Below are 115,343 nucleotides of genomic sequence, written 5' to 3'. Positions count from 1 at the left end.
GGCTGGGTAGAGTCCTGGGCTCGTGGACCCACGCACCGGTTTCCCCGTGGTCGGGATGGTCGGCGGCGGGCAGCTGGCGCGGATGACGCACCAGGCCGCCGTCGCGCTCGGCCAGTCGCTGCACGTGCTCGCGGTGTCGGCGGACGAGCCCGCGCCGCTGGTGGCCCCCGAGGTCAGCCTCGGCCACCACACCGACCTCGACGCCCTGCGCGCCTTCGCCGAGGGCGTCGACGTGGTCACCTTCGACCACGAGCACGTCCCCACCGAGCACCTGCGCGCCCTGGAGGCCGAGGGGGTCACGGTGCGGCCGGGGTCCGAGGCCCTGGTGCACGCCCAGGACAAGCTGGTGATGCGCAGGCGGCTCGGCGCCCTCGGGCTGCCCGTGCCCGCCTACGCCGAGGTCACCTCCGCCGACGACCTCGTGCGCTTCGGCGACGAGCACGGCTGGCCCAGCGTGCTCAAGGCCGCGCGCGGCGGCTACGACGGCCGCGGGGTGTGGGTGGTCGGCTCCGCCGACGAGGCCCGCGCGCTGGTGCCCGACCTGCTCGCCGCAGGCACGCCGCTGCTGGTGGAGGCCATGGTCGACATGCGCCGCGAGCTGGCGGTGATGGTGGCCCGCTCCCCGTTCGGCCAGGGCGGGTGCTGGCCGGTGGTGGAGACGGTGCAGGTCGACGGCATCTGCGTGGAGACCATCGCCCCCGCCCCGGGGCTGTCCGAGGACGAGGCCGAGGCCGCGCAGGACATGGCCCTGCGCATCGCCCACGAGCTCGGCGTGGTGGGCGTGATGGCCGTCGAGCTGTTCGACACCGGCGACGGCCTGGTCATCAACGAACTGGCGATGCGCCCGCACAACTCCGGGCACTGGACCATCGAGGGCTCGCGCACCTCGCAGTTCCAGCAGCACGTGCGCGCCGTCCTGGACTACCCGCTCGGCGCCACCGCCACGGTCGCCCGCTGGACGGTGATGGCGAACGTGCTCGGCGCCGACCAGGCGCCGGAGATGGGCGTCGACGAGCGCCTGCACCACCTGTTCGCCCGCTACCGCGACGCGAACCCCCACTTCTACGGCAAGGCCGAGCGCCCCGGCCGCAAGGTCGGCCACGTCACCTTCCTCGGCGACGACCTCGACGACCTGCGCCACCGCGCCCGCCTCGCCGCCCACTGGCTCTCCACGGCTGAGTGGACCGACGGCTACTCAATTCACTGAGACATTTCCTCCCGCCACCCGCCCCCACGTCCCCGCCCGGCACCGTCCCCGGCTGGTGCGGGGACGTGCGGCGGGGTGGGTGGGCTCGTTGGGACACTTGTCCAGCCCCCACGTCCCGCCCCGGCTCGGGCGGGGACGGGCGGGTCCGCACCCGTGCGACGCGAAGGAGCGAATCGTGGCACCGCAGGTAGGCCTCATCATGGGCAGCGACTCGGACTGGCCGGTCATGCGGCTGGCCGCCGAGGCGCTGGCGGAGTTCGGCGTCGAGCACGAGGTGAGCGTGGTGTCGGCGCACCGCACCCCGCGCCGGATGCTCGACTACGCGGCGACGGCGGAGTCGCGGGGCCTGCGGGTGGTCATCGCCGGGGCGGGCGGCGCCGCGCACCTGCCCGGCATGGTGGCCTCGGCGACCGTGCTGCCGGTGGTGGGCGTGCCGGTGCCGCTCAAGCACCTCGACGGGCTCGACTCGCTGCTGTCGATCGTGCAGATGCCCGCGGGCATCCCCGTCGCCACGGTGTCGGTGGGCGGCGCGCGCAACGCCGGGCTGCTCGCGGTGCGGATCCTGGCGGCCTCCGACGAGGGCCTGCGCGCCAAGCTCGCGGAGTTCGCCGCCGGGCTGGAGACGATGGTGCTCGAGAAGGACGCGGCCCTGCGCGCGTCGTTGTGACGCGGCTCTAGGGCGCCGGGGGGTACCGGCCGGTAACATGTCATCCGGTTCCTGGACAACCCTGGAGGTGGCGCGGTGGACGCGGGCTTCGACCTGTACCGGCTCGGCGACGAGCACAACGCACTGCGCGAGGCCGTCCGCGACCTCGCGGAGAAGGAGATCGCCCCGTACGCCACCGAGGTGGACGAGCAGGAGCGCTACCCGGACGAGGCGCTGGCCGCGCTGAACAAGGCGGGCTTCAACGCCCCGCACATCCCCGAGGCCTACGACGGCCAGGGCGCGGACTCGATCGCGGGCAACATCGTCATCGAGGAGATCGCCCGGGTCTGCGCGACCTCCTCGCTGATCCCGGCGGTCAACAAGCTGGGCACGATGAACCTGGTGCTCGGCGGCTCCGAGGAGCTGAAGAAGGAGGTGCTGCCCACCATCGCCGCGGGCGGCGAGATGGCCTCCTACGCCCTCTCCGAGCGCGAGGCGGGCTCGGACACCGCCTCGATGCGCACCAAGGCGCGCCGCGACGGCGACCACTGGGTGATCAACGGCACCAAGTGCTGGATCACCAACGCGGGCATCTCCAGCTGGTACACGGTCATGGCCGTGACCGACCCGGACGCGGCCAAGCCCGCCGACGGCATCTCGGCGTTCATCGTGCACAAGGACGACCCCGGCTTCTCCGTGGGCCCGAAGGAGCGCAAGCTCGGCATCAAGGGCTCCCCGACCCGGGAGATCTACTTCGAGAACTGCACCATCCCGGAGCACCGCATCATCGGCGAGCCCGGCCAGGGCCTGCGGCTGGCCTTCCGCACCCTCGACCACACCCGCCACTCCATCGGCGCCCAGGCCCTCGGCATCGCCCAGGGCGCCCTGGACGCGACCGTGGCCTACGTCAAGGACCGCAAGCAGTTCGGCAAGGCCATCGGCACCTTCCAGGGCGTGCAGTTCATGCTCGCGGACATGGCCATGAAGATCGAGGCCGCCCGCCACCTGGTCTACGCCGCCGCCGCCAAGGTCGAGCGCGGCGAACCCGACGCCTCCTTCGCCTCCTCGGCGGCCAAGACCTTCGCCTCCGACACCGCCATGCAGGTCACCACCGACGCCGTCCAGCTCTTCGGCGGCGCGGGCTACACCCGCGACTTCCCCGTCGAGCGCATGATGCGCGACGCCAAGATCACCCAGATCTACGAGGGCACCAACCAGATCCAGCGCATGGTCATGGCCCGCCAGCTGCTCCGCTAGGGCCTGTCATTCGGCCCCTGCGCGTCACCATCGTGCTTAGATCGGTGTGTGGTTGCGCAGGGGCCAATGGCTTCTGTGGTGCGATGGTCGTCCCGAAAAGCAATTCGTGTTGATTGCGCTTGTTGCGGCGCTAGGCACGTGCAGGTCTGCCAGGGCGGGGATGAATCAGCGGTGGTTCAGGGTGGACCGCGGTGCTGGCGCGGGCGCGGCTGAATGCGCGACAGCAAAGATGCTCGATTGCCGCAATGGTGTATCGAGCTAAGTCGACTGCAACCGTCGTTCTTCGGGGTGGTTGCTCCATCCCCGCCACAAGACGTGCTGTCCCTCCGTGAGGGCTAGTGTTCGCTCCGCCTCTTCCAGGGTGCACGACAGCGGCGCACCCGCGCGAACGCACCACAGAACGGCCTTCTCCAAGGTCATGCGAGGTGTGGGCCAGTGCTCCCTGTACGTGGGCGGCGTGTGCATGTGCGGCCCGCGCTCGTGACTGACCTTGCTGTCGGGGTGCCAGTGAAACCGCCACAGGTCTTTGCCGTCCGGACCTTCGAGGCAGTAGTTGTACTCTTTGGTCGTCACGCGCAGAGGAGCTTCGTGTCGCGCCGGATCGGCGTCGATGATCTCGAATTTCATGCTGGCGTAGAACACGCCGACGTCACCCAAGCGGGCGCCGCGGTCTTCATTGAGATGCCAGGCGAAGCGCACGCCCTTGCGATAGGGGCCTCGCGGCTGAACGAACAGTTGGGTGTAACCGTCGAGAACCGCTACCGCGTCACGCAGTGGTTCGAGGAAGTTCTCCACCGCCTCCTGCGGTGTGTGGCCTGGCATGGCCCGCTCCCCCTCGATGTCGTCAGTCTTGGTTGGGCAGATAGTACGCCCACACCTCAGCAAGCCCCTCGACCTCGTCGTACCCTCGGTCTTGCCATTCCCCGGACTCGACCCTCCGGGTGAACTCGGCACCACTGATGCCCATGTACTTGCGGGCTGCCCGGTCCAGCATCGCCGACGCCTGCTCGTCGGTCATCTGGACCACGCCGACGGAGTGTGCTGTCGCGTGCGCCATCGCTGCCTCCTCGGTCTCCATGTGGTCCATCGTGCCGGACCCCACCGACAATACATACCGCATGAACCGTCATCCGATCTGAACTACACCGTTGTAAGACTCGTTCGGTTCAGGTTTCGCCGCACAACGCGCACATCCAGTAGCGATGCGTTGCTCGAACGGGAGCCGCGTTGCACGTACGCCTCGACGTCGCTTGCCAGGTGGTCGACAACCTTGCTCAGTATCGGCTGCGCGCGGTGCGTTCAGAACTTTGCTGCGCCCACGGCGGCTGCGACGCGACGGCCCTGTCTCATCCCGGCGGGCCGGGGCGGTTGCCCGGGGACCCTACCAAGAGTAAGTTACGCGGGAGTAGATATCAGCTCTCGCGTGGAGGATGCGGTGAAGTCATTCGCTGGCAAGGTGGCCGTGGTGACCGGCGCGGGGTCCGGGATCGGGCGGGAGCTGGTGTTCGGCCTGCTCAAGGAGGGGGCCTCGGTTGCCGCGTCGGACATCGATGAGGCGGGGCTGAAGGAGACGGTGGACAAGGCCGGTGCCGGGGACCGGGTGCGGGCCTACAAGCTGGACGTGGCCGACCGGGACGCGATCTACGCGCACGCCGAGCAGGTGGTGGCCGACTTCGGCGGGGTGGACGTGGTGTTCAACAACGCCGGGGTGGCGATGAAGGGCAGCGTCCGGGAGATGTCGGACGAGGACCTGAAGTGGATCATGGACATCGACTTCTGGGGGGTCGTGCACGGGACCAGGGCGTTCCTGCCGCACCTCATCGCGCGCGGGGGCGGGCACGTGGTGAACACCTCCAGCGTGTTCGGGTTCATCGGGGTGCCGACGCAGAGCGCCTACAACGCCGCGAAGTTCGCCGTGCGGGGGTTCACCGAGGCGTTCCGGCAGGAGATGGTGGTCGAGCGCACCGGGGTCGAGGTGACGTGCGTGCACCCCGGCGGCATCAAGACGAACATCTCCAAGAACGGGCGGGTGTCCAACCCCGCCGACGCCAAGGCCTTCGCCAAGTCCATCGACCAGGTGGCGATGACCAGCCCGGAGAAGGCCGCGCAGGTCATCCTCAGCGGGGTCAAGAAGAACAAGGCCCGGGTGCTCGTCGGGCCGGACGCCTACCTGCTCGACGCGCTGCCCCGGCTGCTGGGCTCGCTCTACCAGCCGCTCGTGCTGCGCGGCACCAAGCGCACCCTCACCAGGGGCAAGTGACTCGCTCCCACGGGCACCCGGCCGTGAACGCGGCGGTCGGGTGCCGGTGGGAGGGTTCGGCGGGCGCCGCCTAGACCGGCGTGACGTGGACCGGTACGCCGTTGAGCACCGCGTTGCCGGACACCTCGTCGACCACCGCGGGGTCGGTGAGGTCGTTGGCGCTGGTGCCCCGGTAGCCGTGGGGCAGGCTGACCACGCCCGGCATGACGTCCTCGGACGCGGTGACCGGCACCCGCACCGAGCCCACCGCGGAGCGCACGAGCACGTCCGCGCCGTCCACCAACCCGTTGTCCGCCAAGTCCTTCGGGTGCATGAGCAGGTGGTGGCGGGGGCGGCCGCGGGTCAGGCGGGCGACGTCGTTCATCCACGAGTTGTTGGCGCGCAGGTGGCGCCGCCCGATGAGCAGCAGCCCGTCCTCGGCGGTCATGTCCCGCACGGCCGCCAGCGCGTCGAGCATCATCTCCGGCGCGATCTGCACGCGCTTGTCCTTGGTGCGCAGGCGGTGCGGGAACGACGGCGCGAGCGGGCCGAGGTCGACGCCGCTGGGGTTCTTGCGCAGCTTGCGCAGGGTCAGCTTGTGCGGGCCGACGCGCAGCAGCAGGTCGAGCAGCACCGTCGGGCGCAGCCGCAGGCGCAGCCTGGTGGCCAGCGGGGTCTTGACCCGCTTGGCGTAGCGCAGGCCCAGGTCGCGGAAGATCTCCCAGTCGTGGCGGGCGTCGGCGGGTTTGGCGATGGCGGGCGGGCTGTAGCGGGCGGTGTCGCGCACGGCGAGGGCGTGGAAGATCAGGTCGTAGTGGTCGCGCTCCAGCAGCGTCGTCGGTGGCAGGACGATGTCCGCGTGCTCGCTGGTCTCGGTCACCTTGATGTCGATCGCGACGAGGAAGTCCAGCTGCCCCAACGCCTTCGCCAGCCGCTTGCCGTCCGGTGTGGACAGCACGGGGTTGCCCGCGTGCACGACCGCGGCCTTGACCTGGCCCTCGCCGGGGGTCTCGATCTCCTCCGCGAGCACCGACACCGGCAGCTCACCGGCGAACTCCGGCAGCCCCCGCACCCGGCTGCGCCACACGCCGAAGTGCCCGGGGCCCACCATCTTCAGGATGTCCACCGCGGGCCGGGTCGCCAGCGCGCCGCCGGGCCGGTCCAGGTTGCCGGTGATGGCGTTGAGCACCTGCACCGCCCACTGGCACACCGCGCCGTGCCGCTGCATCGACACCCCGGTGCGGCCGTGCGCCACCGCGCGCTCGGCGGTGGCGAACTCCCGGGCCAACCGCTCGATCGTGCCCGCGTCGACGCCGGTGATCGGCGCCGCCCACTCGGGGGTGAACCCGGCGACGGCCTCGGTCAGCTCGGCCACCCCGTCCACGTACGGCGGCGGGGTCGCCAGCCCCTCGTGCAGCACCGTGCGCACCAGGGCGAGCAGCAGCGCCGCGTCGGTGCCCGGCCGCACGAAGTGGTGCTCGTCGGCCACCTTCGCCGTCTCCGTGCGGCGCGGGTCGAGCACGACGAACTTCCCGCCGCGTGCGCGCAGCTCCTTGCGCCGGTTCGCGAAGTCCGGGACGGTCATCAGGCTGCCGTTGGACACCAGCGGGTTGCCGCCGACGAGCAGGAAGTGGTCCGTGCGGTCGATGTCCGGGATGGGCAGCAGCAGCTGGTGGCCGTAGAGCAGGTAGGCGGCGAGGTGGTGCGGCAGCTGGTCGACGCTGGTGGCGGAGTACCGGTTGCGGGTGCGCAGCATCCCGAAGAACGCCGTGCCGTGGGTGAGCGCGCCCAGGCTGTGCGCGGTGGGGTTGCCCAGGTAGACGGCCACGGAGTTGCGCCCGTGCCGCTCGCGGGCGTCGGCGAGCCGGGTCGCCACCTCGTCCAGCGCGGCGTCCCAGCCGATCTCCTGCCAGCCGGTCGCGGTCTTGCGCACGGGGGTGCGCAAGCGCTTGCCGTCGGCGTGGACGTCGCCGATCGCCACGCCCTTCGGGCACAGGTGCCCCCGCGACAGGGGGTCGCGGGGGTCACCGGAGACCGAGGTGACCCGGTCCTGCTCGACCTCGACCTGGAGGCCGCAGCACGCTTCGCAGAGGTTGCAGGTGATCAACCGGGTGGACGCCATCCGCCCAGTGTCACCCCATCGTCTTCTGCCCGTCGAGCCCCTCGCGGATGATGTCGGCGTGCCCCGAGTGCTGCGAGGTCTCGGCCACGAGGTGCAGCACCACCCGGCGCACCGACCAGGACGCCCCCGCCTCGAACCACGGGGCGACCGGCAGCGGGTGCTCGGCGTCGAGGTCGAGGGTGGCGATCAGCTCGTCGGTGCGGGCCGCGACCTCGTCGTAGAAGGCCAGCACCCCCGCCAGGGTCTCGTCCGCCTTGAGCTGGAACTCGCCCTCCCAGTCGGCGGGCACGCTCTCCATCAGCTCCGCGCCGCCCGCCATGAACCGGGCCCAGCCCGCCTCGGTGTGCGCGACGTGCTTGACCAGCCCGCCCAGGGTCAGCTGGCTGGCGCCGCCGGTGCGCATCCTGGCCTGCTCGTCGGTGATGCCGCGCACGGTGTACCGCAGGAAGCCCCGGTGCTGGCGCAGGGTCTTGAGCAGGTCGCCGCGCTCGCCCGTGAGGGGGCTGTCGGGCTGGCCGCCGGTGCGCTCCTGGATGAGGTTCATCGTCCGTCCTTCGCTCGCTGATCCGCTGTCGACGACAGTAGGGGGCCTTGCGGACAACTCCGGTCCTAAAGCGGCGGCTTACCGCGACGAGTTCGGGTGAACCCCGGTCAGCGGACGACGCGGTAGCGGTAGTAGACGACCTGGGGGCCGATGGTGCGGTTCTCCAGCAGGTCGAGCCGGACCCGCCTGCCGTGCTGGGCGAAGTACGGGCGACCACCCCCGACGAGCACGGGGTAGACCCGGACCCGGTACTCGTCGATCAGCCCCGCCTCGGCCACCGCCGCCGCCAGCTCCGCCCCGCCGATGGCGATGTCGCCCTCACCCGGCTCGGCCCGCAGCCGCTCGACCTCCTCCACCACGCCGCCGGTGGCCAACCGGGCGTTGCCCCGCACCTCGGTGAGCGTGCTGGAGAAGACGACCTTGGGCAGCGGGTTCCACAGCTCCACCCACTCGCGGTCGAGCCCGTCGAGCCCGGGGTCCTCCGCGGCGGTCTCCCAGTACAGCATCGTCTCGTAGAGCCGCCGCCCCATCAGGTGCACGCCGACGCCGCGCACCTCGTCCATCGCCAGCCGGAAGACGTCGTCGTCCGGGGTGGACCAGTCGATGCCGCCCGACGGGTCGACGATGAAGCCGTCCAGCGACGTGGACAGCGAGTAGGTGACGCTGCGCATCGAGGGGTCCTCTCGGTGGTGGGTCGGCAGTATGGCCGTGGGGACCCCGCCGCCGGGCGCGGCTCGCCGGGCGGTCAGCCCAGGATGTCGTGCGTGGTGCGCTCGGTGGCCCGGTGCTTGTCGAGCGCGCCCGCGTCCGGGTTCGACACGTGCACCACGGAACCGCCCGCCTTCAGCGGCGAGACGAAGGCCCGCAGGACCCCGGCCGGGATCGTCCACTCCGCGGTGGACAGCGCCCGCACGCCCGCGGGCAGCTCGTCCGCCGCCGCCAGCACCTCCGCCACGGTCAACCCGGCCAGCGCGGGGGTGCCGTCCGGGACGGGCGCGCCGAAGTAGGCGTCGCCGAACAGCCGCACCTCCGCGACGAAGTCCGTGCCCGCCGCCTGCCTGCCGCGCAGGTCCATGCCCATCGGGTCCAGCGAGACCACCGCCGTGCGCGCGTCGGCCTCGGCGCCCTCCGGCACGACCACCACCGCCGCGCCTGCCGGGTCCGCCACCACGTGCGCCCCCGCCCACCAGGCGCCGAGCAGGATGCCCGCGGTCTGCCAGTGCCCCGGCATCCGCACGGCGACCTCGGTGCCCGGCTCGACGTCGTGCTCCTCCACCAGCCAGTTCGCCGTCTTGGCCGCCCAGTTCGCCACCGTGGCCACCGACAGCTCCATGCGGGTGCCGCGCGCGTCGTCGTAGTGGGTGATGAGGGGCTTGGCGGGGCTGAGGCCGCGCAACAGCTGCTCGGTGAGGCTCACGCGCCCAAGCTAGTCGATGCAGGGGGCCTGGGCCGCCGCGCGGGCGGGGGCCGGGGCGCCCAGGTCGAGCAGCTTGCGGCCGGTGAGGTTGTCCGGGACGCCGGTGGGCGCCGGGGGAGCGGGCGGGGGCGTGTCGGTGGCCAGGTCCGCCATGTACTTGCGCACCGCGGCCACGTCGACGGTGATGACGCTCTGGCCCTTGTCGTTGCGCGCCCCGACGCCGGTCACCGGGATCGTGGCGAACTGCACCTGCCCGGCCGCCATGGCCTGCGCCTGCTTGACCAGGTCGAGGAAGTGCAGGCCCGGGTCCATCACGACCGTCTGCGACACCGCCCGCTCCAGCGCGGACAGCTTGGCCGCGTCGGTGAGCGTGCCGCCGGAGAGCACCTTGTTCATCGCCGAGGCCAGGAACGTCTGCTGGCGCACGATGCGGTCGAGGTCCCCGCGCGGCAGGCCCTTGCGCTGGCGCACGAACGACACCGCGTCCCCGCCGCGCACGGTCTGCTGCCCGGCCCGGAAGTCGGCGCCGGAGTCGGGGTCGCTGGTCGAGCGCTTCAAGCACACGTCCACGCCGTCGATGGCCTCGGTGAGCAGGTAGAAGCCGTAGAGGGTGACCTCGGCGTAGTGGTCGACGCGCACCCCGGTGAGCCCCTGCACGGCCTGGATGAGCGCGGTGCGCCCCGCGGTGTCGGACTCGGTCTCCACCCGGGCGCGGTCGCCCACCCCGGACCCGACGAGCCGCTGCGCGGTCAGCGCCTTGGTGACCCCGAACGCGCCGTTGATCTTCTCCACCCCCAGGCCGGGCACCTCGACGGAGGTGTCGCGGGGGATCGACACCGCGTAGCCGCGGGCGCCGTTCTTCGGCAGCCGCAGCAGGATGAGGGTGTCGGTGTTGATCGTGTCGGTGGCCTCGGTGCGCAGCTCCCGCAGCACCCTGGCCGACAGCGGGTGGCCCTGCAGGTCGGTGCGGGTGTCGCTGCCCACCACCAGGATGTCGTCGGCGCCGTCCTCGGCGGGCGGGGCGGACGGCGAGTTCTGCGCCTCGCTCAGCGCGTCGGTGGTGGTGACGCTCTCCTGGAACCCGTCGACCCGCACGGTCACCAGCCCGGTGGCCGCCAGCACGGCGGCCGACACCAGGGCGACCAGCGAGCGCCCGGCGATCAACCACCCCGAGGCCCGCCGCCGCGGCGCGGGCCCGGCGGCGCCCGCCGCCTCCACGACCTCCGCCGCGGGTTCGTCGGCGGGCGCGGCACCTGGTCCGGCGGTGGGCTCGGTCGTCGCGGTGGGCTCGGCGTCCGGATCGGGCTCGGCCTTCGCCTCGGCGTCGGGCTCGGCGCCGACCTCCGGCTCGGCGGCGGCAGGCGTGGTGTCAGCAGCGGGTTCGGCCTGGGCCGCGGCAGCAGGCTCGGCGTCGACGGGGGCCGCAGGCCCGCCCTCGGCAGTGGGCTCCGCCTTCTCGGCGGCCTCGTCCTCGGCCGCGGGCTCGTCCTGGGGCTCGGCGGTCCCGGCGGGGGCGGTGTCGGTCGCGGCGGCCGGGGTGTCCTCGGCGGGGTCGGCCTCGACCGCCCTGGGCCGGGGCTCCTGGGGGGTGGCGGGATCGGGGTTCTCCTCCGCCGGGGGTGGCGTCGGCCGGTCCGTCACGTCTTCCTCCTCCGCGCGCGCCTGCCCCTCCAGGGTGGCAGCGCACCGTCCTCGTCCGCCGGTGAAAGCCGGACTCGATTACGGATCGTGATAGAGGAGGTTCTCGTTAGCCGCGCTCAGTTCACGCAGGTGACGCCACCGGCGTCGATCCGCGTGGGCGGGGTCGTCCCGGTGGTGCTCGTCGGGGCCGTGGGGGTGGGCTCCGGCACCCGCGGCTGCAAGGCGCTGAACAGCGGGTCGTCGCCGCCGGTGCTGCCCGGGGCGTAGCTGGTGCCGAGCACCACGCGCACCCGGTCGCTGACCAGCGCGGGGTTCTCCTCGAAGTCGAACCGCCCGCGCAGCGCCGCGCCCACCGCCTGCGCCTTGGCCAGGTCGCCGGGGGCGTACTCGATCACCGACGTCGACCGCACGCTGTCGTCGCCCACCGCACCGGCCGCGTACCCGGCCGCGACCAGGGTGTTCAGCGCGGTGGAGGCCAGGCCGCGGGTGGTGGAGCCGTTGCGCACGTCCACCGTCACCTCCTGCGGCGACCGCGGGGCGGTCGTGGTGGTGGTCGTGCTGGGGGTCGGCCGCTCGCCGGTGGGGGCGCCGCCGGTGGTGGTCGCCTCGTCGTCGAACTCCTCGATCTGCTCCTTGACGAAGGCGGCGACCTGCGCCGGGTCGACCCTGATCACGTCCGCGCCGCCGATCTTGGCGTCGCCCTGGGTGGGGATGGTGCGGAACTCGATGTTGCCGCTGCTGAGCCCCTGCATCTGCGCGGCGAAGGTGGTGAGGTTCCAGTTCGAGGACAGCACCACCGATTTCTGCACCGCCTGCACCAGCCCGCGCACCTGGGTCGGGTCGGCCAGCATGTCCGCGGACAGCACCTTGTTCGCCAGCGCGCCGAGGAACACCTGCTGGCGCACGATCCGGTCGAGGTCGCCGTTGGGCAGGTCGTAGCGCTGGCGGACGAACGACAGCGCCGCCGCCCCGGAGATCGTCTGCCTGCCCGCCGGGAACCGCGCCCCCGACTTCGGCTCGTCCACCGGGGCGTTCAGGCACACCTCGACCCCGCCGATGGCCTTGGTGACCTCGTAGAACGAGGCCAGGTTGACCTCGGCGTAGCGGTCGATGGTCACCGACCCGCCCACCAGCCGCTCGACGGTCGAGATGAGGTTCTTGCGGCCGATGACGGTGGCCTGCTTCTCCAGCTCCGGCTCGGCGACCCCCTGGGCCTGGAGGGTCTTGCGGGCGTCGTTGTAGGCGTAGACGAACGCCGAGTTGAGCTTGTGCTTGCCGAAGCCCTCGCCCACGTCGACCCAGGAGTCGCGGGGGAAGGAGAAGGCGACCGCGCGGCGGCCGTCGACCGGGATGTGCACCAGGATCATGGTGTCGGTGTTGCGCTCGCCGTCGGCCCGGCCGCCGTTGAGCATGGCCAGCACCTCCTTGGGCAGCGGGTTGCCGAAGGCGTCGGTGCGGCTGTCCATGCCGACGAGCAGGATGTCCACGGCGCCGTCGAGCGGCGGCGGGGCGTCCTCGGCCTCGGTCTCGGCGAAGACGTCGGTGGTCGCGGTGCCCGCGTCCAGGTCACCGACGGTGTACCAGCCGTAGCCGGTGCCCGCCAGGACGGCGGTGGAGACCACCGCGGCCAGCCCCTTGACCAGCCCGCCGCCGACGCGCGACCACCGCGGCGGACGAGCGGGCCCAGCCGCTACCGGCTCACCCTCGTCCACGCCACGCTCCTCCCCGTCCCCGAGTGTTCCCCTGAACAGGTTACCCAGCACCACCTGAGAGCTCGTCGGACGTCACTCGCTAGGACAATGAGTAGTCACCCGCGCGGTCCGTCGAGTCACCGAGCGGGGGCATGGAACACTCTCAGCCGTCAGCGAACCGAGGGACGGTGGGAAGCAGATGAGGGTGTTGGTGACCGGCGGTGCCGGGTTCATCGGGTCGCACTACGTGCGCCAGGCGGTCGGCGGGGCCTACCCGACCCTGGCCGACGCCGAGGTCGTCGTGCTCGACAAGCTGACCTACGCGGGCAACCGGGCCAACCTCGACCCGGTGGCGGGCAGCGACCGGCTGCGGTTCGTCGAGGGCGACATCTGCGACCCCGAGGCGGTGCGCGCGGTGATGGCGGGGGTCGACCTGGTGGTGCACTTCGCCGCCGAGTCGCACGTGGACCGCTCGATCATGGGCGCGGCCGACTTCGTGATCACCAACGTGGTCGGCACCCAGGTGCTGCTGCAGGCCGCGGTGGACGCGGGCGTGGCGAAGTTCGTGCACGTCTCCACCGACGAGGTGTACGGCTCGATCGAGCAGGGCTCCTGGCCGGAGACCCACCCGCTGGAGCCCAACTCGCCCTACTCGGCGTCCAAGGCGTCCTCGGACCTGCTGGCCCGCGCCTTCTACCGCACCCACGGCCTGCCGGTGTGCGTCACCCGCTGCTCGAACAACTACGGGCCCTACCAGTTCCCGGAGAAGGTGATCCCGCTGTTCACCACCAACCTGGTGGACGGCAAGAAGATCCCGCTCTACGGCGACGGCCTCAACGTGCGCGACTGGCTGCACGTCGACGACCACTGCCACGGCATCCAGCTCGTCGCCGACGGCGGCCGCCCCGGCGAGGTCTACAACATCGGCGGCGGTACCGAGCTGACCAACCGCGAGCTGACCACCCTGCTGCTCCAGGCCACCGGCCGCGACGAGTCGGCCATCGAGCCGGTGGAGGACCGCAAGGCCCACGACCGCCGCTACTCGGTCGACATCACCAAGATCTCCACCGAGCTGGGCTACGCCCCCCGCGTCCCGTTCGCCGACGGCCTGGCCGAGACGGTGAAGTGGTACCAGGACAACCGCGACTGGTGGGAGCCGCTCAAGCAGCGCGCCGCCCTGGGGGGCTGACGTGCCCCTCGCCCTGCTCGTCCCCGGCGGCACCGGCCAGCTCGGCCGCGAGCTGGCCGGTCTCGCCGGTCCCGACCTGGCGGTCACCGCCCCCGGCTCCGCCGAGCTGGACCTCACCGAGACCACCTCGGTCGTCGCCGCCGTCGCCGCCTTCGCCGACGCCGCCCGCGCCGCGGGCAGCACCCCGGTGGTCGTCAACGCCGCCGCCTACACCGCGGTCGACAAGGCCGAGTCCGACCAGGCCCGCGCCTATGCCGTCAACGCCGACGGCCCCCGGGTCCTGGCCGCGGTGTGCTCCTCCCGCAACCTCCCCCTGATCCACGTCTCCACCGACTACGTCTTCCCCGGCGACGCCACCGCCCCCTACGCCGAGGACGCCCCCACGGGCCCCAAGTCGGTGTACGGCGCGACCAAGCTCGCGGGCGAACGAGCCGTCCTCTCCTCCGGCGCCCGCGCCTGGGTCGTCCGCACCGCCTGGGTCTACGGCGCCCACGGCGCCAACTTCGTCAAGACCATGGCCCGCCTGGAGTCCCAGCGCGACTCCCTCTCGGTCGTCGACGACCAACTCGGCTCCCCCACCTGGACCTACGACCTCGCTGTCGGCCTGGTCGAACTGGCCCGGAAGGTCACGTCCGACTCCCCGCCCGCCGCCCACGTCCTGCACGCGGCCGGTGGCGGGGAGGTGACCTGGTGCGGGTTCGCCCGGGGCGTGTTCGAGGAGTTGGGCGCGGACCCCGGCCGGGTGAGCGCCTGCACCACGGCTGACTACCCGACCCCGGCGGCCCGGCCTGCCTACTCGGTGCTGTCGGGGAAGGCTTGGGCGGACGCCGGGCTCACGCCGCTTCGGCCGTGGCGGGAGGCGTTGGCCGCTGCTTTCGCCGCTGACCGGGCGGCTTACTTGCCGTCTGCGTGAGCTCTTGAAGAGCGCGGGATTTTTGTTGCGGGCTCGATGCGGTGGACCTGTTCGGGTGGGGCCCCTACGGCGATCATGAGCTGAGAGAGCGGGAAAAGCTGGGGCGAAAAGAGCCCCGCTCAACCCGGACAGGGTAGCTCATGATCGCCTACCCCACCCGAACAAGTCCACCGCATCGAGCGCGTCCGTAGCCGGGCTGCCGGACCCGCAAGTGGTTGCGCCGTGGGCAAAGAAGGAAGGGCAGGGCGTCGCGGTGTCCGGCGGCATGAGCTGGCCGCCCGAGTTGTCCACAGCCTTGTGGCGGGGGTCGAGTTTCGTCGTCCCCCGCCGGTAACGTTGAAAACAGGGGTCCCCTTGCCCGGGTTACCCCCGCGCCAGCATGGGTCGTGGTTGTAGGAGAGGGCGACCGCCCACCAACGCTGAACCCGGCGCGATGTCCTGCCCGGTTGGGTGGTTGTGCTTGGTCGGGGGTGACGATCATGTGCTACCCACACGGGACGGGCGGGCGTCTTTTCAGCCCGCCTTTTCCCGCCCGACAGCACATGATCGTCATAGGGGCCCCGACCAAGCACAACCACCCAACCGGGCCCACAACGCAACGCCCCTAACCCCGCGAGTCACCCCATCGCGGCCCGGTAAGCCCCCACAGTCGCCTCGGCGCACGCCCGCCACGTGAACCCGGCCGCGTACCGCCGCCGCTCGACGGCCACCGCGGGCGCCGCAGGTGATTCCAGCGCGCGCCGCAACGCCTCGCCCAACGCGGCCACGTCCCGGAACGGCACCAGTTCCGCGTGCCCGCCCGAGACCTCGCGCAGCGCGGGCACGTCCGTGCAGACCACCGGCACGTCGCACGCCATGGCCTCCAGCACCGGGAGCCCGAACCCCTCGTCCCGGGACGGCAGCACCAGGGCCGCTGCCCCCGCCACCACGGACCGCAAGTCCACTTCGGACAGGTACCCCGTGGTCAGCACGCGCTCGCCCGCCCCCGCGTGCCCCGAGCCCACCAGGACCAGCGGGGGCAGCGACGGGTCGGCGGCGTGCGCCTGCACCAGCCAGTCCACCGCCTTGCGCGGGCCCGCCGCGCCGACGAACAGCAGGTACTCGCCCGGCAGGCCCACGCGCCGGGCCAGATCCGCGGAGGGTGGGCGGGCGGTGAACCACGCCGCGTCCACGCCCAGGGGGGTCACGACCACCTTCGCCCGGTCCACCCCCAGCCGCGCGCAGACCTGCCCGGCCACCGCCTCCGACGGGGTCAGGACCACCCGGGCCCGCCGCACCGACAGGCGCACCAGCGTCGGCAGGTCCGCGTCGGAGGGGGCCAGGTCGTCCGGGTGGTCGAGGAAGGCCAGGTCGTGCACGGTCACCACGCCTGCGGCGCGCAGCGAGGGGGGGAGGACGAAGTTCGTGCCGTGCACCACGTCGGTCAGGCCCGCGAACAGCTCGACCGGGGGGAAGGTGCCGCGCAGCCAGAGCCCGCGCAGCAGGCGGGCAGGGGCGGGGATGCCGCGGGCGCGGGTGCCGTGGGGGAGGGTGGCCCGGAGCTTGCGCCAGCCGCGCAGGGTGAAGGCGACGGCCCGGACGTCGAGGCCGGGGGTGGCGGCCAGTTCCTCGGTCAGGGCCGCGGTGTAGCGGCCGATGCCGGTGCGGGCGCCCAGCAGGGGGGTGCCGTCGACCAGGACCCGGTCAGCCACGGCCGAGGCGTTCCTTGGCGAGCCTGCGCACCCGGCCCGCGGCCCGCTTGGCGAGCTCGGTGGGGCCGCCCAGGTCCAGGTACTCGCGGACGAGGGCCAGGTCGCGGCGGACGGTCTCGGCGCGCGAGAGCGGGGCCCGCTCCACCAGGGGCTCCGCGCCCGGGAGCCGGTCGGCGGCCGGGCGGGGGTCGCGGCAGTAGGCGGTGAGCGGGGCGAGGACGTTCTCCCAGGTGAAGCGCTCGGCGACGACGGCGATGCGCTCGCGGCAGGCGGCGGCGAACGCCTCGTCGTAGAGCACCCGCTCCAGGGCGGCGGCCAGGGCGGCGGTGTCCTCGGCGGGCACGACGACGCCCAGGCCCTCGGCGCGCACCAGGTCGGCGAAGGCGTCGCCGTCGGTGGTGACGATCGGCAGGCCCGCCCATAGGTAGTCCAGCACCCGGGTGCGGAAGGCGAAGGTGGTCTCGACGTGCTCGAAGTGGGTGGTCACGCCCGCGTCCGCGTCGAGCAGCCAGTCCTGGCGGCGGTCGTAGGGCACCCAGGTCTCGTTGAAGAACACGTGCGTGCCGGTGAGCCCGAGCTGCTGGGAGCGGGCGCGGACCCGGGCGCCGATGTCCATCTCCGGGACCTCGGGGTTCGGGTGCTTCATGCCCAGGAACACCAGCCGCACGTCCGGGCGCCTGCCCGCCAGCTCCCCGATGGCCGAGACCAGGGTCAGCGGGTCGAACCAGCTGTACACCCCGCCCGCCCACAGCACGACCTTGTCCCGGGCCCCGACCAGCTCGCCCTTGACCGGGTGCGCGGACTGCTGCGGGGGCTTGCCCGGCAGGCCGAAGGGCACCACGCCGAGGAACGAGCGCAGCGTCGGGTCGGTGTCGTAGACCTCGGGGGTGAGCCTGCCCAGCGACATCAGGTGCCCGAGCCAGAAGTGCCGCTGCCGCTCGGAGGCGCAGAGGAAGAAGTCGCCGCGCTCCAGCTGGGTGTTGAGCACCTTCGTCACCCCGACGAGGTCGAGCGCGCGCTGCTCGGCCACGGAGTCCTTGCCCTGCTCCAGCAGCTCCAGGTGCATCGGGTCGTAGACGTCGCAGACGACGAGCTTGGTGGAGCCCGCGGACTTGAGGGCGGGCACCATCTCCAGCGCGTGGCCCTGGAGCACCACCACGTCCGCCCAGTCCACGTGTGCGGTGAGCTCGCGCGGCTTGGACCCCAGCACCGGGAACGGCGCGGGCGGCGGCGCGCACAGCGGGTTCACCGTCACCAGCCGCACCTCGTGCTCGGCGCCGAGCACGTCGGCCATGTTCCAGGCGCGGATCGCCGGGCCCGCCATCCGGTCGGAGATCGCGTCGCCGGTGATGACCAGGACCTTGCGCCGGGCGCCGAACGCCTCCTCCAGGCCGAACGCCTCGACGAGGATGTCGTGCGCGGCCAGGTAGCGCGGCAGCGGGTAAGCGGGCTCCATGGCGCGGCGCATGAGCGGCACGATGTCGGCGTCACCGCGCACCCGGCTCGCCTGCTCGCGCGCCCGCGCCTCGACCAGCTGCGGCAGCAGCTCGACGAACTGGTCGACGGCGAGGATCCCGGCCAGCGCGGGCCCGCTCACCGGCTGGGTCGTCGGGCCGCCGCGGGTGATCTCCAGCGCGGTGGCGTCGAGGTCGCCGCGGGCGGTGGCGCGGCGCACGGCCAGCGCCAGCGCCGCGGGCAGCGCCTTGGCCAGCGTCTCGTCCGAGACGTTCTTGTACAGCGCCATCAACGCGTTGCGCTCCAGCAGGAACAGCTCGCGCGCGCCGTCGTCGCTGTCCACCTTGGACATGGAGGCGTGGTGGCGGTGGTAGGTCAGCGAGGTCGGCTCGAAGCGCACCCGCCAGCCGCGCAGGTTCAGCCGCCAGCCCAGGTCGACGTCCTCGTAGAACATGAAGAACCGCTCGTCGAACCCGCCCAGCTCGCGGTAGGCCCCGGCGCGGACGAACATCGCCGACCCGGTGGCGAACAGCACGTCGCGCGGGGCGTCGTGCTCGCCGGTGTCGGGCTGCCCGGCGTGGCGCTTGTAGCCCATGCCGAACCAGGTCAGCCCGGCGTCGACGAAGTCGACGGTGCCGCCCTCCCAGTCCAGCACCTTGCTGGCGACCGCGGCCACGTCCGGCTGCTCGGCGAGCACCCGCACCGCCGCGCGCACCCACTGCGGGTCGGGCCGGGCGTCGTTGTTGAGGAAGGCGAGCACGCTGCCCCTGGCGGACTCGACGCCGAGGTTGCACCCGCCCGCGAACCCGAGGTTCTCCGGCGAGACGACCAGGTCGACGCCCTCGACCCCGGCCAGCCGCTCGGCGTCGTGCGCGCCGTTGTCGACCACGATGACCTGCAACCGCTCGGCCGGGTAGTCCACCCCGTCGCGCAGCCCCCGCACGCAGGTGATCGTGTCCTCGGCGCCGCGGTAGTTCACCACGACCACCGAGACCACCGGCAGCACGTCCGCCCCCTCAGCCAAGCCCGCCTCCAGCCCTCGTCCTTGCGCTAAGCCTGCCCCATGGCCCCGCGGGCGCCCATCCCTCCCCCTCGCCGCTACCGGCCCGCCCACCGCGCCCACACCCGCCGCCGGGCCTCGGGGGTGCCCGCGCGTCGGGTGCCGGGCAGCGCCACCAGCACCTGCCCGAGCACCCGCAACCGCAGCGACGGGCTGAAGTTCGCGCCCTCCGGCCTGCGCAGCACCACCTTCGCGGTGATCGCGGCGAAGCGGGCCAGCTCCCTGGCGAACACCGGGCCGGGGGCGCAGCGCGCGAGCATGAGCAGCCGGTTGCGCTCGTTCCACAGGTGGAACTGCCGGGAGCCGAGCCGGGCGGTGGCGCCGTGCGCGTGGGCGGCGGTGGCCCGCGGGACGGCGACCACCTCGTGCCCGTGCAGCCGCAGCCGCCAGGACGTGTCGGTGTCCTCGTAGTAGCAGAAGAACGCCGCGGGCACCCCGCCCACCGCCCGCAGCTCGGCCACCCGCAGCAGGGCGGCGCCGCCGCAGAAGCCGAACACCTCGCCGTCGGTGCGGTCGTGGCCGTAGCCCAGCGCGGTGAGGCCGACGCCGATCGTCTGCGTCCCCCCGTCCGGCCTGGTCAGCCGGGCCCCGGCCGCCGCGGCGCCCGCGTCGAGCGCGTCCTCCAGGTGGGCCAGCCAGTCCGGGGCGGGCACGGCGTCGTCGTTGAGCCAGGCCACGAACTCGGTGTCGACGTCGTCGAGCACCGCGGCGATCCCGCCCGCGTACCCGGCGTTGCGCGCCAGCCGCACCACCGCCACCCCCTCCGCCCGCGCCAGCTCCCCGCTGCCGTCCTCGGAGGCGTTGTCCACCACCAGCACCCGGTGCGGGCGCGTCTGGGCGGCCAGGCCCCGCAGGCACGCCCGCACGTGCCCGGCGCCGCGCCAGGTCACCACCACCACGGTCGTCCGCACGACGGGCACCCTACGGGCGCCGGTGCGGTGCCGCGGCACCCCTGCCCGACCCGTTGACGGGCGTGGCAGGGTGTCGCGCGTGCCCGAGCTCGCACTGCTGACCGAGCAGCTCCTCGCCCCCGTGCCCGGTGGCACCGGCCGCTACACGCGCGAGCTCGCCGCCGCGCTCGCCGCCACCGCCCCGCCCGGCTGGCGGGTCACCGGCGTGGTGGCCAACCACCGGGACACCTCCGCCGCGCGGGTCGACGGCGTCGGGGGCCCGCGCGCGCTGCGCCTGCCGCGCCGCGCGCTCACCCTGGCCTGGGAGTACGGGCTGCCGCTGTGGCCGGGCGGCGACGTGGTGCACGCCCCGACCCCGCTGGCCCCCGCCGCCGCCCGCCGGGGCGCGGCGCTGGTGGTCACCGTGCACGACACGGTGCCGTTCACCCACCCCGAGACGCTGACCCCGCGCGGCGCCGCCTGGCACCGGGCGGTGATCCGGCGCGCCGCGCAGCGGGCCGACGCGCTGGTCGTGCCCACCGACACCGTCGCCGCCGAGCTGGCCGAGCACGCCCCCGGTCCGGCCCGCGTGCACGTGGTGGGCCACGGCGTGCCCGCCGTGCTGCGCACCCCGCCGCCGGAGGCGGTCGTCGCCGCCGTCGTCGCCGAGCACCGGCTGCCCCCGGCCTACGTCCTGGCCGTGGGCACCGTCGAACCCCGCAAGGGCCTCGACGTGCTGGTCGAGGCCATGGCCGGGCCCTCGGCGCCGGACCTGCCGCTGGTCGTGGTCGGCCCGACCGGCTGGGGCGGGGTGGACCTGCGCGCGCTGGCCGCCCAGCACGGCCTGCCGCCCGGTCGGCTGCGGGTGCTCGGCCCGCTCACCGACGAGCAGCTGGCGGTGGTGCTGCACCGGGCCACCGTGCTCGCCGCCCCCAGCCGGGCGGAGGGCTTCGGGCTGCCGGTGCTGGAGGCGATGGCCGTCGGCGTCCCGGTGGTGCACTCCGACGCCCCCGCGCTGGTGGAGGTGGCGGGCGGGGCCGGGGTGGCCGCGCTGCGCGAGGACGTCGCCGACCTCGCCCGCGCGCTGAGCAGCGTCGTCGACTCCCCCGAGCGGGCCGCTGAGCTGGTCGAACGCGGTCGGGCGCGGGCCGCGGCGTTCACCTGGGAGCACGCGGCGGAGTCGGTGTGGCGGCTGCACTCGCGGTTGCTCAGCGAGAAGGCCGGGACCTGATCCGGGCGGAAGTTCACGCGTTCGTGAAACCGCCCGGGAGGCGGCGTCGTACCCTGAGCCGCGTGCCCGACCCCCGCGTGCTGATCGACGCGACCGCCGTCCCGGCCGACCGCGGCGGGGTCGGCCGCTACGTGGACTCACTGGTGGCCGCCCTCGACGCCGACGGCGCGCGGGTCAGCGTCGTCTGCCAACCGCGCGACGCCGGGCTGTACTCGCTGCTCGCCCCGCACGCCCGCGTCGTGCCCACCTCGGAGTCGGTGTCCACCCGCACGGCCCGGCTGACCTGGGAGCAGACGACCCTGCCCCGGCTGGTGCGCAAGCTCGGCGTGGACGTGCTGCACTCCCCGCACTACACGCTGCCGCTGGCCGCGCAGGCCGCGTCGGTGGTGACCCTGCACGACGCCACGTTCTTCACCGACCCCGCCCTGCACCACTCGATCAAGGCCCGGTTCTTCCGCGGTTGGACGCGCACCTCGCTGCTGCGCGCGAGCTTGTGCGTGGTGCCCAGCCAGGCCACCGCCACCGAGCTGGCCAGGGTCGCCGGGGCCGACCCGGCGGCGCTGTCGGTCATCCAGCACGGCGTCGACGGCGACCGGTTCCACCCGCCCACCGCCGACGAGGTGGCCGCCGCCCGCGCCGAGGTGGGGCTGGGCGAGCGCGACGAGTACGTGGCCTTCCTGGGCGCGCTGGAGCCGCGCAAGAACGTCCCCGCCCTCATCCGCGGCTTCGCCGCCGCCTGCCGGGGCCGGGTGGACCCGCCGTCGCTGGTGCTGGCCGGGCAGCCGGGCTGGGACCGGCAGATCGAGCGCGCCCTCGACGCCGTCCCGCACCGGGTCCGGGTGATCCGCGCGGGCTACCTGCCGTTCGGGATGCTCGCGGGCTTCCTCGGCGGGGCGGCCCTGGTCGCCTACCCCAGCCTGGGCGAGGGCTTCGGCCTGCCGGTGCTGGAGGCGATGGCCTGCGGGGCGTGCGTGCTCACCACCCGCCGCCTGGCCCTGCCGGAGGTCGGCGGCGACGCGGTGGAGTACTGCGGCACCGGGGCGGGCGACATCGGCGCCGCGGTCGCCGCCCTGCTCGACGACCCCGAGCGCAGGCGCGAGCTGGCCGAGGCCGCCCAGCGCCGGGCCAAGGAGTTCACCTGGGGCCAGTGCGCCGAGGCCCACCGCGAGGCCTACGGGGTGGCCGCGACCCGCCACCGCCGCGGCCGCTGACCCCGGGCAGAATGCTCGGCCGTGACTGACGCGTATGGCGACGACCTGGCCGTGGTGACGGTGACCTACTCCCCCGGCGACACCCTGGAGCGCTTCATCACGACCCTGGCGGGCGCCACCACCCGCTCGCCCCTGGTCGTCCTGGCCGACAACGGCAGCACCGACGGCGCCCCCGAGGCCGCCGCGGCCCGCCACGACCACGTCCGCCTCCTGCCCACCGGCGGCAACCTCGGCTACGGCAGGGCCGCCAACCACGGCGTCGCCGACCTGCCCCCCGAGTACGGCTGGGTCGTCGTCGCCAACCCCGACCTGGAGTGGGGCGAGGGCTCCCTCGACACCCTGCTCGACGCGGCCACCCGCTGGCCCCGCGGCGGCGCCTTCGGCCCCCTGATCACCGAGCGGGACGGCACCGTCTACCCCTCCGCCCGCGAGGTCCCCTCCCTCGGCAAGGGCATCGGCCACGGCCTGCTGGGCAAGCTCTGGCCCGCCAACCCCTGGACCCGCGCCTACAAGCAGTCCGCCACCGACATCACCGAACGCCCCGCGGGCTGGCTCTCCGGCTCCTGCCTCCTGCTCCGCCGCACCGCCTTCGACTCCGTCACCGGCTTCGACCCCCGCTACTTCATGTACTTCGAGGACGTCGACCTCGGCGAACGCCTCGGCCAGGCAGGCTGGCAGAACGTCTACGTCCCCACCGCCACCGTCATGCACATCCAGGGCGTCTCCACCGCCAAGGTCTCCGACAAGATGCTCGCCGCCCACCACGCGTCGGCCTACCGCTACATCTCCGACCGCCACCCCGGCCCCGCCTGGGCCCCCCTCCGCGCCGCCGTCAAAGCAGGTCTGGCCCTCCGCCTGAAGATCTCCACCCGCTAGCCCCCCACCCCACCCCAAAGTCTTTCCCCAGCCCAACCCCCCAAGCAGCAGGCGGCCCGGCTACTCAGGTGCTCGATGGGGTGGTTGTGCTTGGTCGGGGGAGGCGATCATGTGCTACCCAAACGGGACGGGCGGGCGTCTTTTCAGCCCGCCTTTTCCCGCCCGACAGCACATGATCGCCGTAGGGGCCCCGACCAAGCACAACCACCGCATCGAGCCAGCAGGCGAAGCCCCGGCATCGGGCGAAGCCCGATGCTCAACACCGAAGCCGCAGGCGAGACGCCCCCTCAGAAATCCCCGTCCAACCGCTGCGTCATCGACTGCCGCGGCTGCTGCGGCTGCTTCACCGTCGGGATCAACCCGCCCACCTGCTCCGGCTCCCCACCACGCCCCTGCGCGCCAGACCCGGACCCAGGGCCAGCCACCGGCCGAGGCCGCGGCGGCGACGCCAGCGACTGCGTGGCCGCCTCCCGCGCGATGGCGGGCAGGTCGTCCTCCGGGTCCGCGAGCGCGGCGATGCCCGACACGGGGAACACCATCGTCACGTCCGGGTCGGCCGCGTCGATGGCGGCCATGACCGCGCGCGGGATCTGGAGCGTGGCGGCCGCGTCCATGGGGGAGGTGGCGCTGTCCGGGGTGACGACGAAGGCGCCGCGCGCGCGGGCCCTCGCCAGGATGGCGTCGGCCCGGTCACGGGGGTCCATGGTGCGGCCTCTCCCTGGGGACTGCGTGTTCCCCGACAGCGTATCCGGTCATCCCCCCGGCGTCAGCCGAGTGGGGGGAGGCGGTCACAGGCGGTCCAGTTCGCCCCGCTCGCGCAGGATCTCGGTGAGCCGCTTGATGTCCTGGGCGCGGGAGCGGTCGCAGACCAGGACGGCGTCCTCGGTGTCGACCACGATCACGTCGTTGACCCCGAGGGTGGACACCAGCCGGTTGCCCGCGGGCACCACCACCACGCCCTTGCCGTCGACCACGACCGCCGAGCCGCCCGCGCCGGTGGTGAACGCGCGGCTGCCCTCGCCGACGTCGACCCCGAGCAGGTCGCCGACGGTGGAGAAGTCCCCGATGTCCGACCAGCCGAAGTCGCCGGGCACGGTGCCGACCCTGCCGTCCTCGGCGGCGGGCTCCATCACCGCGTACTCCACGGCCACCTTCGGCACCTGCGGCCACAGCCGGGCCAGCGTCTCCTCCTGCAGCTCGGTGTCCCAGGCCTCGGCGATCTCGGCGATCGGGGCGGCCACGTCCGGGCGGCGGGCGGCCAGCTCGGCCAGGAACACGTCGGTGCGCCAGACGAACATGCTGGCGTTCCACAGGTACTTGCCCGCCGCCAGGTAGCGGGTGGCCACCTCCAGCGACGGCTTCTCCTTGAACTCCAGCACCCGCTGGATCACCGACCGGGTCGCGGGCTCGCTGCACTGGAGGTAGCCGTACCCGGTCTCCGGGCGGGTGGGGGTGATGCCGATCGTCATCAGGTACCCGTCGCGGGCGCCGTCGACCGCGCGGCGCACGGTGTGGGCGAACTCGGCGGTGTCGGTGATGAGGTGGTCGGCGGCGAACGAGGCCATCACCGCGCCCGGCGACCGCCGCTGCACCACCGCGGCGGCCAGCGCGATCGCCGCGCACGAGTCGCGGGCGAACGGCTCGACCAGGATGTTGCGCTCGGGCAGCGCCGGCAGCTGCCGCGCCACCCCCGCCGCGTGCGCGGAACCGGTCACGACCAGCAGGTTCCGCGCCGAGCACAGCGGGACCAGCCGGTCGAAGGTGGCCTGCAGCAGCGAGCGGTCGGTGCCGGTGAGCGGGTGCAGGAACTTCGGGTTCGCGGCCCGCGACAGCGGCCACAGCCGCGTGCCGCTGCCCCCCGCTGGGACGACCACGTGCAGGTCAGTCGACGTCACAGATAGTTCCCTCGTCGTCCGGCGGCAGGTCAGGTGTGGCCAGCGCCGGGACCCGGCCCGGCGGATGAGCCACTGTAGCCAACCGGCGGGTACGGTCGCCGTGATGACCGTCGCCGCCCCCACCCGCACCTGGACCCCGGCCCACCCGCTGGACGTCCAGGCCGTGCTGCGCCCGCTGCGCCGCGGCCCCGGCGACCCGGCGCTGCGCCTGGCCGCCGACGGCGCCTGGTTGGCCGCCAACACCCCCGCGGGGCCGGGCAGCCTGCACCTGGCCGTGCGCGCGGGCCGGGTCGAGGCGACCGCCTGGGGCGCGGGCGCCGACCACCTGCTCGACTCGGCCCCCGGCCTGCTCGGCGCGCACGACGACGACACCGGCTTCACCGCCCACCACCCCGTCGTCGCCGAGGTCCGCCGCCGCAAGCCCGGCCTGCGCCTGGGCGCCACCGGCCGGGTGTGGGACGTGCTGCTGGCGGCGATCCTGGAGCAGAAGGTCACCGGCACCGAGGCGCACCGCACCTGGGCCGCCCTCGCCCGCCGCTTCGGCACCCCCGTCCACGGCGACCTGCACGCCCCGCCGACGCCGGAGGCCGTGCTGGGGATCGCGGACTGGCAGTGGCACAAGGCCGGTCTCGACGGCGCCCGGCGGCGCGCGCTGATCGCCGCCGCGCAGGTGGCCGGGCGGCTGGAGCGGGCGGTGGAGCTGCGCGGGGTGGAGGGCAGGCTGCTGCTGCGGCGGGTGCCGGGCATCGGGGTGTGGACGGCGGCGGAGGTGGCCCAGCGGGCGTGGGGGGACCCGGACGCGGTGAGCGTGGGCGACTTCCACATCCCGCACGTGGTGGGGTACGCGCTGGTGGGCAAGCGGTTGGACGACCGGGGGATGTTGGAGGTGCTGGCGCCGTACGCGGGGCAGCGGCAGCGGGCCGTGCGGTACGTGGAGGCGGCGGGGTTGGGGAAACCGCGGTACGGGCCTCGGTTGTCCCCCAAGGACTTTCGCGCGATCTGACGTGTGGGCGGGGACTCTTGGCGTGGTGGGGGCCTGTCCTCGGGGGCCGCGAGTGTGCAACTCGGTGGAGGCGGAGTCAAGGGCGCCCTGCGGGCGTCGCTTCGCGATGGGCTTCGCCCACCCTTGACACCGCCTCCACCGAGCTACAAGCGGCCAGGACTGGGTCAGGCCGGGGGTCTGAGCAAAGCCCATGACCTTTTGCTCAGCTGAGCTTCGGTGGGGGTGCGGCCTGTTGTGGGGGCTGGGCACCGTGGTTTGCGGGGTGGGGGTTGCGTTGGCCAAACGATGGCTTTTAGGGATGGGCTTTGCCACGGGGCATGGGGTGCTGGGGGGTTGGTGGGGCTGGGCACCGTGGTTTGCGGGGGGTGGGGGCGAACGACGGCTTTGCTGACCAGGGGGGCTTGCCTTCGGCTTCGAGGGACCTGTGGCGGGGGTCAGTGGTCCAGGGCGGCTTTGGCGATGTCCAGGGCCAGGGTGGGGGACAGGCCCAGGGCGCGGACCTCGGTGGCGTAGCGGTCGGCGGCCTCGCGGGCCTTGGTGAGGACGTCGTCGCCGTCTGCGCTGACGTAGGTGCCTGCGCGGCCCCGGGTTTCGAGCAGGCCCGCTGATTCGAGTTCGCGGTAGGCGCGGGCGACGGTGTTGGTGGCCAGGCCGAGGTCGGCGGCCAGGGCGCGGACGGTGGGGAGCTTGGTGCCGACGGCGAGCTCCCCTGAGGTGATGCGGGCGGCCAGGCCCGCGCGGACCTGTTCGTAGGGCGGGGTGGCCGCGGTCGGGTCGAGGGGGATCACGGGCGGGTGGCGGCGAGCATGGCGCTGATGCCCGCGGCGCGGTCGGGGTCCGGGGGCAGGGCGTCCAGGGGCCACCAGCGCAGGTCCAGGGACTCGTCGCTGCGGACGGCGAGGGCGTTCTCCGGCGCGTGGACGGCGAAGCGGACGTCGAAGTGGCGGGTGGGCACGCCCAGGGAGCAGGTGATCGGGTGCACGTCGACGTGGACGGGGGTCGGGTCGATGCGCAGGCCCGCGATGCCCGACTCCTCGGTCGCCTCGCGCAGGGCGGCGCCCGCGAGCGAGGCGTCCTCCGGTTCGCAGTGGCCGCCGAGCTGCAACCACCGGCCCACCCGGGGGTGCAGGGTCAGCAGCACCGACGACCCGGTGTGGTCGAACAGCAGCGCCGAGGCGGTGATGTGCCCGGCGGCGCAGGCCCGCTCGCAGGCGTCGCCGCGGGCGGCCAGGAAGCCGAGGAACGCCTGCCGCAGCGCCTCCTGCCCCCGGTCGGCGGGCCGCCAGGCGGTCAGGGTGGCCACGGTGTCCTCGTGCAGCGCGCTCACAGCTCCAGCAGCCCCTCGTCGGTCCTCGGCGCGCGCGGACCCAGCGGCTCGACCGGGTGGCCGACCGCCACCGCGCCCAGGGGCTCCCACCGCTCGGGCAGCCCGAGCACCCCGCGCACGACGTCCGCGCAGAAGATCGTCGAGCTTACCCAGCACGACCCCAGCCCGTGCGCGGCCAGCGCCACCAGCAACCCCTGCACCGCCGCCCCACCTGCCACGGTGAACATCACCCGCTCCGCCTCACCCCGCCGCGCGTCCGGGTACTCGTGCGCCCCCTCCCGCACCAGGAACGGCAGCACCACCTCGGGCGCGCGGTGCAGCAGGTCCCCCCGCGCCACCCGCCGCGCGATCCGCTCCTCCGACCACCCGTCCCCCCGCAGGTCGGCCACCCACCGCTCCCGCATGGCCGCCAACAGCTCCGCCCGCTTCCCCCGCACGCGCACGAACCGCACCGGCCGCGTGTGGTGCGGCGCGGGCGCGGTCAACGCCGCCGCCACGGCCGCCCGCAGCACCTCGGGGTCCACCGCCTCCTCGGTGAACTCCCGCACCGACCGCCGCAGCAGCACCGCCTCCCGCCGCCCCTGCTCGACCGCGAAGTCCGTCCCCAGCCGGAACAGGTCGCCCTCGGTGCGCAGCAGGTCCCGGGCGCTCGACCCGTCGTCGCGCGGGTCCAGGCCACGCACCACCGCGACCGGGGTGCCGCCGAGCTTGCCCTTGACCAGGTCCGCCGCCGCGGCGACCTCGTCGGCCACGGCGACGGAGGTGACCACCAGCTCGTTGCCCTGCGCGTCGACCTCGCCCGCGTACCCGTGCAGCACGGCCAGCCCGGCGGCGCCGATCGCCGCGTCGGTCTGGCCCACCCGCCAGGCGCGGCCCATGGTGTCGGTGACGACCACGGCCACCTCGACGCCCAGCAGCTCGCGCAGCCGCGCCCGCAGCCGCCCGGCCGAGCCGTCCGGGTCCACCGGCAGCAGCGCCACCTCGTCGCCCGCCACGTTCGAGGCGTCGACGCCCGAGGCCGCCTGCACGATGCCCAGCTTGTTGACCGTGATCAGCGTCCGGCCCACCCGGGCGATGACCGACTCCGCCTCCTGCTCGACCAGCCGCCGCCGGGCCGCGTCGCGCTCCACCGGGTCGGCGGGCACCCGCACCAGCCGCCCCTCCACCTTGGAGAGCACCTTGGAGGTGACCACGACGACGTCGCCGTCGAGCAGCCACGGCGCGGCCGCCGCCAGCGCGCCCGCCAGGTCGTCGCCGGGGCGGAACTCCGGCAGGCCGGGCACCGGCAGCACCTGGAGCCCGGCCGCGGCGGCGTGCCCGCTCACGCCGGGAGCTCCACACCGCCGAGGTCGAGGGCGGCGCGGGCGATCGCGGCGGTGGCGTCCACATCGGACATGAGCAGGGGGACGGCGCGGATGGCGACGCCCTCGGCGTCGGCGGTGTCGCCGGTGTGGACGAGGAAGGCGTCGAGGATGCCCTTCTCGGACAGGGCGCGGGAGCCGTAGTGGCGGGCGACGGCCTGGGCGGAGGTCTCCAGGCCGATGGCGGCCAGGCAGGCGTCGGCCATGCCGCGGACGGGCTTGTCGTCGATGATCGGGGAGATGCCGACGACGGGGGCCGCGGTGGTGCGCAGGGCCTTGCGCAGGCCGGGGACGGCCAGGATGGAGCCGATGCTGACCACCGGGTTGGAGGGGGCGACCAGGACCACGTCGGCCTCGGCGATGGCCTCCAGGACGCCGGGGCCGGGGGTGGCCTCGTCGGCGCCGACGGGGACGATCGACTGGGCGCGCGGCTCGGCGCGGTAGCGGATCCACCACTCCTGGAAGTGCACGGCCTTGCGGTCGCCGGTGCCGGGCTCGTCGATCACCACGTGGGTCTCCACGCGGTCGTCGGTCATCGGCAGCAGGCGCACGCCCGGCTGCCAGCGCGCGCAGAGCGCCGCGGTGATGTCCGACAGCTCGTAGCCCGCGCGCATCATCCGGGTGCGCACGAGGTGGGTGGCGATGTCCTTGTCGCCGAGGCCGAACCACTCGGCGTCGGTGCCGTAGGCGGCCAGCTCCTCCTTGACCACCCAGCTCTCGTCCGTGCGCCCCCAGCCCCGGGCCAGGTCGATGCCCCCGCCGAGGGTGTACATGCACGTGTCCAGGTCCGGGCAGATGCGCAGCCCGTGCAGCCAGATGTCGTCGGCGGTGTTCACCACCGCGGTGACCTCGTGACCGGACTCCCCCGCGCCCGTGGGCGGCAGGCCGAGCAGGTGCTTGACGCCGAGCAGGAAACGGGCGCCACCGACGCCCCCGACCAGTGCGACAACCTTCACGGTGGGCGATCCTCGCACGACCGGGCGAACCCCGGTCGTGCGAGGGCGGCTACCGCCAGAAGAAGAACAGCTCGTTGCCGATCGCCGCGGCCACCTCGTTGCCGCCGACCGCGCCGAACAGCGACTCCACGACGTCCCAGAACACCCCGCTGGCCCCCGGCACGCCGATGAGCACGGCGAACAGGATCAGCGGCGCCCACTGGCGGGCCTTGGCGCCGAACGCCCGCGCCTCGTAGGACAGGAACGGCTGGATCGCGCCCCAGCCGTCCAGGCCGGGGACCGGCAGGATGTTGAGGATGAACGCCGAGAGCTGGAGCAGCGCCAGGAACGCCAGCCCGGCCCACAGCGCGTTCGCGGTGGTGTCGCCGGTGAAGTAGTCGGTGACCATCGCCGCGTCGGACGGGCCCGCGGTGCCCACCACCACCGCCAGCACGATGCCGATGACCAGGTTCGTCAGCGGCCCGGCCAGCGACACCCACGACTCGATGCCGCGCGAGCGCAGCGACCCGTGGTTGATCCACACCGCGCCGCCGGGCAGGGGGATGCCGCCGATGGCCAGGAACAGGATCGGCAGCAGCAGGCTGAGCACCGGGTCGGTGTAGCGGGCCGGGTTCAGCGTCAGGTAGCCCTTGGACTGCACCGACCAGTCGCCGCCGCGGTAGGCGACCAGGGCGTGCCCGAACTCGTGCAGGCACAGCGACACCGCCCAGCCGCCGAGCACCAGCAGGAACACCCCCGCCCGCGCGGCGGTCTCACCGCCGAGCGCGGCCAGGAACCCCGCGCCGACCGTGAGCGCGAGCAGGCCGAGGAAAATGGGGGAGGGGCGGACCGCTGATCTCTGCACACCCCCAGTGTGTCAATCTTCGCGGTTTACCCGCCACGCGGCCGGTGAACCTCCCACGTTCCTGCTGGTACACGATCGTGTACTGGCTGCTCATACAACATCACCCGGCCGGGGCCCGCGCTTGACCCGCCGGTCTGACACGGGTGTAATCACATCGATGTCATTCGCCACGGGGACGGCGCATGGCATCCGCCAGCCGGACGGCGGACGCACCGCGCGGGAGTGCGCGTGGCGGCGCGGCCCGGCGGCGGGCGAGGCCAGGAGGCGGGCGAGGGCATGCAGGGATCGACGGACGGGGGGCGCGTTGTGGAGTGGGGTGAGGCGCCTGCCGAGGAGCTCGGGGTGCTCGCCGGCTTCTTCGACGACGCCGACGAGCAGGAGTGGCAGGAGCGCGCCCTGTGCGCGCAGACCGACCCCGAGGCCTTCTTCCCGGAGAAGGGCGGCTCCACGCGCGAGGCCAAGCGGATCTGCCTCGGCTGCGAGGTGCGCGCCGAGTGCCTGGAGTACGCGCTGGCCCACGACGAGCGCTTCGGCATCTGGGGCGGGCTGTCCGAGCGCGAGCGCCGCAAGCTGAAGAAGCGCGCGGGCTGACGCCGCACGGGCGTTCTCACCCCGTCGTGGGGGATTCCACCCGATCGTGACGGCGCGCGCGCCGCGGTCCGGCGCGCGAGGTCACGGCGGGGTCTCAGCTGGTGGACGATCACCCCGGCGCGCCGCAGGTCCACCGGCGGCGGGCCGGTGCGGGCACATACGGTGTGGCCGTCCCGGCAGCGATCCGCGAGTGGAGGTGTGCGCGCCCATGCCCGCGCGGTCGCGCCCGACGACGGGCGGCACTCCGGCGGTGCGCACCGAGCCGGTGCTGGCCGTGCTGGTCTGCCACGACGGCGCCGAGTGGCTGCGCGTCGCGCTGTCCGCGCTGCGGCACTCCACCCCCCGGCCCCGGCACGTGCTCGCGGTCGACACCGGGTCCACCGACGGCACCGCGCGGATGCTGGCCGAGGCCGCCGAGGGCGAGGACCGGGTGCTCGACGGGGTGCTCACCCTCGACCGCGCCACCGGTTTCGGCGCCGCGGTGCACGCCGCGGTCGACCACGCCGTCGAGCGCTGGGGCGACCCGGGCGCCTGGGTCTGGCTGCTGCACGACGACTGCGCCCCCGACCCCGACTGCCTGGCCACGCTGCTGCTGGCCGCCGAGCTCTCGCCGTCGGCGGCGGTGCTCGGCCCGCTGGCCGTGGACTGGCACGACCCGCGGCTGGTCGTCGAGGCCGGGCTGTCCACCGACGCCTCCGGGCACCGGCAGACCGGCATCGGGCCGTCCGAGCTGGACTGGGACCGGTTGGGCCGCGCCCGCGGCTCGGCGGGCGGGTTCGACCAGGCCACCGAGGTGCTGGCGGTGTCGTCGGCCGGGATGCTGGTGCGCCGCTCGGCCTGGGCGGAGCTGGGCGGGTTCGACCGCGCGCTGACCCTGCTGCGCGACGACGTCGACTTCGGCTGGCGGGTCAACCGCTCCGGCCGGGTCGTGCTGTGCGTGCCCGCCGCCCGGGCCCGGCACGCCCGCGCCATCGGGTCGGGCCACCGCGGCCTCGACGCCCGCCCGGGGGCCCTGGGCGCCTCGGTGCGCGCGGTGGACCGCGGGCACGGCCTGCGCACGTTCCTGGTCAACTGCTCCACGGCGTCGTTCCTGCTGGGCGTGCCCCGGCTGGCCGTGCTGTGCCTGCTGCGCGCGCTCGGCTTCGCGATGCAGCGCCGGGGCGCCGACGCCCGCGCCGAGCTGACCGCGCTGGGCTACCTGCTCGGCGGCCACGCCGACCTGCGTGCGGCCCGCGCCCAGCGGGCCGCGTCGGGCGGCGGGAGCAGCGTGCGCGGGCTGTTCACCAGCCGGTTCACCCGGCTGCGCAACACCGCCAGGGCCGCGGTGTCGGCCCTGGTGCGCAGGCGGGTGGAGGCCGACGCGGCGCTGGGCAGGCTGCCCAGCGACTACGACCCCGGCGCGGTGTGGCTCGCCCCGGCCGAGGTCGAGCCGCCCCGGCCGCCCGCCGGGCCGGACGCCCTGCCCGCGGGCGCGGGCGGCAGGCCGCGCCGCTCGGCCGGGCTGCGCAGGCCCGCCTCCGCCATCGCCGTCCCGCTGCCCGCCCCGCGCGCCGACGAGGTGGACGCGGACGCGCCGCGGCCCTCGCCGACCCCGCGCCCGTCCCCGGTGCCGCGCGACGGCAGCGGCCCGGCGCCCGCCCCCGACCTCGTCCTGGTGTCGGTCGACCGGGGCCGGGTCCTGCGGCAGGTGCTGCTGGCCCCGCCGCTGCTGCTGGTCATCGGGCTGGCCGTGCTGGCCGTCGTGGTCAACCACGGGCGCCTGGGCCTCGACCTCGCGGGCGGCAGGCTGCTGCCCGTCGGCGACGTCGGCCAGACCTGGGCGGAGTACGTCAGCACCTGGCACGGCGTCGCGGGCGGCACCGCCGCCCCGGCCCCGGCCGCGCTGGCCGTGCTGGGCACCCTCGGCGCCGTCCTCGCCCCCTTCGGCGGCACCCAGGCCGCGGTGGCGCTGCTGCTGCTCGCGGACATCCCCCTCGCGGGCCTGAGCGCCTACCTGGCCACCCGCCGCGCCCCCGTCCGCCGGTGGGTGCGCGCACTGCTCGCCGCGGCCTGGGCGCTGCTGCCCCCGGCCGCCGCCGCCGTCGCCCAGGGCAGGCTCGACGTGGTGGTCGTGCACGTGCTGCTGCCGGTGGTGGTCGCGGGCACCACCGCCCTGCTCGTGCGCGGGCGCACCGGTGCCGCCCCGACGGCGTGGCTGTCGACCACGGCGGGCACGGCCTTCGGGCTGGCCGTCATCGGGGCGTTCTCCCCGCTGACCCATCTGGTGCTGGTCGTGGCCGCCCTCGCGGGCTTCGTCCTCGTGCCCGGCGCGGGCCGCAGGCGCGGGGCGGCGCTGTTCCTGCTGGTGCTGATGCCCCTGGCGATCCTGCTGCCCTGGCCCGCGGTGGTGATCCAGCACCCGGGAGTCGTCCTGCACGGCGTCGGCGCCCGCCTGGACGCCCCGGCGGCGTCGGTCGCGGACCTGCTCTCGCTGACCGCGGGCGGCCCCGGCGCCTGGCCGGTGGTGGGCCTGGTGGTGCTGCTCGCGGTGGTCCTGGCCATCGCCGTCCGCCCGGTGCGCGGCCTGCTCCCCGGCCTCGGCTTCGCCCTGGTGGGCGTCGCCGCCGTCGTGTTCGTCCGGCTCGTGCCCGCGACCCCCCTCGGCGGAGACGCGCCGTCGCACGGGTGGGAGGGCGCCCCCCTGCTGGTGGTCGGCTGGGGCCTGCTGTGGGTGCTGGCGGGTGCCCTGCGCACCGGCCGCCAGGGGCTCCGCGTGCCCTCCGGCCCGGTGGTCGTCCGGGTGGCCGCGGCGGCGGGCGTGCTCGCGCTGGTGGCCTTGGCCCTGGGGCCGGTCCTGGCCGCGAGGGGGCCCCTGCGCGACGACGGCGGCCCCTCCCTGGCGACGACCCTGGTGCAGGAGTTGACGACCACCCGCCGGTCGGTGCTGACGATGTCCCACGACGGCGCCCCGGTCCGCCAGACCGCAGGCCGCCTACCCCGCTACGGCGACGACGACCTGGCCCCCGCGCCGTCCGCAGGCCCCCGCCTCGCGACCCTCGACCGCACCCTCCGCTCCGACGACGTCGACGCGGTCCGCACCGCGGTCGCCCAAGCGGCGGCCTCCGGTGTGCTGTTCGTCGTGGCACCGGACGCCGCCACCGCGGCCCAACTGCGCGACCGGGCGGGCCCGCTGCTCACCGACGCCCCGCCGACGACGGACGGCAGGCGGGTCTTCCGGGTCCTGGCCCCCGGCGGAACGGCTTACCTGCTTTCCCCGGACCTGGCCCAGCAAGCGCTGAGCGGCGCGCCACTCCCCACCGAGCAGTCGAACGACGGCGTGGTGCCGGTCGACGCCACACCCCCGTCCGTGGCGGTGCGGGTGTCCGACGGCGCTGCGGGGCGGCTGCTGGTTGTGGCGGCGGAGGAAGAGCCCGGTTGGAGCGCGACCGTGGACGGCAAGCCGGTGGGCGTGAGCCGCGCGTGGACCGGCCAAGTCGCCGTCGCCGTGCCCACCAGGGCGGCCGAGGTGCGGGTGGAGCAGCCCACGGCGCTGCGGGGCGTCCTGCTGCTGGTCGAGGGCGCGGTGGTCCTCTTCGCCCTGCTGACCTCGATCCCCGGCCGCCGCTCGGAGGACTGATCGCGCCGCTCCCCGCCCACAGCGGGAAAGGGGGCGAGGAAGCTGTCCCGCTGCCGGGACCCGGCTTTCAGCTCTCCCCGTCGATCACGCCGGGGTCCAGTCCCAGGTAGGTCGCCACCTGCTCCACCAGGACGTCGTGCACGAGGTCCGCCAGGTCGGCGTTGTCCTTGGCGCGGGCCTCCAGCGGCCGCCGGTAGAGCACGATCCGCGCCCGGGTCGGCTGCCCCCGCCGGTCCACCCCGGCGGCCACCAGCTGCGCCAGCGGAACCCCGCTGTCGGCCAGCACGCCCTCCGGCGTCGGCGCCCCCGAGGCGGGCACCTCCGGCACGTCGTCGACGGCCACGTCGAGCTTGGTCAGCTCGGTGCGCCAGCGGGCCTCGATGGGTTCAAGCGCGTCGAGCACGAGCGCGTCGAACTTCTCGGCCCGGGTGCTGGCAGCGGGCAGGGTGGAGGGGTACAGCGGACCGCGCAGGCCTCGGCCGTGCCGGTCCCTGCTGCGCTTGCTGCGGGGCCGCGAACCCCGGGCTGTGACCACGGTCGTCCAGGTTACGCGGGTGGGGGATGGGCCGGTTGGGCGCTCCGGGGCGTGTCGCGGGTGCACTTGCGGTGCGGGGCTGGTGCGAGGCGCTATCGTCTCCGCTTGTGCGGAGCGTGCGTCGGTGTTCGCGAACCGGGTGTCTGAACCCGGCCGTCGCCACGCTGACCTACGCCTACTCCGAGTCCACCGCCGTCGTCGGGCCGCTGGCCACCTACTCCGAACCGCACAGCTACGACCTGTGCGAGGAGCACGCGCTGCGGCTGACCGTCCCCCGCGGGTGGGAGGTGGTGCGCCACGACGGGTCGTTCGCGCTGCCCGAGCCCTCCGTCGACGACCTGACCGCGCTGGCCGAGGCCGTGCGCGAGGCGGGCCGGGTGGACCGGCAGGTGGAGCCGCCGGAGCCCACCAGCGGGCCGGGGCGGCGCGGCCACCTGCGGGTGCTGCCCGACCCCGTCAACGACTGACCACCGCCGGTAGGCTGCCGGTCGGGAGCACCACCACCGACCCTGGGAGAGCCAGTGCGCGACCTGTCCGGCGTGTTCAAGGCCTACGACGTCCGCGGCGTCGTGGGCGAGCAGATCGATGCCGACCTGGTGCGCGCCGTCGGCGCCGCGTTCGCCCGGCTCGTCGGGGGCCCCGCGGTGGTCATCGGCCACGACATGCGCGACTCCTCGCCCGGCCTGGCCGCCGCCTTCGCCGAGGGCGTCAACGCCGAGGGCGTCGACGTGGTCAACATCGGCCTGGCCAGCACGGACATGCTCTACTTCGCCTCCGGCAGCCTCGACCTGCCCGGCGCCATGTTCACCGCCAGCCACAACCCGGCCAAGTACAACGGCATCAAGCTCTGCCGCGCGGGCGCCGCCCCGGTCGGCCAGGACACCGGCCTGGACACCGTGCGCGCCGAGGTCGAGGCGGGCACCGCGGTCCAGCACACCGGCGAGCCCGGCCGGGTGGAGGACCGCGACCTGCTCAAGGGCTACGCCGCGCACCTGCGCACCCTGGTCGACCTGTCCGGCATCCGCCCGCTCAAGGTCGTGGTGGACGCGGGCAACGGCATGGGCGGGCACACCGTCCCGGTGGTCTTCGACGGCCTGCCGCTGGCGGTCACCCCGATGTACTTCGAGCTGGACGGCAACTTCCCCAACCACGAGGCCAACCCGCTCGACCCGAAGAACATCGTCGACCTGCAGGCCAAGGTGCGCGAGGTGGGCGCCGACATCGGCATCGCCTTCGACGGCGACGCCGACCGCTGCTTCGTCGTCGACGAGAACGGCGACCCGGTCTCGCCCTCGGCCATCACCGCCCTGGTCGCGGTGCGCGAGCTGGCCAAGGACCCGGGCGGCACGGTGATCCACAACCTGATCACCTCGCACGCGGTCCCGGAGATCGTCCGCGAGCACGGCGGCACCCCGGTGCGCACCCGCGTCGGCCACTCGTTCATCAAGCAGGAGATGGCCACCACCGGCGCGATCTTCGGCGGCGAGCACTCCGCGCACTACTACTTCCGCGACTTCTGGCGCGCCGACACCGGCATGCTGGCCTCCATGCACGTGCTCGCCGCCCTCGGCGAGCAGGACGGCCCGCTGTCGGAGCTGACCAGCGGGTACAACCGCTACGCCGCCTCCGGGGAGATCAACTCCACGGTCGAGGACCAGGCCGGGCGGCTCGCGGCGATCAAGCAGGAGTTCGGCGGCCGCGAGGGCGTCGAGCTCGACGAGCTGGACGGGCTCACCGTGCAGCTGCCCGGCGGCGCCTGGTTCAACCTGCGCGCCTCCAACACCGAGCCGCTGCTGCGGCTCAACGTCGAGGCCGCCGACGCCGACGCCGTGGCCGCCCTGCGCGACGAGGTGCTGGCGGTCGTGCGGGCCTGACCCGCCGCAGCCGACCCCGCGCGCGGCCGAACCCCCCGACCCCCGCGCTCCGTGCCCCAGGAGGACCCCACGATGGCCGTGACGCTGGACCCGAAGCTGCTCGACGTCCTCGCCTGCCCGTCCGAGGACCACGCCCCGCTGCGCACCGGCACCCCCGACGACCCCGAGGCCGACGCGCTCACCTGCACCGAGTGCGGGCGGGTGTTCCGGGTCGAGGACGGCGTGCCGGTGCTGCTGCTCGACGAGGCCACCGGACCCGCGGCGGGCTGACGTGACCTCGCTGCCCGACGACACCCTGCTCGACGACGCCCGCAGGCTCGCCGACGCCGACCCCGACGGCCTGCTGCGCGCGGCCGCCGGGGCGGGCGCGCAGGTGCGGGCCACCGCCGAGGCCGCCCGCGAGGCCGGGCTGGACCGCCTGGAGGGGCTGCGCCCGCGGGCGCTGGTCCTGCTCACCCGCCCCGGCGCCGCCCAGGCCGCGCCCGGGGTGCTGGCCGCCCTGCTCGGCCCCGGCTGCCCGGTGCCGGTGGTGCGCGCCGACGAGGTGCCCACCTGGGTCGGCCCGCTCGACGTCGTGGTCGGGCACACCGACGACCCCGGCGACCACGTGCTCGCCGCGGGCGTCGACCGCGCCGTCCGCCGGGGCAGCGCCGTGGTGCTCACCGCCCCGCCGGAGGGCCCGGTGGCCGCCGCCGCGTCCGGCGGAGCGGTCCTGGTCGTGCCCCGGCTGCCCGTGCCGCCCGGGTTCACCTTCCCCACCGCGCTCACCGCGGGCCTGCTCGCGCTGTCCACCCTCGGGCTGCTGCGCGTCGACCCGGAGGTGCTGGCCGACGAGCTCGACCGCGAGGCCGAGCGCGCGCACCCCGACCACGAGTCGTTCGTCAACCCGGCCAAGGCGCTCGCGCTGCGCCTGGCCGAGCGCACCCCGCTGCTGTGGGGCCTGGACCCGGTGGCCACCGCGGTCGCCGCCCGCGCCGCGCAGGCGCTGGGCACCTTCACCGACCTGGTGTGCGACGTCGCCGACTACCAGCAGGCGCTGAGCAGGCCCGCCCTGCACCGGGCCGCGGTGCGGGCCGGGTCGGCCAGCGACATCTTCGCCGACCCCGACGACCTCGACGCCCCGTCCGCCGCCCCGCCCAGGGTGCTGCTGCTCGCCGTGCGCTCCGAGCCCGGCGACCCGCTGCGCAGGCTGGCCGCCGACCGGCTGCCCGGGGCCGACCTGGTCGACCCGGCCGAGGAGCTGACCGCCGACGAGGTGACCAGGGCCGCGGTGCTGGCGCTCCGGTTCGACCTGGCGGCGCTGTACCTGGGCCTCGCGGCGGGTACCACGGGTGGGTCGGGGCGGTACGCGCCCGCCACGGCCTAGGACAGGCCCCAGGGTCGCCGCACGCGCGCCGCCGCGCGCGAACCACGAGGAGTTGAAGGTCCATGGAGCTGCTGCGCAACGCGGTGCGCCCGTACGCCTGGGGGTCGCGCACCGCGCTCGCCGAGCTGCTGGGCGAGCCGTCCCCGGCGCCGCACCCGGAGGCGGAGCTGTGGATGGGCGCGCACCCCGGCGACCCGTCCCGGGTGCTCGACGACGCGGGCGCCGAGCAGTCGCTGCTGGCCCGCATCGAGGCCGACCCCGAGCGCGAGCTGGGCGGGCGGACCGCGGCCCGCTGGGGCAACCGGCTGCCGTTCCTGCTCAAGGTGCTCGCCGCCGAGGAGCCGCTGAGCATCCAGGCGCACCCGTCGGCGGAGCAGGCCGCCGAGGGCTGGCGCCGCGAGGAGGCCGCGGGCATCCCGCGCGACGCCCCGAACCGCAACTACCCGGACCCCACGCCCAAGCCCGAGCTGCTGTGCGCGCTCACCGAGTTCCACGCGCTCGCGGGCTTCCGCGACCCGGTCCGCACCCTGGCCCTGCTGGAGGCGGTGCGCACCCCCGGCCTGGCCGCCTACACCGACCTGCTCGCGGGCCAGCCGGACTCGGCGGGCCTGCGCGCGCTGTTCACCATGTGGATCACGCTGCCGCAGCAGGCGCTGGAGGGGCTGCTGCCGGACCTGATCGACGCGTGCGTGCGCCACGTCAAGGAGCGCGGCGAGTTCACCCGCGAGTGCCGCACCGTGCTGGAGCTGGGGGAGAGCTACCCCGGCGACGCAGGCGTGCTCGCCGCGCTGCTGATGAACCGCGTCGTGCTCCAGCCCGGCGAGGCGATCTTCCTGTCCGCGGGCAACCTGCACGCCTACCTGCGCGGCACCGGCGTGGAGGTGCTGGCCAACTCCGACAACGTGCTGCGCGGCGGGCTGACCCCCAAGCACGTCGACGTGCCCGAGCTGCTGCGGGTGGTCGACTTCGGCTGCGGGGACATGCCGGTCACCACCGGCGAGCTGGTCGGGCGGGTCCGCGTCTACCGCACCCCCGCCCCGGAGTTCGAGCTGTCCCGGGTCTCCTGGTCGGCGGGCGAGCGCGACGCGGTCGAGCTGCCCGGCGGCCGCCCCCGCATCCTGCTCTGCGCGGGCGGCTCGGTGACCGTCCGCGGCGGCGACCGCGAGCTGGTGCTCGGCCCCGGCCGCTCCGCGTGGGTGCCCGCCGCCGACCCCGGCCTCACCGCGCTGCCCACCGGGGCAGACGGCGGGGAGCTGTTCCAGGCCACCGTGGGCGGTGCCGCGGGCAGGCACGACGAGCGGTGACCGGCGGCCCGCCGGGGTGGTGCTGGGCCGACGCGCCCGGCACCCCGTCCGGCGGCCGCGCCGGGGGTCGGGGACGATGCCGGGTGGGACGAGGGGGCGGGCGGCGGGAATCGCCAAACATGGCCTAGCCTCCACCCGGGAATCGGACACCGAGCACAGGGAGCCACCGTGTCAGCAGGGGGCAGCACCAAGGCGATCCTCGCCGCGCTAGGCGCCAACGCGGGCATCGCGGTGGCCAAGTTCGTCGGCTTCCTGGTGACGGGGTCGTCGTCCATGCTCGCCGAGTCCGTCCACTCGGTCGCCGACACCTCCAACCAGGGCCTGCTGCTGCTCGGCCAGAAGACCTCCCGGCGCGCGGCGGACAAGGAGCACCCCTTCGGCTACGGCCGCGACCGGTACTTCTACTCGTTCATCGTGGCCCTGATGCTGTTCACCCTGGGCTCGGCCTTCGCCCTGTACGAGGGCATCCACAAGGTCAGCCACCCCGAGGAGCTGACCTCCCCGATCGTCGCCGTGGTGATCCTGGTGGTGGCCATCGGCCTGGAGGGCTACTCCTTCGCCACCGCCATGGCCGAGTCCCGCAAGATCAAGGGCGACGTGAGCTGGTGGGGCTTCATCCGCCAGTCCCGCACCCCCGAGCTGCCCGTGGTGCTGCTGGAGGACACCGGCGCCCTGCTCGGCCTCGTCCTCGCCCTCGGCGGCGTCGGCCTCTCGCTGGCCACCGGCGACCCGGTCTGGGACGGCATCGGCACCATCGCCATCGGCGTGCTGCTGGGCATCATCGCGGTCATCCTCATCGTCGAGATGAAGTCCCTGCTCATCGGCGAGGGCGCCACCACCCGCGAACTCGCCGCCATCGAGGACGAGCTGGCCACCGGCAAGGTCGAGCGCATCATCCACCTGCGCACCCAGTACATCGGCCCCGAGGAGCTCCTGGTCGCCGCCAAGATCGCCCTGCGCCCCGGCCTCCCCCTCGAAGACGTGGCCCAGGCCATCGACGACGCCGAGGCCCGCGTCCGCGCCGCCGTCCCCTCCGCCCGGCTCATCTACCTGGAGCCCGACCTCTACCGCACCACCCAGCAGACCGACCCCTCCCGCACCTGATCCCCACCCCCGGTCCCGAGTTGTCCACAGCCCCTTCGCGTGGGTCGAGTTCCGTCGCCCCGCGCCGGTAACGTTGAAAACAGGGGTCCCCTTGCCCGGGTTACCCCCGCGCCAGCCTGGGCCGTGGTCGCACGAGAAGGCACCAAGGCGCCCACCCCCACAAGCCGAGCCGGACAGCGGGCACTGCCCGGTTGGGTGGATTCGCTTGGTCGGGGGTGACGATCATGTGCTACCCAAACGGGACGGGCGGGCGTCTTTTCAGCCCGCCTTTTCCTCGCCCGCAGCACATGATCGCCGTAGGGGCCCCGGCCAAGCGGATCCACCCAACCGGGCCCGCAACGCAACCCCCGAACCCGCGACGAAGCCAAGCCGCACCACCCCGCCGGGCCACCCACCCACCCCCCGAACCCCAGCCGAAACCACCCCCACCTGCAACTTCAGCGGAGCAGGTGCGGCGGCGGTAGCCTCACCTGGCTCTGCGCAGACCAGTCGAGGGGAGGTGGACCGTGCCGGGTGGTTCCCTGTGGCGCACGAAGTCCATCGAGCAGTCCATCGCCGACACCGACGAGCCGGGCTCGAAGCTGCGGCGCAACCTGTCCACCTGGGACCTCACGGTCTTCGGGGTCGCGGTGGTGATCGGGGCGGGGATCTTCACCCTGACCGCCCGCACCGCCGGTGACTTCTCCGGGCCGTCGGTGGCGATCGCGTTCGTCATCGCGGCGGTGGCCTGCGCGCTGGCGGCGCTGTGCTACGCCGAGTTCGCCTCCACCGTCCCGGTGGCCGGGTCGGCGTACACATTCTCCTTCGCCACCTTCGGCGAGTTCGTCGCCTGGATCATCGGGTGGGACCTGATCCTGGAGCTGGCGGTGGGCGCGGCCGCGGTGTCCAAGGGCTGGTCGACCTACCTCAACACGGTGCTGGGCTACGTGTTCGGCTTCGACCCGGGCACCACCAAGGCCACCACGTTCGACCTCGGGTTCGCCCAGGCGGACTGGGGCGCGCTGCTGCTGGTGGCGGTGCTGGCCGTGCTGCTGGCGGTGGGCACGAAGCTCTCGTCCCGGGTGAGCATGGTGATCACCGGGATCAAGGTCGCGATCGTGCTGTTCGTGATCGTGGCGGGCCTGTTCTACGTCAAGGCCGCCAACTACACCCCGTTCATCCCGCCCGCGGGGGAGTCGCCGGTGGGGGAGAGCGGGGTCGACCAGTCGCTGCTGTCGTTCCTGTCCGGCAGCGAGGGCAGCGCGTTCGGCGTGTTCGGGCTGCTGGCGGGCGCGTCGCTGGTCTTCTTCGCGTTCATCGGCTTCGACATCGTGGCCACCACCGCCGAGGAGACGAAGAACCCGCAGCGGTCGGTGCCGCGCGGCATCATCGCCTCGCTGTCGATCGTCACCGTGCTGTACGTGGCGGTGTCGCTGGTCGTGGTGGGCATGGTCAACTACACCGAGCTGTCGACGAAGGTGAACCCGGACGGCTCCAAGAGCAGCGCCACCCTGGCCACCGCGTTCTCGGCCAACGGCGTCGACTGGGCCGCGCAGGTGACCTCGATCGGCGCGCTGGCGGGCCTGACGACCGTGGTGATGGTGCTGATGCTCGGCCAGGTCCGGATCATCTTCGCGATGTCGCGCGACGGCCTGCTGCCCAAGCAGCTCGCGGCCACCGGGGAGAAGGGCATCCCCACCCGGGCGACCCTGGTGGTGGCGCTGCTGATCGCGGTGGCGGCGACGTTCTTCCCGGCGGACAAGCTGGAGGAGATGGTCAACGTCGGCACGCTGTTCGCGTTCATCCTGGTCTCGGCGGGCGTGATCGTGCTGCGCCGCACCCGCCCGGACCTGCCGCGCGCCTTCCGCGCCCCGGGTGTCCCGGTGGTGCCGGTCCTGGCGATCATCGCCTGCCTGTGGCTGATGCTGAACCTGACGGTGCTGACCTGGCTGCGCTTCGCCGTGTGGATGGTGCTGGGCGTGGTGGTCTACTTCGCCTACAGCCGCCGCCACTCGATCCTGGCGAAGGGTTCGCGCGACACCGCGGACAAGTAGCATCCGGCCCGTGCCCCTGCTCTGCCTCGACATCGGGTCGACCTGGACGAAGGCGGCCCTGGTCGCGGACTCGGGCGACCTGCTCGGCACCGCGCAGCACCCCACCACCATCCCGGAGGTGCTGCGCGGTGTCGACGCCTTGGCCGAGCGGCTGGGGGCGGCACCGGCCCTGGCCTGCTCGTCGGCGGGGGGCGGCCTGCGCCTCGCGGTCGTCGGCCAGGAGCGGCTGGTGTCGGCGGAGGCGGGGCACCGGGTCGCGCTGTCCGCGGGCGCCAAGGTCGTCCACGTCTCCGACGGCCTGCTCGACACCGCGGGCGTGCGGTCCTTGCGCGCCGCCACCCCGGACCTGGTGCTGCTGGTGGGCGGCACCGACGGCGGCGACCAGCGCACCCTGCTGCACAACGCCGGCAAACTCGCCGCCGCCCGCACCACCATCCCCGTCGTGCTGGCGGGCAACGCCGCCGCCCGGCCCGAGGCGTTGCGCCTGCTGCACGGGCGCAAGGTCACCGCGACCGCCAACGTCCTGCCCGACATCGGTGAGCTCGACCCCGGGCCCGCCCGCGCCGCCATCCGCGAGGCGTTCCTGACCCACGTCATCGGCGGCAAGTCCCTCTCCCGCTCCCCCCGGCTCAAGCGCCTGGTGCGCACGGTGACCCCGGACGCCGTGCTGTCCGGGGTCTCCCTGCTGGCCAACCACAACGGCGAGGACACCGGCAGCGTCGTGGTGGTCGATGTCGGCGGCGCCACCACGGACGTCTACTCGGCGGTGTCGGTGGCGGACGCGCCGCGCGGGGCCGTTGCGCTGCCCCAGGACCGGCGGACCGTCGAGGGCGACCTCGGCATGCGCTGGTCCGCGCCCGGGGTCGTCGAGGCCGCGGTGGCGGAGAAGCTGACCGCGGACGTCGCGGGCCTCGCCGAGGCCGCCGCGGCGCGGGCGGCCGAAGTGGACTGGGTGCCGCAGGGTCCCGAGGAGTCCGCTGTGGACATGCGGATCGCTTGCCTGGCAGCGCGTGCGGCGCTGCGCAGGCACGTGGCCGCCGTGTCGGGGAACTTCGGGCCGCGGTCGATCGGGGCGCTGGTGTTGTCCGGCGGGGTTTTCCGGCACGCGGCGTCGGTGGCGGTGGTGGAGCAGGAGTTGCGGGCAGATCCGGCCCTGCGCGCGCACCTGCGGAGCGCGGTGGTGACGGTTGACCGCGAGTACGTCCTGGCGCCCGCAGGGTTGTTGGTCGAAGCGGGGCACGCGGAAGCCGCCACCGCGCTGGTGGGTCGCTTGCTGGCGTGACAGATCCGTTGGCGCGGTGGGGGTGCGTCAGCCCGGGCGGCGAGGGGGCCAGGCGGACCCCGGGTCGGCGGGGTCGAGCCCGGCGGCCATCGCCACGGCCCGGTCCCACTCCGGGTCGGCCTGGTAGTCGCCGTGCCCCAGCGTCCCCGGCACCCACCGCCGCCCCGACACCGGTCCGTGCATCGGGTCGGGCAGGAAGTGGTCGCCGCCGAGCACCAGCGCCCCGTGCGGCCCCTCCAGCGCCGCCGCCAGCGGGCCCTCCGTGCCGTCCGCGCGGTAGCCCGTCCCCAGCAGCTTGCCGTCGCACACCTGGCGGGACCAGGTGGTGACCGCGCCGCCGATCGGGTCCGTCCCCCGGCACAGCGCGCGCCACCGGCCGCCCAGCCTGCCCGACAGCGCCGCCAGCGAGCGGTGCGGCACCACCGCGGGGAACGCCCTGGGGTAGGCCCACTGCAACTGCGACCCGGCCGTCACGATGCCCAGGCGCTCGGCGGCCTGCGGTTCGAGGTTGCCCAGCAGCCGCGCCGCCGCCACGGCCACGAGCAGGCTCCCCTGGCTGTGCCCGGTCAGCACCACGCGCGTCGACGGGTCCTTCAGGTGCTCCGCGGCGCGCGCGGCCAGCTCGGGGACGACCTTGAGCGCGTAGCACGGCGGCACTGCCGGGTGGGCCTCGCGCGGCCAGAACGAGGCCAGGTCGGCCAGCGCCCCCAGCCGCCTGCCCGACTCCGGTCGCCGCGCGGCGTCGTGGACGGCCTTGAGCAGCGCCCCCGCCAGCGCCCCCAGCGACAGCACGCCCAGCGCCGACAGCGGCGCCGTCCACGCCGTCGGCACGTACCCGGTGACCCGCAGGGCGGTCCCGCCCGCCAACCCCAGCGACAGCACCAGCGACGCGCCCAGCACCACGCGGTGCAGGTTGCGCCGCTGCCACCCCGCCACCCGCCAGGCCTGGGTGGCCGCCGCCGCGTCGGCCGCGCGCTCGGAGTGCAGCAGGGCCGCCTCCGGGTAGCCGGTCCCGCGCACGAGCCGGACCACGGCGACGACGAGCAGCGGCACGGACACCACCGCCGCCACGGCCGCGCCGACGCCCCACAGCAGGGTGACCGGTTCGTAGCCCTCCGGCAGCCGGGTGCCGGTGCCGATCACCCGCCCCACCGCGATCGCCAGCCCCGCGCCGAACCCGCCGCCGAGCAGCGCGCCGAACGCCAGGGCGGGTGCGGCCATCCAGCCCCCCGCCCACGGGCGCAGCTCCTTGGGCTGGTCGGCCCACGTCGGGCGGGCGATGAGCGCGGCGGGGACGAGCAGCAGGCCCAGCAGGACGGCCACGGCCACCAGCGCGGCCGCGAGCAGGTCCACCGTCGGGCTGGTGCCGGTGGAGACCGCCGGGACCGGGTCGAGCACCGCCCCCGCCACGACGACCTCCAGCACCGCCACCGCCAGCAGCGCGCGCCGGGGGACGTCGCCCAGCACCACCCGCAGCGCCCGCGACGGGGCGCTGCCCCGGTACCCGCGCGGGTCGTCGAGCAGCAGCACGCCGAGAACCGACAGCCCGAGCAGCGCGACCGCCACACCCCACAGCACCCGGTGCGCGGCGTCGTCGGGCACGCGCAGCGGTCCACCCAGGACCAGCAGCGCGACGCCCGCCAGCGCGGCCACCAGGTGCAGGGCGCGCAGGGCGGGCGTGTCCGGGTCCGCGACCAAACCCCGTCCGGGCAGGTCGGCCGACGCCGGTGGCGGGTTCGCCGACGCGCGCCAGTGGTCGCGCGAGATGCGGTGCAGGACGAGGACGACGAGCAGCACCGGCAGCAGCCCCACCACCTGCCGCACGGGGTAGGCGGTGCGGGCGGTGTCCGGCAGCCATGTGAGGCACTCCACACCCGGCGCCAGGCACTGCGTGGCGAGCAGGTCGACGGTGACCACCGCCACCTGCGCCACCAGGAGTGCGGTCAGCAGCAGCGCCGCCACCCGGACGAGTGAACGGTTGACCACCGCGAGCACCCGGCCCGCCCGGTGCCCGGCGGGCACCGGCGGCAGCATCCAGTGCGCCATGTTGGCCAGGGAGAAGGGGAACAGCAGCGCCCACGCCGCCTTGGCCCAGCCGCCGGAGGTCATCGCGCCCCAGACGTAGCCCTCCACCACCCGGGGGACCGACCGGCCCTCCGCGCGCAGCACCGGGCCGGGCGCGGGGCGCAGCAGCCGGTCGGCCGGGCGCACCACCCGACCCACGCCGTCACCCGCCACGTCCACGGCTGCGACACTGGTGACCAGGGCCTCCCCGCTGGTGCCCATGATGCCGTGCACGCGCAGCTCCACCACGCGCGTGTCCGATCCGGTGAGCAGCACGTTCCTCCCCAGGTCGCCGGGCTGCCCGCGCGGGGCGCGCCCGCGGGGGCGCATCACCCGTTTCGGCCGATCCGCGGTCAGGGGCTCAACGGTAGTGTTCGGCAGGAAACTGAGTCTGGAGGATTCACCCGATGACCGCAGAAGACACGCGGACCACGACCGGGGCGAGCTACGCGCAGACCCTGAACGGCATCGACTTCGCCGTGGCGGACCTGTCCCTGGCCGAGTTCGGCCGCAAGGAGATCCGGCTGGCCGAGCACGAGATGCCCGGCCTGATGGCCCTGCGCCGGGAGTACGCCGACGTCAACCCGCTCCGGGGCGCGCGCATCTCGGGCTCGCTGCACATGACCGTGCAGACCGCGGTCCTCATCGAGACGCTGGTCTCCCTCGGCGCCGAGGTGCGCTGGTGCTCGTGCAACATCTTCTCCACCCAGGACCACGCGGCCGCCGCGGTCGTCGTCGGCCCGCACGGCACGCCGGAGGAGCCCAAGGGCGTCCCGGTGTTCGCCTGGAAGGGCGAGACGCTGCCCGAGTACTGGTGGGCCACCGAGCAGATGATGACCTGGCCCGGCGGCGAGGGCCCGAACATGATCCTCGACGACGGCGGCGACGCCACGCTGCTGGTGCACAAGGGCAAGCAGTACGAGGCCGCGGGCGTGGTGCCCAACGCCGAGGACGGCGACCCCGAGGAGTGGGTCATCATCCTGGAGACGCTGCGCAACTCGCTCGCGCGGTCCTCGGACAAGTGGACCAAGATCGCCGACGGCATCCGCGGCGTGACCGAGGAGACCACCACCGGCGTGCTGCGGCTCTACCAGCTCGCCGCCGCGGGTGAGCTGCTGTTCCCCGCGATCAACGTCAACGACGCGGTGACCAAGTCGAAGTTCGACAACCGCTACGGCATCCGGCACTCGCTGGTCGACGGCATCAACCGCGGCACCGACGTGCTCATCGGCGGCAAGGTCGCCGTGGTCTGCGGCTACGGCGACGTCGGCAAGGGCTCGGCGGAGTCGCTGCGCGGGCAGGGCGCGCGCGTCATCGTCACCGAGATCGACCCGATCTGCGCGCTGCAGGCGGCGATGGACGGCTACGACGTCAAGCGCCTCGACGACGTCCTCGACGTCGCCGACATCATCATCACCACCACGGGCAACAAGGACGTGGTGATGGCCGAGCACATGGCCAAGATGAAGCACCAGGCGATCCTGGGCAACGTCGGCCACTTCGACAACGAGCTGGACATGGCGGGCCTGGCCCGCTACCCGGGCGTGCGGCGGATCAACATCAAGCCGCAGGTCGACGAGTGGGTCTTCCCCGACGGCCACTCGATCATCGTGCTGTCCGAGGGCCGCCTGATGAACCTGGGCAACGCCACCGGCCACCCCTCGTTCGTCATGTCGAACTCCTTCTCCAACCAGGTGATCGCCCAGGTCGAGCTGTTCACCAAGCACGAGGAGTACGACAAGGAGGTCTACCGCCTCCCCAAGAAGCTGGACGAGAAGGTCGCCCGCATCCACCTGGAGGCGCTCGGCGGCAAGCTCACCAAGCTCACCAAGGAGCAGGCCGAGTACATCGACGTCGACGTCGAGGGCCCGTACAAGTCGGAGCACTACCGCTACTGACGCACGCCCCCGGCCCACCCTGCCCCGGCACGCAACCCGCGTGCCGGGGCAGGCGTCTTCCTGGGTGTTGGCACCGCCTCCGACCAGCGGGGTGTAACGCCCGCGGCGGCAAGGACGACCTTGGATAGTTCTGGCGCGCGCAGGGGGCGCGTCAGCACCGGTGAGCCGCCCCGGGGGGTGGAGATGGGGGCGCCGGGGACGGGCACGGCCGAAGGGGAGGGGAGACTCCTCCGGCGGTGCCCGCCCCCGGTCCGCTAGCGTGGCGCCCCGTGGGTCGACTGATCGTCATCGAGGGCCTCGACGGCGCGGGCAAGCGCACCCTGGCCGACCAGCTCACCGCCGCCCTCGTCGAGCGCGGTGCCACCGTCGGCACCCGCGCCTTCCCCCGCTACGGCGCCTCGGTCACCGCCGACCTCGTCCGCGACGGCCTCTACGGCAGGCTCGGCGGCCTCGGGGAGTCGGTCTACGGCATGGCCGTGCTCTACGCGCTCGACCGCCAGGGCGCCCGCGACGACCTGCGCGCCGCCCTCGACGCCCACGACGTCGTCCTGCTCGACCGCTACGTCGCCTCCAACGCCGCCTACGGCGCCGCGCGCCTCGGCGAAGCGGCGGACGGCCCCTTCGTCCGGTGGGTCGAGTCGATCGAGCTCGACCGCTTCGACCTGCCCCGCCCGCACGCCCACCTCCTGCTGCGCGTCACCCCGCAGCTCGCCGCCGAGCGCTCCGCGGGCCGCGCGGCCAGCGACGCCACCCGCGCCCGCGACACCTGGGAGTCCGACGCCGACCTCCAGACCAGGGTCGGCCACGTCTACGACCAGCTCGCTGCCGCCCACTGGCTCAGCCCCTGGCGCGTCCTCGACGGCGCGGCGGGCACCGACACCCCCGCCCTCGCCGCCGACCTGCTGGCCTAGGTCTTCCCCAAAAGGGGCGGCGCCGGCTCCGCTGTCCTCGTGCCGGGTCGCCTCGGGCGTGGCAGGCGGCCGTGGTGCCAGGTGGGGGACGGTGCCGGGTGGGGACGAGGGGGTGGGTGGCGGGTTCGGGATGACTCAGGGCGCTCCGACCAGGTCAGGGCCCCACTGGGCCAGTTCGGCGTCGAGGTCGAGGGGGGCGACGCCGACGGACTCCATGGCCGGGGTGACGCGGTCGCGGGGGACGAACCAGGAGACCTCGAACTCCACGCCGTCGGGGTCCTTGGCGTAGAGGGACTTGGAGACGCCGTGGTCGGAGGCGCCGACGAGGGCGCCCGCGGCGGTCAGGCGGGTGCGGAAGCCCGCCAGCTCGGCGAGGGTGCGCACCGACCAGGCCAGGTGGTAGAGGCCGACCTGGCCCGCCACCGGGCCCCGGGCGTCGGCGCCCACGGCGAACAGGCCGAGGTCGTGGTCGTTGTCGGAGTCGGCGGCGCGCAGGAAGGCGGCCCGGTCCGCGAACGCGGTGACGACGGTGAAGCCGAGGACGTCGCGGTAGAAGGCGACCGCGCGGGGGACCGAGCGGACGTACAGCACGGCGTGGTTGAGCCTGCGGATGCCCATGCGCGCTCCCTGCCTGGGGGTTCTCCGGACTTATTGTTTCAAGATTCAACCACAGGGGATCGGGGGCACCCCGCCCCCCGGCGCGCGCCTGGTGCGACGATGTGACCATGAAGGCACGTGTGCTGGTAGTGGACGACGACCCGGCCCTGGCCGAGATGCTGACCATCGTGCTGCGCGGCGAGGGGTTCGACACCGCGGTGGTGGGCGACGGCTCCCGGGCGCTGCCCGCGCTGCGCGAGCTCAAGCCCGACCTGGTGCTGCTCGACCTCATGCTGCCCGGGATGAACGGCATCGACGTCTGCAAGGCCATCCGCGGCGAGTCCGGCGTGCCGATCGTGATGCTCACCGCCAAGAGCGACACCGTCGACATCGTGCTCGGCCTGGAGTCCGGCGCCGACGACTACGTGGTCAAGCCGTTCAAGCCCAAGGAGCTGGTCGCGCGGGTGCGGGCCCGGCTGCGCCGCACCGAGAGCGAGCCCGCCGAGACGCTGGCCATCGGCGACCTCACCATCGACGTGCCCGGCCACGAGGTGACCCGCGACGGCCGGGCCATCCAGCTCACCCCGCTGGAGTTCGACCTGCTGGTCGCCCTGGCCCGCAAGCCCCGCCAGGTGTTCACCCGCGAGGTGCTGCTGGAGCAGGTCTGGGGCTACCGGCACGCCGCCGACACCCGCCTGGTCAACGTGCACGTGCAGCGGCTGCGCTCCAAGGTCGAGCGCGACCCGGAGCACCCGGAGGTCGTGCTCACCGTGCGCGGCGTCGGGTACAAGGCGGGCCCGCCGTGACCGGGGCGGGCCGGGTGCGCGCCGCCGCCACCCGGCTCGCCACCGCGGTCCGCCGCGCCGCGGCCGCGGGCAGGCGGCGCTCGGCCCGCTACTCCGAGCTGTGGCGGCGCTCGCTGCAGCTGCGGGTGGCCGTGAGCACCCTCGCCCTGGGGTCGGCGGTGGTGTTCGTGCTGGGCATCGTCCTGCAGAACCAGATCACCGGGCAGCTGCTGGGCACCAAGGAGTCGGCCGCGGTGCAGCAGACCAGGGCCGCGGTCGGCATCGCCGAGCGCGAGCTGGGCGGCATCAGCGGCGACTCCGAGGACATCCGCAACCGGCTCACCAGCGCCCGCAACCGGCTGATCAGCCTGTCGCCGGACAACACCGCGGGCGCCTTCGAGCCCGTCCTGGTCAACGACTCGGCGGGGATGCCGCCCGCCGAGGTCAGCTTCGCGGGCGACTACGCCGCGGTGCCCCGCTCGCTGCGCGAGTTCGTCCAGCGCGACACCCCGACCACGGTCACCCAGATCCACACCGTCGAGCGCTTCGGCGCCCCGGTCACCTACCTCATCGTCGGCACGCCGGTGCTGGTGCCCAACAGCGGCAGCCAGCGCCAGGTCGGCCTCCAGCTCTACATGCTCTACCCGCTCACCGCCGAGCAGAAGACGATCAGCACCGAGCAGAGCACGCTGGTCATCGGCGGCCTGGTGCTGCTCCTGCTGCTCGCGGGCATCACCAACCTCGTCACCCGCCAGGTCGTGCTGCCGGTGCGCCGCGCGGCCAGGGCCGCGGAGCGCTTCGCCGACGGCGAGCTCGACGAGCGCATGGTGGTCGCGGGCGAGGACGACGTGGCCCGCCTCGCCCAGTCCTACAACCAGATGGCCGAGAGCATCCAGCGCCAGATCCACCAGCTCGAGGAGTTCGGCACCCTCCAGCGCCGGTTCACCTCCGACGTCTCGCACGAGCTGCGCACCCCGCTGACCACCGTGCGGATGGCCGCCGACGTGCTGCACGCCTCCCGCGCCCAGTTCCCCGCCGGGCTGTCGCGCTCCACCGAGCTGCTGGTCGACGAGCTGGACCGGTTCGAGTCGCTGCTGGGCGACCTGCTGGAGATCTCCCGGCTGGACGCGGGCGTCGAGGAGCTGGTCGCCGAGCACGCCGACCTGCGGGCCATCGCCAAGCGCGCGGTCGACTCGGTGCGGGTGATCGCGCACAACGCCGGGTCGGAGCTGGTGCTGCACCTGCCCGAGCACGAGGTCACCGCCGAGGTGGAGTCGCGCCGGGTGGAGCGGATCATCCGCAACCTGCTGGCCAACGCCGTCGACCACGGCGAGGGCCGCCCGGTGGAGCTGCGGGTGGCCGCCGGGCCGGACGCGGTGGCGGTGACCGTCCGCGACCACGGCGTCGGCCTGCGCGCGGGGGAGGACGAGCTGGTGTTCAACCGGTTCTGGCGGGCCGACCCGTCGCGCAACCGGCACACCGGCGGCACCGGCCTGGGCCTGGCCATCAGCCTGGAGGACGCCCGGCTGCACGGCGGCGGCCTCGACGCCTGGGGCGAGCCGGGGCTGGGCTCCTGCTTCCGGCTCACCCTGCCCAGGGCCACCGGCGAGCCCTACACCGCAAGCCCGCTGCCGCTGCCGCCCGACGACGCCGCCCCGGCCGCGGAGGCCGAGGCGCGCCCCGACCCCGTGCCCGAGGAGGCGCACCGGTGAAAGCCACCGCCAAGGCCGTCGTGCTCGCACTCGTCGCGCTGTTCCTGGCGGGGTGCTCCAACATCCCGGAGAGCACCCTGCCCAAGGTCATCCGCGAGTCGCCGCAGAACCAGGCGCCGGTGGTGTCCGACCCGTCGCCGGGGCTCAACCCGTACGGGCTGGTCGGCGAGTTCGTCACCAAGACCGGCTACGCCGACGCCGCCCGCAGCTACCTGACCCCGGAGTTCGCCGACACCTGGGACGGCGGCGGCGAGACGATCATCGAGAACGAGCCGAAGACCACCCCGCCGTCGCTGCCCGAGGGCAACCAGGCCAACGAGCAGGTGGTCATCCTCTCCGGCAAGCAGGTCGGCAGGCTCGACGCCGGGCGCACCTTCTTCGCCCAGGTGCAGCCGGTGGAGATCCGGTTCAAGCTCACCCGCAACGCCGAGGGCCAGTGGCGCATCTCCGACGGCCCGCGCAACGCGGTGATCACCCGGGACGGCTTCACCAACTCCTACCGCCGCGTCGACCTCCAGTTCTTCGACCCCAACCAGCGGGTGCTGGTACCCGACCCGAGGTTCGTGCCCACCGAGCCGCGCGACGGCCTGGAGGGCCGGGTGGTGCAGCTGCTGCTCGACGGCCCGTCGGACAGCCTGCGCGGCGCGGTCCGCAGCCAGCTCGACGGCCTGGAGCTGCGCACGAACGTGGTGCCGGAGCCCGACGGCGCGATCCGGGTCAACTTCGGCCAGATGGACAAGTCCGCCGAGGACCGCAAGAAGGTCGCCCTGCAGGTGGTCACGACCCTCTACGAGGTCACCACCAGCACCATCCGCCTGGACAACCAGGACCGCCCCCTGGTGGCGGGCCAGCGCGACTGGAACCGCGGCGACTTCAACGCCTACGAGAACCTCACCACCCCGAAGCCCGACCTGCTGGGCCTGTCGGTGACCGCGGGCCGCGTCTACTCCCTGCGCGACGGCAAGCCCATCGACGGCCCCGCGGGCGCGGGCGCCTACGAGGTCCAGAGCGCCGCGCAGTCCATGGACGGCACCGCCCTGGCCGTCGTCCAGCGCACCCCCACCGGCCAGGTCCGCCTCCGCGTCGGCACCCCCGAGGCCCTGCCCGAGGTCCCCGGCACCGACTCCGGCACCCTCACCCGCCCCACCTGGCTGCTCAGCGCGGGCGACGACTCCCCGCCCAGCGAGGTCTGGACGGTCAAGGACGGCACCTTCGTCCTCCGCGTCGGCCGCACCCCCCAGAACACCTGGGAGGTCTTCTCCGTCGACGCCACCGAACTCCTCCGCGGCGGCGGCACCATCACCCAGCTCCGCCTCTCCCGCGACGGCGTCCGCGTCGCCGCCGTCGTCAACGGCGAGGTCCGCATCGGCACCGTCGTCCGCACCAACGACAGCGTCGCCATCCGCTCCCCCCTCACCCTCCAGGGCGGCACCGTCTCCAACGTCCTCGGCCTCGACTGGATCGACCGCGAGAACATCGTCGTCGCCACCGGCAACCCCGCCATGCCCGTCGCCTCCCTCCCCATCGACGGCTCCACCGTCACCCGCTACAACACCGCCAACCTCACCCTCCCGGTCAAGGCCATCGCCGCCTCCCCCAACCGCTCCACCCTCGTGGTCGACAGCCTCGGCCTCTGGATGACCCCCGAGGCCAGCAGCACCTGGCTCCCCCACGGCCACAACCAACCCCCCGGCTCCCTCCCCTTCTACCCCGGCTGACCCCTCCCCTCACAACGGGACCTGGCGGGTGTTCCCACCCGAAGAGGCCCACCCCCCCAACGAGCCCGGGGCACACCACCCAGCCGAGTTGTCCACAGCCCTTTCGCGGTGGTCGAGTTTCGTCGCCCCCCGCCGGTAACGTTGAAAACAGGGGTCCCCTTGCCCGGGCTACCCCCGCGCCAGCCTGGGTCAAAGTGGCAGGAGAAGGCACCAAGGCGACCACCCCCACAAGCCGAGCCCGGACAGCGGGCACTGCCCGGTTGGGTGGATCCGCTTGGTCGGGGGAGGCGATCATGTGCTACCCAACGGGACGGGCGGGCGTCTTTTCAGCCCGCCTTTTCCCCGCCCGCAGCACATGATCGCCGTAGGGGCCCCGACCAAGCGGATCCACCCAACCGGGCCCACAACGCAAATCCCCGCACCCCGGCGAAGCCAAGCGAATCCGCCCAACCGGGCCACCTCTCAAGCCCCCGGCGAAGCCGAGCGGACCCGCCCACAAGACCGAGCACCGCCTGTGGACAACTTTCCCCACGCCTCCCCGTTCCACGCCACCATCTCCCGCATGATCCTCACCTTCCTCGACCTCCTCCTCCCGCTCCGCTGCGCGGGCTGCCGCGCCCCCGGCACCGCCTGGTGCCCGCGCTGCGACCTCTCCTTCGGCACGCCCTTCCCCCTGCACCGCGCCGCCTTCACCCACCGCCACCCGCCCACCTACGCCACGGCCGCCCACACCGGACCGCCGCGCCGGGCGGTGATCGCGGCGAAGGAGCGCAACCGGCGGGACCTGCACCCCGTCCTGGCCCGCGCCCTCGCCAACGCCGTCCCCCGCATCCCCGACCTGCCACCCGCCCCCACGCTCGTCCCGGTCCCCTCCAGACCCGCCGCCGCGCGGCGGCGAGGGGGGCCGCACATGGCGCGCATCGCCGCGCTCGCGGCCCGGTCGCTGGGCCTCGACACGGCCCACCCGCTGCGCCTCACCCCGGGGGCGCGCGATTCAGTTGGGCTCACCCCGGCCGAGCGCGCGGACAACCTGGCGCGGCACCTCACCGCGGACGCCATCCCCGACGCGCCGGTGGTGCTGGTGGACGACGTCGTCACCACCGGGGCCACCGCCGCGGCGTGCGCGCGCGTGCTGGGCCGGTGCGTGGTGGCGGTGGTGGCGTGCACCGCCGCGGTCTGACCCGCGCGTCCCGCGATGCGGGACAGGGCGTGGGCCGATCGGGTGGTGCGGGGCGGGAACCACACCGGGGGCGCGGGCGTTGTCCGGGTATGCGCCTCACCGTCGAGCGCCGCCGCGGGGCACCCGGGGAGCCGGGTGTCCTGTCAGGACGCTTGTACACCGCCGACCGGCGGGCGACGATGGTCCGATCGGGTGACGAGAAGTCCACCCGATCGAACGTTTGGCGGCGCGTCTCGGGCGTTTGCCCGGCTTATCGGTTGCACGCAGTGAAACTCGCTCACGGACGGACGTCGCCTGCCCCGGGGGCTGTCGCGACCGCGCCTGCGGGGCTACCGTGCTTCCCCATCACCGTTGCCGGACAGCGGGAGGAGGCGATCAGGCCATGACCCTGGCGCCGGTGGCGCGCTGACCGGGCGGAGTTCGCCTCCGCGGTCGCGCCCTGTCCTGGGCTTGGAATCCAGACGATCCCGGCGCCGAGCAGTGTCGGCGGAACCAATCACTCGCGGCAGGCGAGGGAGGTCGTGTATGGACATCGTGGTTAAGGGCCGTAACGTCGAGGTGCCTGAGCACTACCGGGTGCACGTTGAGGAGAAGCTGTCCCGTCTGGAGCGCTACGACCGCAAGGTCATCCGCTTCGACGTGGAGCTGTTCCACGAACCCAACCGCAGGCAGGCCAAGAACTGCCAGCGGGTCGAGATCACCGCCAAGGGCCGCGGCCCGGTCGTGCGCGCCGAGGCGTGCGCCGGTGACTTCTACGGCGCGCTCGACCTCGCGGTGGGCAAGCTCGAGAACCGGTTGCGCAAGCTGCACGACCGCAGGCGCGTGCACCACGGCCGCCGCAGCCCCGCCTCGGTCGCCGAGGCCACCGCCGCGGCCGTCGCCGAGTTCGGCGGCGCCACGAGCAGGAGCACCGCCCTGCTCACCGCCCCCCAAGACCACGACACCGAGGTGCCCGCCCAGCCGAGCTGGGAGGACGTGCCGGACAACCTCCCCGGCAGCATCGTCCGCGAGAAGGAGCACCCCGCCAAGCCCATGACCGTCGACCAGGCCCTCTACGAGATGGAGCTGGTCGGGCACGACTTCTACCTGTTCGCCGACGTCGACTCCGGCCTGCCCAGCGTGGTCTACCGCCGCCGGGCCTTCGACTACGGCGTGATCCGGCTGGTCTGACCGCCCGCCGCGTGGCGCCCGCCCGGGTCCCCCGGGCGGGCGCCACGCGTCTGACCTGCGGGGAACCAGTCCGTACCGCCGACCGTTGACCTCCTGGTGGTGGCTGCCCGGGTACCCTGCTCCGCGCCGCCGACGTGCGTCGGTGCACACGGGGCGGCGGGTTGCCTACGATGGCCAAGAAGAGCGCCCCGCGACGGGTGCACGACTATCAGCTAGCGAGGTCGACTCCGATGGTGCTGTCCCGGATCCTGCGCGCGGGCGAGGGCAAGATGCTCAAGCGCCTGCGCAACATCGCAGACCACATCGACACGCTGGAGGACGAGCTCCTCGACCTGTCCGACGACGAGCTGCGCGCCAAGACCGCCGAGTTCAAGCGGCGCCACGCCGACGGTGAGGGCGAGTCCCTCGACGAGCTGCTGCCCGAGGCCTTCGCCGTGGTCCGCGAGGCCGCCAAGCGCGTGCTGGGCCAGCGCCACTTCAAGGTGCAGCTGATGGGCGGCGCCGCGCTGCACCTGGGCCAGGTCGCGGAGATGAAGACCGGTGAGGGCAAGACCCTGACCTGTGTCCTCCCCGCGTACCTCAACGCCCTCGCTGGCAAGGGCGTGCACGTGGTCACCACGAACGACTACCTCGCCCGCCGCGACTCCGAGTGGATGGGCCGGGTGCACCGCTTCCTCGGCCTGGAGGTCGGGGTGATCCTGTCGGAGATGAGCCCGGCCGAGCGCCGCGAGGCCTACAACTGCGACATCACCTACGGCACCAACAACGAGTTCGGGTTCGACTACCTGCGCGACAACATGGCCTGGAGCCTGGACGACATGGTCCAGCGCGGGCACTTCTTCGCCGTGGTCGACGAGGTCGACTCCATCCTCATCGACGAGGCCCGCACCCCGCTGATCATCTCCGGCCCCGCCGACCAGTCCTCGCGCTGGTACCAGGAGTTCGCCCGGCTGATGCCCATGATGAAGGGCATCGACACCACCACCATGGGCACCCAGGAGCGCACCAACCGCGCGGGTGAGATCGAGGCGAAGTACCACTACGAGATCGACGTCCGCAAGCGCACCGTCGCCGTCACGGACAAGGGCGTGCGGTTCGTCGAGGACCAGCTCGGCATCGACAACCTCTACGAGGCCGCCAACACCCCCCTGGTCGGCTACCTCAACAACGCGCTCAAGGCCAAGGAGCTCTACGCCAAGGACAAGGACTACATCGTCCGCGACGGCGAGGTCCTCATCGTCGACGAGTTCACCGGCCGCATCCTCGCCGGGCGCCGCTACAACGAGGGCATGCACCAGGCCATCGAGGCCAAGGAGGGGGTGGAGATCAAGGCCGAGAACCAGACCCTGGCCACCATCACCCTGCAGAACTACTTCCGCCTCTACGAGCGGCTGTGCGGCATGACCGGTACCGCCGAGACCGAGGCCGCGGAGTTCCACACCACCTACAAGCTCGGCGTGGTGCCCATCCCCACCAACCGCCCGATGGTCCGCGTCGACCAGGCGGACCTGATCTACAAGACCGAGCGGGCCAAGTTCGACGCCGTGGCCGAGGACATCGCCGAGCGGCACGAGAAGGGCCAGCCGGTGCTGGTCGGCACCACCAGCGTCGAGCGCTCGGAGTACCTGTCGAAGCTGCTGGTCAAGCTGGGCATCCCGCACAACGTGCTGAACGCGAAGTTCCACGAGAAGGAGTCCATGATCATCGCACAGGCCGGCCACCGGGGCGCGGTCACGGTGTCGACGAACATGGCCGGTCGCGGTACCGACATCGCCCTCGGCGGCAACCCCGAGCACCTGGCCGAGGAGGAGCTGCGGGCCAAGGGCCTGGACCCGGAGGAGACCCCGGAGGAGTGGCGCGCCGCGCTGCCCGAGGCGCTCGAGCGCGCCGAGGAGGCCGTGGCCGCGGAGAAGGACGAGGTCCGCTCGCTGGGCGGCCTGTACGTGCTGGGCACCGAGCGGCACGAGTCGCGCCGCATCGACAACCAGCTGCGCGGCCGCTCCGGCCGCCAGGGCGACCCGGGCGAGTCCCGGTTCTACCTGTCGCTGGGCGACGAGCTGATGCGCCGGTTCAACGCGGGCATGGTCGAGCGGGTCATGGACACCCTGCGGGTGCCCGAGGAGCAGCCGATCGAGGCCAAGATGGTCACCCGGGCGATCCGCAGCGCGCAGACCCAGGTCGAGCAGCAGAACTTCGAGATCCGCAAGAACGTCCTCAAGTACGACGAGGTCATGAACAAGCAGCGCAAGGTGATCTACGCCGAGCGCGAGCGGGTGCTGCGCGGCGAGGACCTGCGCGAGCAGATCGAGCACATGATCACCGACGTGGTCACCGCCTACGTCGACGGCGCCACCGCCGAGGGCTACGCCGAGGACTGGGACCACCAGAAGCTGTGGTCGGCGCTGAAGTCCCTGTACCCGGTGGGCGTCAAGTGGGAGGACCTGGTCGACCGGGCCGAGGACGAGGGCGGTGACCTCGACCGGGAGTTCCTGCTGGGCGCGCTGACCGACGACGCCCTGGCCGCCTACGCCAAGCGCGAGGCCGAGATCGACGAGAAGGTCGGCGAGGGCGCCATGCGCGAGCTGGAGCGGCGCGTGATGCTGTCGGTCCTCGACCGCAAGTGGCGCGAGCACCTCTACGAGATGGACTACCTCAAGGAGGGCATCGGCCTGCGCGCGATGGCCCAGCGCGACCCGCTGATCGAGTACCAGCGCGAGGGCTTCGAGATGTTCGCCGTCATGCTCGACGCCCTCAAGGAGGAGTCGGTCGGCTTCCTGTTCAACCTGCAGGTCGAGCCCGCCGAGCCGCAGCAGGTGCAGCTGGCCGCCACCCCGGCCGCCGTCCCCGCCGTCGGTCAGCCCCCGCAGCCGCCCCAGCCCTCCGCCGCCGACCTGGCCCGCCAGGCCGAGCTGCAGGAGCGCCAGGCCCGCTCGCAGGCCGCGCAGCAGCGCGCCGCCGCCGAGCGCGCCGAGGCCGCGACCGCCACCGAGAAGCTCCCCCCGGCGCTGCGCAGCAAGGGCCTCGACGGCCCCGCCACCCAGCGCCTGAACTTCTCCGGCCCGGCCGAGTCCGGCGGCGTGGAGTCCCGCAAGGAAGGCCCCGCCGACGACGCCTCCGGCGGCTCCGCCACCCGTCGCGAACGCCGCCAGGCCGCCCGCGACCAGGCCAAGAAGGGCCGCCGCGGCCCCCGCCGCTGACACCCGGCACGACCCAGGGGCGCGCCTTCCCACCCGGGGAAGGCGCGCCCCTGCGCATATCCCGCACCAGTCCCGCACCACCTGTCCCCGGCTCACGCCGCAGCGGCGCGGCGGAGGGCCGCGGCGGGGAGCAGGAGGCGGAAGGCCGTGCAGACCCAGCGGCCCGCCACCGCCTCCACCCGCCCGGCCAGTGCCACCGCGTGCCAGCCTGGGCGGCCCTGGGCGCGCACCCGCACCGTGCCGCAGAACTCCGCCGCCGGGGTGCCGTCGACCTGGTCGAGGGGGTGCAGGTGCAGGGACACGAGGCGGTGGCGCCAGGGGCCCGCTTCCCGCCAGCGGGTCAGCAGCGACTCGTAGACCCCCGCGGTCACCGCCGCCCGCAGCTGCCCCGGGTGGCGCTTGCCGTCGACCACCTCCACGGCCAGGGCGAGCAGGCGCCACACCGCGTCCCGGGCGGGGGTCGCCCCCTCGGCCGACAGGCCCGCGACCTCCTGCACCGGGCCGGGGGTCGGTGTGGACCACGCGTCCTCGACCTCGCCGTACTCGGGCAGCGTTTCCACCCACACCATCGCCGGACCTCCCCGTCGGACTGACACCGCCCGACAGAGCGCCCCCGAGCCGAGGAGTGGACACCCCTCACCCGAAAGAGGTATCTCACTGTCCTCTTAGGTCATTCGAAGCAGGTAGTCCACTGAGGACCCGGTGCTACCCGGCCGCCCCGCGCCGCACCAGCTCGAAGCAGAGGACGGCGGCCGCGCTGGCCACGTTCAGCGACTCCACGCCACCCGCCATCGGGATCGACACCCAGCGGCGGACGAACCGGCGCACGTCCTCGCCCACCCCGGCCGTCTCGCTGCCGAGCACGAAGGCGACCCGCTCGGGCAGCTCGACCTCGAACACCGAGCGGCGGGCGCCCGCGTCCATGGCGAACAGCTCGAACCCGGCCCCGCGCAGCTCCTCGGCGGCCTCGGCGGCGGTGCCGCAGCGCAGCACCGGCGCGGTGAACGCCACCCCGGCCGAGGCCTTCACCACCAGCGGGTCCAGCGAGGCCACCCCGCGCCGGGGCACCACGATCCCGCCGATGCCCGCGGCGGTGGCGGTGCGCAGGATCATGCCGACGTTCGCCGGGGTGGTGACCCCGTCGAGCAGCAGCACCGAGCGGGGCGCCGAGCGGGCCGCCAGCGCGTCGGCCAGCAGCCGCATCCGGGGGGCGACCACGTCGGCCAGCACGCCCTGGTCCTGCTTGCCGTTGCCCGCGAGCACCTTCACCCGGTGCGGGGTGGCGCGCTGCACCGGCACCCCGCGGTCGCGGGCCGCGTCCAGGATCTCCCGGGCCGCCGCGCCCCTGGCGTTGTCGGCGAGCACCACCTTGTCCACCGACAGGCGGGCGTCGGCCAGCGCCTCCAGCACGGGCTTGCGCCCGTAGACGGTGACGAAGCGGTCCTTGGGGGAGGGTTCCTGCGGCACGCCGTGCAGTCTGGCATGACACCGGCCACGCCCCCGGTCCGACCGGCGCCGGTGTGCCAGGATCGGGGGCATGCCGGACCGCCTCTCCGCGCTCGACGCGTCGTTCCTCTACCTGGAGGACCCCGTCACGCCGATGCACGTCGGCGGGGTGGCGGTCTTCCGCAGGCCGCGCTCGGGGTTCGGCTACCCGGAGCTGGTGTCGCTGGTCGAGCAGCGGCTGGCCCTGGTGCCGCGCTACCGGCAGCGGGTGGTCGGGGTGCCCGGCCACCTGGCCCGCCCGGTGTGGGTGGACGACCGCGGCTTCGACATCAACTACCACGTGCGCCGCTCCGCGCTGCCCCGCCCGGGCAGCGACGAGCAGCTGTTCGACCTGGTGGGGCGGCTGCTGGCGCGCCCGCTGGACCAGAGCAGGCCGCTGTGGGAGATGTACCTGGTGGAGGGGCTGGCTGGCGGGCACGTCGCCCTGGTCACCAAGACCCACCAGGCGCTGGTCGACGGCGTGCGCACGATCGACTTCGGCCAGGTCATCCTGGACGCGGCCCCGCACGCCCCGCAGGAGGCGGGGGAGGAGCCGTGGCTGCCGCGCCGCGAGCCCGGCGCCGCCCGGCTGCTGGTGGACGCGGTGGCCGACACCGTGCGCAGGCCGGCCGAGCTGGTGGAGAACGGCCGCGCCGCGCTGGCCGACGCGCTGGCCGCGACGCAGCGGGTGACCGGGGTGGTGGAGGCCCTGGTCTCGGCCATCGGCATCGCCGCCCGCCCGGCCCCGCCCGGCCCGCTCAACGCCACCGTCGGCCGGGCCAGGCTGTTCGCGGTGGCCCGCGCCCGGCTCTCGGACCTGCGCGACGTGCGCGCCCTGCACGGCGGCACCGTCAACGACGTGATCCTCACCGTCATCGCGGGCGCGCTGCGCTCGTGGCTGCTCTCCCGCGGCGAGCAGGTGACCTCGTCGACGGTGGTGCGCGCGCTGGTGCCGCTGGCGGTGCGCGACGAGGTGGCCGACGGCACCGTGCCGGGGATGCTGGGCAACCAGGTCACCCCGCAGCTGGTCGACCTGCCCGTCGGCGAGCCCAACCCGTTCGTCCGGCTGCACCACGTCAGCCACGAGCTGCGCGCGCACAACGACTCGGTGCGCTCGGTGGCGGCCTCGGCGCTGCTGCGCGTCGGCGGCTTCGCCCCGCCCACCCTGCACTCGCTGGGCGCCCGCGCGGCGGCGTCGTTCTCCCAGCGCATCTACAACCTGGTCATCACCAACGTCCCCGGCCCGCAGATCCCCCTCTACGCGGGGACCGCCAGGATGACCGAGATGTTCCCGGTGATGCCGCTCAACAAGCACCAGGCCCTGGCCATCGGCGTGACCTCGTACGACGGCGGTGTGTACTTCGGGCTCACCGGCGACCGCACCGCGATGTCCGACGTGGACCTGCTGGCCCGCATGCTGGAAGAGTCCGTCGAAGAACTCCTGACAACCGTGAGAGCGTGATCGAGTGAGGGTCTACCTACCGGCGACGGTGACGATGCTGCGCACCCTGAACACCGAAGGCGAGCTGTCCGCCCTCGGCGGGACGGCCTTCGCCCTCACCCCCGCCCTGCGCGAGTCCTACGCCACCGGCGGCGACGAGGAGCTGGAGTACGCCGCCATGCTCGACGCCGCCCGCGCCTCCCTGCGCCTGCTCAACGCCGAGGCCGACAAGGACCCGGACACCCTCATGCGCCGCGCGGTCGTCTCCGCCGACGTCGACGGCGCCGAGCTGCGCCCCGACCTGGACCACGCGGTCGTCAAGCTCTCCGGCCCCGTCCCCCTCAAGGCCGTCGCCGCCATCCACTTCGACACCGAGGACGCCGAACCCGCCGTCCGCGCCGCCGCCGCCGCCATCGACGCCGCCGACCTCGGCGACCCCGACGCCGAGTTCACCCTCGGCGACGCCGAAGACCACGAACTCGCCTGGTACGCCGTCCAGGAACTCCCCTTCCTCCTGGAACTCCTCTAGCCACTCAGCTCCACCCCACCCAGCTCCACCCCACCCTGCTCCACCCCACCCAGCCCCTCCCGCTTTTCCCCAGCGCACCCCCCTCGCAGCAGGCGGCCCGGCTACGCCCCTGCTCGATGGGGTGGTTGTGCTTGGTCGGGGGAGGCGATCATGTGCTACCCAACGGGACGGGCGGGCGTCTTTTCAGCCCGCCTTTTCCCCGCCCGCAGCGCATGATCGCCGTAGGGGCCCCGACCAAGCGCAACCACCGCATCGAGCCGCCCCCCAACGGCCGGAAATCGGGCGAAGCCCGATGCCCGCCCCAACCCCGAAGCCGCAGGCGAGGCACCCCCAGCACCCCCCTGTGGACAACACCCGGCCCGATCCCAGCGCCCGTGCCACCATGTTCGTCACCCGGCCACAAGCCCCCCAGACGACCACGGAGGCGACCCCGATGGACGCCATCACGTCCACCCCCACCCCCCGCAACGAGCCGATCGCCACCTACGCCCCCGGCTCCCCGGAGACCGCCTCCCTCCAGGCCCGCATCGCCGAGCTGGAGTCCGAGCGGGTCGAGCTGCCGATGACCATCGGCGGCCGCACCCGGATGGCCGCGGGCGAGCGGGTCGACGTGGTCCAGCCGCACGACCGCCACCACGTCCTGGGCACCACCGCCCAGGCCACGGCCGAGGACGTGGCCGACGCCGTCGCCGCGGCCAAGGCCGCCGCCCCGGCCTGGCGGGAGCTGCCGTTCGACGAGCGGGCCGCGGTGCTGCTGCGCGCCGCGGACCTGCTGGCGGGCCCGTGGCGCGACACCCTCAACGCGGCGACGATCCTGGGCCAGTCGAAGTCGGTGCAGCAAGCGGAGATCGACTCGGCTTGCGAGTTGATCGACTTCTGGCGCTACAACGTGTCCTTCGTCCGCACCCTGCTGGAGCAGCAGCCGGTGTCGTCGCCGGGGGTGTGGAACCGCACCGACCACCGCCCGCTGGACGGGTTCGTCGTGGCGGTGACCCCGTTCAACTTCACCGCCATCGCGGGCAACCTGCCCACCGCGCCTGCGCTGATGGGCAACACCGTGGTGTGGAAGCCGTCGCCGACGCAGATGCTCGCCGCGCACCACACGATGCGGCTGCTGGAGGCCGCGGGGCTGCCACCGGGGGTGGTGAACCTGGTGACCGGCGACGGCGCCGCGGTGTCGGAGGTGGCGCTGGCCGACCCGGACTTCGCCGGGCTGCACTTCACCGGGTCCACCAGGACGTTCAAGCACCTGTGGCGCACGGTGGCCGACAACCTCGACACCTACCGCGCCTACCCGCGGGTCGTGGGGGAGACCGGCGGCAAGGACTTCGTCGTCGCGCACGCCTCGGCCGACCCGGCTGCCCTGGTCAACGGGCTGGTGCGGGGCGCGTTCGAGTACCAGGGGCAGAAGTGCTCGGCGGCTTCGCGCGCCTACGTCGCCCGGTCGCTGTGGGAGGGCGGGGTGCGGGAGCGGCTGGTGGACGTCACCGCGTCGCTGTCCTACGGCGACGTCACCGACTTCCGCCACTTCGGCGGGGCCGTGATCGACGCCAGGGCCTTCGCCAAGCACCAGGGCGCGTTGGCCGCGGCGAAGGCCAACGCCTCCATCGAGGTGCTGGTGGGCGGCACCGCCGACGACTCGCGGGGCTGGTTCGTCCAGCCCACCGTGCTGCTGGGCAGCGACCCGCTGCAGGACCCGTTCACCACCGAGTACTTCGGCCCGATCCTGGCCGTGCACGTCTACGACGACGCCGACTACGCCGAGGTGCTGGAGCTGGTGGACTCGTCGTCGCCGTACGCGCTGACCGGGGCGGTGTTCGCCGACGACCGGGCGGCGGTGGTGCAGGCGCAGCGGGCGCTGCGGTTCGCCGCGGGCAACTTCTACGTCAACGACAAGCCCACCGGTGCCGTGGTGGGGCAGCAGCCGTTCGGCGGGGGCCGGGCGTCGGGGACGAACGACAAGGCGGGGTCGTTGCAGAACCTGGTGCGCTGGACCAGCCCGCGGTCGATCAAGGAGACGTTCGTGCCGCCCGCCGGGCACGAGTACCCGCACATGGGGTGACCGGCGGCCGCCGGAACGGCGCCGGACAGGGCGGAGGCCCCACAGGCTGGGTGCCTGCGGGGCCTCCGCTGGGTGCTGCGCTTCGGCGTGGAGCCTGTGGGGTGTCAGCCGCCCAGGGTGCCGACCTGCGAGGGGTCCGGCGCCTGGACGTCCACCGACTTGCCCCAGTCGGTGTAGTCGGCGGTGACCTTGACCTCGGACGTGCCCGCGGTCGCCTGGGCGGCGGCCGGGAGCGGGACGGTGGTCACCACGCGCAGGGGCAGGGCGTCGCCGTTGACCCAGACCTCCATCGGGAACTCCTTGATCCCCGCGTCCTGCATGGCCTTGCGGGTCTCGGCGTCGTAGCCGGACTCCTCGGTCAGCTTGGTCACGTCGACGGTGATCGAGTAGTGGGTGGCCTTCTCGCCGTTGAGCTCGGTCTCCTCCTTCGAGGTGATCTCACCGGCGTTGACGATCTTCTGCAGGGCCTCGCGCGGGTCGGAGCTCTTGAGCTGGTCCATGGTGCCCGCCAGCTGCTGGGACACCGGGTCGGTGCCGTCCTGGCTGAACTTGATCCACGGCTTGTCCGAGGGGACCAGGTTGGCGGGCAGCTTCATGTAGATGGTCTGGTCGACCAGGATCATCTCCACGGCGCCCGCGCCCGGGATCTCCATCGACATCTGCATCGCGGTGTTCTCGGCGGCGAAGTCGAAGTCGCCCTCACCGGTGAACGAGGTGGAGCCGATCGACGAGGACATCTTCACGTGCGCGCTCTTGGCCGAGGCCGACTTCTGCGCGACGGCGTCGGTGAGCGACTTGAGCGTGTCGAAGCCGGACGGCGCGGCGCTGGAGCTGGTGGACTGCCCGCCCACCGGCGCGGCGGAGCCGGACTGCGTGGAGTTGCACGCCGTCAGGGTCGCGGTGGCCAGCAGCGCTCCCGCCACCATCAGCTTGGTCTTGCGCATGGAACAACCCCTCAGCGAGTGTCTTCTCTGGTGTCACCGGTTCTGACGCACCCGGGGCCGCACCGTTCCGCCCCTGTGGTTAACGCTTCGGTAAAGCATCGCTCAGCGTTACCACCGGGCCCGCGCGGGCCTCAGTCCTCCAGGGGGCGCAGCACCCGTTCGAGCCACTCCGACACGGCCCAGGTCAGCGCCAGGGCCTCCCGCTTGAGCGAGTGGTCACCCGGCAGCGCGACGACCTCGCGGTGCCCGGCGGGCGCGGGCATCCCGAACGGGTCGGACTCGCCCTGCACCACCAGGGTCGGCACCGCGACCGCGTCCAGCTCCGGCAGCCTGCTCTTCTCCGGCTTGCCCGGCGGGTGCACCGGGAACGCCAGGCACAGCACCGCCACCGCCTCGCCCTCGGCCGAGGTGCGGCAGGCGACCCTGGCCCCGGACGAGCGGCCGCCGAACACCAGCGGCATCCCGGCGAACCGGGTCGCGGCCAGGTCCGCGGCCACCGCCAGCCACGCCGCGTCGAGCTGCTTGGCCGGGGCGGGCGCGCGCCGCCCGGCCACCCGGTAGGGCTGCTCCACCAGCGCCACGTGCACGCCCACCTCCACCGCGCCGCGGGTGGCTGCGACCAGGTCGGGGGCGCTGATCCCGCCGCCCGCGCCGTGCCCGAGCAGCAGCGCCGCGCGGCCCTCCGCCGCGCAGTGCAGCTCGACCCTGGCCGGGCCGTGCGGGGTGTCGACCTCGGCGGTGCTCACGCGCCGGGCAGCTCGGCGCCGTCGGGGTCCACCCGGCGCAGCAGGTCGGCGCCGTTGTTGCGCACGTTGTTCACCATCGACGACACCGGGCGCACCTCCAGCGCCCCCACCAGCTCCTCGGACGGCGGCGCGAGCAGGTCGGCGACGTCGGCGCGGTCGGGGTCGAGCCAGTCCGCCCACGCCGAGGGCGCCAGCAGCAGCGGCATCCGGTCGTGCACCTCGGCCAGCGGCCCCACCGCGGCGGTGGTGAGCACCGCGCAGGTGATGAGCACGCCCGCGTCCGGGTCGGCCTTGTCGTGCCAGGTCGTCCACAGCCCGGCCATGGCCAGGCTGCGCCCGTCCGGGTCGGTGGTGAAGAAGGCCTGCTTGTGCTTGCCGTCGCGGCGCCACTCGTACCAGCCGTCGGCGGGCAGGATGCAGCGGCGCTGGGCCAGCGGCTTCTTGAACGTCGGCTTCTGCGCCGCGCTCTCCGACCGGGCGTTGATCAGCTTGGCGCCGCCGGAGGCGTCCTTGGCCCACGCGGGCACCAGGCCCCACTTCATCACCCGCAGGGTGCGCTCGGTGGTGGAGGTGTCGGGGTTGCCCTCGTCGTCGCGCGGGTGGCGCTGCACGACGGTGACCACGTCCTTGGTCGGGGCGACGTTGTAGTCCGGCGCCCGCTCGGCGTCGCCGGTGGCGTCCGCCGCGTCGAACTCGGCCGCCAGGGCCGCGGGGTCCTTCGACGACGCGTACCTGCCGCACACGGTCGGTCCTCCTCCGCCTCGGGTGCACGCATGGTGGCACGCCGGACCACCGATGGTGGCACGAACGGCGGCGGGCAGCGAGCCGGTCACCCGCCCCCCGCCCCGGTGCGGGAGGATCGGGCCATGCCGCAGCCCTGGTCCGCGCCGCTCGCCGCCGCCCCCGTCCAGGGGACCACCACGGTCCCCGGGTCGAAGTCGATCACCAACCGGGCGCTGGTGCTGGCCGCGCTGAGCGGGCGCCCGACCACCACCACCGGCGCGCTGCGCAGCCGCGACGCGGACCTCATGGTGGCCGCGCTGCGGGCGCTGGGCGTGCCCGTGGAGGTCGAGGGCACCACCATCCGCACCGGCGCGCACGGCCCGCTCGCTGGCCCCGCCGCGGTGGACTGCGGGCTGGCGGGCACGGTGATGCGGTTCGTGCCGCCGATGGCGGTGCTGGCCGAGGGCCGGGTGGACTTCGACGGCGACCCGCGCGCCAGGGAGCGGCCGATGGGCACCGTGCTCGGCGCGCTGCGCGCCCTGGGCGCGGAGGTCACCGGCGACGCGCTGCCGTTCACCGTCGAGGGCCGCGGCGGGGTGCCCGGCGGCGCGGTGACGATCGACGCGTCGGCGTCCTCGCAGTTCGTCTCCGGCCTGCTGCTCTCCGGCGCCGCCTACGAGCGCGGGTTGACCGTGCGCCACGACGGCGCGCCGGTGCCGTCGATGCCGCACATCGACATGACCGTGGCCATGCTGCGCACCGCGGGCGTGGTGGTCGACGACTCCGAGCCGGACACCTGGCGGGTCGAGCCGGGCCCGATCGCCCCGGTGGACTGGGTGGTGGAGCCGGACCTGTCCAACGCCACCCCGTTCCTGGCCGCCGCGGCCGCCACCGGCGGGGAGGTCACCGTCACCGGCTGGCCCGCCGCCACCACCCAGCCCGGCGACCACTTCCGGGGCATCCTGGAGCTGATGGGCGCCGAGGTGGAGCTGACCGCGGGGGGGCTGACCGCGCGCGGCCCGGAGCGGCTGCGCGGGGTCGACGTCGACCTGCGCGAGGTGGGGGAGCTGACCCCGACGGTGGCGGCGCTGGCCGCCCTCGCGGACTCCCCGTCGCGCCTGCGCGGCATCGCCCACCTGCGCGGCCACGAGACCGACCGGCTCGCCGCCCTGGTGGCCGAGCTGACCGCCCTGGGCGGGCGCGCCGAGGAGACCGAGGACGGCCTGGTGATCCGCCCGGCGCCGCTGCGCGGCGGGCTCTGGCACGCCTACGCCGACCACCGGATGGCCACCGCGGGCGCCATCGTCGGCCTGGTCGTGCCGGGGGTGTCGGTGGACGACATCGGCACCACGGCCAAGACGATGCCGGACTTCCCGGCGATGTGGTCGGCGCTGCTCGGCGCGGGTGCCTGAGGTGCCCCGCCGCGGCGACTGGAGCAGGCTGGACGAGTCGGACGTGCGGGTCCGCCCCGGGAAGGGCTCCCGCCCCCGCAGCAAGCGCCGCCCCGAGCACGCCGACGCGGTCGGCGCGATGGTGGTGGGCAAGGACCGGGGCCGCTGGACCTGCGCGGTCGACGGCGACGCCGACCGGCTGGTGGTGGCCATGCGCGCCCGCGAGCTGGGCCGCACCCCGGTGGTCATCGGGGACACCGTGGAGCTGGTCGGCGACACCACCGGCGCCCCGGACACCCTGGCCAGGATCGTCCGCGTGGCCGAGCGCACCAGCGTCCTGCGCCGCACCGCCGACGACACCGACGCCTTCGAGCGCGTCGTGGTGGCCAACGCCCAGCGCCTGCTCATCGTCTGCGCCCTGGCCGACCCGCCCCCGCGCACCGGCTTCATCGACCGCTGCCTGGTCGCCGCCTACGCCGGTGGCCTCCAGCCCACCCTCTGCCTCACCAAGTCCGACCTCGCCGACCCCGCCGAGCTGCTGGCCCAGTACGCCGAGCTGGACCTCCCGGTCGTCATCACCCGCCGCGACCAGGAACCCGCCGAGCTGCGCGCCCTGATCACCGACGAGGTCTCGGCCATGGTCGGCCACTCCGGCGTCGGCAAGTCCACCCTGGTCAACCGCCTCGTCCCCGCCGCCGACCGCGCCACCGGCGCCGTCAGCGCCGTCGGCAAGGGCCGCCACACCTCCACCAGCGCCGTCGCCCTCCCCCTCCCCGACGGCGGCTGGATCGTCGACACCCCCGGCATCCGCAGCTTCGGCCTCGCCCACATCACCCCCACCGACATCGTCGCCGCCTTCGAGGAGTTCGTCGCCCTCGCGGAGGAGTGCCCCTCCGGCTGCGGCCACCTCGGCCCCCCCGCCGACCCCGGCTGCATGCTCGACGAGGCCGTCACCACCGGCCAGGCCACCCCCGGCCGCCTCACCTCCCTCCGCCGCCTCCTGTCCTCCAAAGCAGGCGTCGACGACTCCGCCCCCAAGCCCGACTAGCCCCGCGTTCCACGAACCCGTCCCCACCTCCCACCCCCTTTCCCAGCGCAACCCCCCAAGCAGCAGGCGCCCCGGCTACGCAGGTGCTCGATGGGGTGGTTGTGCTTGGTCGGGGGAGGCGATCATGTGCTACCCAACGGGACGGGCGGGCGTCTTTTCAGCCCGCCTTTTCCCCGCCCGCAGCACATGATCGCCGTAGGGGCCCCGACCAAGCGCAACCACCGCATCGAGCCCGCCCTCAACAACCGGAAATCGGGCGAAGCCCGATGCCCCTCACCCCCGAAGCCGCAGGCGAGCCACCCCCACACCCCCTCACACAGCGATAGCCGCAGCCACCCCCCGCGTCAGCGCCACCAAGTCCCCCGGCGCCAGCTCCACCTCCAACCCCCGCCGCCCCCCGGAGCAGAACACCGTCTCGAACCCCAGCGCCGAGGAGTCCACCACCGTCCGCAGCGCCTTCTTCTGCCCCAGCGGCGAGATCCCCCCGGCCACGTACCCCGAGCTGCGCTCGGCCGCGGCGACCTCCGCCATCCGCGCCTTCTTCCCGCCGACCGCGGCCGCCAGCGCCTTGAGGTCCAGCTGCCGCGACACCGGCACCACCCCCACCACCAGCGCGCCGTCCACGTCCGCGACGAGGGTCTTGAACACCCGCTCGGGCGCCACCCCCATCGCCTCGGCGGCTTCGAGCCCGTAGGACTCCGAGCGCGGGTCGTGGTCGTAGGTGTGCACGGTGTGCGCGACCTGGCGCTTGGCCAGCAGCGCCGTCGCCGGGGTTCCTCGTCCTGCCACGGCGGGGGACACTAGCGCGGAATGCCGCGCCGCCCCACCGCGTTGTGCGTGGCGTGCAGACGGAGATGGTGAGGCAGGGCGGGACGGCCGGGACGCGGCCGACCGCACGCCCGGGCGGCGGCAGGCGACCCGTCGGGCGCGTAGACTCGATGTCGCCGTATTCGCACCTGAGCACGGGTGCGAGAGCCGCCGAAGGGAGTCGGGTGCCCCGCACCGAGACCCAGCCCACCGCCGAGGAGCGGGTGGAGACGCCGCAGGAGCGCGCCGAGCGGTTCGAGCGCGACGCGATGCCGCTGCTGGACCAGCTCTACTCCGCCGCGCTGCGGATGACGCGCAACCCCGCGGACGCCGAGGACCTGGTCCAGGAGACCTACCTCAAGGCCTACGCGGCCTTCGAGTCGTTCTCCGCGGGCACCAACCTCAAGGCGTGGCTGTACCGCATCCTGACGAACACCTACATCAACGGGTACCGCAAGCGGCAGCGGCAGCCGCTCCAGTCGCCGACCGACGAGATCACCGACTGGCAGCTGGCCAAGGCCGAGAGCCACACCTCCTCCGGGCTGCGCTCGGCCGAGGTGGAGGCGCTCGACGCGCTGCCCGACGACGACGTCAAGCACGCCCTGCAGCAGCTGCCCGAGGAGTTCCGGCTGGCGGTGTACCTGGCCGACGTCGAGGGCTTCGCCTACAAGGAGATCGCGGAGATCATGGGCACCCCGATCGGCACCGTGATGTCGCGGTTGCACCGGGGCAGGCGCCAGCTGCGCGAGCTGCTGGCCGGGGTGGCGCGGGAGCGCGGGTTCGTGCGCTCCGGGGAGGTGAGCGGGAAGTGAGCTGCGGCGGCGACCACGAGACGGACTGCTCGCAGGTGCTGTCCGAGGTGTGGCTGTTCCTCGACAACGAGTGCGACAAGGGCAAGCGCGAGCTGCTGGCCCGCCACCTCGACGAGTGCTCCCCCTGCCTGGAGGAGTACGGCATCGACGAGCACCTCAAGGCCCTGCTGTCCCGCAAGTGCGGCGGCGACCAGGCCCCCGACGACTTCCGCGCCCGGTTGCGCGCGCGGATCCGGGAGACGGTCATCGAGCACGGCGGCAACGTCGGCATCACCCGCACGGTCGTGGTGGAGGCCGAGGTGGAGCCGGGCGACGGCAGCTGACCCCCTCAGCGGCGCCCCAGCGAACGCGGAAGGCCCCGGCGGGAGTGATCCCGTCCGGGGCCTTCTGGCGTCTGAGGCGACCGCTCAGGCGTTGGGGCGCTTCCCGTGGTTCGCGCCGCCCTTCTTGCGGTCGCGACGCTTGCGCGCGCGCTTCGACATGGCTGCCTCCTCGTCTCGGGGGTGGCGCGGACCTCACAACCTGCTCGCGGTCACGCACCGTTGACGTAGATTTTGCCATGGCCGCGTCCGGCTCCCCGGCGGGGAGGGGGCGCGGCGGGAATGCGCGCCCCGGCGGCGGGGGTCCGGGCGCGCGCCGGAGCCTGCGAACGGAGCCGCGTGTCCACGCTGTCTGACCTGCTGGCCGAGCACACCGGGCTGCCCGGGGGCGCGGTGGACCACCTCCAACTCGTGGTGGCCGAGTGGCAGCTGCTGTCCGACCTGTCCTTCGCCGACTTCCTGCTCTGGGTGCGGGTGACCGAGGGCCCGGACGCGGTGCCCGACGGGGAGGAGCGCTACATCTGCGTGGCGCAGGCGCGGCCGACCACGGCGCCCACCGCGCACACCGAGGACGTGGTGGGCAGCCACACCGACGCCGAGGAGAACCCGCAGCTGCGCCGGGCGGCGGCGGAGCGGCGCATCTGCCGCGAGGAGGACCCGCGCTGGTACCTGGGGGTGCCGGTGCGCCGCGAGGCCGTCCCGGTGGTCCACCGGGGTGAGGTCATCGGCATCCTGTCGCGGGAGACGAACCTGGCCGTCCCGCGCGTGCCCAGCGGCCTGGAGATCGCCTACCTGGGCATCGCGGGCGACCTGTGCCACATGGTCGCCGACGGCACCTTCCCGACCGCGGAGCCCTCCCCGGACGTGCACACCTCGCCGCGGGTGGGCGACGGGCTGATCCGCCTGGACACCGGCGGCTCGGTGGTCTTCGCCTCCCCGAACGCGCTGTCGGCCTACCACCGGATGGGCCACGCCGCGGACCTGGTGGGCGCCCGCCTGGCCCCGCTGACCCGCTCGCTCATCGCGGACCCGTTCGACGCCACGGAGGTGTCCCAGCGCATCGTCACGGCCCTGGAGGGCCAGCCCACGATGCGCATCGACGCCGAGTCGCGCCGGGGCGCCGCCGTGCTGTTCCGGGCGCTGCCGCTGCGCCCCGGCGGCAAGCCCGCGGGGGCGCTGGTGCTCTGCCGCGACGTCACCGAGGTGCGCCGCCGCGACCGCGCGCTGATGTCCAAGGACGCCACGATCCGCGAGATCCACCACCGGGTGAAGAACAACCTCCAGACCGTCGCCGCGCTGCTGCGGTTGCAGTCGCGGCGCACCAGCTCCCCGGAGGCCAAGGAGGCGCTGGCGGAGTCGGTGCGCCGGGTGGCCGCCATCGCCCTGGTGCACGAGACGCTGTCGACCTCGGTCGACGAGCGCGCCGACCTCGACGAGCTGATCGACAAGGTCATCCCGGTGCTGGGCGACGTCGCCGCGGCGGAGAGCCACGTCCAGGTCCGCAAGAGCGGGCAGTTCGGCGTCGTGGCCGCGGAGGTCGCGACCCCGCTGGTCATGGTGCTGACCGAGCTGGTCCAGAACGCCGTCGAGCACGCCTACCCGGCCGGGAACTCCGGGGAGGTCGTGGTGACCGCCACCCGCTCGGCCCGGTGGCTCGACGTGGTGGTGGCCGACGACGGCCGGGGGCTGCCGCGCGGGTTCTCCCTGGAGCGCGCGACGGGCCTGGGGTTGCAGATCGTGCGGACCCTGGTCGAGTCGGAGCTGCGGGGGAGCCTGTCGCTGGGCAAGCGCGACCGCAAGGGCACCGAGGCGGTGCTGCGGGTGCCGCTGTCGCACCGCCGCGGGTGAATCGGTCACTGGTGGTAATCGCAACACCGTCACCCGTGATCAGCCTGTGATCAACGGGTTCCCGGGCGCCGGAATCGCCTGGAAAAGCAAGAAGGCCGACCGCCGATTTCTCGACGGTCGACCTTCTTCGCGTTGTGGGTTTCCGCGTTCGTGTCAGCGGAAGCTCAGGCGTTGCTCCGTGCCCGGGTCCGGGCGTTGCGGCGCTTCAGCGCGCGACGCTCGTCCTCGCTCATCCCGCCCCACACGCCAGCGTCCTGGCCGCTTTCGAGCGCCCATGACAGGCAGTTGGAGGCGACGGGGCAGCGGTGGCAAACGGCCTTCGCCTCAGCGACCTGCAGGACCGCGGGGCCACTCGTCCCCACGGGGAAGAACAGCTCGGGGTCCTCGTCACGGCAGGCCGCGCGGTGGCGCCAGTCCATTTCTACGTGCTCCTCGCTCAAGGCGCGCTATGGCACGCCTCTAGTCGTCATCCGGTCGTCGGGGTGCTTGTGAATGCTTTCACGAACTCAGCGGATGTCAAGGGTTCTTCTGAGCCCGGTGAGTGAACTCACCCGAAAGATCCACGTCAGAGCCCTGACACGACGGTGGGCAACGATTTGATCACGGCCGTAACGCGACCGGCTGACCCACTGGTGGAGGCGTCTGACGTCTCGGGTGACGCAGTGCTTGTGAAGTTGTCCGCTGTCTGGGTTCTACCCCCGCGCGCCCTGGGCTAAACGGGTCGCCCCTGGGGCCGGGCGGCGACCGGCACGGCGACGGCCAGCGCGTCCGGCACCGCGGTGAACCGCACCAGCGCGCGCTCGCCCAGCAGGTCGCCGTCGCACTGCACGCGCACCGGCTCGGCCGCGCGCACCACCACCGCGGGCACGTCGTCGTGGCGCAGCAGGTGCCTGCCGCGCTGCTCGCCCCTGCCGCTCAGCGCCCGCCACCCCGCGTTGAGCACCGTGAACAGGCCCATCGAGTCCAGCGCGAACAGGCCGAGGCCGCCCTCGAACGAGCAGGTCGGGTTCAGGCGCAGCGGCCGCGCGTTGAGGTAGCTCCACGGGTCGGTGTTCGACACGAACGCCAGCCGCATCCCCCGCGCGGTGGGCAGCCCCGGCACCTCGACGACCAGGTCGGGGCGCTTGCGGCCCGGGCGCGCGTACCTGGCCAGGGCGGAGCGGGCGTAGAGGGCGGAGGTGGCGCGCTTGCCGCGCTTGCGGGCCACGGTGTCGACCACGTCGGCGTCCCAGCCGACCCCGGCGTTGAAGGTGAACCAGCGGGCGGGCTCGCCCCCGTCGGCCTCCACCCGGCCCAGCCCGACGCGCCTGCTGCTGCCCGTGGCCAGCGCCCGCAGCAGCTCGTGGGTGGCCTCGACGGGGTGGCGCGGCAGCCCCAGGGCGCGCGCGAAGACGTTCGCCGACCCGCCCGGCACCACGCCGAGCATCGGCGTCGCGGCACCGGGTCCCGCGGCCAGCAGGCCGTTGACGACCTCGTTGACCGTCCCGTCGCCGCCGTGGGCGACCACCAGGTCCGCGCCGTCGACCGCGGCCTGGGCGGCCGCCGCCTGCGCGTGGCCCCGGTAGTCGGTCTCGACCACGTCCAGCTTGACCGCGCTGGCCAGCGCGTGCGCCAGCACGTCGCGCCCGGCCGAGGTGGTTGCCGTGGCCTTGGGGTTCACGACGAGGACTGCGCGCATGGCCGCAGGGTAGGCCGGCGGGGTCGGGGCGCCGCGCGCCCACCCGCCGCCAGTCCGGGATCGCCCGAGCCGCCGCTCCCTCCGCCGCCGGTCCGCGGTTCGACGAGTGCACCCAGACGACCGTCTGCTCATCGCTCCGCGAGGTGTGACACCCAGATCATGCCCTGTCACCCGCGCCCGGCACGACCGGCCGTCCGAGTGGCATACGATCGGCGGTGCACACGGACGGTCATCGTCCCCCGGTGGCCCACCGCGTCGACACCTAGCGAGGGATTCCCGTGCCACTGACCGCCAACGCCCCGCGCACCGTCCTCGGCGCGGGCGCGCTGATCGCGCTGCAGGGCTTGGCCGCCCTGGTGTTCACCGTGGTCCTGCTGGTCGAGGGGCTCGGCGGCGGTGGCGCGCTGGGCACCCGCACGGTGCTCGGCGAGGTCGCGTACTTCGCGGTGTTCACCGGCGGGGTGGTGGCGTGCGCGAGCGGGCTGTTCCTGGGCCGGACGTGGGCGCGCGGGCCGTCGATCGTGCTGGAGGTGCTCGTCGCGGGCGCGGCCTGGTACGCCATCGGGCCCTCCGGGCGGCCCGAGATCGGCGTCCCCGTGGCGGTCGTCGCGGTGGCCGCGCTGGTGCTGCTGTTCCACCCGAGGACGACGCTGTGGGCGCACGGCGATGAGGGTTCCGACTGACCGGTCCGTCACGTCGGTGAAAAGTTTCCGACTATCGGCGGGTGGTTCACCAATCCCGGGCGGGTGAGGCTGCGGTGGTCCCGATCACCCTGTGAGACGAGGTGGACCCCGTGCGCACCATCCGAGTCGGCGCCGCCCTGGCCTGCGCGACCGCAGCCGCCCTGACCGCCTTCACATCGCCCGCCGAGGCGACTGACTACAGCCCGCGCATCATCGACGGCGGTGACGCCGGCAGCGGGCCTTGGGCCGCCCGGCTGTTCTCCGACGGCCGGGAGACCTGCTCCGCCACGATCATCGCCGCCAAGTGGATCCTCACCGCCGAGCACTGCGTGGCGGGCGGCGGCACGCTGACCTTCCACATCGGCTCGCTCGACCAGACCCAGGGCGAGCAGGCCACCGGCGTCTCCGTGCACACCCACCCCACCGCCGACCTGGCGCTGGTGGAGCTCGACCACGACGTCCAGGCCACCTACGCCCCGCTCGGCCCGGGGTCCGCGGTCTCCGGCGGCCAGACCGTGCAGATCTACGGCTGGGGCGCCACCTGCACCGACCAGCCCGAGATCAACTGCCAGTCGCGCACCCTCAAGGTGGCCGACGTGACCGTCGCGACCACCAGCGGCTCGGACTACCGGGGCGGCCGGGCCGTCACCGTCACCTACGGCGACGGCATCGCCGCGGGCGGGGACTCCGGCGGCCCGATGTTCGCCACCAGCCCGGTCGACGGTCAGTACTACCAGGTGGGCGTGGCCTCGACGAGCGACCGCGCGACCACCAGCAACTACACCGCCACGTTCGAGTACCGCGACTGGATCACCCAGACGTCGGGCGTGTGACCCCGCCGCCCTGGCCGCCCCCGAGGGCGGCCAGGGCGCCGCCCGCGAGCCGGTAGACCGTCTGCCCGCCGAGGGGTTCACCGCCCAGCGACCGGTAGAACCCGATCGACGGCTCGTTCCAGTCCATGACGGCCCACTCCAGCCGCGGGTACCCCCGCGCCACGCACTCGGCGGCCAGCGCGGCGAGCAGCGCCCTGCCCAACCCGCCGCCCCGGTGCCCGGCGCGGACGATGAGGTGCTCCAGGTAGATCCCGTGCTCCCCGCGCCAGGTGGAGAAGCTGAGGAACCACAGCGCGCTGCCCACGACCTCGCCGCCGACCTCCACCACGTGCCCGAACAGCGCCGGGTCCGCCCCGAACAGCGCCCGGTGCAGCTGCTCCGCGGTCAGCTCGCACCGGTCCGCCGCGCGCTGGTAGGCGGCCAGCTCGTGCTCCAGCGCCACCACCGCGTCCACATCGGACTCCCGCACCCGGCGGACCGCCCCGCTCACGGGTGCACGTTCAGGCGCTTGATCTGCGGCAGCCCGTGCTCCTCGCCCAGCACCACCAGCCCGGCCGGGTCCAGTCCGAAGTGGATCCCGTAGGCGGCGTCCTGCCCCACCCACGTCGCCGCCAGCACCCGGCTGAAGTGCCCGTGCCCCACCAGCACCACGTCCAACCCGGCCGCCCGCGCCCGCGACAGCACCCGCTCGGCCCGCGCTGTCACCTGCTCCGCGGTCTCCCCACCCGGCGTCGGGTGGGTCCACACCGTCCACCCCGGCACCGTCTCCCGGATCTCGGCGGTGGTGATCCCCTCGTACTCGCCGTAGTCCCACTCGGCCAGGTCCTCGGTCGTCTCCGCGACCGCCAGCCCGGCCAGCTCCGCCGTGCGCACCGCCCGCTCGCGGGGGCTGGAGAGCACCAGCGCGGGGTGCTCCAGCATGCCCGCCAGCATCTCCCCCGTCCGCCGCGCCCGCTCCTCCCCCTCGGGCGTGAGCGGGATGTCGGACCGGCTCGTGTGCTTGCCGCTCTCGGACCACTCCGTCTGACCGTGCCGCAGCAGGAACACCGTGTTGGTCATGGCCCTGATCGTATGCCGCCCCGCCACCGCCCGCGTGGGGCGCCGCCGCAGTGGCGCGGGATCGGCCAACCCGCCGCTCGTGCCTGGTCACACCGCCATTCGCGGCACCACCAACGCGACTACCCGCACTCGTCCGAACCATGCACAGCGGAGCACCGCCGCGGTCATGTGGTGGGCGCGACACGCGCTCGGCCTAAGCGGCCGGCGTCACCCACACCGTGATGACCGCCCTGGCCACCTCGGTCCCACCCGTGTCCCGGATGGACACCGGCACCGGCAGCTCGAACGCGTCCCCGCCGAACTCCGGCACCACCACCTCCGCCGTCGCCACCAGCCCCGTCCGAGCCTTGGCGGTGTACTCCACCGACATCCCCTTCGGGATCCACCGGTGGCTCGTCGGCACGGTCGCCTCCGCCAACATCCCCATCGCGATCTCCGCCATGTTGCACACCGCGATCGCGTGGAACGTCCCGATGTGGTTGTGCACCCCCCACCACTTCGGCGCGCTCACCACCGCCCGCCCCGGCCCCATCTCCCGCACGAACGGCAACACCGTCCGGAAGTAGGGCACCCGCACCATCGCCGCCGCGGAGAACAGCACCTTGCCCAGCGGCTTCCCCTGGACAGCCCGCCACGCCCGGAACGTCAACGTCTCACCCACGCCGCGAAGCTACTGACGAGTAACGCCCCTGGCAACCCCCCGAACGGCGCTGCCAGCCGACAAACCTGGCGGTCAGGTCCACCACGATCCGGAATCGCTCGTGGACCGCACCCGCGCCGAACGCACGCCGCCGATCAGTTGAGTACGTCGGCCTCGGTGAACTCCCGGACGAGGTGCATCCCGAGCACCCACCGCAGGTCCGCCCCGAACCACACCACTTGGGGTCCGATCAGCACCGGCCCGTTCTCGGTGGGGCGGTAGAGGTTGCCGCGCACGCCGGCGATTGGCATGGCCCAGGCGCGGATGAGGGCGTGCCCTTTGCGCATGGCGGGGCACCGTTGTGCGGAGACCTTGACGCAGTTGCGGCAGATGGGTGGTTCGGTGACCGCCATGCCGTTGGGCCAGTCCGGCCAGTCGTTGCGGTGGTCGCGCAGCATCCAGAGGACTCCGCCGTCGGGGTCGCGGTCGGCGGGGTGGGCGCAGACCTGGCACAGGAGTTTGTCCATGGCGTGTCGCTGGCGGGGGCTGTGTACTTGTCCGAACAGCGGCCTGCCCCGCCCGTAGGCGCGCTTCTGCCTGGTCCAGAGCAGCCCTCGCGAGTCGCGATCCTGGGGCCGCTCGTCGACGAACGCGATCCCCGGTCCGGCCTTGCGGTCGACGACCCGTTGCCGCTTGCTTTCCTCGCCCGACCAGGTGGTGATGTAGGGGACCTGGGGCACCAGCTGAGGCGGAATGCGGTTCACCTGCCATCACCCCCGGTGGCGCTGAGGTTGATCACGGCGGCTGGGAAGGTCGTGTCGGGCTCCCACGGGTCGGCTGCCAGTGCGCTGAGCAGAGCTGATCCGAGCGCGGTGCTCTGCCCGGCCCGCAGGGACGGGAACCAGCCGAGGCTCCACTGGAGGCCCCCGTTGACGATGACGCGGACGTCGTCGGCGGTGTGGCCGCGCAGTTCCAGGATGAGCGTTCCGCCGTCGGGGGAGCGGCGGACGAGCGTCTTGCCGTCCTCGATCGACTCGAACCAGGTCAGCAGCTCGGCGCAGGTCTGGGCGAGGGTGCCGCCGCGCAGCCGCACGCGCACCGGGTACTCCTGCGCGGTCACGACGGAGATGGACGACGGCTGGGCGACCACGTGGGCGAACCGGGCCAGGTGGTCGTGCAGGGCCGCGACCAGCTCGGACGCGGTGGGCAGGGGGAGCGAGATGGCCTGCGCGCTCACCGGCCGCCCTCCCTGCGCCCGGCCACGTGGTCGGCGAAGGCGTGCCAGTGCCCGGCCTGTTCGTCGAAGACCTCCGCCGCTGCCTGCACCGCCGCCACGCTCCACCAGGGCAGACCCGGCACGTTCGAGATGGCGCGCCACGTCTGCGCGACCGCTCCCGACGCCTCCGCGATCACCCGGGCCTCACCGGCGCCGGTGGCGCGCACCGCGACCGTGCGGACGTACTGCTTGTAGGAGTCCTCCCAGCGCGAGGACAGCGGCTCGGGGATGAGGTCAGCGAGCTGCGGCAGGGAACCGGTGTGCTGGTCGGCGGGGTTCGCGCTCACAGCTGCGTCCCCGCGTTCGCGAGCTGCTGCCTGCCGTCGCTGATGGCCTCGCACAGCCGGCCCAGGGCCGCCGCGTTGACCACGAGCACGACCGGGAACCCCTGGCCGCGTTGGATCTGGATGACTGGCATCGCTGTTCCTCCTGGTCGCAGCCCCGGGCCACTCCAGGGCATGTACCCAATGTCGGTGAAACAGCAGGACGCGAGCACCGCACAGCGGGACATCTCAGGACGTCCTGGTTAGGGTCGAGACGTCCCTAGACGTAATACCGGGGGTACCCGTGCCCAACGAACGCCTGCGTGATGCCCTCCACCGGAACGGCCTGGACCTGACCCACGTGGCCCGAGCGGCCAGCGTCGACCCCAAGACCGTCGAGCGCTGGATCACCCAGGGCCGCACGCCCTATCCCCGTCACCGCCGCACCATCGCCACGCTCGTGCGCGAGTCCGAGAACTACCTGTGGCCCGACGCGGTGGCACCAGACCGCAAGGCCGAGATCGGCACCTCCGAGATCGTCAAGGTCTACCCGCACCGCCACTCCGTCCCTGCCGAGCTGTGGGAACACCTGCTGGCCGGAGCGGAGCGCCACATCGAGCTGCTGGTGTACTCCGGCATGTTCCTCACCGACAACCCCCGCCTCGTCAAGCAACTCCGCGCGAAGGCCGAAGAAGGAGCGAGGATCCGGATAGCCCTGGGCGACCCCGTCAGCCGCGAAGTGACCAAGCGCAGCGTTGAAGAAGGTATCGGCAAGGGCACCCTCGCCGCCAAGGTCCGCAACTCACTGGCGTTCTTCAAACCTCTCGCGGATACTCCCAACATCAGCATCCGCTGCCACGGCACCACCCTCTACAACAGCCTCTACCGCTTCGACGACGACATGCTCGTCAACACGCATGTCTACGGCTTCATGGCCGCTCACGCTCCCGTGATGCACCTCCACAGGCTCTCCGGGGGCGACCTCTTCGAGACCTATTCCGAAAGTTTTGCCAGCGTCTGGGACACCGCCAAACCCCCGAAATGGTGATAACCACATGGCCCGGATCGACTACCTCGACGACCCCGATGCGCCTGAACCCAACTCCATCGTCGTCGCCGTCACCGCCTACATCGAAAACGAGGACGGAGACCTCCTCCTCATACGCCGCACTGACAACGACCTGTACGCCATCCCCGGCGGAGCCCTCGAATACGGCGAAACGCTGTCCGGGACCGTCATCCGCGAAGTCAAAGAAGAGACCGGTGTCGACGTGGAGGTCACTGCCCTCATCGGCGCCTACAGCAACCCCAACCACGTCATCGCTTTCACAGACGGCGAGGTCCGCCAGGAGTTCTCCCTCTGTTTTCGCGCCACCCCCACCGGCGGTGAGCTGCGCACCAGCACCGAGAGCAAAGAAGTCCTCTGGGTCAAACCCGACGAACTCGATGGCCTCAACATCCACCCCAGCATCCGGCTCCGCATCCAACACGGCCGCGAGAACCGGACCACGCCCTACTTCACCTGAGAGAAACCAGCCGCGCCTCAGTCCGCTCCACGGCCCCGCGCAACTCGGGCTCAGCAGCCCGGATGAACCGCGTCACCACATCGCCGGGGCCGTACCGCTCCTGGATCTCCGCGATCCGCACCTCGAACGGCACCACCTCGCCATCCGGCGACGTCGTCATGTCCACCCACCACAACGCATCCCTCAGCGCCGTCCGCTCGTCCTCCCACAGCGCCAGTTGAGGCCCGAGGCCGCGAAGGTCGGCCTCAAGCCGAGCGCACGAATGGTGTGCCACCAGGTGACACAGCCGGTCGGGGTAGCCGAGCCCGGATAGGAAGCGAGCACCGTCAAGGGGGTGAAACCCGGTCAGGCCAGCCGCATCGCAGTACCCGACGTCATGCAGCAAGGCCGTCACCACCAGCAAGTCCCCGTCTTCGCGCGAGAACAATGGTCTGACGGATTCGGCGCGTTCCTTGGCGCCCCGAAGGTGCGCGAACCGCCGAGGCTGCCTCTCCTTCAACTCCGACCGGACCAGCTCAACAGCTTGGTCAAGCAGCGTTTCGGCCGAGGAAGGCATGCCATGGACCCTATCTTCAGTTCCGCGCGCAGGCCGAGTGGCGCTCCGGCACGGGGACGTTCACTCAGCGGCGTAGTCCTGCCGTGGCCAGCACCTCGATGAACAGTCCACACCGGAGCGCCCGGGGTCGTCCCCGGGCCGTGCGAGCACGCTGGCCAACGACGAACGGCGCTGACCAGCGGAGACGTCTCCGCTGGTCAGCGCCGTTGTCAGCGCTGCGGCGTCAGGCCTTCTTGGTCTCCCAGAAGATCTTGTCGATCTCGGCGATGAGGTCCAGCAGGGCCTGGCCGGTGGCCGGGTCCATGGAGCCCTTGGTGCCGCTGGCGCCCGCGGCCTTGGTGGCGCGGTTGAACAGGTCGTGCAGGTCGGGGTACTTCTCGAAGTGCGGCGGCTTGAAGTAGTCGGTCCACAGGACCCACAGGTGGTGCTTGACGAGATCGCTGCGCTGCTCGGCGATGAGGATGGCGCGGGTGCGGAACTCGGGGTCCTCGTTGTCCTGGTACTTCTGCTGGATCGCCTTCACCGACTCCGCCTCGATGCGGGCCTGGGCGGGGTCGTACACGCCGCACGGGAGGTCGCAGTGCGCGGTGGCCTCCAGCCGGGGGGTGAAGAAGCGCGACAGCAGTCGCATGGTTCCTCCATGAGCCAAGGGGGTGCTCCGACGCGTCCGACCCTACTCCCGGGGGGCGCCGGGGGCCGGGGGAGGTGGTCGGGGATGATCAGCGCCATGCAGGTGTTCCGCCGCTGGTCACCGGTGGCGCTGGTGGCCGTCCGGGGGGCGTCGATGTCGCCCGCGCTCGCGCCGGGGGACGTGGTGGTGGCCACCCGGGGGCGGGGGCGGGCCGGTGCGGTGGTGCTGGTCACCTGGGACGCGCGGCCGGGGCAGCTGTCGGTGAAGCGGGCGGTGCGGCCGGTGGGGCGGCTCTGGCACGTCGAGGGGGACTTCGCCGGGGCGTCGACGGACTCGCGCGAGCTGGGGCCCGCGCGGGTGCGGGGGGTGGTGCGGTGGCGGCTGCGGCCGCGGCCGGGTCGGGTCAGGAGGACTTGAGCTCGGCGTAGCGGGCCAGGCAGTCCTCGTAGCGCGGCAGCAGCCCGGTGGCCAGCGCCTCGGCCAGCGACGGGGCCTTGGCGTCCTTTTCGGACAGGATCGGCTCGACCCCGGTGGGCCAGGGCAGGCCCAGCTCCGGGTCCAGCGGGTTGATGCCGTGCTCGGCGCCGGGGTTGTAGCCGGTGGAGCACAGGTAGTTGACCACCGTGGCGTCCTCCAGGGCGACGAACCCGTGGCCGACGCCCTCGGGCACGTACACCCCGCGGAAGCCCTCGGGGTCGATGCGCACGGTGTCCCAGGCCCCGAAGGTGGGCGAGCCGACCCGGATGTCGACCACGAAGTCGATCGCGGAGCCCGCCGCGCAGTAGATGTACTTGGCCTGGCCGGGGGGCACGTCGGCGAAGTGCAGGCCGCGCACCACCCCGCGCCGGGACAGGCTGTGGTTGGTCTGGGCGAGGGTCAGCCCGAACCCGACCGCTTCGCGGAACGCCTCGGCCTGGAACGGCGAGGCGAACACGCCCCGGTCGTCGGGGAAGGACCGGGGGGTGAACTCGAAGGCGCCCGGGACGGCGAGCTGTCGTGCCTGCATGGGGCCGCAGTCTAAGCAGCGCGCGCCCCCGCGCGGCCCTCACCCGCGCGGGGGAGGAGACCCCGCTCACCCCTCCCGCCGCTGGTCCGGGCCGCCACACGCCCGCAACACGCGGAAAACACCAGGTACACGCCCAGTGCCCGGCCCAAACCGGACGGACGTCCGGTGACGTGGTGTCTGACCTGCGGATGTCCGACGCGCCGATGTGACCCCCGCCGCAGACACGCCGCCGCGGCGCCTGCCAGACTGGGGGGACCGCAGCGTCCGCGGACGCCGCCCCGCACCCCCGGGACGGTGACCGCTGCACGAGCACGGGTGGCGCCACCGGTCCCGCACCGCCGGGCCGCGGCCGCCCGGTAAGACCGCTCCGCGCCCCGGCGCGTCGAGCGGAGCCGCGATCCTGGAGGACGCACCCCGATGACCGCCCTGAACGAGACGACCATGGACCAGCAGAGCACCCTCACCGACGCCCCGATCACCGACGAGGAGATCTTCGCCGAGCACCTGGGCGGCAAGCTCGGCGTGTCGGTGACCCGGCCGCTGTCGGACAGCCGCGCGCTGTCGATCGCCTACACGCCCGGGGTGGCGAAGGTGAGCAGGGCGATCGCCGAGGACCGGGCGCTGGCGCGCAAGTACACCTGGACCTCCCGGCTGGTCGCGGTGGTCTCCGACGGCACGGCGGTGCTCGGCCTCGGTGACATCGGCGCGGCGGCCGCGCTGCCGGTGATGGAGGGCAAGGCGGCGCTGTTCAAGACCTTCGGCGGCCTGGACTCGATCCCGCTGGTGCTGGAGACCACCGACGTCGACGAGATCATCGAGACCCTGGTGCGGCTGCGCCCGTCGTTCGGCGCGGTCAACCTGGAGGACATCTCCGCGCCGCGCTGCTTCGAGCTGGAGGAGCGGCTGATCGAGGCGCTGGACATCCCGGTCTTCCACGACGACCAGCACGGCACCGCCATCGTGCTGCTGGCCGCGCTGCGCAACGCCGACAAGGTGCTCGGCAAGGACATCGCAGATCAGCGCGTCGTCATCGCCGGGGCGGGCGCGGCGGGCATCGCCTGCGCCAGGATCCTGCTGGCCGCGGGCGTGGGGGACGTGACCCTGCTGGACTCGCGCGGGATCATCCACCCGGGCCGCGCCGGGCTCAACCCGGTCAAGGAGCGGATGGCCGAGGTGACCAACCGGGCGGGCCTGCGCGGCGGGCCGGTGGAGGCGCTGCGCGGCGCCGACGTGTTCGTCGGCCTCTCCGCGGGCACCGTGCCCGAGGAGCTGGTGGCGAGCATGGCGCCCGGCTCGATCGTCTTCGCGCTGTCCAACCCCGACCCCGAGATCCACCCCGAGGTCGCCCGCCGCCACGCCGCCATCGTGGCCACCGGCCGCAGCGACTTCCCCAACCAGATCAACAACGTGCTGGCCTTCCCCGGCATCTTCCGCGGCGCCCTCGACGTCGGCGCCCGGCGGATCACCGAGCGGATGAAGCTGGCCGCCGCCGACGCCATCGCCGCGGTGGCCGAGGACGACCTGGGCCCGGACCGGATCGTGCCCAGCCCGCTGGACCCGCGGGTCGCCCCCGAGGTGGCCGCGGCGGTGGCTCGGGCCGCGCGGGAGGACGGGGTAGCCTGAGCCCCAGCGGGATGCTCGGCAGCGGTGCCCCACCCGCTCACACGAGGGTGGAGGGTTGCGCCGTGGCCGAGCACACCGTGCGCGCGGACATCGCCGCCGCGGTCGTGCCCGCGGACGCGGACCCAGGTCGATTTTCCGCTGCCGGGCTGGTACAACCGGGCGTGGTCAACTTCGCCGACGACCCGGCCGCCGAGCGCGAGGTGCTGCTGCGCGCGCAGCTCATCGCGCGGATGGGCAGCTGGACCGTCGAGCCGGGCACCGGACGGGTGTACCTGTCCGAGGGCCTGCGCAGGCTCTGCGGGCTGCCCGCGGCGAGCACCACCGAGGACCTCATCGACCTGGTGCACGCCGAGGACCGGGACGTGCTGACCGAGTTCAGCGCCCGGCTGCGCACCGACCGCACCGCCGCCCCGGTCGAGCTGGACGTGCGCGACCAGACCGGGGAGCGCTCCTTCCTGGTGCGCGCCACCGCCGAGTGGGACGACGCGGGCGAGCTGGCGGCGGTGCACGGCACGGTGCAGGACGTCACCAAGATCCGCGCCCTGGAGCGCCAGCTCAGCCAGGACGGCAGGCTGTTCCGCGAGACCCAGCGGGTCGCCAGGATGGGCACCTGGGAGTGGGACACCGAGACCGGCGAGTGCCTGTGGTCGTCGATGCTCTACGAGCTGGCGGGCGTCGACCCCGGCACCAAGATCACCTACGCCGACTACCTGCGGATCGTCCACCCCGACGACCGCACCTGGGTGGACCAGCGGTGGCAGGAGCTGGCCACCGCGCGCAGGCCGGTGGAGTGCGAGCACCGGGTGGTGCGCCCGGACGGCACCCGCCGGGTGTTCCGGGTGCGCGGCGAGGCCGCCGACTCCGAGCGCGCCATCATGATCGGCACCTGCCAGGACGTCACCGAGCAGCGCTCCACCGAGACCAGGATGCAGCGCTCGTCCAAGCGGTTCACCGACCTGGTGGCCATCACCCCGGTCGGCATCGCGCTGTTCGACGACGCCGAGCGGCTCGTCGACGCCAACGACGCGCTGTGCTCGCTGCTGGGCATGGGCCTGGAGCGGCTGCGCGGGATGACCGCCGAGCAGCTGACCCACCCCGACGACCGGGAGGCCCGCCGGGGCAGCTCCTCGGCGTTCCACAGCGGGCAGCGGGTGCTGGCCACCGCCGCGGGCAAGCCGGTGTACTGCGAGCTCAACGCCACCGTCTCGGTCACCGACGACGGCCGCCGGTTCTGGCTGGTGGTCTTCGCCGACGTCACCGACCGCCGCCGCACCGCCGAGCGGCTGCGCTACCAGGCCACCCACGACGAGCTGACCGGCCTGCCCGGCCGCGCCGCGGTCAAGGAGCTGCTGGCGGCCCTGCTCGGCGGCAGCGACCACGAGCGCATCGCCCTGCTGTTCTGCGACGTCGACAACTTCAAGCGGGTCAACGACTCGCTGGGCCACGACGTCGGCGACGAGCTGATCACCGCGCTGGCCCGCAGGCTGGAGCGCGGCCTGCCGCCCTCGTGCACGGTGGCCAGGATGTCCGGCGACGAGTACGTCGTCATCTGCTCCGACGTGGCCGAGGCGGGCGGGGTCGAGGTGCTGGCCAACCAGGTCGCCTCCCTGCTGCGCACCGCGGTCCCGGTGCGCGGGCAGCTGCTGCGGGTGTCGGCCTCGATCGGCGCCGCGGTGCCCAGCGGCCCGGAGACCACCGGCGCGGACCTGCTGCGCTTCGCCGACGCGGCGATGTTCGCCGCCAAGGCCCGCGGCACCGGCCGGGTCTCGCTGGCCTCCGACGCGCTGATCGCCTCGGCCAACAGCCAGATGCTGCTGGAGGGCCAGCTGCGCGAGGCCATCGCCAACGACCAGCTCGTGCTGCACTACCAGCCGGTCGTGGGCCCGGACGGCACGGTGCTCTCCGCCGAGGCCCTGGTCCGCTGGCCGCACCCCGAGCGCGGGCTGCTCATGCCCGGGGACTTCCTGCCCGTCGCCGAGCAGGGCGACCTGCAGGGCGAGCTGGACCGCTGGGTGCTGCGCACGGCCTTCTCCGAGGCCGCCGAGTGGCCCCAGCTCTGCGGCGGCGTGCTCGGCGGCGGCGTCGCCATCGCGGTCAACCTGGCGGGCCTGGTGCCCGGCGACCCCGACTTCGTCGACATCGTGTCCTCCGCGGTCGCCGCCACCGGCATCGCCTGGGACCGGGTCATCCTGGAGCTGGTCGAGACCTCCCTGATCGACCTGCCCTCGCGCTCGCGCGAGGCCATGGCCGAGCTGGTCGAGCGCGGCGTCCGCTTCGCCGTCGACGACTTCGGCACCGGCTACTCCTCGCTGGCCCGCCTCAAGGAGCTCCCCGCCCAGATCATCAAGATCGACCGCCGGTTCGTCTCCGGCGTGGCCACCGACGCCTCCGACTTCGCCGTCGCCCGCGCCCTGGTCGACATGGCCAGGGCCATGGGCCGCAGCTGCGTCGCCGAGGGCGTCGAGAACGCCACCCAGTTCCACGTCCTGCGCGGCGTCGGCGTCGACGCCTACCAGGGCTGGCTGCTCTCCCGCCCCATCCCCGCCAAGGAGTTCCGCGAGGTCCTCAAGCTCGGCCCGGTCCACATCCCCAGCGGAGCGTGAGCTGATTCCTCCCGCCGCCCACCCCCTCGTCCCCGCCCGGCACCGTCCCCGACCTGGCAGCGCGGGTTTCGGCGCCGTCCCTGACCTGACACCGACGGGCTTGGCGTTGTTCTGATCGGGTGCCCGCCGCCCACCGGGCTACGGGGTGGCGGCGGCGCGGAGGACGGCGCGGACGCGGTCGAGGGGGAGGTCGACGAGGCGGTTCTCCAGGTCGCGGTCGGACGGGGCGAGGGCGGCGACGCGGTCGCGGGCCTCGCGCTTGGTGAGGCCGGGGACCTCGCGGACCAGGGCCTCGCGCCAGGTGTTGGCGAGCTTGCCGTGGGCGCGGTCGAGCAGGGCGCGGGGGACGCCCGCGGGGTCGACGGGGGTGGCGGCGACGACGGCGTGCTTGCCGTCGGCGATGCTGCGGTGGAAGGTCAGGTCGAACTTGGGGGCGACCAGCTCGCGCAGGGCGCGCTGGGCCTCGGCGTTGGTGGTGTCGGGGTGGTTGTTGACCACCAGGGCGCCGACGCGGACCGCGGGGGCGGCCAGCAGGGTGCGGGCGAGCCACGGGCCGGGGTCGGCGGTGAGGTCGAAGGCGAGGGCCTGGCCGGAGCGGAACGGCTCCGCCCAGCCGGGGCTGTGCAGCACCGCGCGCGGGCCGGTCAGCTCCAGCAGGGCCGCGACGGCGGCGGCGGGGGCGGACGCGGACTCCACCGACTGCGGGCCGTGGGTGTAGATGCCCAGGCCCGCCTCGGCCAGCCGGGGGGAGCGGGTGGTGGGTTGCAGGACGTAGAGGTCCGAGGCGCTGCCGACGGCCTGGGCGCCGTGGTAGCGGTTGAACGACGGCAGCGCGGCCTCGAACACCAGGCCCAGGTCCAGCACCTCGCGCTGCACCTTCAGGCCCAGGGTGGGGTTGCGGGTGCTGTAGCCGTAGGCCACCAGCAGCCGCCCCTCCGGCGAGCGCAGCCCCTCGACGCCGCGGGCCAGGAACAGCCGCATGCCCTCGGGGGTGTAGGGCGGGTCGGTGAACACCAGGTCGGCCGAGCCGACGGCGGCGGGCGGGAGGCCGAAGCGGAAGTCGGCGTGCAGGCAGCGCACGTCCAGGTCGTGCTCGCGGGCCTGCGCGTCCACGTAGGACAGCAGCCGCTCGTCGACGTCGACGACCGTCGCGCGCAGCCCGGGGTTGGCCGCGCACGCCGCCAGCGCGGTGAGGTCGTGGTCGCCCACGCACAGCAGGTGGGCGTCCTCCAGCCAGTAGGTCCGGCCCAGCCACAGGGCCCGGCGGGCCATCGTCGCCGCGTCGGCCTGCACGTGGTCGAGGGCCTTCAACGGCACGGGGACACCGCGCAGGAAGGCCTCGCAGTGCGCCAGCACCGCATCGTGTTCGGCCGGGTCCGGGTGCACCGAAGCGGTGAAGTCGTCCCGTGCGCCCGGGGTCGCCCGGTAGCGGGAACCGTCGCGCTCCAGCTCGTCGCCCGCGGCGGCCAGCAGCTCCTCCACCGTGCGCCGCGGCTGGGCGCTGCGGCGCACCAGCTCGTCGAGGTCGAGCCAGTCGACCGCGAGGTCGGCCAGCAGCTCGCGCAGGGGGCGCGAGTGCGCGCCGCGGGAGTCCAGGAAGGTCGTCAGCGAGGGGCCCACAACCCCGGGAGCCTACGGAGGTCGACCCAACCGGTTCACCCGGATGGGAGATCAGCGCCCCCCGCCCGGCGGTCACATCCTGGAATGGGCCTGCTCCCGTGCCCCGATCGGGCTAGGGTCGTGCGATCCACGGCCGACAAGGTGCCGTGTCGAACGAGGGGCCCGAGTGATCGAGTTCCAGTCCGTGACCAAGCGCTACCCCGACGGCACGGTGGCGGTCGACGACCTGGACCTGGTGGTCGAGGACGGCAAGATCACCGTCCTGGTCGGCCCGTCCGGCTGCGGCAAGACGACCTCGCTGCGGATGATCAACAGGATGGTCGACCCCTCCTCGGGCACCGTCCTGCTCGACGGGCGCGACGTGCGCTCGCAGCCGCCCGCCGCGCTGCGCCGCGGCATCGGCTACGTCATCCAGAACGCGGGCCTGTTCCCGCACCGCACCGTGCTGGACAACGTGGCCACCGTGCCCGTGCTGACCGGCACCGACAAGCGGGCCGCGCGCGCCAGGGCCGCCGAGCTGCTGGAGGTGGTGGGCCTGCCCGCCGCCCTCGCCAAGCGCTACCCCGCCCAGCTCTCCGGCGGGCAGCAGCAGCGCGTGGGGGTGGCCAGGGCGCTCGCCGCCGACCCGCCGGTGCTGCTGATGGACGAGCCGTTCAGCGCCGTCGACCCGATCGTGCGCGACGACCTGCAGGAGGAGCTGCTGCGCCTGCAGTCTGAGCTGGGCAAGACCATCGTGTTCGTCACCCACGACATCGACGAGGCCATCAAGCTCGGCGACAAGGTCGCGGTGCTGCGGGTGGGCGGCGCGCTCGCCCAGTACGACACCCCGACCGCGCTGCTGGCCAGCCCCGTCGACGACTTCGTCGCCTCGTTCGTCGGCCGCGACCGCGGCTACCGGGCCCTGGGCTTCCTCACCGCCGACGGCGTGCCGGTCAACCCCGTCGCCAGCGTCGCCCTGGGCGCCGACGCCGAGACCGCCCGCGGCGGCCTGCGCGACGGCTGGGCCGTGGTCGTCGACGGCGACAACCACCCGGTCGGCTGGGTCAACGAGCACGTCCTGTCCGGTGTGGACAGTGTGACCGCCGACCGGCTCGTCGCGGGCGGGTCGCTGTACTCGGTCGACCCCGGGGCCGAGGGCGGCGCCGGGTCGCTGCGCACCGCCCTGGACGCGGCGCTGAGCAGCCCGTCCGGGGTGGGCATCGCCGTCGACACCTCCGGCGCCGTCGTCGGCGGCGTCACCGCGGAGTCGGTGGTGAGCGCGCTGGCCGAGGCCAGGGCGGCGGGCCGGGTGCCGTCGTGAGCTGGGTCGCCGCCAACCTCGACGCGCTGCTGCGCACGAGCCTGCGGCACCTGTGGCTGGCCATCGTCCCCGTCGTCATCGGGACGGTCGTGTCGCTGCCGCTGGGCTGGGCCGCCAACCGCTGGAAGGTCGCCAGGGCGGTCCTCGTCCCAGTCTCCAGCCTCATCTACACGATCCCGTCGCTGGCGCTGTTCGTGGTGATGCCGCTGGTCATCGGCACCCGCACGCTCGACCCGGTCAACGTCGTGGTCGCGCTGTCGCTGTACACGATCGCGCTGCTGGTGCGCTCCATCTCCGACGCGCTGGCCGCGGTGCCGGAGTCGGTCACCACCGCCGCCACCGCCATGGGCTACCGCCCGGCGGGGCGGTTCTTCGCCGTGGAGCTGCCGCTGGCGCTGCCGGTGCTCATCGCGGGCGTGCGGGTGGCGTCGGTGTCGAACATGAGCCTGGTGGCCGTCGGACAGCTCATCGGCGTGCTCAGCCTCGGGTTCTTCCTCACCGAGGGCGCCCAGCTGTCGAACTTCGCCGAGATCATCGCGGGCATCGTCGCCATCGTCGTGCTCGCCCTGCTGGTCGACGCGCTGCTGGCGCTGCTGGGCAGGCTGCTCACCCCGTGGACGCGGGTCGGGCCGAAGGCGGGGGCGGGCGCGTGAGCATCTTCGAGCAGGTCATCGCCTGGCTGACCGACCCCGCGCACTGGACCAACACCCTGGGCACCCCCGGCATCCCGCAGCGGCTGCTGGAGCACCTGCAGTACACCGCGCTGGCCGTGCTCGCCTCCGCCGTCGTGGCGATCCCGCTGGGCATGTGGATCGGGCACACCGGCCGCGGCGGCACCTTCGTCGTCGGCGTGGTGAACTCCTTCCGCGCCGTGCCCGAGCTGGGCCTGGTGATCCTGCTGGTGCTCTCGTTCGGCATCGTGCACGCGGTGTCGGCGCTGACCATCGCGCTGGTGGTGCTGGGCATCCCGGTGCTGCTCGCGGGCACCTACGCGGGCATCCGCAACGTCGACCGGTCCGTCGTCGACGCCGCCCGCGGCGTCGGCATGACCGAGTGGGAGATCCTGCTCAAGGTCGAGCTGCCCAACGCGCTGCCGCTGATCTTCGGCGCGCTGCGCGCGGCCACCCTGCAGATCATCGCCACCGTCAGCATCGCCGCCCAGGTCGCCCTCGGCGGGCTGGGCCGCTACGTCATCGACGGCTTCGCCTTCCGCGAGTTCGACCAGATGGCGGCGGGCGCGGTGCTCATCGCCGCGCTGGCGATCGCGGTGGAGGCGCTGCTCACCGGGGTGCAGTGGCTGGTGGTGTCCCCCGGGTTGCGCAAGACCCGCGCGCGGGCCTCGCGCGCGACGACCAGGACCGACCGGCCGGCGGTCGCGTCCGCAACGGAAAGCTGAACGAGGAGCCCGTAGATGAAGCGCGTTCTCACCGCGGCCGCGGCGGCCACCGCCGCGCTGCTCACCCTCGCGGCCTGCGGTGGGTCTTCCGACCCGCTGTCGCAGTCGTCCGGGGGCCCGTCGGGCAGCAAGGCCGCCTCCGACACCATCGCCATCGGCTCGGCGAACTTCCCGGAGAGCACCCTGCTCGCCGAGATCTACGCCGGCGCGCTGGAGGCCAAGGGCGTCAAGGTCACCAAGACGCTCAACATCGGCAGCCGCGAGACCTACTACCCCGGCCTGCAGGACGGGTCCATCGACCTGATCCCCGAGTACACCGGGTCGCTGCTCAAGCACGTCAACAAGGAGGACACCGCGACCTCCTCCGCCGACGTCTACGCCGCCCTGCAGAAGCAGCTGCCGGACACGCTGACGGTGCTGGAGCAGTCGCAGGCCGAGGACAAGGACGCCGTCGTCGTCAGCAAGTCCTTCGCCGCCGAGAAGAACCTCAAGAGCATCGACGACCTCGCCGCCGCGGGCCCGGTGACCTTCGGCGGCCCGCCGGAGTTCCAGAAGCGCGTCGACGGCCTGCCCGGCCTGGTGCAGCGCTACAACCTCCAGGTCAAGGAGTACAAGTCGCTCGACACCGGCGGTCCGCTGACCGTCGACGCGCTCAAGACCGGTGCCGTGCAGGCCGCTGACCTGTTCACCACCGACCCGGCCATCACCGCCAACGAGTTCGTGGTGCTGGAGGACCCGAAGAACAACTTCGCGGCGCAGAACGTGGTGCCGCTGGTGAACAAGTCCAAGGCGTCGGACGTGGTCAAGAGCACGCTCAACGCCATCTCGTCCAAGCTGACGACCGAGCTGCTGATCGAGCTGAACTCCAAGCTCGCGGCGGCGGACAAGCCGACGCCGCAGGCCGTGGCGAAGGAGTGGTTGGCCGCCAACGGCTTCTGACCTGGTTCTGCCGGTTGCTCTGGGGCCCGCGTCCTCTTGGGACGCGGGCCTTGGTGTTTCTCGGGGTGTGCGGGGGTGTCGCCTCGCCTTCGGCTTCGGCGTTGGTAGAGCCCGGTCGTTCGTGGGCTGGCTCGATGCGGTGGTCCTGTTTGGCCGGGGCCCCTGCGGCGATCATGTGCTCGGGGTGGGGAAAAGGTGAGGCCTGCGGCCCCACCCCCCGGTCGTGGGTAGCACATGATCGCCATCCCCGGCCAAACAAGACCACCGCATCGAGCAGTGGCGTAGCCGGGCTTCCTGGTGCGTAGGTGGTGGCGTTGGGGTGAAAGCGAATGAGAGCGAGCCGGGGGGAGTGTTGGGTGGGAGCGTGCGGTGGGGTGGGTTAGGTGGGGGTGGTCCTGCCGCCTATGCGGGTGCTGAGTTCGTCGGCGGCGTGCTGGGTGGCGTGGGCCAGATCGGGCCAGGTCTGGCCGCACTCGGGGGCGCACTCGTGGCGGAAGGTGCTGCTGATGGCGGCGATGGGGGTGCCGTTGTGGTCGCGGACCGGGGCGGCGACGGAGGCGTGGCCGGGGGTGACGTAGCCGTCCTCGACCGCCCACCCCCGTTGGCGTTCGCGGGTCAGCAGGGCGCGCAGCCGGGGGAGGGAGGTGGGGCCGCGGTCGGTGCGCCCGGTGAAGGACTGCCTGGTGGGGAACTGGGCGCGGACCTGCGCGGCGGGCAGGTGGGCGAGCATCGCGCGGCCGGAGGCGGGCAGGTGCGCCGGGATGCGCACGCCCACGTCGGTGACGGTGTGGGCCAGGGGTGGCAGCTCCCGGACCAGGTACAGGGTCTCGGCGCCGTGCAGGACGCCGAGGTGGGCCGCGCAGCCGGTGGTGCGGGCCAAGCGGGCCAGGACCGGGCGGCCGAGGCGTTCGAGGGGGTCGTGGCGGGTGTAGGCGGAGCCCACCTCGAAGGCCGCCACGCCCAGGCCGTAGCGGCGCTCCTCGGGCAGGTGGGTGACGAAGCCCGCGGCCGTCAGCTCGGAGAGCAGGTGGTAGGTCGTTGAGCGGGGGAGGCCGAGTTCCCGGGCCACCGCCGCCGCCGTGACCGGGCCCGCCTTGGTGGCCAGCAGGCGCAGCACGGCCAGCCCGCGGCGCAGCGCGGGGACGTCGCTGCTGCCACCCACACCCCGACCCTAGGCGGGTAGGGTCTGGGATGCCAGACGGTTGCACCCGATCTCCCCTCGTGCCGGGGGTGGGCCCTGGCCTGTGATGGGGGGCATGGAACGAGTCGTCGTCGGGGGTGGCCCGCTGGGGCGGGACCAGGTCGTCGCCGTGGCCCGGGGGCTGGCGGGGGTGGAGGTGGCCCCGGCGGCGCTGGCCGCGGTGGCGGCCACCCGCGCGCACGTCGAGCGGCTCGCCGACGCCCCGGAGCCCACCTACGGGGTGTCCACCGGGTTCGGCGCGCTGGCGATCCGGCACATCCCGCGCGAGCGGCGCACCGCCCTGCAGCGGTCGCTGATCCGCTCGCACGCCGCGGGCGCGGGCCCGGAGGTCGAACCCGAGGTGGTGCGCGCCATGGCCCTGCTGCGGCTCAAGACGCTCGCCTCCGGCCGCACCGGCGTCCGCCCCGACACCGTGCGGGCCCTGGCCGCGGTGCTCGACGCGGGCATCGTGCCGGTGGTGCACGAGCACGGCTCGCTCGGCTGCTCCGGCGACCTCGCCCCGCTCTCGGCCGTCGCGCTGGCGCTGATGGGGGAGGGGCAGGTGCGCGTCGACGGGGTGCTCACCCCCGCCGCCGACGCGCTCGCCGCCGCCGGGGTCGAGCCGGTGGTGCTGGCCGAGAAGGAGGGGCTTGCGCTGGTCAACGGCACCGACGGCATGCTCGGCATGCTGGCGCTGGCCACCGCCGACCTGCACCGCCTGCTCGACACCGCGGACCTGACCGCTGCCATGAGCGTCGAGGCGCTGCTGGGCACCGACCGGGTCTTCGCCGACGACCTCCAAGCCCTGCGCCCGCACCCGGGGCAAGCGCTTTCGGCGGCCCGGATCAGGGCGTTCCTCGCGGGCTCGCCCATCGTGCAGAGCCACCGCGGGCCCGACTGCACCCGCGTGCAGGACGCCTACTCGCTGCGCTGCGCCCCGCAGGTGCACGGCGCCGCCCGGGACACCCTCACCCACGCCGAGCTGGTCGCCGACCGGGAGCTGGCCGCGGCCGTCGACAACCCGGTGGTGCTCCCGGACGGCCGCGTCGAGTCCAACGGCAACTTCCACGGCGCCCCCGTCGCCTACGTGCTGGACTTCCTCGCCATCCCGGTCGCGGACGTGGCGGGCATGGCCGAGCGGCGCACGGACCGGATGCTCGACGCCGCCCGCTCGCACGGGCTGCCCCCGTTCCTGGCCGCCGACCCCGGCGTCGACTCCGGGCACATGATCGCCCAGTACACCCAGGCCGGGGTCGTCTCCGAGCTCAAGCGGCTGGCCGTGCCCGCCTCGGTGGACTCCATCCCCAGCTCGGCCATGCAGGAGGACCACGTCTCGATGGGCTGGTCGGCCGCCCGCAAGCTGCGCCGCGCCCTCGACGGGCTCACCACCGTCCTGGCCGTCGAGCTGCTCACCGCCGCCCGCGCCCTGGACCTGCGCGCCCCGCTCACCCCCGGCCCGGCCACCGGCGCCGCGGTCGACCTGCTCCGCCGCACCGTCCCCGGGCCCGGCCCGGACCGCCACCTCGCCCCCGAGATCGCCGCCGCCGAGGCGCTCGTGCGCTCCGGCGCCCTGCTCGACGCCACCAGGAGGTTCCTGTGACCACCCCCGGCCCGCGCCCCGTGCGCGCCGCCCGCGGCACCGCCCTGACCGCCCGCGGCTGGCAGACCGAGGCCGCGCTGCGCATGTTCCACAACAACCTCGACCCCGAGGTGGCCGAGCGCCCCGACGACCTGGTCGTCTACGGCGGCACCGGCCGCGCCGCCCGCGACTGGGCCAGCTTCGAGGCCATCACCCGCGAGCTGACCGACCTGCGCGAGGACGAGACCCTGCTGGTGCAGTCGGGCAAGCCGGTGGGCGTCCTGCGCACCCACGAGTGGGCGCCGCGGGTGCTCATCGCCAACTCCAACCTGGTCGGGGACTGGGCCACCTGGCCGGAGTTCCGCAGGCTGGAGGCCCAGGGCCTGACCATGTACGGGCAGATGACCGCCGGGTCGTGGATCTACATCGGCACCCAGGGCATCCTGCAGGGCACCTACGAGACCTTCGCCGCCGTCGCCGCCAAGCGCTTCGGCGGGACGCTGCGCGGCACCCTCACCGTCACCGCGGGCCTGGGCGGCATGGGCGGCGCGCAGCCGCTGGCCGTCACCATGAACGAGGGCGTCGCGCTGTGCGTGGAGGTCGACCCCGACCGCGCCCGCCGCCGCGTGCAGACCCGCTACCTCGACGAGCTGGCCGACTCCCTCGACGACGCCGTCGCCAGGGTCACCGCCGCCCGCGCGGCCGGGCGCCCGCTGTCGGTGGGGGTGATCGGCAACGCCGCCGAGGTCCTGCCCGAGCTGCTGCGCCGGGGCGTGGAGGTCGACGTCGTCACCGACCAGACCTCCGCCCACGACCCGCTGTCCTACCTGCCGCGCGGGGTCGACCTGGCCGACTGGCGCGACTACGCCCGCGACAAGCCCGACGAGTTCACCGACCGCGCCCGCGCCTCGATGGCCGAGCACGTCGAGGCCATGGTCGGCTTCCTCGACGCGGGCGCGGAGGTCTTCGACTACGGCAACTCCCTGCGCGGCGAGGCCCAGCTGGCGGGCTACGACCGGGCCTTCGACTTCCCCGGCTTCGTGCCCGCCTACATCCGCCCCCTGTTCTGCGAGGGCCGGGGCCCGTTCCGCTGGGCCGCCCTGTCCGGCGACCCCGCCGACATCGCCGCCACCGACCGGGCCGTGCTGGAGCTCTTCCCGGACAACGAGCCCCTGGCCCGCTGGATCCGCCTCGCGGGCGAGCGCGTCGCCTTCCAGGGCCTGCCCGCCCGCATCTGCTGGCTCGGCCAGGGCGAGCGCCACCTCGCGGGCCTGCGCTTCAACGAGCTGGTCGCCTCCGGCGAGCTGGCCGCCCCCGTCGCCATCGGCCGCGACCACCTCGACTGCGGCTCGGTCGCCAGCCCCTACCGCGAGACCGAGGCGATGGCCGACGGCTCCGACGCCATCGCCGACTGGCCCCTGCTCAACGCCCTGGTCAACACCGCCAGCGGCGCCACCTGGGTCTCCCTCCACCACGGCGGCGGCGTCGGCATCGGCCGCAGCATCCACGCGGGCCAGGTCACCGTCGCCGACGGCACCCCCCTCGCCGCCCAGAAGCTCGAACGCGTCCTCACCAACGACCCCACCATGGGCGTCCTCCGCCACGCCGACGCCGGCTACGACCGGGCCACCGAAGTCGCCACCGCCCACGACATCCCCGTCCCCATGTCCCGCCAATGACCCCACCCACCCCGACCTGTCCACACCCCCGCGCCACGACTCCCGCTCCCACCACCCCTTGCGGTAGCGTGGAAATCGGGGGTCCCCCGGCGCCTGTGGACACGTCCACCCATGGTCGCGCGAACGCCCCTATCCTGGCAGGTTCGCCTCTCGTCCCCTGTGGACAACCGACGCCGCTCGCCCGAGAACTGTCGTTCCCCTGTGGCAGAGTGGAATTCGGGGGTTCCCTGGGGGCTGTGGATGGGGGACGCCACGTTGGCGTAGTCCGCTCTACGCTGGTGGGTTGGCCTGTTTGCGCCCGTGCGCGGGCTGTGGATGGTTCGCGGCGACGCCGATCGGAACTGTCGTTCCCTCATGGCAAAGTGGAAATCGGGGGGTCCCCAGGGGCTGTGGATGGAGTTCGCCACGCTGGAGCGGTCGGCTCTAGGCTGGTGGGTTGGCCTGGGAGGGCCGGTGTGCGGGCTGTGGATGGTTCGCTGCGCGCGCGCCGGAAGCGTCGGTCCCCTCTGGCAGAGTGGAAATCGGGGGAACCCCCGGGCCTGTGGACAAGAACTCGGTGCGCCAGTCGGGACGTTCTACGCTGGGGGGTTGGGCTGTGACGGGGCTTGACGACATCGCGGGGGTCGGGGTGGACCGGCGCGGGGGGTTCTCGCGGCACGGGTTCACGCGGGTCGACGCGGAGCTGCGGGAGTGGTTCGAGGGCGAGGCGCGGCGCCGCGGGTTGGGGGTCGAGGCGGACCGCAACGGCAACATCTGGGCCTGGTGGGGGGAGCCGGGCGACGGGGCCGTCGTCACCGGCAGCCACCTCGACTCGGTGCCCGGGGGCGGGGCGTTCGACGGGCCGCTCGGGGTCGTGGCCGCCCTGCAGGCCGTGGACCTCCTGCGGGACAAGGGTTTCATGCCCCGCACACCGCTCGCGCTGGTGGTGTTCGTCGAGGAGGAGGGCGGCAGGTTCGGCAGTGCGTGCCTGGGGTCGCGGTTGATGACCGGGGCGATCGACGCCGACCGGGCGCGGGCGCTGACCGACCCGGACGGCACGACGTTGGCCGACGCGGTGCGCTCGGCCGGGCTGGACCCCGCCAGGCTCGGGCGCGACGACGCGGCGCTGCGGCGGATCGGGGTGTTCGTGGAGCTGCACGTGGAGCAGGGGCGCGGGCTGGTCGACCTCGGCGCGCCGGTGGGGCTCGCGTCGTCGATCCTGGCGCACGGGCGGTGGCGGTTCCGGTTCACCGGCGAGGGCAACCACGCGGGCGCCACGCTGATGGGTGACCGGCGCGACCCGGTGGTCGCCGCCGCGGCCACCGTCCTCGCCGCGCGCCGGGCCGCGACCGGCGGGGCCCGCGCCACGGTCGGGCGCATCCTGCCCACCCCGGGCGGCACCAACGTCATCGCCTCGTCGGTCGACCTCTGGCTCGACGCCCGGGCGGACGGCACGCCGCGCACGCGGGAGGTCGTCGCGGACGTCACCGCCGCCGCGCAGGCCGCCGCGGCCGACGAGGGGTGCTCGCTCCAGGTGACCGAGGAGTCCTACGGCGACACGGTCGTGTTCGACCGGGTGTTGGCTGACGACCTGAACGCCACGCTCGGCGACGTGCCCGTCCTGGCCACCGGCGCGGGCCACGACGCGGGCGTCCTCGCCGCGCACCGGCCGACCGCCATGCTGTTCGTGCGCAACCCCACCGGGGTCAGCCACGCGCCGGAGGAGCACGCCGAGCCCGCCGACTGCGCCGAGGGCGCCGCCGCGCTCGCCCGGGTCCTGGAGCACCTGGCCCGGTGACGACCTACTGGGCCGACCACGCCTGGCTGCCCGGCGGCCTCACCGCGGGCGTGCGCATCGACACCGCGGGCGGCACCATCACCGCGGTGTCCACACCGGACGAACCGGCCGGGACCCGGCTGCCGGGCGTGGTGTTCCCCGGCATCGCCAACGCCCACTCGCACGCCTTCCACCGGGCGCTGCGCGGGCGCACCCACGGCGACGGCGGCACCTTCTGGACGTGGCGCGAGCGCATGTACGACCTCGCCGCCCGCCTCGACCCCGACTCCTACCACCGCCTCGCCCGCGCCGCCTACGCCGAGATGGTGCTCGCCGGCTACACCGCGGTGGGCGAGTTCCACTACCTGCACCACGGCCCCCACGACGACCCGAACGCCATGGGCCACGCCCTGATCGCCGCGGCGCGGGACGCGGGCATCCGGCTCACCCTGCTCGACACCTGCTACCTCGCGGGCGGCTTCGACCAGCCCCTCGACCCGGTGCAGCAGCGCTTCTCCGACGGCACCGCCGAGGCCTGGGCCGAGCGCGTGTCAGCTCTGGAGCAGACCCCGACCACCCGCATCGGCGCCGCCATCCACTCCGTCCGCGCCGTGCCGCACGACCAGATCCCGGTCGTCGTCGCCGCGGTCGACGGCCCCCTGCACGTGCACCTGTCCGAGCAGCCCGCCGAGAACGCCGCCTGCCTGGCCCGCCACGGCCGCACCCCCACCCGGCTGCTGCACGACCTCGGCGCGCTCGGCCCGCGCACCACCGCCGTGCACGCCACCCACCTCACCGACGCCGACGTGCGCCTGCTCGCGGGCTCCACCGCCTGCTTCTGCCCCACCACCGAGGGCGACCTGGCCGACGGCCACGGACCCGCCCGCGACCTGCTCGACGCGGGCGCGGCCCTGGCCATCGGCAGCGACCAGCACGCCGTGGTCGACCCGTTCGCCGAGGCCAGGGCCCTGGAGCACGGCGAGCGCTTCCGCACCGGCCACCGCGGCAGGCTCACCCCCGCCCAGCTCACCACGGCCATGACCACCGCGGGCTACGCCTCGCTCGGCTGGCCCGGCGGCCTCGTCCCCGGCGCCCCCGCCGACCTGGTCGCCGTGCGCACCGACACCCCGCGCACCGCGGGCGCCCTGCCCGACCAGCTCGTCCTCGCCGCCACCGCGTCCGATGTGGACACCGTGGTGGTCGCGGGCCGCGAGGTCGTCCGCGGCGGCGCGCACGTCCTGGGCGACGTGGGCCGGGCGCTGTCCGACGCGCTGGGGGAGCTGTGGCCGTGAGCGGCGGAGGAGGAGCGGGCGTGAGCACCCTGGTGACCGGCATCGGTGAGCTGACCACGCAGGACGACGACCTCGGCGTCCTGCGCGGCGCGGCCCTGGTCCTCGACGGCGAGCGCGTCGCGTGGGTCGGCCCCGCCGCCCAAGCCCCGCCCTGCGACACCGCCGTCGACGTCGAGGGCCGCGCGGTCCTGCCCGGGTGGGTCGACTCGCACACCCACCTCGTGTTCGCGGGCGACCGCACCGCCGAGTTCACCGCGCGCATGGCCGGGGAGCCCTACGCGGCGGGCGGCATCGCGGTCACCGTCGAGGCCACCCGCGCCGCCACCGACGACGAGCTCCGCGCGAACCTGCGCCGCCTCGTCGCGGAGGCCGCCGCCCAGGGCACCACCTGCGTCGAGACCAAGACCGGCTACGGCCTCACCACCGAGGACGAGCTGCGCGCGGCCCGCATCGCCGCGCAGGAGGTCGACGAGGTCACCTACCTCGGCGCCCACCTCGTGCCCCCGGGCGCGGACCCCGACGAGTACACCGCCCTGGCCGCGGGCGACATGCTCGCCGCCGTCGCCCCGCACGTGCGGTGGGCGGACGTGTTCTGCGAGGTCGGCGCCTTCGACGAGGCCCAGTCCCGCCGCGTCCTGTCCGCCGCGCGCGCCCACGGCCTCGGCCTGCGCGTGCACGGCAACCAGCTCGGCCCCGGCCCCGGCGTCCGCCTGGCCGTCGAGCTCGGCGCCGCCAGCGTCGACCACTGCACCCACCTCACCCCCGCCGACGTCGACGCCCTCGCCTCCGCAGGCACGGTGGCCACCCTGCTGCCCGCCTGCGACCTCAGCACCCGCCAACCCCTGCCCCCCGCCCGCACCCTCCTCGACGCGGGCGCCCGCGTCGCCCTGGCCACCAACTGCAACCCCGGCAGCAGCTACACCACCTCCATGGCCTACTGCGTCGCCACCGCCGTCCTCCAGATGCGCATGACCGTCGACGAGGCCATCCGCGCCGCCACCACCACCCCCGCCCACAGCCTCGCCCGCCCCGACCTCGGCCACCTCGCCCCCGGCGCCCGCGCCGACGTCCACGTCCTCGACGCCCCCAGCCGCACCCACCTCGCCTACCGCCCCGGCACCCCCCTCACCCACGCCGTCTGGCGCAAGGGCACCCGCGTCCGCTGACCACCGCTCAACCCGACCTGGAGCAGCTCCGGGGTTACGTTGGGGGCATGGAGTACACGAACCTCGGCCGCAGCGGCCTGTCGGTGTCCCGGTTGGTGCTGGGGACGATGAACTTCGGTCCGGAGACCTCGGAGGAGGACTCCTTCGCGATCATGGACAAGGCGCACGAGCACGGCCTCAACTTCTTCGACACCGCGAACGTCTACGGGTGGAAGACGGGGGAGGGGGTCACCGAGCAGATCATCGGGCGGTGGTTCGCCCAGGGCGGGGGGCGGCGGGAGCGGACCGTCATCGCCACGAAGCTGTACGGGTCGATGGGCAGCTGGCCCAACGACGACAAGCTCTCCGCGCTCAACATCCGGCGGGCGGCGGAGGCGTCGCTGCGGCGGATGCAGACCGACCACATCGACCTCTACCAGATGCACCACGTCGACCGGGGGACCCCGTGGGACGAGATCTGGGAGGCCTTCTCGGTGCTGCGCCAGCAGGGCAAGGTGCTCTACTTCGGGTCGTCGAACTTCGCGGGCTGGCACCTCGCCCAAGCGCAGGAGGCGGCCCGGCAGCGGGGGTTCCTGGGGCTGGTGAGCGAGCAGTCGATCTACAACCTGCTCAACCGGTTCGCCGAGCTGGAGGTGCTGCCCGCCGCGCAGCACTACGGGCTGGGCGTGATCCCCTGGTCGCCGCTGCAGGGCGGGCTGCTCGGCGGGGTCCTGCGCAAGATCCGCGAGGGCGGCGCCTCCCGCGGGTCCAACGAGCGCGCGTCCGCCGGGCTGGAGAAGAACCGGGCCGCCATCGAGGCCTTCGAGGACCTGGCGGGCGAGCTGGGGGAGAACCCGGCGGACGTGGGCCTGGCGTGGGTGCTGGCGCAGCCGGGGGTCACCGGGCCGATCATCGGGCCGCGCACGCTGGAGCAGCTGGAGGGGTCGCTGCGGGCGCTGGAGGTGGAGCTGTCGGCGGAGGTGCTGGCGAAGCTCGATGAGCTGTTCCCGGCGCCGGGGCCCAACGGCGCCAAGCCCGCACCGGAGGCGTACGCCTGGTAGTTCGGCGGGCGTGGGGCCTGCCGCGGGCTCTCGGAAGCGGCTTGGGTGGTGGGCCCGGTTGGGTGGATCCGCTTGGTCGGGGGCCCTACGGCGATCATGTGCTGCGGGCGGGAAAAGGCGGGCTGGAAAGACGCCCGCCCGTCCCGTTGGGTAGCACATGATCGCCTCCCCCGACCAAGCGAATCCACCCAACCGGGCAGGGCCCGCTGTCCGGGTTCGGCTTCGGTGGGTGGGCGCCTTCTCGTGCAACTACGGCCCATGCTGGCGCGGGGGTAGCCCGGGCAAGGGGACCCCTGTTTTCAACGTTACCGGTGGGGGGCGACGGAACTCGACCCCGGCGAGGTGGCTGTGGACAACTCGGCTGGGTGTGGGCAGCTCGGGAGGCGGGGCGCTACTCGTCGAACTCGTCGTCGCGGGCCAGGAAGGTGGCGAGGCGCTCCACGGCGTTCTCGAACTCGGGGTTGTTGTCGACGAAGGCGCGCATGCGGTCGGCCAGCCAGGAGAGGGTGACCTCCTCCTCGCCGCGGCGCTGCTCCAACTCTTCGATGCCCCGGTCGGTGAAGTACACGGGCCGGATCGTACGCGCTAGGTTCGGGCGATCGTCCAACAGGCGCGGGCGACGTCGCAGAGGCGGTCCTTGGTCTGCGGTGCCCGGGTGACGTACGGGGTGGCGTAGGCGGTGCCGAGGGTGGCGTCGACGTGGCGGAGGGCGGAGAGGGCCCAGTCCTGGTCGTAGGCCTTGCCGGTGGGCAGCCAGCGGTCGAGGTAGGCGCACAGCAGCTCTGCGTCGCGGTGGGTGCCGAAGTGGGCGAGGGTGCCGCAGTAGCCCGACCCGGCGTGGGCGACCCCGCTCTCCAGGAGCAGGGCGCCGACGCGCTCGCGGTGGGCGGTGCGGTTGCCGAAGGCGACCAGCCAGGTGGCGGTGAGGCGTTCGCGCCAGCCGCCGTCGAACAGCTCGGACAGCTCGGCGTCGGTGATGGCCTCGCCGTCGGCGCGCAGCGCGCGGCGGAAGTCGACCCACTTCTGGCCCTGGAAGAAGAACCCCATCCCCAGCAGGTCCATGTACCGATCGGCGACGGTGTAGCGCTCGATGGTGCCGGTCATCGCTCCCCCTCGTTCCCCTGGGGCAACGCTCCCACAGCGAGGCCCCCACCCGGCAGGCGGGTGGGGGCCTCGTGCGGTCTCAGGCGGTCAGTCGAACGCCTTGGCGATCAGCGACCGCTGCTCCAGGTCGTGCACCTTGCTCGAACCGACCGAGGGGGCCGACATGGGGCGGCGCGACACCCGGGTGATGCGGGTCAGCCGGTCCGGGAACAGCTCCGGCAGGACCAGGCCGTAGAACGGCCAGCTGCCCTGGTTCGCGGGCTCCTCCTGGACCCAGCGGAAGTCCGACACGTTCGCGTACCGGTCGAACACCGCGGCCAGCTTCTTCTCCGGCACCGGGTACAGCTGCTCGACGCGCACGATGGCGGTGTCGGTGGCGCCGCGCTTCTCCCGCTCCGCGACCAGCTCGTAGTAGAGCTTGCCGGAGACGAAGAGCACCTTGGTGACCTGCGCCGGGTCGGCCGAGGCGTCGTCGATGACCGACTGGAAGCGGGTCTCGGGCAGGAAGTCCTCCACCGGGGAGGTCGCCGCCTTGTTCCGCAGCATCGACTTGGGCGTGAACACCACCAGCGGGCGCTGCACGCCGTCGAGGGCGTGGCGGCGCAGCAGGTGGAAGTAGTTCGCCGGGGTCGAGGGCAGCGCCACGGTCATCGAGCCCTCCGCGCACAGCTGCAACCAGCGCTCGATGCGGCCCGAGGTGTGGTCGGGGCCCTGGCCCTCGTGGCCGTGCGGCAGCAGCACCACCACGTCCGAGCGCTGGCCCCACTTGGCCTCCGACGAGGAGATGTACTCGTCGATCACCGACTGGGCGCCGTTGACGAAGTCGCCGAACTGCGCCTCCCACAGCACCAGCGCCTCGGGGTTGGCCACCGAGTAGCCGTACTCGAAGCCCAGCGCCGCGTACTCCGACAGCGCCGAGTCGTAGACCATGAACCGGCCCTGCTCGTCGGACAGGTTCTGCAGCGGCAGGTACTCCTTGCCGGTCTTGCGGTCGATCACCGCGGCGTGCCGCTGGGTGAACGTGCCGCGCCGGGAGTCCTGGCCAGCCAGCCGCACGACCCGGCCCTCCAGGTTCAGCGACCCGAACGCCAGCAGCTCGCCGAAGGCCCAGTCGATGCCGCCCTCGCGGGCCATCTTCACCCGCCGCTCCAGCACCGGCTTGACCCTCGGGTGCGGGGAGAAGCCCTCGGGCAGCGCCAGGTGCGCGTCCGCGATGCGCTCCAGCACCTCCCTGGCCACGCCGGTGGCCAGCTTCGCCGGGACCTGCTGCTCGGACTCCACCGACGGGCTCGGCGAGATCGGGTGCTTCTCCAGCTCCCTGACCTCGTTGAACACGTGCTCCAGCTGGGAGGAGAAGTCGCGCAGCGCCTTCTCGGCCTCCTCGACGGAGATGTCGCCGCGGCCGATCAGCGACTCGGTGTAGCCCTTGCGGACCGAGCGCTTGGTGTCGATGATGTCGTACATCCCGGGCTGGGTCATCGACGGGTCGTCGCCCTCGTTGTGCCCGCGGCGGCGGTAGCAGACCAGGTCGACCACGACGTCCTTGCCGAACGCCTGCCGGTAGTCCATCGCCAGCCGGGCCACCCAGTAGCAGGCCTCCGGGTCGTCGCCGTTGACGTGGAACACCGGCGCCTGGATCATCTTCGCGACGTCGGTGGCGTACTGCGAGGACCGGGAGTTCTCCGGGGCGGTGGTGAACCCGACCTGGTTGTTGATGATCACGTGCACGGTGCCACCGGTGCGGTAGCCGCGCAGCTGCGAGAGGTTCAGCGTCTCGGCCACCACGCCCTGACCGGCGAACGCGGCGTCGCCGTGCAGCGCGACCGGCAGCACGGTGAAGCCCTCGCCGCCCTTGTCCAGCAGGTCCTGCTTGGCCCGCACGATGCCTTCGAGGACCGGGTCGACGGTCTCCAGGTGCGAGGGGTTGGCCGTCAGCGACACCTTGGTCTCGCCGTCGCCGAACATCCGGAAGTACTTGCCCTCCGCGCCCAGGTGGTACTTCACGTCACCGGAGCCGTGCGCCTGGCCGGGGTCGAGGTTGCCCTCGAACTCCTGGAAGATCTGCGAGATCGGCTTGCCGACGATGTTGGCCAGCACGTTGAGGCGGCCGCGGTGCGGCATGCCGATGACGACCTCGTCGAGCTCGTACTCGGCGGCCTTGTCCAGCACCGTGTCCAGCAGCGGGATGACCGACTCGCCGCCTTCGAGCGAGAACCGCTTCTGCCCGACGTACTTGGTCTGCAGGAACGTCTCGAACGCCTCGGCGGCGTTGAGCTTGCTCAGCACGTACTTCTGCACCGCGGCGGCGGGCTTCTCGTGCGGCACCTCCACCCGCTCCTGGATCCACCGGCGCTCGTCGGGGTCGAGGATGTAGGTGTACTCCACGCCCACGGTGCGGCAGTAGGAGTCGCGCAGCACGCCGAGCACGTCACGCAGCCGCATCCGCTCCTTGCCCGCGAACCCGTCCACGGCGAACTCGCGGTCGAGGTCCCACAGGGTGAGCCCGTGCGAGAGCACGTCGAGGTCGGCGTGCTTGCGCTGGCGGTAGTTCAGCGGGTCGGTGTCGGCCATCAGGTGACCGCGGGTGCGGTAGGCGTCGATGAGCGCCAGCACCCTGGCGGTCTTGTCGACGCCCTCGGCGGCGATGTCCTCGGTCCAGCGGATCGGCTCGTAGGGGATCCGCAGCGAGGTGAAGATGTCGTCGTAGAACCCGTCCTCGCCCAGCAGCAGGCGGTGGATCTCGCGCAGGAACTCCCCGGACTCCGCGCCCTGGATGATCCGGTGGTCGTAGGTGGACGTCAGCGTGATGATCTTGCTGATGCCCATGTCGACCAGCGTCTTCTCGCTGGCGCCCTGGAACGGGGCGGGGAACTCCATCGCCCCGACGCCCAGGATCGTGCCCTGGCCCACCGACAGCCGCGGCACCGAGTGGTTGGTGCCGATGCCGCCGGGGTTGGTCAGCGAGATGGTGGTGCCCGCGAAGTCGTCCGCGGTCAGCGCGCCGTTGCGGGCCTTGCGGATGATGTCCTCGTAGGCCTGCCAGAACTGCGAGAAGGTCATCCCCTCGCAGCCCTTGATGGAGGCGACCACCAGGTTGCGCGCGCCGTCCTTGCCCGGCAGGTCGATCGCCAGCCCGAAGTTGACGTGCTCGGGGGTGACCACCGAGGGCTTGCCGTCGACCTCGGCGTAGTGCCGGTTCATGTTCGGGTACGCCTCAAGCGCCCGGAGCATGGCGTAGCCGATGAGGTGGGTGAAGGAGACCTTCCCACCGCGGGTGCGCTTGAGGTGGTTGTTGATGACGATGCGGTTGTCCGCCAGCAGCTTCGCGGGCACCGCGCGCACGCTGGTGGCGGTGGGCAGCCCCAGCGAGGCGTTCATGTTCTTGGCGATCGCCGCGGCGGGCCCGCGCAGCGGCTTGCGCTCCTCGCCGCCGGGCGCCGCGGCCTTGCTCTCCCCGGCCTTGGCGGGCGGGGTCTTCGCGGGCGCCGCGGTGGTCTTCGGCGGCGCGGCCTTGGCGGGGGCGGGCGCCTTGGCGGCGGGCTTGGCCCCGCCCTGCTCACCCCCGGTCTCGGCGGCGGGCTGCGCGGCCTTGGGCGCCTCGGCCCTGGGCGCCGCGCCGTTGGCCGCGGGCTTCGCGGCGGGCGCGGACCGGGTGGCGGTGGCCGTGGCGGTGCCCGAGCCCGCCGTGTCCTTCCCCGCCTCGGCCTGCGCGGAACCGGCGGCGCGCGGGGTGGGCTTGTAGTCGGCGAAGAAATCGTGCCACGCGGAGTCCACCGAATCGGGGTCCGCGAGGAACTGCTCGTACATCTCTTCGACGAGCCACTCGTTGGCGCCGAACTGTGACGCGGGACTGCTGCTGGACACGGCTGGCTCTCGCCTCTATCCATTCTCGATCTGGTATTGAGCACAACTCTTCGCCAGGCTAGTCCTCCCCCCTGGCGGAGAAGCACCCAACCGGGGGGCCGTGAGGCACCTCATGCTCTGGATCGGTTGAGAGACCGATCCACCGCGGCCGGGCGCCGGTGAGCGGCTGATCACGAGCGCCGGGCGGTCCCGCCCGGACAGACGGGCTGTTGCGGCGGCCCCGGCCGGTCAAGACCGGGTCCGTCACACCGCCGCGCCCGGTGCGCGAACGGCCCAACCCGCTACCCCGTCCGGGGTGGTCGAGCTGCACCGATCGGGTGTGCCGACCCCGGTCCTTGAGGATGGCTTGATGTTCCGATTTGTCTGCTTCCTCCCCCCGGTCACCCGCGCCTGTCGCTGAACGGCACCATCCGCTCGACGTCCGGTCGCCCACCCCCGCCGCCGTCGTGGTCGCCGCCAGCGTTGGCGGTGTCGTCGGTGTCGGCTGTGTCGGCTCTGTCGTCGGCGGAGTGCCGGGGGGCGGGCGGCTCGGCGGTGCCCAGCTCCCACAGCCGGGCGTAGTGCCCGCCCAGCGCGATCAGCTCGGCGTGCGACCCGCGCTCGACGATCCGGCCCCCGTCGAGCACCACGATCAGGTCCGCCCTGGCCGCGGTCGCCAACCGGTGCGCGACGACGAACGTCGTCCGCGCGGCGGCCACCTGGTCGGCGGCCGCGAGCACCTGCCCCTCGGTGGCCGGGTCCAGCGCCGCGGTGGCCTCGTCGAGCAGCAGCACGTCCGGGCGCACCAGCTCCGCCCGCGCCAGCGCCACCAGCTGCCGCTGCCCCGCCGAGAGCCCCTGCCCGCGCTCGCCCACCGGCTGCCGGAACCCCTCGGGCAGCGACGCCACCATCTCCAGCGCCCCCACCGCCCGCACCGCGGCCTCCACCCGCGCGGGCTCGGCACCCGGGTCGCCGTAGGCGACGTTGCGGGCGATGTCCCCGGTGAACAGGTGCGCCTCCTGCGGCACCACGCCCAGCCGCCCGTGGAACCCGTCGAGGTCGTAGTCGCGCAGGTCCACCCCGTCGACGAGCACCGCCCCCGCGGTCGGGTCGTAGAACCGGGCGATCAGCTTCACCACCGTCGACTTGCCCGCGCCCGTGGCCCCGACCAGCGCCACCGTCTGCCCCGGCGCCACGCTCAGGTCCAGGTCCGCCACGGCGGGCTCGGCGGTGCCCGGGTAGGTGAAGCTCACCCCGCGCAGCTCGACCGCCCCGCGCAACCGCTCCGGCACGGGCACCGGGTGCTCCGCCGCCTTGATCGAGGTGGGGGTGCGCAGCAGGTCGGAGATCCGCTGCAGGCCCACCCGCGCCTGCTGGTAGCCGTCGAACACGCTGGACAGCTGTTGCAGCGGGGAGAAGAACAGCCCCAGGTACAGCAGGAACGCCAGCAGCACACCCGGTTGCAGGGTGCCCGCCGCGACCCCGTGCGCCCCCACCACCAGCACGCCCGCCTGCGCCAGCCCGGACAGCATCGTGATGAACGGGAAGTACGTCGCCACGTACCGCTGCGCCCGCAGCCTGCTGCGCCGGTAGGCCTCGCTGCGCGCCGCGAACGCCGCCGCCGACCGGTCCTCCCGGGTGAACGCCTGCGCCACCCGCAGCCCGGACACGTTCTCCTGCAGGTCCGCGTTCACCGCGCTGACCCGCTCGCGGGCCTCGGCGTACGCCCGCGACGACACCCGCTGGAAGACCACCGTGGCCACCGCGACGACCGGCACCACCGCCAGCGCCACCCACGCCAGCGACAGGTCCGTGACCAGCAGCGCCACCGTCACCGCCACCACCGTCAGCACGCTCGACACCGCCGAGGTGAGCCCGGTCTGCAGGAACGTCGACAGCGCGTCGACGTCGGTGGTCATCCTGGTCATGATCCGCCCGGCCAGCTCGCGCTCGTAGTAGTCGAGCCCGAGCCGCTGGAGGTGGGCGAAGCTGCGCACCCGCAGCACGTACAGCAGCCGCTCGCCCACCCGGGCGGTGAGCACGGTGTTCACCGCGGTGGTGAACCAGGAGACCACCACCAGCGCGGCCGCGATCGCGGTGACCACCCACAGCGTCGTCAGGCTCGCGGTCACCACCCCGGAGTCCACCCCGGCCCGCACCAGCGACGGCATCGCCGCCGTGGTGGCCGCGTCGAGCACCACCAGCCCCAGCACCACCGCCAGCGCGCCGCGCGCGGGCCGGACCAGCGTGCCCAGCCGGAACCCCGGGTCGGGCGCGGTCGGGTCCTCACCGGGGCGCAGCCGCGGGGTGTCGCGCACCGGGGGCAGCGCGGCGACCTGCGCCAGCAGCTCCGGCGTCGGCGGCATCCCGCCCAGGGCCGCGGAGTGCCCGCCCGGACCGCCGATCGACGCGGTGGGCTGCCGGGTGCTGTTCGCGCCCAGCTCCTGCTCCCGCTCCCGCGGCCACAGCTGCGGCGTGGTGCCGTCCGGGCCGGGCACCAGGTCGGCGTGGTCGTGCCGGGTCGCGGTGTCCTCGATGTCCTCGTCCGGCCCGGCCAGCAGCGCCCGGTACAGCTCGCACCGCTGCTGGAGCTCGGCGTGCGTGCCGACGTCGACCACCCGCCCGCCGTCGAGCACGGCGATCCGGTCGGCCAGCGACAGCGTCGAGCGCCGGTGCGCCACCAGCAGCGTGGTGCGGGTGGCGGTGACCGCGCGCAGCGTGTCGTGGATGGCCGACTCGGTGGCGGTGTCCACCGCCGACGTCGCGTCGTCGAGCACCAGCACCCTGGGGTCGGTCAGCAGCGCCCTGGCCAGCGCCACCCGCTGCCGCTGCCCGCCGGACAGGGTCAACCCGCGCTCGCCGACCACGGTGGCGTAGCCCTGCGGCAGCGCGCTGATGAACTCGTGCGCCTGCGCCGCCCGCGCCGCCGCCTCCACCTGCTCGTCGGTGGCGTCCGGCACGCCGTAGGCGATGTTGGCCCGCACGGTGTCGGAGAACAGGAACGCCTCCTCGAACACCACCCCCACGGTGTGCCGCAGCGACGCCAGCCGCAGCTCGCGCACGTCCACCCCGCCGACCCGCACCGCCCCCGACTGCACGTCGTAGAACCGGGGCAGCAGCAGCGACACCGTCGACTTGCCCGACCCGGCCGTGCCCACCAGCGCCAACGTCTCACCCGGCGACACGCTCAGCGAGACCCCGTCGAGCACCGGCTCGCTGCGGGTGTAGCCGAAGGAGATCCCGTCCAGCTCCACCGCCACCGGCCCGTCCGGCACGTCCACCGCGCCCGGCCGGTCCACCACGTCCGGCTGCGAGTCGACCAGCTCGTACACCCGCTCCACCCCGGCCCGCGCCAGCTGCGCGTTCACCAGCAGCCCCGACAGCAGCCGGGTCGGCCCCACCAGGTTCGCCACGTACCCGGCGAAGGCCAGGAACGTCCCCAGCGTCACCTGCCCGTTCAGCGCCAGGTACCCGCCCAGCGCCAGCACCGCCACCTGCCCCGCCGCGGGCATCGCCACCAGCGTCGCCGCGGGCCGCGAGGTCAGCCGGGCCGCGCGCATCCGGTCCCCGAACAGCGACCGCGCCGCCCCCTCCAACCGGGCGACCTCGCGCGCCTCCTGCCCGAAGCCCTTCACCACCCGGACCCCGGTCACCGCCTCCTCGACGTGCTGGGCCAGGTCCGCCGCCCGCTGCTGGGCCGACCAGGTGGCCGGGAACAGCGTCGTGCGCGCCCGCACCGCCGCGTACGCCACGATCGGCGTCACCACCAGCGCGACCACCGTCAGCAGCGGCGACAGGTACACCATCGCCGCCAGCGCGGCCACGGCGAACACCACCGTGCCCACCGACAGCGGCACCATCATCAACAGCCCCTGCACCAGCTGCAGGTCGGTGATCGAGCGCGACACCACCTGCCCGGTGCGCAGCGCGTCCTGCTTGCCGCCGTCGAGCCGCTGCACCGCCTTGAACACGTCCTGGCGCAGGTCGTGCTGCACGTCCAGGGCCAACCGGCCGCCGAGGTAGCGGCGCAGGAACGCGCTGGCGAACGTCAGCAGCTCCATGACCACCAGCGCGGCCACCAGCCAGCCCAGCCGTGACGTCCGACCCGCCACCGCGTCGTCGACGACGAACTTCACCAGCAGCGGACCCGCGGCCTGGAACCCCACCCCCACCGCGGACGCGCCGAGGGACAGCAGGACCAGCCGCCTGTGCTTCCAGCAGGCGGCCCACAACCGGCGGATCCACCCGGGACCGGGGGCAGGGTTCTCGGACACGAAAACGAGCCTAGGCCGAAAGCCGCGGCCGCGGTGAACCACGCCCGCGCCCTGTGGACAACTCGTGGACCACCACCGCGACGACCCTGTGGACAACTCCCCGGGACGCAGGCGGGGGGCCACCCGGCAACTGCCGGACGACCCCCCCGCGAGCCAGTCGGGGTCAGGTGATGTCGCGCGACTTGTTGCGCAGCAGCCCGGTGACGAAGAACAGCGCCGTCCACGCCGCGAAGACCAACCCGCTGATCCACAGCGAGAACGCCCCCGGCGCGCCCGCCACCAGCCGCGCCGCCTCGTCGAAGGTCTCCTTGCCCTCCTCCGACAGCCGCACCCCGCCCTGGGCCAGCACCAGGTTCTGCAGCTGGTCGAACAGCAGCGCCGCCGCCGTGGAGCTGGTCAGCCCGTTGGCCGACCCGTTGGGCAGCAGGCCCGCGATGTGGTTGACCGCCTCGTTCGGCGTGCCCGCCAGGAACACCTCGATCACCGGGCCGATGATCAGCGCGTACACCAGCAGCGACACCAGCGCGCCCACCGGGCTGCCCACCAGGGCGCCGAAGCCCAGCCCCACCAGGGTCCAGAGCACGCACATGAGGATGCCCGCGATGAGCGTGAGCACCCAGTCCCCGGCCCCGGGCAGGTAGTCGCCGCCGCCGAGCGCGGTGCCGATGCTGACCCCGCCCGCGATGAGCACGCCGAAGATCACGCCCCACACCACGTAGGTCAGCGCCTTGGCGCCCAGCACCGCCGCGCGCGTCGGGCCGGTGAGGAACGTGGTGGTGATCGTGCGGCGGCTGATCTCCGAGGCGATGCCCAGCGCGCCGAACACCATCGGGAACACCGAGGCGATGTTCATCCCGCGGGCCAGCGCGATGATCGACCAGGACATCTCGTCGAAGCTGATGCCCGTCTCCTGCAGCAGGTCCGTGCGGTTGACCTCGTCGGCGATCGTGGACGTCAGCGCCGAGGCGGCCCACGCCCACAGCACCGACAGCGCGAACGCGGGGATCATCAGCGCCCACCACAGCTTGGTGGTGAGGATCTTGCGGAACTCCGCGTTGATGAGCCTGACCATCAGTTGCCGCCCCCCTGGCCGGTGTTGTCCTGCTTCGACCCGGCCGCGCCGCCGTCGGTTCCGGCGGGCGGGGTGTCGGCGGTGGCGTCGGTGTCGGAGGTGGACGGCGCTCCCGCCGCCGTCGCGTCCGAAATGGGCACAGCGGGCTCGTCCGGCGCCGCGGCGGGCGGTGCGGTCGGGTCGCTCACGGTCTGGGTGATGTCCGCGTCGTCCTCGGGCGCGGCGGGCGCGGGCGGCACGTGCACCGGCTGCACCGGGGCGGGCTCGGCGGGCGACCCCTGCTGCGGCGGGGCCTGCTGCGGCACCGGCGCCTGGAAGGGGGAGGGCTGCTGCGGCGGCGCGTAGGGCGACTGCCCGTACTGCTGGGTCGGCTGCGGCGGCTGCCCGTACTGCTGCGTGGGCTGCGGCGGGTACTGCTGCTGCGTCGGCTGGGGACCGGGCTGCTGGCCGTACCCGCCGTAACCGGGCTGCTGCTGCCCGTACCCCTGCTGCTGCCCGTACCCGGGCGGCGGCGCGTACCCCTGCGGGGCGCCGTACCCGGGCTGGGCGTAGCCGGGCTGGGCGGCGAAGCCGGGGGCCGCGTACTGGCCGTTGGTCAGCCGGAAGAACAGCTGCTCCAGGTCGACCCGCTCCTCCTGCACCCCGTACAGCGCCACCCCCGCGCCCGCGGCGACGTCGCCCACCTGCTGCACCGACGCGCCCACCACGGCGAGCCTGCCGTCGGGCAGCTGCTGGAGGTTGGTCAACCCCGCCCCCTGCAACGCGGTCGCCAGCGCCCCCGCGTCCGCCGGGGTCACCAGGACCCGCGACTGCTGGGAGGCGCGCAGGTCGTCGAGGCGGCCGTAGAACATCGTCTGCCCGCGGCTGACGATCACCACCTGGTCGATCGTCTGCTCCACCTCCGCGAGCAGGTGGCTGGAGATCAGCACCGTGCGCCCGGCCGCGGCGTAGGCCTTGAGGAACTGCCGCAGCCAGGCGATGCCCTCCGGGTCCAAGCCGTTCGCGGGCTCGTCGAGCACGAGCACCTGTGGGTCGCCCAGCAGCGCGGTCGCCAGCGCCAGCCGCTGCTTCATGCCCAGCGAGAACCCGCCCGCCGAGCGGTCCGCCGCGGCGCCCAGGCCCACCAGTTGCAGCACCTCGTCGGCGCGCGAGTCCGCGATCCCCATCGCCGCGCAGTACACGCGCAGGTGGTTGCGGGCGGTGCGCCCGGGGTGGAACCCCTGCGCCTCCAGCACCGCGCCCACCACCCGGCCCGGGTTGCCCAGCCGGTCGAACGGCACCCCGTTGATCGTCGCGGTGCCGGTGGTCGGGCGCACGAGCCCGAGCAGCATCCGCAGGGTCGTCGTCTTGCCCGCGCCGTTGGGCCCGAGGAACCCGGTCACCGACCCCGGCTCCACCGCGAAGCTCAGGTTCTGCACCGCCGGGATCGGCCCGAAGTTCTTGCTCAGGTTCTGCACCACGATGCGGCCACTGCCGTCCTGCACGGGCCCCTCCAGCTCGCCGACCAAGTCGTGCGGGCCATCTTGCCCCATCCCACCGGGCCCCCGCCGGGCGCTCCGCGCAACCGCGCCGGTCAGCCCCCGCGCCGCGCCGGGTGCAGGTGCGCCAGCACCTCACCGGAGGGCGAGCGCAGCACCCCCGGCTCCACCCGCCGGGTCCGCCGCCTGCGCAGCCGCCGCGCCCCGCCGCCGTCACCCACCAGGTGCTCCTGGGCCAGCCGCCACACCGGGCACGGCCAGCGCCGCCTGCCCGACCACGACACCGCCGGGCACGCCGGGCAGCGCCCGTCCCCGTCCGGCTCGTGCACCGCCAGCAGCAACCGCCACCCGTCGGCGAGCCGGGTGATCTCGGTGCGCGCCAGCGGCAGCAGCGTGCGCGCGTCCGCCGACCCCGCGGCCTCGTCCAGCTCCACCAGCCGCCGCAGCACCGCCGAGCGCAGCGCCTCGTCACCGGTCACGGCTCACCCA

At 73.8% G+C, this 115,343-nt stretch carries 102 protein-coding genes and 1 pseudogene (1 of these 103 running past the window's edge); 54 read left to right on the top strand and 49 right to left on the bottom strand.

What is annotated here, in order from left to right; genetic code table 11:
• From BJP25_RS23215 to BJP25_RS23200, 4 genes are all read left to right on the top strand, one after another.
• Nucleotides 1–10: the final stretch of a glycosyltransferase 87 family protein gene (locus BJP25_RS23215; protein ID WP_233158225.1), read on the top strand. It extends 1,181 nt beyond the left edge of the window; only the last 10 of its 1,191 coding nucleotides appear in the window; the start codon falls outside the window, past its left edge; its stop codon occupies nucleotides 8–10.
• Between the two features lie 12 nt (nucleotides 11–22).
• Nucleotides 23–1,207, top strand: coding sequence for a 5-(carboxyamino)imidazole ribonucleotide synthase (locus tag BJP25_RS23210; RefSeq protein ID WP_075977127.1), 1,185 nt, complete (start codon nucleotides 23–25; stop codon nucleotides 1,205–1,207).
• A 175-nt stretch (nucleotides 1,208–1,382) separates the two neighbouring features.
• Nucleotides 1,383–1,874 carry a 5-(carboxyamino)imidazole ribonucleotide mutase gene (gene purE, locus BJP25_RS23205; RefSeq protein ID WP_075977126.1) on the top strand — a complete coding sequence of 164 codons (492 nt, stop codon included), beginning with the start codon at nucleotides 1,383–1,385 and terminating at the stop codon, nucleotides 1,872–1,874.
• Nucleotides 1,875–1,967: 93 nt separating this feature from the next.
• The gene (locus BJP25_RS23200) at nucleotides 1,968–3,110 is read left to right on the top strand and encodes an acyl-CoA dehydrogenase family protein (protein WP_198943608.1); all 1,143 of its coding nucleotides are present in this window, start codon (nucleotides 1,968–1,970) and stop codon (nucleotides 3,108–3,110) included.
• A 258-nt stretch (nucleotides 3,111–3,368) separates the two neighbouring features.
• On the opposite strand, the gene BJP25_RS23195 is transcribed toward BJP25_RS23200, so the two are convergent.
• The gene (locus BJP25_RS23195) at nucleotides 3,369–3,905 is read right to left on the bottom strand and encodes a hypothetical protein (RefSeq protein WP_143219268.1); all 537 of its coding nucleotides are present in this window, start codon (nucleotides 3,903–3,905) and stop codon (nucleotides 3,369–3,371) included.
• A 49-nt stretch (nucleotides 3,906–3,954) separates the two neighbouring features.
• On the bottom strand, nucleotides 3,955–4,188 hold the full coding sequence (locus BJP25_RS33645; protein WP_233158224.1) for a hypothetical protein: 234 nt from the start codon (nucleotides 4,186–4,188) through the stop codon (nucleotides 3,955–3,957).
• A 357-nt stretch (nucleotides 4,189–4,545) separates the two neighbouring features.
• Here BJP25_RS33645 and BJP25_RS33640 point away from each other — a divergent pair, with 357 nt between their 5' ends.
• On the top strand, nucleotides 4,546–5,370 hold the full coding sequence (locus BJP25_RS33640; RefSeq protein WP_075977123.1) for an SDR family NAD(P)-dependent oxidoreductase: 825 nt from the start codon (nucleotides 4,546–4,548) through the stop codon (nucleotides 5,368–5,370).
• Between the two features lie 70 nt (nucleotides 5,371–5,440).
• Here BJP25_RS33640 and BJP25_RS23180 read toward each other — a convergent pair whose 3' ends face one another.
• From BJP25_RS23180 to BJP25_RS23155, 6 genes are all read right to left on the bottom strand, one after another.
• The gene (locus tag BJP25_RS23180; RefSeq protein WP_075977122.1) at nucleotides 5,441–7,471 is read right to left on the bottom strand and encodes a molybdopterin-dependent oxidoreductase; all 2,031 of its coding nucleotides are present in this window, start codon (nucleotides 7,469–7,471) and stop codon (nucleotides 5,441–5,443) included.
• Between the two features lie 10 nt (nucleotides 7,472–7,481).
• A complete protein-coding gene (locus BJP25_RS23175; RefSeq protein ID WP_075977121.1) occupies nucleotides 7,482–8,015 on the bottom strand; it encodes a DinB family protein in 534 nt (177 codons plus the stop codon).
• 107 nt (nucleotides 8,016–8,122) lie between these two features.
• The gene (locus BJP25_RS23170; protein ID WP_075977120.1) at nucleotides 8,123–8,686 is read right to left on the bottom strand and encodes a dihydrofolate reductase family protein; all 564 of its coding nucleotides are present in this window, start codon (nucleotides 8,684–8,686) and stop codon (nucleotides 8,123–8,125) included.
• 74 nt (nucleotides 8,687–8,760) lie between these two features.
• On the bottom strand, nucleotides 8,761–9,432 hold the full coding sequence (locus BJP25_RS23165; protein ID WP_075977119.1) for a TIGR03089 family protein: 672 nt from the start codon (nucleotides 9,430–9,432) through the stop codon (nucleotides 8,761–8,763).
• A gap of 9 nt (nucleotides 9,433–9,441) precedes the next feature.
• Complete coding sequence (locus BJP25_RS23160; RefSeq protein ID WP_233158223.1) at nucleotides 9,442–11,073, bottom strand: LCP family protein; 1,632 nt, start codon at nucleotides 11,071–11,073, stop codon at nucleotides 9,442–9,444.
• 116 nt (nucleotides 11,074–11,189) lie between these two features.
• Nucleotides 11,190–12,785: an LCP family protein gene (locus BJP25_RS23155; protein ID WP_075977118.1), complete on the bottom strand. Its 1,596-nt coding sequence runs from the start codon at nucleotides 12,783–12,785 to the stop codon at nucleotides 11,190–11,192.
• 178 nt (nucleotides 12,786–12,963) lie between these two features.
• Here BJP25_RS23155 and rfbB point away from each other — a divergent pair, with 178 nt between their 5' ends.
• Together rfbB and rfbD are read left to right on the top strand one after the other, a co-directional pair.
• Entirely contained in the window at nucleotides 12,964–13,953 is a 990-nt protein-coding gene (gene rfbB, locus BJP25_RS23150) for a dTDP-glucose 4,6-dehydratase (protein WP_075977117.1), read from the top strand.
• A gap of 1 nt (nucleotide 13,954) precedes the next feature.
• Nucleotides 13,955–14,866: a dTDP-4-dehydrorhamnose reductase gene (gene rfbD / locus BJP25_RS23145; RefSeq protein WP_075977116.1), complete on the top strand. Its 912-nt coding sequence runs from the start codon at nucleotides 13,955–13,957 to the stop codon at nucleotides 14,864–14,866.
• 617 nt (nucleotides 14,867–15,483) lie between these two features.
• Here the strand turns inward: rfbD and BJP25_RS23140 are convergent.
• From BJP25_RS23140 to BJP25_RS23130, 3 genes are all read right to left on the bottom strand, one after another.
• The gene (locus tag BJP25_RS23140; RefSeq protein WP_075977115.1) at nucleotides 15,484–16,557 is read right to left on the bottom strand and encodes a glycosyltransferase family 4 protein; all 1,074 of its coding nucleotides are present in this window, start codon (nucleotides 16,555–16,557) and stop codon (nucleotides 15,484–15,486) included.
• On the bottom strand, nucleotides 16,550–19,036 hold the full coding sequence (locus BJP25_RS23135; RefSeq protein ID WP_075977114.1) for a glycosyltransferase: 2,487 nt from the start codon (nucleotides 19,034–19,036) through the stop codon (nucleotides 16,550–16,552). Before BJP25_RS23135 ends, BJP25_RS23140 begins: the two co-directional genes overlap by 8 nt.
• Nucleotides 19,037–19,110: 74 nt before the next feature.
• Nucleotides 19,111–19,983 carry a glycosyltransferase family 2 protein gene (locus BJP25_RS23130; protein WP_408607190.1) on the bottom strand — a complete coding sequence of 291 codons (873 nt, stop codon included), beginning with the start codon at nucleotides 19,981–19,983 and terminating at the stop codon, nucleotides 19,111–19,113.
• A 79-nt stretch (nucleotides 19,984–20,062) separates the two neighbouring features.
• On the opposite strand from BJP25_RS23130, the gene BJP25_RS23125 reads away from it, so the two are divergent.
• The 3 genes from BJP25_RS23125 (at nucleotide 20,063) to BJP25_RS23115 (ending at nucleotide 23,280) form a co-directional block, all read left to right on the top strand.
• Nucleotides 20,063–21,193, top strand: a complete 1,131-nt coding sequence (locus BJP25_RS23125; RefSeq protein WP_075977112.1) for a glycosyltransferase family 4 protein — start codon at nucleotides 20,063–20,065, stop codon at nucleotides 21,191–21,193.
• A gap of 77 nt (nucleotides 21,194–21,270) precedes the next feature.
• Nucleotides 21,271–22,404: a glycosyltransferase family 4 protein gene (locus BJP25_RS23120; protein WP_075977769.1), complete on the top strand. Its 1,134-nt coding sequence runs from the start codon at nucleotides 21,271–21,273 to the stop codon at nucleotides 22,402–22,404.
• Between the two features lie 21 nt (nucleotides 22,405–22,425).
• Nucleotides 22,426–23,280 (top strand): glycosyltransferase family 2 protein, encoded by an 855-nt coding sequence (locus BJP25_RS23115; RefSeq protein ID WP_075977111.1) that lies wholly within the window; start codon nucleotides 22,426–22,428, stop codon nucleotides 23,278–23,280.
• 287 nt (nucleotides 23,281–23,567) lie between these two features.
• Here the strand turns inward: BJP25_RS23115 and BJP25_RS23110 are convergent, their stop codons facing one another.
• Nucleotides 23,568–23,984 (bottom strand): hypothetical protein, encoded by a 417-nt coding sequence (locus BJP25_RS23110; protein WP_075977110.1) that lies wholly within the window; start codon nucleotides 23,982–23,984, stop codon nucleotides 23,568–23,570.
• An 84-nt stretch (nucleotides 23,985–24,068) separates the two neighbouring features.
• Nucleotides 24,069–25,175, bottom strand: coding sequence for a mannose-1-phosphate guanylyltransferase (locus tag BJP25_RS23105; protein WP_084794417.1), 1,107 nt, complete (start codon nucleotides 25,173–25,175; stop codon nucleotides 24,069–24,071).
• Between the two features lie 103 nt (nucleotides 25,176–25,278).
• Between BJP25_RS23105 and BJP25_RS23100 the strand changes: the two genes are divergently transcribed.
• Nucleotides 25,279–26,178 (top strand): DNA-3-methyladenine glycosylase family protein, encoded by a 900-nt coding sequence (locus tag BJP25_RS23100; RefSeq protein WP_075977109.1) that lies wholly within the window; start codon nucleotides 25,279–25,281, stop codon nucleotides 26,176–26,178.
• A 434-nt stretch (nucleotides 26,179–26,612) separates the two neighbouring features.
• Here BJP25_RS23100 and BJP25_RS23095 read toward each other — a convergent pair whose 3' ends face one another.
• Genes BJP25_RS23095 through BJP25_RS23075 form a run of 5 tightly spaced genes read right to left on the bottom strand, consistent with a single transcriptional unit; the run spans nucleotide 26,613 to nucleotide 30,666 of the window.
• Complete coding sequence (locus BJP25_RS23095) at nucleotides 26,613–26,966, bottom strand: GntR family transcriptional regulator (RefSeq protein ID WP_075977108.1); 354 nt, start codon at nucleotides 26,964–26,966, stop codon at nucleotides 26,613–26,615.
• A complete protein-coding gene (locus BJP25_RS23090) occupies nucleotides 26,963–27,505 on the bottom strand; it encodes an NUDIX hydrolase (RefSeq protein ID WP_075977107.1) in 543 nt (180 codons plus the stop codon). The genes BJP25_RS23095 and BJP25_RS23090 overlap by 4 nt, the downstream gene beginning before the upstream one ends.
• Nucleotides 27,502–28,830, bottom strand: coding sequence for a coenzyme F420-0:L-glutamate ligase (locus BJP25_RS23085; protein ID WP_075977106.1), 1,329 nt, complete (start codon nucleotides 28,828–28,830; stop codon nucleotides 27,502–27,504). The genes BJP25_RS23090 and BJP25_RS23085 overlap by 4 nt, the downstream gene beginning before the upstream one ends.
• Nucleotides 28,827–29,822 (bottom strand): 2-phospho-L-lactate transferase, encoded by a 996-nt coding sequence (gene cofD / locus BJP25_RS23080; RefSeq protein ID WP_075977105.1) that lies wholly within the window; start codon nucleotides 29,820–29,822, stop codon nucleotides 28,827–28,829. The genes BJP25_RS23085 and cofD overlap by 4 nt, the downstream gene beginning before the upstream one ends.
• Before the next feature lie 49 nt (nucleotides 29,823–29,871).
• Nucleotides 29,872–30,666, bottom strand: a complete 795-nt coding sequence (locus tag BJP25_RS23075) for a site-2 protease family protein (protein WP_075977104.1) — start codon at nucleotides 30,664–30,666, stop codon at nucleotides 29,872–29,874.
• A gap of 276 nt (nucleotides 30,667–30,942) precedes the next feature.
• On the opposite strand from BJP25_RS23075, the gene BJP25_RS23070 reads away from it, so the two are divergent.
• Complete coding sequence (locus tag BJP25_RS23070; RefSeq protein WP_075977767.1) at nucleotides 30,943–31,257, top strand: WhiB family transcriptional regulator; 315 nt, start codon at nucleotides 30,943–30,945, stop codon at nucleotides 31,255–31,257.
• 208 nt (nucleotides 31,258–31,465) lie between these two features.
• Nucleotides 31,466–34,873, top strand: coding sequence for a glycosyltransferase family 2 protein (locus tag BJP25_RS23065; RefSeq protein WP_075977103.1), 3,408 nt, complete (start codon nucleotides 31,466–31,468; stop codon nucleotides 34,871–34,873).
• Between the two features lie 67 nt (nucleotides 34,874–34,940).
• Here BJP25_RS23065 and BJP25_RS23060 read toward each other — a convergent pair whose 3' ends face one another.
• On the bottom strand, nucleotides 34,941–35,408 hold the full coding sequence (locus tag BJP25_RS23060) for a metallopeptidase family protein (RefSeq protein WP_075977102.1): 468 nt from the start codon (nucleotides 35,406–35,408) through the stop codon (nucleotides 34,941–34,943).
• A 107-nt stretch (nucleotides 35,409–35,515) separates the two neighbouring features.
• Here BJP25_RS23060 and BJP25_RS23055 point away from each other — a divergent pair, with 107 nt between their 5' ends.
• From BJP25_RS23055 to BJP25_RS23020, 8 genes are all read left to right on the top strand, one after another.
• On the top strand, nucleotides 35,516–35,875 hold the full coding sequence (locus BJP25_RS23055) for a DUF3499 domain-containing protein (protein WP_198943589.1): 360 nt from the start codon (nucleotides 35,516–35,518) through the stop codon (nucleotides 35,873–35,875).
• Nucleotides 35,876–35,929: 54 nt separating this feature from the next.
• Complete coding sequence (locus tag BJP25_RS23050) at nucleotides 35,930–37,282, top strand: phosphomannomutase/phosphoglucomutase (protein ID WP_075977100.1); 1,353 nt, start codon at nucleotides 35,930–35,932, stop codon at nucleotides 37,280–37,282.
• Between the two features lie 72 nt (nucleotides 37,283–37,354).
• Nucleotides 37,355–37,552, top strand: a complete 198-nt coding sequence (locus tag BJP25_RS23045) for a Trm112 family protein (protein WP_075977099.1) — start codon at nucleotides 37,355–37,357, stop codon at nucleotides 37,550–37,552.
• 10 nt (nucleotides 37,553–37,562) lie between these two features.
• Nucleotides 37,563–38,648 (top strand): SIS domain-containing protein, encoded by a 1,086-nt coding sequence (locus BJP25_RS23040; protein ID WP_075977766.1) that lies wholly within the window; start codon nucleotides 37,563–37,565, stop codon nucleotides 38,646–38,648.
• Between the two features lie 62 nt (nucleotides 38,649–38,710).
• A complete protein-coding gene (gene manA, locus BJP25_RS23035) occupies nucleotides 38,711–39,952 on the top strand; it encodes a mannose-6-phosphate isomerase, class I (RefSeq protein ID WP_075977098.1) in 1,242 nt (413 codons plus the stop codon).
• A 168-nt stretch (nucleotides 39,953–40,120) separates the two neighbouring features.
• Complete coding sequence (locus BJP25_RS23030; RefSeq protein WP_075977097.1) at nucleotides 40,121–41,056, top strand: cation diffusion facilitator family transporter; 936 nt, start codon at nucleotides 40,121–40,123, stop codon at nucleotides 41,054–41,056.
• Between the two features lie 506 nt (nucleotides 41,057–41,562).
• Nucleotides 41,563–43,089, top strand: a complete 1,527-nt coding sequence (locus BJP25_RS23025) for an amino acid permease (RefSeq protein WP_075977096.1) — start codon at nucleotides 41,563–41,565, stop codon at nucleotides 43,087–43,089.
• 10 nt (nucleotides 43,090–43,099) lie between these two features.
• A complete protein-coding gene (locus BJP25_RS23020; protein ID WP_075977095.1) occupies nucleotides 43,100–44,371 on the top strand; it encodes a glutamate mutase L in 1,272 nt (423 codons plus the stop codon).
• Nucleotides 44,372–44,398: 27 nt separating this feature from the next.
• Here BJP25_RS23020 and BJP25_RS23015 read toward each other — a convergent pair whose 3' ends face one another.
• Nucleotides 44,399–46,711, bottom strand: a complete 2,313-nt coding sequence (locus BJP25_RS23015; protein WP_075977765.1) for a hypothetical protein — start codon at nucleotides 46,709–46,711, stop codon at nucleotides 44,399–44,401.
• Between the two features lie 131 nt (nucleotides 46,712–46,842).
• Here BJP25_RS23015 and ahcY point away from each other — a divergent pair, with 131 nt between their 5' ends.
• Together ahcY and BJP25_RS23005 are read left to right on the top strand one after the other, a co-directional pair.
• Nucleotides 46,843–48,333 (top strand): adenosylhomocysteinase, encoded by a 1,491-nt coding sequence (gene ahcY / locus BJP25_RS23010; RefSeq protein WP_075977094.1) that lies wholly within the window; start codon nucleotides 46,843–46,845, stop codon nucleotides 48,331–48,333.
• A 269-nt stretch (nucleotides 48,334–48,602) separates the two neighbouring features.
• Nucleotides 48,603–49,244 (top strand): dTMP kinase, encoded by a 642-nt coding sequence (locus tag BJP25_RS23005; RefSeq protein WP_075977093.1) that lies wholly within the window; start codon nucleotides 48,603–48,605, stop codon nucleotides 49,242–49,244.
• 135 nt (nucleotides 49,245–49,379) lie between these two features.
• On the opposite strand, the gene BJP25_RS23000 is transcribed toward BJP25_RS23005, so the two are convergent.
• Nucleotides 49,380–49,862 (bottom strand): VOC family protein, encoded by a 483-nt coding sequence (locus BJP25_RS23000; protein ID WP_075977092.1) that lies wholly within the window; start codon nucleotides 49,860–49,862, stop codon nucleotides 49,380–49,382.
• A gap of 107 nt (nucleotides 49,863–49,969) precedes the next feature.
• Here BJP25_RS23000 and mtrA point away from each other — a divergent pair, with 107 nt between their 5' ends.
• From mtrA to secA, 6 genes and pseudogenes are all read left to right on the top strand, one after another.
• Nucleotides 49,970–50,647 carry an MtrAB system response regulator MtrA gene (gene mtrA, locus BJP25_RS22995; protein WP_075977764.1) on the top strand — a complete coding sequence of 226 codons (678 nt, stop codon included), beginning with the start codon at nucleotides 49,970–49,972 and terminating at the stop codon, nucleotides 50,645–50,647.
• Nucleotides 50,644–52,338: an MtrAB system histidine kinase MtrB gene (gene mtrB / locus BJP25_RS22990; RefSeq protein WP_075977091.1), complete on the top strand. Its 1,695-nt coding sequence runs from the start codon at nucleotides 50,644–50,646 to the stop codon at nucleotides 52,336–52,338. The genes mtrA and mtrB overlap by 4 nt, the downstream gene beginning before the upstream one ends.
• Nucleotides 52,335–54,056 (top strand): LpqB family beta-propeller domain-containing protein, encoded by a 1,722-nt coding sequence (locus tag BJP25_RS22985; RefSeq protein WP_075977090.1) that lies wholly within the window; start codon nucleotides 52,335–52,337, stop codon nucleotides 54,054–54,056. Before mtrB ends, BJP25_RS22985 begins: the two co-directional genes overlap by 4 nt.
• 514 nt (nucleotides 54,057–54,570) lie before the next feature.
• Nucleotides 54,571–55,236 carry a ComF family protein gene (locus tag BJP25_RS22980; RefSeq protein ID WP_233158222.1) on the top strand — a complete coding sequence of 222 codons (666 nt, stop codon included), beginning with the start codon at nucleotides 54,571–54,573 and terminating at the stop codon, nucleotides 55,234–55,236.
• Nucleotides 55,237–55,761: 525 nt separating this feature from the next.
• Nucleotides 55,762–56,406, top strand: coding sequence for a ribosome hibernation-promoting factor, HPF/YfiA family (hpf, locus tag BJP25_RS22975; RefSeq protein WP_075977089.1), 645 nt, complete (start codon nucleotides 55,762–55,764; stop codon nucleotides 56,404–56,406).
• Nucleotides 56,407–56,636: 230 nt separating this feature from the next.
• Nucleotides 56,637–59,288 (top strand): annotated as a pseudogene (gene secA, locus BJP25_RS22970) (preprotein translocase subunit SecA); the annotation flags it as partial.
• 407 nt (nucleotides 59,289–59,695) lie between these two features.
• Here the strand turns inward: secA and BJP25_RS22965 are convergent.
• Both BJP25_RS22965 and BJP25_RS22960 read right to left on the bottom strand, forming a co-directional pair.
• Complete coding sequence (locus BJP25_RS22965; RefSeq protein ID WP_075977087.1) at nucleotides 59,696–60,172, bottom strand: Rv3235 family protein; 477 nt, start codon at nucleotides 60,170–60,172, stop codon at nucleotides 59,696–59,698.
• 136 nt (nucleotides 60,173–60,308) lie between these two features.
• Nucleotides 60,309–61,070, bottom strand: coding sequence for a TrmH family RNA methyltransferase (locus BJP25_RS22960; RefSeq protein ID WP_075977086.1), 762 nt, complete (start codon nucleotides 61,068–61,070; stop codon nucleotides 60,309–60,311).
• Nucleotides 61,071–61,140: 70 nt separating this feature from the next.
• On the opposite strand from BJP25_RS22960, the gene BJP25_RS22955 reads away from it, so the two are divergent.
• The 3 genes from BJP25_RS22955 (at nucleotide 61,141) to pruA (ending at nucleotide 65,120) form a co-directional block, all read left to right on the top strand.
• Complete coding sequence (locus tag BJP25_RS22955; protein ID WP_075977085.1) at nucleotides 61,141–62,550, top strand: WS/DGAT/MGAT family O-acyltransferase; 1,410 nt, start codon at nucleotides 61,141–61,143, stop codon at nucleotides 62,548–62,550.
• A gap of 4 nt (nucleotides 62,551–62,554) precedes the next feature.
• Nucleotides 62,555–63,058, top strand: coding sequence for a DUF6912 family protein (locus BJP25_RS22950; RefSeq protein WP_075977084.1), 504 nt, complete (start codon nucleotides 62,555–62,557; stop codon nucleotides 63,056–63,058).
• Between the two features lie 433 nt (nucleotides 63,059–63,491).
• A complete protein-coding gene (gene pruA, locus BJP25_RS22945; protein ID WP_075977083.1) occupies nucleotides 63,492–65,120 on the top strand; it encodes an L-glutamate gamma-semialdehyde dehydrogenase in 1,629 nt (542 codons plus the stop codon).
• Between the two features lie 104 nt (nucleotides 65,121–65,224).
• On the opposite strand, the gene BJP25_RS22940 is transcribed toward pruA, so the two are convergent.
• The 3 genes from BJP25_RS22940 to BJP25_RS22930 all read right to left on the bottom strand — a co-directional run bounded on the left by BJP25_RS22940 (nucleotide 65,225) and on the right by BJP25_RS22930 (nucleotide 67,553).
• Nucleotides 65,225–66,064: a DUF6612 family protein gene (locus BJP25_RS22940; RefSeq protein WP_075977082.1), complete on the bottom strand. Its 840-nt coding sequence runs from the start codon at nucleotides 66,062–66,064 to the stop codon at nucleotides 65,225–65,227.
• Nucleotides 66,065–66,195: 131 nt separating this feature from the next.
• Complete coding sequence (locus BJP25_RS22935; protein WP_075977081.1) at nucleotides 66,196–66,810, bottom strand: alpha/beta hydrolase family protein; 615 nt, start codon at nucleotides 66,808–66,810, stop codon at nucleotides 66,196–66,198.
• Entirely contained in the window at nucleotides 66,807–67,553 is a 747-nt protein-coding gene (locus tag BJP25_RS22930) for an SOS response-associated peptidase (protein WP_075977080.1), read from the bottom strand. Before BJP25_RS22930 ends, BJP25_RS22935 begins: the two co-directional genes overlap by 4 nt.
• Before the next feature lie 123 nt (nucleotides 67,554–67,676).
• Here BJP25_RS22930 and aroA point away from each other — a divergent pair, with 123 nt between their 5' ends.
• Nucleotides 67,677–68,945, top strand: a complete 1,269-nt coding sequence (aroA, locus tag BJP25_RS22925) for a 3-phosphoshikimate 1-carboxyvinyltransferase (protein ID WP_075977079.1) — start codon at nucleotides 67,677–67,679, stop codon at nucleotides 68,943–68,945.
• A gap of 1 nt (nucleotide 68,946) precedes the next feature.
• Complete coding sequence (rsgA, locus tag BJP25_RS22920; protein ID WP_075977078.1) at nucleotides 68,947–69,972, top strand: ribosome small subunit-dependent GTPase A; 1,026 nt, start codon at nucleotides 68,947–68,949, stop codon at nucleotides 69,970–69,972.
• A gap of 312 nt (nucleotides 69,973–70,284) precedes the next feature.
• Here the strand turns inward: rsgA and ybaK are convergent, their stop codons facing one another.
• Nucleotides 70,285–70,761, bottom strand: a complete 477-nt coding sequence (ybaK, locus tag BJP25_RS22915; RefSeq protein WP_075977762.1) for a Cys-tRNA(Pro) deacylase — start codon at nucleotides 70,759–70,761, stop codon at nucleotides 70,285–70,287.
• A 203-nt stretch (nucleotides 70,762–70,964) separates the two neighbouring features.
• Here ybaK and BJP25_RS22910 point away from each other — a divergent pair, with 203 nt between their 5' ends.
• Nucleotides 70,965–71,591, top strand: coding sequence for a sigma-70 family RNA polymerase sigma factor (locus BJP25_RS22910; protein WP_075977077.1), 627 nt, complete (start codon nucleotides 70,965–70,967; stop codon nucleotides 71,589–71,591).
• Nucleotides 71,588–71,914 carry a mycothiol system anti-sigma-R factor gene (gene rsrA, locus BJP25_RS22905; protein ID WP_075977076.1) on the top strand — a complete coding sequence of 109 codons (327 nt, stop codon included), beginning with the start codon at nucleotides 71,588–71,590 and terminating at the stop codon, nucleotides 71,912–71,914. The genes BJP25_RS22910 and rsrA overlap by 4 nt, the downstream gene beginning before the upstream one ends.
• 84 nt (nucleotides 71,915–71,998) lie before the next feature.
• Here rsrA and BJP25_RS36585 read toward each other — a convergent pair whose 3' ends face one another.
• Nucleotides 71,999–72,073: a 50S ribosomal protein bL37 gene (locus BJP25_RS36585; protein ID WP_096498094.1), complete on the bottom strand. Its 75-nt coding sequence runs from the start codon at nucleotides 72,071–72,073 to the stop codon at nucleotides 71,999–72,001.
• 177 nt (nucleotides 72,074–72,250) lie between these two features.
• Between BJP25_RS36585 and BJP25_RS22900 the strand changes: the two genes are divergently transcribed.
• Complete coding sequence (locus tag BJP25_RS22900) at nucleotides 72,251–73,759, top strand: sensor histidine kinase (RefSeq protein WP_075977075.1); 1,509 nt, start codon at nucleotides 72,251–72,253, stop codon at nucleotides 73,757–73,759.
• Between the two features lie 164 nt (nucleotides 73,760–73,923).
• Here the strand turns inward: BJP25_RS22900 and BJP25_RS22895 are convergent, their stop codons facing one another.
• Both BJP25_RS22895 and BJP25_RS22890 read right to left on the bottom strand, forming a co-directional pair.
• A complete protein-coding gene (locus tag BJP25_RS22895) occupies nucleotides 73,924–74,178 on the bottom strand; it encodes a WhiB family transcriptional regulator (protein WP_075977074.1) in 255 nt (84 codons plus the stop codon).
• 293 nt (nucleotides 74,179–74,471) lie between these two features.
• Nucleotides 74,472–75,437: a diacylglycerol/lipid kinase family protein gene (locus tag BJP25_RS22890; RefSeq protein WP_075977073.1), complete on the bottom strand. Its 966-nt coding sequence runs from the start codon at nucleotides 75,435–75,437 to the stop codon at nucleotides 74,472–74,474.
• A 278-nt stretch (nucleotides 75,438–75,715) separates the two neighbouring features.
• On the opposite strand from BJP25_RS22890, the gene BJP25_RS22885 reads away from it, so the two are divergent.
• Entirely contained in the window at nucleotides 75,716–76,120 is a 405-nt protein-coding gene (locus BJP25_RS22885) for a hypothetical protein (protein WP_075977072.1), read from the top strand.
• Between the two features lie 110 nt (nucleotides 76,121–76,230).
• On the top strand, nucleotides 76,231–76,953 hold the full coding sequence (locus tag BJP25_RS22880) for a S1 family peptidase (RefSeq protein WP_084794412.1): 723 nt from the start codon (nucleotides 76,231–76,233) through the stop codon (nucleotides 76,951–76,953).
• Here BJP25_RS22880 and BJP25_RS33630 read toward each other — a convergent pair.
• From BJP25_RS33630 to BJP25_RS36315, 7 genes are all read right to left on the bottom strand, one after another.
• On the bottom strand, nucleotides 76,931–77,443 hold the full coding sequence (locus tag BJP25_RS33630) for a GNAT family N-acetyltransferase (protein ID WP_075977070.1): 513 nt from the start codon (nucleotides 77,441–77,443) through the stop codon (nucleotides 76,931–76,933). The two genes, BJP25_RS22880 and BJP25_RS33630, sit on opposite strands and share 23 nt — an antisense overlap.
• On the bottom strand, nucleotides 77,440–78,012 hold the full coding sequence (locus BJP25_RS33625) for a histidine phosphatase family protein (protein WP_075977069.1): 573 nt from the start codon (nucleotides 78,010–78,012) through the stop codon (nucleotides 77,440–77,442). Before BJP25_RS33625 ends, BJP25_RS33630 begins: the two co-directional genes overlap by 4 nt.
• 193 nt (nucleotides 78,013–78,205) lie before the next feature.
• On the bottom strand, nucleotides 78,206–78,673 hold the full coding sequence (locus tag BJP25_RS22865) for a hotdog fold domain-containing protein (RefSeq protein WP_075977068.1): 468 nt from the start codon (nucleotides 78,671–78,673) through the stop codon (nucleotides 78,206–78,208).
• A gap of 134 nt (nucleotides 78,674–78,807) precedes the next feature.
• Complete coding sequence (locus tag BJP25_RS22860; protein WP_075977067.1) at nucleotides 78,808–79,392, bottom strand: hypothetical protein; 585 nt, start codon at nucleotides 79,390–79,392, stop codon at nucleotides 78,808–78,810.
• A gap of 20 nt (nucleotides 79,393–79,412) precedes the next feature.
• Nucleotides 79,413–79,889 (bottom strand): hypothetical protein, encoded by a 477-nt coding sequence (locus tag BJP25_RS22855; protein WP_075977066.1) that lies wholly within the window; start codon nucleotides 79,887–79,889, stop codon nucleotides 79,413–79,415.
• Complete coding sequence (locus BJP25_RS22850; protein WP_075977065.1) at nucleotides 79,886–80,215, bottom strand: hypothetical protein; 330 nt, start codon at nucleotides 80,213–80,215, stop codon at nucleotides 79,886–79,888. Before BJP25_RS22850 ends, BJP25_RS22855 begins: the two co-directional genes overlap by 4 nt.
• Complete coding sequence (locus BJP25_RS36315; protein WP_269844570.1) at nucleotides 80,212–80,346, bottom strand: hypothetical protein; 135 nt, start codon at nucleotides 80,344–80,346, stop codon at nucleotides 80,212–80,214. The genes BJP25_RS22850 and BJP25_RS36315 overlap by 4 nt, the downstream gene beginning before the upstream one ends.
• Nucleotides 80,347–80,495: 149 nt before the next feature.
• Between BJP25_RS36315 and BJP25_RS22845 the strand changes: the two genes are divergently transcribed.
• Nucleotides 80,496–81,239 (top strand): DUF5919 domain-containing protein, encoded by a 744-nt coding sequence (locus tag BJP25_RS22845; RefSeq protein WP_075977064.1) that lies wholly within the window; start codon nucleotides 80,496–80,498, stop codon nucleotides 81,237–81,239.
• Nucleotides 81,240–81,246: 7 nt separating this feature from the next.
• Nucleotides 81,247–81,717: an NUDIX hydrolase gene (locus BJP25_RS22840; protein WP_075977063.1), complete on the top strand. Its 471-nt coding sequence runs from the start codon at nucleotides 81,247–81,249 to the stop codon at nucleotides 81,715–81,717.
• On the opposite strand, the gene BJP25_RS22835 is transcribed toward BJP25_RS22840, so the two are convergent.
• A complete protein-coding gene (locus BJP25_RS22835; protein ID WP_075977062.1) occupies nucleotides 81,710–82,273 on the bottom strand; it encodes an HD domain-containing protein in 564 nt (187 codons plus the stop codon). The two genes, BJP25_RS22840 and BJP25_RS22835, sit on opposite strands and share 8 nt — an antisense overlap.
• 223 nt (nucleotides 82,274–82,496) lie before the next feature.
• Nucleotides 82,497–82,904, bottom strand: coding sequence for a superoxide dismutase, Ni (sodN, locus tag BJP25_RS22830; RefSeq protein ID WP_075977061.1), 408 nt, complete (start codon nucleotides 82,902–82,904; stop codon nucleotides 82,497–82,499).
• Nucleotides 82,905–82,988: 84 nt separating this feature from the next.
• Between sodN and BJP25_RS22825 the strand changes: the two genes are divergently transcribed.
• Entirely contained in the window at nucleotides 82,989–83,321 is a 333-nt protein-coding gene (locus BJP25_RS22825) for a S26 family signal peptidase (RefSeq protein ID WP_233158220.1), read from the top strand.
• On the opposite strand, the gene BJP25_RS22820 is transcribed toward BJP25_RS22825, so the two are convergent.
• Nucleotides 83,308–83,910, bottom strand: a complete 603-nt coding sequence (locus BJP25_RS22820) for a dTDP-4-dehydrorhamnose 3,5-epimerase family protein (protein WP_075977060.1) — start codon at nucleotides 83,908–83,910, stop codon at nucleotides 83,308–83,310. The genes BJP25_RS22825 and BJP25_RS22820 overlap by 14 nt on opposite strands.
• Before the next feature lie 417 nt (nucleotides 83,911–84,327).
• Between BJP25_RS22820 and BJP25_RS22815 the strand changes: the two genes are divergently transcribed.
• Entirely contained in the window at nucleotides 84,328–85,533 is a 1,206-nt protein-coding gene (locus BJP25_RS22815) for an NAD(P)-dependent malic enzyme (protein WP_084794410.1), read from the top strand.
• Between the two features lie 62 nt (nucleotides 85,534–85,595).
• Complete coding sequence (locus tag BJP25_RS22810; RefSeq protein WP_233158219.1) at nucleotides 85,596–88,136, top strand: sensor domain-containing protein; 2,541 nt, start codon at nucleotides 85,596–85,598, stop codon at nucleotides 88,134–88,136.
• Nucleotides 88,137–88,274: 138 nt separating this feature from the next.
• On the opposite strand, the gene BJP25_RS22805 is transcribed toward BJP25_RS22810, so the two are convergent.
• Nucleotides 88,275–89,756, bottom strand: a complete 1,482-nt coding sequence (locus BJP25_RS22805; RefSeq protein ID WP_075977059.1) for a bis-aminopropyl spermidine synthase family protein — start codon at nucleotides 89,754–89,756, stop codon at nucleotides 88,275–88,277.
• A gap of 166 nt (nucleotides 89,757–89,922) precedes the next feature.
• Here BJP25_RS22805 and BJP25_RS22800 point away from each other — a divergent pair, with 166 nt between their 5' ends.
• The 4 genes from BJP25_RS22800 to BJP25_RS22785 are packed head-to-tail and all read left to right on the top strand — an operon-like array spanning nucleotide 89,923 to nucleotide 93,391.
• On the top strand, nucleotides 89,923–91,056 hold the full coding sequence (locus BJP25_RS22800; RefSeq protein WP_075977058.1) for an ABC transporter ATP-binding protein: 1,134 nt from the start codon (nucleotides 89,923–89,925) through the stop codon (nucleotides 91,054–91,056).
• On the top strand, nucleotides 91,053–91,709 hold the full coding sequence (locus BJP25_RS22795; RefSeq protein WP_075977057.1) for an ABC transporter permease: 657 nt from the start codon (nucleotides 91,053–91,055) through the stop codon (nucleotides 91,707–91,709). Before BJP25_RS22800 ends, BJP25_RS22795 begins: the two co-directional genes overlap by 4 nt.
• Nucleotides 91,706–92,452: an ABC transporter permease gene (locus BJP25_RS22790; protein WP_075977758.1), complete on the top strand. Its 747-nt coding sequence runs from the start codon at nucleotides 91,706–91,708 to the stop codon at nucleotides 92,450–92,452. Before BJP25_RS22795 ends, BJP25_RS22790 begins: the two co-directional genes overlap by 4 nt.
• Before the next feature lie 15 nt (nucleotides 92,453–92,467).
• Nucleotides 92,468–93,391, top strand: coding sequence for an ABC transporter substrate-binding protein (locus tag BJP25_RS22785; protein ID WP_075977056.1), 924 nt, complete (start codon nucleotides 92,468–92,470; stop codon nucleotides 93,389–93,391).
• A 379-nt stretch (nucleotides 93,392–93,770) separates the two neighbouring features.
• On the opposite strand, the gene BJP25_RS22780 is transcribed toward BJP25_RS22785, so the two are convergent.
• A complete protein-coding gene (locus BJP25_RS22780; protein ID WP_075977055.1) occupies nucleotides 93,771–94,553 on the bottom strand; it encodes an IclR family transcriptional regulator in 783 nt (260 codons plus the stop codon).
• A 94-nt stretch (nucleotides 94,554–94,647) separates the two neighbouring features.
• On the opposite strand from BJP25_RS22780, the gene hutH reads away from it, so the two are divergent.
• The 6 genes from hutH to BJP25_RS22750 all read left to right on the top strand — a co-directional run bounded on the left by hutH (nucleotide 94,648) and on the right by BJP25_RS22750 (nucleotide 103,083).
• Nucleotides 94,648–96,171 (top strand): histidine ammonia-lyase, encoded by a 1,524-nt coding sequence (hutH, locus tag BJP25_RS22775; RefSeq protein WP_075977757.1) that lies wholly within the window; start codon nucleotides 94,648–94,650, stop codon nucleotides 96,169–96,171.
• On the top strand, nucleotides 96,168–97,829 hold the full coding sequence (hutU, locus tag BJP25_RS22770; RefSeq protein WP_075977054.1) for a urocanate hydratase: 1,662 nt from the start codon (nucleotides 96,168–96,170) through the stop codon (nucleotides 97,827–97,829). Before hutH ends, hutU begins: the two co-directional genes overlap by 4 nt.
• A gap of 595 nt (nucleotides 97,830–98,424) precedes the next feature.
• Nucleotides 98,425–99,606, top strand: coding sequence for an allantoate amidohydrolase (locus BJP25_RS22765; RefSeq protein ID WP_075977053.1), 1,182 nt, complete (start codon nucleotides 98,425–98,427; stop codon nucleotides 99,604–99,606).
• Nucleotides 99,603–100,877 (top strand): formimidoylglutamate deiminase, encoded by a 1,275-nt coding sequence (locus BJP25_RS22760; protein WP_075977052.1) that lies wholly within the window; start codon nucleotides 99,603–99,605, stop codon nucleotides 100,875–100,877. Before BJP25_RS22765 ends, BJP25_RS22760 begins: the two co-directional genes overlap by 4 nt.
• Nucleotides 100,878–100,897: 20 nt before the next feature.
• On the top strand, nucleotides 100,898–102,043 hold the full coding sequence (gene hutI, locus BJP25_RS22755) for an imidazolonepropionase (protein WP_075977051.1): 1,146 nt from the start codon (nucleotides 100,898–100,900) through the stop codon (nucleotides 102,041–102,043).
• Nucleotides 102,044–102,090: 47 nt separating this feature from the next.
• Nucleotides 102,091–103,083 carry an aldo/keto reductase gene (locus BJP25_RS22750; protein ID WP_075977050.1) on the top strand — a complete coding sequence of 331 codons (993 nt, stop codon included), beginning with the start codon at nucleotides 102,091–102,093 and terminating at the stop codon, nucleotides 103,081–103,083.
• Nucleotides 103,084–103,474: 391 nt separating this feature from the next.
• Here BJP25_RS22750 and BJP25_RS35100 read toward each other — a convergent pair whose 3' ends face one another.
• From BJP25_RS35100 to BJP25_RS22720, 7 genes are all read right to left on the bottom strand, one after another.
• Complete coding sequence (locus BJP25_RS35100) at nucleotides 103,475–103,651, bottom strand: DUF6104 family protein (RefSeq protein ID WP_198943588.1); 177 nt, start codon at nucleotides 103,649–103,651, stop codon at nucleotides 103,475–103,477.
• A 17-nt stretch (nucleotides 103,652–103,668) separates the two neighbouring features.
• Complete coding sequence (locus BJP25_RS22745) at nucleotides 103,669–104,187, bottom strand: DUF6000 family protein (RefSeq protein WP_075977049.1); 519 nt, start codon at nucleotides 104,185–104,187, stop codon at nucleotides 103,669–103,671.
• A gap of 87 nt (nucleotides 104,188–104,274) precedes the next feature.
• The gene (locus BJP25_RS22740; protein WP_075977048.1) at nucleotides 104,275–108,051 is read right to left on the bottom strand and encodes a multifunctional oxoglutarate decarboxylase/oxoglutarate dehydrogenase thiamine pyrophosphate-binding subunit/dihydrolipoyllysine-residue succinyltransferase subunit; all 3,777 of its coding nucleotides are present in this window, start codon (nucleotides 108,049–108,051) and stop codon (nucleotides 104,275–104,277) included.
• A gap of 380 nt (nucleotides 108,052–108,431) precedes the next feature.
• Nucleotides 108,432–112,304, bottom strand: coding sequence for an ABC transporter ATP-binding protein (locus BJP25_RS22735; RefSeq protein WP_084794405.1), 3,873 nt, complete (start codon nucleotides 112,302–112,304; stop codon nucleotides 108,432–108,434).
• A 163-nt stretch (nucleotides 112,305–112,467) separates the two neighbouring features.
• Nucleotides 112,468–113,376 carry an ABC-2 transporter permease gene (locus BJP25_RS22730; protein ID WP_084794403.1) on the bottom strand — a complete coding sequence of 303 codons (909 nt, stop codon included), beginning with the start codon at nucleotides 113,374–113,376 and terminating at the stop codon, nucleotides 112,468–112,470.
• A complete protein-coding gene (locus tag BJP25_RS22725) occupies nucleotides 113,376–114,860 on the bottom strand; it encodes an ABC transporter ATP-binding protein (RefSeq protein WP_084794552.1) in 1,485 nt (494 codons plus the stop codon). Before BJP25_RS22725 ends, BJP25_RS22730 begins: the two co-directional genes overlap by 1 nt.
• An 89-nt stretch (nucleotides 114,861–114,949) precedes the next feature.
• Nucleotides 114,950–115,333, bottom strand: a complete 384-nt coding sequence (locus tag BJP25_RS22720; RefSeq protein WP_075977047.1) for a hypothetical protein — start codon at nucleotides 115,331–115,333, stop codon at nucleotides 114,950–114,952.
• Nucleotides 115,334–115,343 lie beyond the last annotated feature (10 nt).

Source organism: Actinokineospora bangkokensis (assembly GCF_001940455.1).
Classification (GTDB): domain Bacteria; phylum Actinomycetota; class Actinomycetes; order Mycobacteriales; family Pseudonocardiaceae; genus Actinokineospora; species Actinokineospora bangkokensis.
Note: the sequence above shows the minus strand (reverse complement) of the source record. Positions and strands in the feature narration are given on the sequence as shown.

What these genes read in the sequence shown, in the direction of transcription:
- BJP25_RS33645 (WP_233158224.1), bottom strand. Translation starts at nt 4,188, where the DNA reads ATGGAGACCGAGGAGGCAGCGATGGCGCACGCGACAGCACACTCCGTC.
- BJP25_RS23180 (WP_075977122.1), bottom strand. Translation starts at nt 7,471, where the DNA reads ATGGCGTCCACCCGGTTGATCACCTGCAACCTCTGCGAAGCGTGCTGC.
- BJP25_RS23175 (WP_075977121.1), bottom strand. Translation starts at nt 8,015, where the DNA reads ATGAACCTCATCCAGGAGCGCACCGGCGGCCAGCCCGACAGCCCCCTC.
- BJP25_RS23170 (WP_075977120.1), bottom strand. Translation starts at nt 8,686, where the DNA reads ATGCGCAGCGTCACCTACTCGCTGTCCACGTCGCTGGACGGCTTCATC.
- rfbB (WP_075977117.1), top strand. Translation starts at nt 12,964, where the DNA reads ATGAGGGTGTTGGTGACCGGCGGTGCCGGGTTCATCGGGTCGCACTAC.
- BJP25_RS23110 (WP_075977110.1), bottom strand. Translation starts at nt 23,984, where the DNA reads ATGGACCCCCGTGACCGGGCCGACGCCATCCTGGCGAGGGCCCGCGCG.
- BJP25_RS23100 (WP_075977109.1), top strand. Translation starts at nt 25,279, where the DNA reads ATGACCGTCGCCGCCCCCACCCGCACCTGGACCCCGGCCCACCCGCTG.
- BJP25_RS23070 (WP_075977767.1), top strand. Translation starts at nt 30,943, where the DNA reads ATGCAGGGATCGACGGACGGGGGGCGCGTTGTGGAGTGGGGTGAGGCG.
- BJP25_RS23065 (WP_075977103.1), top strand. Translation starts at nt 31,466, where the DNA reads ATGCCCGCGCGGTCGCGCCCGACGACGGGCGGCACTCCGGCGGTGCGC.
- BJP25_RS23045 (WP_075977099.1), top strand. Translation starts at nt 37,355, where the DNA reads ATGGCCGTGACGCTGGACCCGAAGCTGCTCGACGTCCTCGCCTGCCCG.
- manA (WP_075977098.1), top strand. Translation starts at nt 38,711, where the DNA reads ATGGAGCTGCTGCGCAACGCGGTGCGCCCGTACGCCTGGGGGTCGCGC.
- ahcY (WP_075977094.1), top strand. Translation starts at nt 46,843, where the DNA reads ATGACCGCAGAAGACACGCGGACCACGACCGGGGCGAGCTACGCGCAG.
- BJP25_RS23000 (WP_075977092.1), bottom strand. Translation starts at nt 49,862, where the DNA reads ATGGGCATCCGCAGGCTCAACCACGCCGTGCTGTACGTCCGCTCGGTC.
- mtrA (WP_075977764.1), top strand. Translation starts at nt 49,970, where the DNA reads ATGAAGGCACGTGTGCTGGTAGTGGACGACGACCCGGCCCTGGCCGAG.
- hpf (WP_075977089.1), top strand. Translation starts at nt 55,762, where the DNA reads ATGGACATCGTGGTTAAGGGCCGTAACGTCGAGGTGCCTGAGCACTAC.
- BJP25_RS22965 (WP_075977087.1), bottom strand. Translation starts at nt 60,172, where the DNA reads ATGGTGTGGGTGGAAACGCTGCCCGAGTACGGCGAGGTCGAGGACGCG.
- BJP25_RS22955 (WP_075977085.1), top strand. Translation starts at nt 61,141, where the DNA reads ATGCCGGACCGCCTCTCCGCGCTCGACGCGTCGTTCCTCTACCTGGAG.
- pruA (WP_075977083.1), top strand. Translation starts at nt 63,492, where the DNA reads ATGGACGCCATCACGTCCACCCCCACCCCCCGCAACGAGCCGATCGCC.
- BJP25_RS22940 (WP_075977082.1), bottom strand. Translation starts at nt 66,064, where the DNA reads ATGCGCAAGACCAAGCTGATGGTGGCGGGAGCGCTGCTGGCCACCGCG.
- aroA (WP_075977079.1), top strand. Translation starts at nt 67,677, where the DNA reads ATGCCGCAGCCCTGGTCCGCGCCGCTCGCCGCCGCCCCCGTCCAGGGG.
- BJP25_RS22895 (WP_075977074.1), bottom strand. Translation starts at nt 74,178, where the DNA reads ATGGACTGGCGCCACCGCGCGGCCTGCCGTGACGAGGACCCCGAGCTG.
- BJP25_RS22890 (WP_075977073.1), bottom strand. Translation starts at nt 75,437, where the DNA reads ATGCGCGCAGTCCTCGTCGTGAACCCCAAGGCCACGGCAACCACCTCG.
- BJP25_RS33625 (WP_075977069.1), bottom strand. Translation starts at nt 78,012, where the DNA reads ATGACCAACACGGTGTTCCTGCTGCGGCACGGTCAGACGGAGTGGTCC.
- BJP25_RS36315 (WP_269844570.1), bottom strand. Translation starts at nt 80,346, where the DNA reads ATGCCAGTCATCCAGATCCAACGCGGCCAGGGGTTCCCGGTCGTGCTC.
- BJP25_RS22840 (WP_075977063.1), top strand. Translation starts at nt 81,247, where the DNA reads ATGGCCCGGATCGACTACCTCGACGACCCCGATGCGCCTGAACCCAAC.
- BJP25_RS22835 (WP_075977062.1), bottom strand. Translation starts at nt 82,273, where the DNA reads ATGCCTTCCTCGGCCGAAACGCTGCTTGACCAAGCTGTTGAGCTGGTC.
- sodN (WP_075977061.1), bottom strand. Translation starts at nt 82,904, where the DNA reads ATGCGACTGCTGTCGCGCTTCTTCACCCCCCGGCTGGAGGCCACCGCG.
- BJP25_RS22825 (WP_233158220.1), top strand. Translation starts at nt 82,989, where the DNA reads ATGATCAGCGCCATGCAGGTGTTCCGCCGCTGGTCACCGGTGGCGCTG.
- BJP25_RS22820 (WP_075977060.1), bottom strand. Translation starts at nt 83,910, where the DNA reads ATGCAGGCACGACAGCTCGCCGTCCCGGGCGCCTTCGAGTTCACCCCC.
- BJP25_RS22815 (WP_084794410.1), top strand. Translation starts at nt 84,328, where the DNA reads ATGACCGCCCTGAACGAGACGACCATGGACCAGCAGAGCACCCTCACC.
- BJP25_RS22785 (WP_075977056.1), top strand. Translation starts at nt 92,468, where the DNA reads ATGAAGCGCGTTCTCACCGCGGCCGCGGCGGCCACCGCCGCGCTGCTC.
- hutH (WP_075977757.1), top strand. Translation starts at nt 94,648, where the DNA reads ATGGAACGAGTCGTCGTCGGGGGTGGCCCGCTGGGGCGGGACCAGGTC.
- BJP25_RS22750 (WP_075977050.1), top strand. Translation starts at nt 102,091, where the DNA reads ATGGAGTACACGAACCTCGGCCGCAGCGGCCTGTCGGTGTCCCGGTTG.
- BJP25_RS22745 (WP_075977049.1), bottom strand. Translation starts at nt 104,187, where the DNA reads ATGACCGGCACCATCGAGCGCTACACCGTCGCCGATCGGTACATGGAC.
- BJP25_RS22730 (WP_084794403.1), bottom strand. Translation starts at nt 113,376, where the DNA reads ATGGTCAGGCTCATCAACGCGGAGTTCCGCAAGATCCTCACCACCAAG.